Raw genomic sequence first — 112,225 nt, 5'->3', positions numbered from 1 at the left:
TTCTTCCAATCTACTTCGGCTTAAAAACCATCAGCGAAAACGACGACCAAGCCATCAGAATCTACGCCTTAGAAGCCAAGTGGCTTTTACGCAGAATTTTATCGGGCGCACGTTTAGGCACTTTCACTCTACACGCAGGCAAATACGGACGACACAGAGAAGACTATGAAAATTACCAGCGACTATTGGAGCAAAACACTCAATCAAACGGCAAGCTCCGCCGACTTCATGCCAAAAATCTGCCAACACGTTACCAATGAAGTAGTGTTCTACGAAACAGGGCATTATGGCTTTGTGATTCGCATGGATGGCATCCCCTTTGACGGTGTGGACGATACCCATTTATTTAGCCATTTTGCCAACCTGCGCGCCGTTTTAACCAGCCTAGGCAAAAGCCTTGGCAATCGTGGCGCGGTGTGGACAACGCTCAAACGCGAGCGCATCAATTTTGACCGTGAATACCACTTTAACACCGCTTTTTGCCAGCGGTTTAGCCAAGATTATCTACGCCGTTTTCGTGAAGAAGACTATTACGAAAACCACTTTTACTTATCGCTCCTGATTAAAAATAACGATATGGACGCAGGCGTTAAAGAATGCGAAGAGTACATCCAAATGCTACTGCGTGCCCTCGCTCCGTATGAACCCGAAGTGTTGAGTGCGTGGCAAAACCAACACGAAATGGCGTTTTCCGATGTGTATCGTTTTTTGAGCGGGCTAATCAGTGGCAAATCTGAAAACATTCCGCTCACGCCACAATCAGCTTACAAAACCATTCCTGCCGCCAATTTGCACTTTGGCACGGATATTTGCGAGATTCGCCCCGAAAGTGGCGGCAAAAAATACGCCCTGTTGTATGACTTGCGCGATTTTGGTCTATCCAAACCCAAAATTCTCACCAGCATTCTCACCCTGCCTTGCGAGTTTACCTTCACGCAAAGCATGATTTTCATCAACCCCTACGAGATGCAAAAGAAAATAGAACGCCAGTTGCATAACTTCCAATCGGTGGATGACCACGCCACCGGCCAGCAAGAAGAGTTGGTGGACGGCATGGGGCGTTTGACTTCGGGCGACATCATGTTTGGCGACTATTCCTCCACGCTGGTTGTGTTTGGCAACACGCCTGCCCAAGCGGCCGATAACGGCGCGCGCGCCTATTCCGCCTTTTTGAACTCAGGCGGCTATCGTTTTATGAAAGCAGGCTATTCCGCGCCGTCCACATGGTTCAGCCAAGTGTTGGGCAGCAAAGACCGTCCGCGCTCCTTTCCCAAGACCACGGAAAACCTAGCGTGCACGTTTGGCATCCATAACTATTCACACGGCAAAAAATCAGGCAATCCTTTGGGTGATGGTTCTGCCATCATTCCTTTACAGACGGTTTCAAAAACCGTGTACGACTTCAACTTCCATTTTTCCAACCCCAAAGAAGACAACATCGGCGACTTAATCGCAGGGCATACCCTGCTTTTAGGTGCAACGGGCGCAGGTAAAACCACGTTGCAATGTGCTTTGGTTGCCTTTGCCGAACGTTTCAATCCGCATATTTTTGCGTTGGATTTGGATAGGGGGATGGAAATCTTTATGCGCGCCATCGGCGGCAGTTACTTTGCCTTGGAAGCAGGGATGCCCACAGGGCTTAATCCGTTCCAATTGCCCGATACACCCAGTAACCGTGAGTTCCTTTATTCACTGGTGGGCATCTGCGGGCAAAACGAAGCAGGCAGGTTGAGCGCGTCGGAAGAGAAACAAATCCAAGACGCGGTGGATGCAACCATGAATTTAGATTGGTCAATGCGCCGGTTCAGCCATCTGCTGCAAATGATACCCAAGCTAGCCGATGATAACTGCCTGTATTACCGCTTGGCTAAATGGTGTGAATCGGAAAACGGACGCTTTGCATGGTGCTTGGACAATCCGGCAAACCTGTTTGACCCGAACGACTTTTGGCGTGTTGGTTTTGATTTGACCGATATTCTCAAAGACGACTACCCGCCTACCGCACCTGTATTGGCGTATATGTTCCATTTGCGCAATATGATGATGGATAAAGTGGCGGAGCAAGACGGGCTTTTGGCCAGCATTGTTGAAGAGTTTTGGTGGCCGCTGCGGTTTAGCCAAACCGAGGAATTGATGCTCAAAATCCTCAAAACCGACCGCAAACGCAAAGGCTGGTTGATTTTGGTTTCGCAATCGCCCGAAGATGCGATTAACAGCCGCATTTTCCCCGCGATTGTGCAGCAAACCCCCACCAAAATTTTTCTGCCGAACCCCGATGCGGAATACGAAAACAGCTATAAACGCTGCGGTATCTCGCGCAAGGAATACGAAGAGTTGGTGAAACTGCCCTTGGAAAGCCGCACCTTCTTGGTGAAACAATCCAAGCAATCCGCCTTTGCCAAGCTGGATTTGCACGGTATGCACGAAGCCATCGCTGTGCTGTCAGGCAATACCGCCAACGTGGAACTCTTGCACCGTACCATGGCAGAGCATGGCGATGATGTGCGCGATTGGTATCAACCCTTCATCATGGCAGCAACCAAGGGGCGCGCAGTGTTCTAGCCGCTTATCCAAGTTGTTTTTCAATCCGCAAATGATTTTCAGGCTGCCTACGTCGTATGAGGCAGCCTGAAAATCTTATTCAACCTTAACCGAAAGCATCCCATGAAATCAAAAAACCTTATCCCATTACTGCTCGCCACGCTGCTTACCGCATCCTGTGCCGAACTCAACACGGCGTTAGAAAGTGCCAACCAAGCACTCGGCACGCTCAATGGCGCAACAAGCAGTACCAGCAGCACCGCCAACAACCATTCGGGTGATAAAACCACCATTGCCCTTGCCAACAAAAGCACCGCGCAATTTGAAACCCGCAATATGCAGCTAGAAGTGTACAAAGATGGTTGCCGACCCAGTGGCGGCGACATGGTGAGCTTAACAGGCGAAGTGCGTAATAAAACCAACAAAAGTTTCACTTTTATTTACAGCATCCCCACCTACACCAAGAGCGGCGCACGCGCGGGCAGTATTGGCAACTTTACGATGATTGGCCCTGATGAGTGGATAGCCCTAACCACCATCCCCTCTTGCGCTGAAAAATACGATGCGTCCAAGCTGGAACTCAAAACCAGCCGTCTCTAAACCACCTTTTCCACCACCGCCGCCTTGTTGATTGAGGCGGTTTTTTTGTTCGCCGCATCTGCGGCATTTTTTGGAGTATTACCATGAAACCAAACTTAATCCGTAAAACCCTTTGCGCCGCTTTGATTTCAGGCTGCCTGATGAGCGGCAGCGCATGGGCAGGCGGCATTCCTACCACCGATATTCCCGTGTTGACGCAAGCCCTTCAACAGGTAGAGCACGGCAGACAGCAAGTTGAAAAACTGGCTGAATCCATCAAGCAACTTAAAAATCAAGTTAAAGCCCTTACCAGCCAAAACAACTATGGCGGCATCAAAGCCCAAGTTAAAGATGCGTTTGATGGCGAATGGAAAGAGTTTTATTCAGATTTTGCCAAGCAAGACCTCAAAAACCTCACTTCTGCCAAGAGTTACGACCCCAATAATTTCAAAAAAACCATGGAGCAGCAGTTTGAGATGATGAGCAAAGCGGCGAAAGACTCTAAAAACCGCCTTGATAATCTTGAAAGAATGATAGGCGAAGTGAATAAAACCAAAGATGCCAAAGCAGCCGCAGATTTGGCGAACCGCATTGCGATTGAAAACGGCATCATCGCGCAAAACCAAGCCAACGTAACCAATATGTTGAAGATGGTAGAAATGCAAAAAGAAGCGCAACGCGAGCAGGCGCGCAATGCGATGCACTGCGGCATTGCCAAACAAGCAGGTGTGGACGCGCACGGCTGCTAAAAATACAGCCCCGTGCAAACGGGGCTTTTCTGCAAGAAAGGCAACCCATGGTTTCTTCTGTTTTTCAAGATTTAACTGATACCTTTGTGGTGAAATTTGGCACCGAGTTGTTTAACAATGTCGGTACGTTCATTTCCAATGTTTCCCCTTTGTTTGCATCAGGTTTTTGCTTGTACATTGTCATTATCGCGCTAGACGCATACAACAGGGGATTAGATGAAAACGTTGTGGATTTGAGTAAGCGCATGATGGGTTGGTTAATCATTATCGCCTTTGCCTTTAATGCGTCTCAATATAACTCGCTCGCCCAAATTATCTACAATATGCCTGAAACCCTGTCCCAAGCCTTTGGTAAAAGTGTGGATATAAAAATGTTTGATAGTGCCGCTCTCGCCATGGATGTGATTGGTGCGCAATTAAACCTGGCACGCATGGATTTAGATATAACGGATGCGGGCAATATCCTAGCCTTATGGGCTATTGAGGGCTGGTTGCGTTTTTGCACCAACGTTTTGCTTTCAGTCGTATTTGCTTATTGGGTGATTGCCAAAATTGTATTGGCACTCAATTTGATGGTCGGTCCGATGTTTATCGGTGCGATGCTGTTTCCCGGCACGCGGCAATATGGCATGAACTGGATTGGCCAATGCCTAAACAGCATTCTAACCATAGGCTTGTTGTCCGTTTTAGCGGGCATTGAAATCCAAACATTCAAAGAACACATAGACAATGCCAAAATGGCCATCACACAGGCAAGCAATATGGAAGCAATCGGTGTGGCTTTGGGCTTAATCATTCTCTTTACGGCGATGACGATTTTGTTTGTCTTGGCCGCATGGAAAGTTCCAGCGATGGCAACCGCATTAACAGGCGACGCAAGCCTAGAAGGTGCAGGGGCGGGCTTACCGGGTTTGGCGGGTCGCCAAGCGGCCGGTGCGGCAAAATCCTCTATGAGAATGGCAGGTAAAGGTGCTGCCGGTGTGTGGAGACGATTGCGGGGGCGTGGCGGTTCAATAAAAGGCTAAATCGGTTAAAATGACACATCATCAATCAAGGAGCGCAACATGGATTTAGGAAGACTGGTTAGAGATTCAGAAGGAAATTTGGCGTTTTGGTGGTGCTGGATTGTATTGATTGCTGCCTTCGCCTTATCGTGGGGAACGACTTATTTTGTTTCGGAATATCTGCGCTATCATGTGCTTAATCGTTGGATTGACCATCCGGCCGATGTTGCTTTCGCGGCTTTTTTGCTTTCGGCTACGATTGTTCAATTTATTACAGGCTTGTTGATTACCGCCTATTTTACCGAAGGCTTGAATATGGAATTTCATCCCTTCCATGACACCTTGGAAAATGTGGGCGGCTTTTTCTTGTGCCATATTATTTTTTGGTGGTTTGCATGGCCGGTTACATTATTGATGATGATGCTTATTGCCACCGTTACCTTTTTGATGGCGTTATTTAGTCGCCGATAGAGTGCTTCCGTTTGTTTTAAACCCAACGCCTTGTTTCACCACAAGGCGTTTTATTTTTGAAAGAAAAATTATGCCCAAACGTTTCAAATATTGTTTTGCTGCCCTTGCGGCGGTTTTTTGGTTATCTGCCTGTTCCCATAACCCGCCCAAACCGTATGGCACGCCTTTTCCCATTAACGTGCCTGCTTCTCAATCCGCATCTCATTCAACCTCAACCGCAGAATAATCATCATGAGCCAAACTTCTCCTTCCAACACTCAAACCAAATTTAAAACGCCGCTCAAATTCATTGAAGCGGCGCGTATTTTTGAATCATCCGAAATCGAGCGCGTGCGCAAAAACGCCAAGATTGCTTGGCGTATCTGCGGTGTGTGTTTGCTGATTACAGGCATCGCCGTAGGCGCGGTGGCGGGTTTGACGCCGCTTAAAACCGTTGTGCCCTTTTTGGTGCGCGTGGACAACAACACAGGCGCAACCGATATTGTAACCATGATTAAAAATCAGCAGCAAAGCTATGGCGAAGTCATTGATAAAGCCAACTTATCGGCGTATGTGAAATACCGTGAAGGCTATGATTGGTATTCGGTACAAGATACGTTTGATGCAACGGCATTGATGTCGGATGGTGCATTGCAAACCGAGTTGGTTCGGCTCTACAAAGACAGCCCCAACGCGCCACATAAAGTTTTAGCCGACAAATTCCGCATCAACATCAAAATTCTATCCATTAGTTTCATTGGCAAAACCGCGCAAGTGCGTTATGAAAAAACCATGATTCCGCTCACGGCCGATAAGCAAGTGATTGAACCACAACGCTACGTTGCCACCATCACCTACGAATACCGCGATGAGGCGCTATCAGACGAAGCCCGCCTAATCAACCCATTGGGTTTTACAGTAACCAGTTGGCGCACCGATAAGGAGACCGTGCAATGATGCCCACCATTCATTTCAGGCTGCCTGAAAACGAACGTAGTGAGTTTCGGGGTAACCAAAACGAGCGCAGCGCGTTTCGGCGTAGCCAAAATGCACCACACACATTTCAACCCATCATCCGCCGCTTAACCCTAGCGGCTTTTTTGTTGCCCACGCTTGCCTTTGCCGACCCGCGCATCCGCACCGAGGATTATTCCAATCAAAAGGTTTATCCGATTTACGCGCAAGTGGGACGCGCGGCGATGGTGCAACTGGCTGATGGCGAGTTTTTAGATACGCAATCCTCGCTAACAGGCATGGGTGACGCACTGGCTTGGAAATTGGCGGTGCGTGGCAACAACATCATTTTCAAGCCCGTGGAGGAAAAACCCGTTACCAACCTGATTGTGGTTTCCAACAAACGTACCTACGCCTTTGATTTGAAGCTGGCCAGCAATAAGCAACCGCCTACCTACATTTTGCGCTTTCGTTACCCCGAAGAGATTCGCCAAGCGCGTGCCGCCAAAGCCGCCAAACGCCATGCTGCCGAGCAAGCCTTGCAACAATCAGGGGGCGTTCAAGCGATGGGTGATAACCGCAATTACTGGGGTTATGGCGACAAAACCCTTGCGCCTACCACCATGTGGGACAACGGACGCTTTACTTATTTCCGCTTTAACAACGGGCGCACCTTGCCTGTGATTTACCGCATCAATGCAGACGGCAGCGAAAGCCTGACCGATAGCCATACCGAAGGCGATACCATCGTGGTGCATGAAACCGCTGCCAAATTTATCTTGCGTTCGGGTAAATCGGTGCTCGGCATTGAAAACCGCAGCTACAACGCCACGGGCACGTTCAACCGCCACGGTACAGACGATGGCGAAAGCGTGCGGCTCGTGAAATAGCCAATACAGAAAGGAATACCCCGATGGGATTATTGAACCGTTTCCGCAAAAAACAAAGTGATGGTGATTTCAGGCAGCCTGAAATCGCCGTTCAACCGGCCGACCAACCCACCATGCACGACAAAGTGGGCGACATCAATATTGAAGGCGGTGTTGCCGATGTAGAAAGCATGGGCGGCAAAAGTTCCAGCCCGCAAAAAATGATATTGGGCGGCGTCGCCTTGTTGGGCACAGGTTTGGCGATTGCCTTTATGATGATGTGGGTAAACCGCACTCCGACCGAACCGCCCGCTGAGGAGAAAAAGCCCGAAGTAAGCAATGACCGACAATACGATTTTGCTGCTGAACAAGCTAAAATCAAACGCGAGTTAGATGCGCAACAAGAAGCCGAAGTTGAAGCATCCGCGCCCGAAGGCATCACGCCAGACGTAGCCAGCACGCCAAGCGTGGCATACGTCCAAGCGGAAACCGTTGCCGCCTCCGAACCGCCACCCAAAGACCGCCGTTTGCTGGGCGAAATATTGGTGGGCAACGATGGTGGCACAGGCAGCATAGGCACAGAAAGCGCAACGAATGATGCCGCCGCCCAAGCCAAACTGCTTGCCGGCAACAACAGTGAAGGCATCCCGCCCATCAGCGAAAGCGAAATGAGCGGTTTGCAAAGCGACGACAGTAACCCGGCATCCAGCGGTAACCGTTTCGCTGCTCAACTTAATCCGACTCAAACCGCCGGTGTTCGCGCCATGCGCCGAGCCAACAGCGATTATCTCCTTGCCAAAGGCACAAACATTCCTTGTACGTTGCAAACGCGGATTGTTACCACCCAAGCAGGTTTTACCCGTTGCATTGTCAATAAGGACGTGTATTCCGCCAACGGCAAAGTGCTGTTGCTGGAACGCGGCAGCAAAATCACCGGCGAGCAAACCGCTGCATTGTTGCAAGGGCAGGCTCGTATTTTTGCCCTATGGAACGAAGTGGAAACGCCTTACGGTGTGCGAGTGAATCTTGCCAGCCCCTCGGCAGGACAACTGGGCGAAGCAGGCATCGGCGCAAACGTGAAATACCACTTTTGGCAACGCTTCGGCGGCGCAATCATGATTAGCCTGATTGGCGACTTGGGCAACTATGCCGGCAATCGCAAGAACAGTAATGGCAACGGTCAAACCTTCAATTTTGACAACACCTCACAATCGGCACAGGACATGGCAACCGAAGCCCTGAAAAACAGCATCAACATCCCGCCCACGGGCTATGTGAACCAAGGCAGCTTCATCAACATCATTGTGGCGCGCGATGTGGACTTTGGCGGCGTGTATGAGCGCGTCAATCCGCATCTGCTTACATTGGATGCAGGAGATGCCAAGATTCGCCAGTAACGCAAAGGCAGACTGAAACAGCGGGTTCCGCTTTCAGGCTGCCTAATTTTTTTTGGAAAAACCCATGCAATCCACCCTAACCAAACCTCTTATCCAATCCGATGCTGCCGCCCGCAATTTTCTGGACAATCTCGGTATCAGCGAACTGCTCGCCCGCGACGGTTTGACCGAAATCATGATTAACCGTCCGCATGAATTATTCATCGAAGGCAGCTTCGGTGTGGAGCGTATAGAAAACCCTAACCTCAGCCTAGACCAGCTTCACCAGTTGGCTAACGCGCTAGCCAACTTCAACAGCAAGCATATTAACGCCGCCAACCCTATCCACTCCGTAACCCTCCCCGACGGCGAGCGCGGACACATCATGTTCCCACCAAGCTGCGAAGACAAAACCGCCGTATTCGCCATTCGCAAACCTTCCACCAGCCGATTCAGCCTAGGCGATTACATTAAAACCAATCGCCTACAAGCCTTCGTGGACTATTCCGAACACGGCAAAGCAGAAGATTTCAGGCAGCATCAAAAGCAGCCTGAAAACCCCGCCGAAGCCGCCTCCGAAACCACCCAAGAAGCCCTACACCAAAACAGCCACCACTTCGCCGACATCGCCGACCAAATGAAGCTGCCACACGACGTGCCCTTGGCCGACTGGCAGTACCAAATGCTCGAAGCCAAAGCCAACCGCGACTTAAACACCTTTTTTCAAATCGCTATCGACCGCAAACTCAACATCTGCATGGTAGGCGGCACCGGTTCGGGCAAAACCACGTTTACCAAATCGCTAGTGGATTTAATCCCCAGCGATACCCGCCTAATTACCATTGAAGACACCCACGAGCTAGACACGCCTAACCACCCCAATCATGCCCATTTGTTCTACAAAGAACATATTACGGCCAAGCAAATCATCGCTGCCTGTATGCGCTTAAAACCCGACCGCATCCTGCTGACCGAGCTGCGCGGCGACGAAGCGTGGGATTATCTCTCCGCGCTCAACACCGGCCACCCCGGCGGTCTTACTTCCGTCCACGCCAACGATGCGCGCAGCGTGCATTACCGCATCGCCCAGCTCGCCATGGAATCCGCCGCAGGTAAATCCATGCCGTATGAGTACATTCTCAACACCGTGCGCGCCACGATTGACGTGGTGTGTTTCTTCAAACATACCTACATGACCGAATTGTATTATGACCCAGTGGCGACGTATTACGCGCTGCGTGGGCGGGTGTAGGGAATACAACAAGGCAGCCTGAAAACCATTTTTTGCGTTTCAGGCTGCCTTTACTAAACCAAAGAATTATCACCATGCTCAACCCACTCAAACATAAACCCACGCTAGCCATCCTAACCACCCTCGCCAGCGCAGCCCTTGCTTATGCCACTAGCCACCGCCCATCATTTGCCAACAGCACCCCAACCACCGCTCAACCCACCACCTGTCGCGTGGTAGGCATTGCCGATGGCGATACGCTCACTTGTCTCACCGCCGCCAAGCAACCAATTAAAGTCCGCCTCCATGCGATTGATGCCCCCGAAAAGCAACAATCCTTTGGGCAGCAGGCGAAAAAGCATCTATCCGATTTGGTGTACAACCAAACCGTTACCCTCAATATCACGGATACCGACCGCTACGGGCGCACCGTTGCCGATATTCAACTGGGCAGCCTGAACGTCAATCAGCAGATGGTGAAAGACGGCTTTGCATGGGCATATCGCCGTTATGGTGGTACACAGTACGCACAAGAAGAAAAGAATGCACGCGCAGCTAAATTAGGATTGTGGCGCGATGCGAATCCGATTGAGCCGAGCCAGTGGCGCAGAATGAATAAATAACGCCATTCCACACCCTTCAAACTACAAGGCAGCCTGAAACCCATTCCACCGTTTCAGGCTGCCTTTTTCGCAGGACACCCCATGACCATTATCACCCTCAAAGACCGAGACGACACCGCCAACACGCTGATTAGCTTGCAAACATGGCGACGCACCGCCAAAGAATGCAATCAGCCCGCACTCTATGACGCATTGAGCGAAGCCATCGCCACCATCAAAGCCCTAGATAAAGCCCTCAAAGACACAGGCAAAGCCCACTTTGAAACCTTTACCCGCAATGCAGCCGATGCCGCATTTAGCGACTACATCCGCGCCCGCGCCAACTATCAATGCGAACATTGCGGCACAAGCTACACCGCACAATCTACGGGTTTGCAGTGTAGCCATCATTTTAGCCGTCGCCATTGGGCAATTCGTTTTCATCCCGACAACGCCGCCGCCCTTTGCCACCATTGCCATAACTTTTGGTACAGCAAAGACGTGCCCGAAGCTGCCCGTTGGTTGGAAAGCAAAATTAGGCGTGAAGCCATTGATGCACTGATTGAACTGAAAAACCAACCGCAAACCAAACCCACTGCCAGCGAGCTGGATGCGATTGCCGTGCATTGGCGTAAAGAGACCGAAAAGCTGCTGGCAAATAATAAGGCAGCCTGAAACTCTACCCACCGTTTCAGGCTGTCTTTCTTCATCTCTATACAACTACCTACACCCCATTTTCATCCACTCCCCGAAAGGACACCCCCATGCCCTACGACAACACCTTCCACCTTATTGGTTACCTTGGGCAAGACCCCAAAATCGGCTTTTTTCAAGACGGCACCGCCCACGCCAAATTATCCGTTTCCTGCCAAGACAAACGTAAAGATAAAAACGGCAACCCCATTGAACACACAGAATGGTTTGCTGTGAAGCTGGTTGGGCAGCCTGCTCAATTTGCTGCTTCATTTCTCAAACAAGGCGATTGTGTGGAAATATGGGGCAGCGTTTGGTCTTATGAATACATCAACACGCAAACAGGCGAAGTGAAACGTGGTTATGAAGTGAAAGGCAAAAGCATCAAAACCATAGAAAGTAAAAATAAAGCCAAAAAGAATGAGAACGCCTCAACGCAGCCTGAAAACCCGCCACCCGCCGATGATGATATTGACGAAACCATGCACCAATACCTCTAACCGCTCCACTTATTTTCAGGCTGCCTACCATGTCCGAACCTTCCAAAAAGCCCCTAGTGATACTGGGCATTATTCTCACGCCGCCCGCTGCCTTGGGCGGTTTGTTTTTGGGCGCCATGCTGTTTACTCGTTGGCAAGCGTTAAAAACACCCGCCAGCCTAGGCGTATTGCCCCGCTATTTTGCCCACACCCATCAAATGTCGCCCACCATGCACACCGCGTTTATCGCATCATGTGCCTTGGCAGGCATTATCACGCTTGCGCCCGCGCTGATGATACTGGTTGCCACGTTCATGAAACCCAAACGCGAGTTACACGGCTCGGCGCGATTTGCCAACCGTGCCGAAATATTCCAGGCAGGTTTGCTGAACAAACCCAAGATTGGAAAGCCTGCCGATAAGAGAAACCAAAAACAAACCGACCAAGCCGAATATCCCGCATTGCTATTGGGCAAATACAAAGGGCAATTATTGCGCTGGATGGACAACGGATTTGTGTTGGTTGCCGCCCGTACCCGCGCAGGTAAAGGCGTATCCATTATTGTGCCCAACTGCCTCAACTACCGCGACAGCATGGTGGTTTACGACCCTAAATTTGAAAACTTCCTGCTCACCGCAGGCTTTCGTGCCCAAGCAGGGCAAAAAGTGTTCCTGTTCAATCCGGGCGGTTTAATGCCCGGCATCAGCAAAGCCGCGTTTGAAGAGCGCGATGAGCACGGCAATATCGTGAGCGATGCCGACCATGTTGCCCAACTGGCGCAACAAGCCGAAAAATTAAGCCAAAACATTTGCAGCCACCGCTGGAATCCGTTTACCTACATTTCACGCAATCCGCTGTTTACCTACCGCGATTTATCCAATATGGCCGCCATTATGTATCCCATGGACGGCGGTGGTAAAAACGGCAATGCCTTTTGGATAGAAAGCGCGCGCAAACTGTTTGTGGGTTTGTCGCTTTACATGATTGAAACCGAAGCCGAACGCCCCACACGCGATGCGGATTACAAACAGCGCAGTTCACTAGGCTATCTCTACCGTTTAGCCACCCAAACCCATAGCGTATCCCACTCGTCCAACCAACAAGAAAGTGATAGCAATGAGGAAACCAGCAACAATCTACAAGCATGGCTCAAATCTGAACTGGATTACCGCGCCCAGTCCGAAGCGCCATTAAGCGATGCCTGCCATACCCTGCTAGCCGATTTTGCCAACGGCAATGCCAAAACCAACGCCGACATCATCTCGACGTTTACGCAGCCTTTGGGCATCTTTTTAGACCCAATTGTGGAAGCCGTAACCTCTGACGATGATTTCCGTTTGGACGACATCCGCCGCTGCCGCATGACCGTCTACCTTGGCATCAAACCCACCGAAACAGGCACGTTTGCCCGCTTAACCAACCTATTTTTCAGCCAGTTAATCAACGTGAACGTAGAACAAGGGCTGCCTGAAAACAACCTCAACCCTGCAACAGGCAAAACCACGCTGCCCCATCAATGCCTTTTGCTGATGGATGAGTTCACCGCGTTGGGCAACGTGCCCGCTATTATGGATGGCGTGTCGTATGTGGCAGGCTATGGGCTGCGGCTGATGATAATCGTGCAATCGCCCGCGCAAATTGAAGCCGTTTACGGGCGCGAAAACGCCCGTACGTTTTTTACCAACTTCGCCTGCCGCGTGATGTTTACCCCGCGCGACCAAACCGAAGCCAAGGAATACAGCGAGATTTTGGGCAACGAAACCGTGAAAGCCAAATCCAAAAGCCGCAGTACAGGCAGAGGCACGAGCCACAGCCAAAGCATCAGCGAGCAAAAACGCGCCTTGATGTACGACACGGAAATCAAGCAAATGCCGATGGATAAGTGCATTTTGGATATGGCCGCCATGCCCCCGATTTATGCCGACAAAATCCGCTATTACGATGACCCGCTATTCAAAGAGCGTGCCAAAATTCCACCGCCCACTATCCCAATCGTGGAGCCCACTTTGAGCAAAGTGCGTTATGTCGTCCCCAAGAAGGAGAAAAAAGCCAAACCACTCAAACAGCATGAAATTCAGATTGAAACAGCAAACAATAAAGACCCGTTTGCCCAACACCTAGTCAATGAACTTGCCTTAGGCATGAGCCAAAACCTTGCCGATTTCCCCAATGTGGACGGCAATGAAAAACTCGGTCAGTTTGCCACTGGTATCCAAAACCTGTGGCGGCTTGACGATATGCCAACGTGCATGAGCGTGCTGGCAAGCGGCATGAAGAATCCATCCCAAAGCCTGGAAGCTATGATTGATGCCATTCCCGCCAGTTCCGCTGATGACGATGACGAGTGGGAAGCGCAGGATTATTCGCAAGATGATGATTGGCAAAGCGGGTAAACATCACACATAAAAGGCAGCCTGAAACGCATCACAACGTTTCAGGCTGCCTTTTTCCCCATTCCCATCCGACAAAGGAGCCTCCCATGCCTACCGACTACGCCCCACCCACTTATGACGAAGTGCGCACCGCCTTATCCTACATCCCCACCCCGTCCAGTTATGCCGACTGGTATCCGATGGCATACGCCATCAAAGACGCACTCGGCGAAAACGGCAAAGACTTATGGCACGACTGGTCAAGACAAGGCGACAACTACAAGGCTAGTGTTGCCGAAGCCACTTGGAAATCCGCCAAGTCTAAAGCAGGCGGCATCACCGTTGCCACGTTGTTTAAGCAAGCTCGCGACAACGGTTACCGCCCCGAAAAGCCCTACGTCGCCCCCAACCCGGAGCAGCGCGCCCTAATCGCCCGGGAACGCGCCACGCAAGACGAAATTTGGGCGGCGTATAACCATGTGCGCCATCAATCCGCCGCCCGACTGGCGCATGCCATTTGGCGCAATGCCAAAGCCCTCACCGCTGCCGATTTGGCGCATCCCTATCTGCAAAGCAAAGGCATCCAAGAAGTAACCGCCGTGGCAGGCATCCGCATCAATCGTTACAAAGGGCAGAACAAACTGGTCATCCCGATTTACTCGCGCAACGGGCAAACAGGCAACACCGAGCTGGTCAATCTGCAACAGATTGAAGAAAGCGGACAAAAACGCTTTTTGGCAGGCGGACAAAAAAGCGGCGGCTACGCCATCCTCAATGGCACGCACGCCGATATGGCACAAGGTTTTTACCTCGCCGAAGGTTACGCCACCGCCGCCAGCGTCCACTTGGCAACGGGCAAGCCCGTGGTGATTGCTTTTGACGCGGGCAATCTGCCCGTCGTTGCCGCCCGCATCATCGAGCGCGGCAATCTGCCCGCCGACACCCCTATTTACCTTGCCGCTGACAACGACCGCGCGAGCCAAAAAGGTTTAACCAAAGCCGCCGAAGCCGCTGCCATATTGGGCGGGCGCGCCCAAATCAGGCTGCCCGAATTTGATGCCCGCGACATCACCGTATGGCAACAACGGCACGGACAATTGGACGCAGACGGCAAAGAAAAGTTCCCCAGCGACTTTAACGACTTGGCGGAAATTCGCGGCATGGATGCCGTCAAAGAGGCACTCGGCACACCCTTGTCGGCAGAGCGCACTGCCCAAGTCGCCGCCATGCAGCCTGAAATTGCCCGTCAAATCGAGCACATACAAAACAAAGCCCCCGAAAGCCCGCAGGAAAGCCCCGAAACCCTGCCGCCGGACGAAGCGGGATTACGCTTTCGCGCGGAATATGTACTGGAAAAATTTGGCGGTGAGCGCAACGAGAAACACCGCAATGCGCTGATTGCCGAGTTGGCGCAACGCGGGGTAGATATTCGCGGCGCGGTGAACGGTATTCTTGAGGAACGCAAGGCAGCCCCGCAACCGCAGTCTGAAACGGCAAAGCCATCACCGGCGAGCGAGAACACTCCCTTCACGCAAGCAGTAGATAACGTGGTGGCGGGCAAAGTCCCCGCAGGCTACATCCAGCTGGGCACAACGCCTGATGTATTGCAAATGCTGGGCGTGCCGCAAGGCAAAGTACGCATTGCAGGCGGCACGATTGAAAAAGCCGTCGCCGATTACCTCAACCGCCAAAACGCCTACGACAAAAACCGCCATGCGGTAAATCCCGATGACTTAAAGCTGTTGCCCGGCGAAATGAACGACCCGATAGCGGTATTCAAATCCGCCACCCAAAGCAATTCATTTGTGGTCTTAACCCGGTTGCATGAACGCGAAAACGGTAAAGAAAAACCCGTCATTGCGGCAGTGCATTTAAGTCAAGGCAAAGGCAAACACGGGGCAGATTTGATTGATGTGGTGAGCGTGTACGGCAGAAGCGATACGCAGCTGGAACGCGCGTTTCAAGATGATTTGCTGTATGCAAACAAAAAGAAAGTTCAGGAATTTTTGACTACCCATCCGCTTCAATTGCATTGGGATATTACGTCTGAGACTGAACTTTCTTACCACCATATTAAAACAGAAAGCGATTTGGCGCAATGGCAAAATGCCCATAGGCAGCCTGAAAATCCATTGCCAAGTCAAAATTTAACCCAACCTAAAAAGGAAGCCCAAATGGCACAATCCCCCACCCCCGAAGACATCCAACGCCACGCCCAAAACGTTGCCCAAATCGCCGATGCCGCCGAGCGCGAAGCCATGATGAGCGAAATGGCAGAACAAGGTATTTATGTGCGCGGCGCAGTAAACAAGATTTTGGCTGAACGTGCGGCAGAAATGCCACAGCAGCCTGAAAATGAACATGGTGAGTTTCCGCAAAGCCAAAGTGGGCAGCCTGAAAATGCTGCCTCTCCCACCTTTGCTGACGAACTATCCGCCCTTAACCTACCTTCCGATTTTTCTTTTGAATACCAAACCCTGCCCAACGGGCGAGAAATAGCTCGCATTCATTTGGCAGGCTATGGCGGAGAAATAATGGTGGACAAAATTGAAGCAGACAAAGGCGGCGGTTATATCGCATCGTTTGACAAAGTATTGGATGGCAAGCCTATCCATTTAGACAATCTATCCACTCTGATGCGCGAAATGACCTTCCAAATGCGCCAAGCAGCGGAACATGAACACAAACTGCATCAAGAGCCAACCGCCGTGCAGCCGCAAAGGCAGCCTGAAACAGCCCAACCACCCGAACCATCCCAACCCACAGCCGCCGATAACGCGGCTGTTGCTGTTTCTGAGCCATCGGAAACGCAAGTTGTTGGGCAGCCTGAAAACACACAAGGCGAACCATTGCCAAGTTCAAACCAACAGGACACCAATATGACCCCATCCGAAGCCCCGGCATTCGAAGCTCAAACAGTAGAAAACAGCATTGAGTTCGGCGGCATCACGCAAGAACAGACTCAAAGTCCAACGCAATCCACCGAAGCCCAACCCCAGCTTGAAACCATTTCCGCCGCCGAAGTGCAAGAGAACCTACGGCGTGCCAAGGAAAAAGAGCGGATTGAGTCGGCACAGCAATTTACCCAAGAAGCCGCCGTTGGTGCAGCAATAGGCATAGCTGCAGATACTGCGTTAGACGCTGCCATTCCAGGTAGTAGCATGGCAAAAACTGCCGCTAGCGTTGCCGCAGGCTTTGCGGGTGATGCCGCTGCCGAACGTGTTTTACAGCAAAATTCAATGCAAAAACCCGAGCGTGATGCTGAAAACACAGAAAAGCAGCCTGAAATCAGCAAGCCCCAGCCTATTCTTGACCACCATTACAGCGTGCCTAGCAACATTCAATCACGCTACATTCAAACCAACAGCGGATTGTTGGGGCATTTGAATTATTCAGACATCAACAGCCATAACACCGTTGTGTTTCAAGACAAAGGCAACAAACTTTCCACGCCCAAAAACGATGCGCAAACCATCAGCGATATGTTGGACGTTGCCCAAGCCAAAAACTGGGGCAGCATCAAAATCTCGGGCGGCGCAGAATTTAAACAGCAAATGTGGTTAGAAGCTAATTTGCGCGGCATTGCCACCTCTGGCTACAAACCCAGCAAAGAAGATTTAGCATTACTGGCCAACCAGCGCGAAAACCGCAGTCGCAACAGCATTGAGCATCAACCCCTAGCCCCCGAGCCAAACAAACCCGCGCGAGAAACCCCAAGTAAAGAATTGGGCGCGCGCCTCGTTGCCCATGGCAAAGACCATTACAACCATAATCCCGACAAAGGCATGAGTTATTTCGTCTTGCTGGAAAAAGATGACAAACAATGGGAACGCTGGGGCATGGATTTAGAACGTGCTATGAAAGAAAGCGGTGCGCAAGTGGGCGACAAGGTGGAATTGATAGACAAAGGCAAAGATGGCAAACGCAATTCGTTTGAAATCCAAATCATCGAGCGAACGGCATCGCCCGACTTCACCCCGCTGCGCTCCGAAGCCGACAAGCAGGTTACGCAAGCGCAAACGACCGAGCAGAAATTGCACGCCACCCAAATCCAAGAACAGGTTACGGCTGGCGCAGCAAAAGCAGAGCAGCCTAGCGCAGAACAGCGCACGGCATCGGAAACCGTATCGCCAGACAAAACCAATGGTTTGATGAATGACTATCACAAAAAGCTCAACCGTTTGTCCAAAGACGATATGGCGATGATGCGTAAGGTTGAAGTTGCGTATTTGCAAATATTGGAAAAAATGCCGCACAAAACCCCTGATGAGCGTGAATTTATGCGCCGTAGTGTTTACCAAACATTGTCTAACATGATTCAAGGCAACAGAATCAACCTGCCCACGCTTGAACCCTCACAACAGCAGCAAACACAGCAACAAACATTAGCTGCCAAAGGCAAGCAAAAAGGCAAAGACAACGGCATGAGCATGAGTGATTAAGCGAGAGGCAGCCTGAAAAATAGCTTTCAGGCTGCCTTTTGATGTTATTTAATTGTTTTCAATATGTTAAAAGGATGTGATGATGAGTAACTACATCAAAGTTTATGGTTTATCCCAAGAAACTTGCGCCCACCTTGCCGCCTTATCCAAACAGCGATACGGCAAAACCAACATCTCTCTACTTGCTCGTGATTTACTGCTCGCAGAACTTGCTAAACAATCCCCTACTGCCGAACCACCCACACACTCCACGACCACCGAAGCCAAAACACGATTAGAACTCAAACTGCCACCCCATATCGCCGAGTACATCCATACCGCCGCGCAACAAGGCAAAATGTCGCCCAACCGTCGCGCACTCTACATTTTGGCAGAATACATAGAACAACACCCCATACTCACGGATAACGAAATTACCGCGCTCTATCAATCCAACGTTCAACTTGGCACAATCGGGCGCAACATTAACCAAATCGCACGCCACTTAAACACAGGCGAGGGCGCATCGCTTACACAACGCCAACTTGCCGAGCTTGAACAAATCATTACCGAACACGTTAAACGTGTTGGCATCATCATTCAAGAACACCGCACGCGCCAAGAAAACTAATTTTCCTCCTGTAAGGCAGCCTGAAAACCATAAACAGCGTTTTCAGGCTGCTTTTTTTGCATCCGAAAGATACCCATGAAAAACCTAGATGACTGGTTTCTCCAATACCGCACCCATGCCGTACACGGCAAACAAAAGAAAATACGCAGCGGCACATCGCACAAACCACTCAAAAACCACACCGCTCTAACCAATCTCCAAGCTGCCGCCCGCAAGCACCCCGAAGTGATGGTTAAAATCCCCAAACGCCACAGCCAAAACTCCAAAGGCATGAAAGGCATCCGTAACCATTTGGACTACATTTCACGCAACGGTGAAGTCGTTTTAGAAAACCAAAATGGTGAGCAAATTCAAAGCAAAAAAGCCGTGCGACAACACTTGGAAAATTGGCAAAACCGTTTTGGCATTGCTGACGACACCGCGCACAGAGAAGCATTAAACATTGTCCTATCCATGCCCGCAGGCACGCCGCCCCAAGCCGTGTTAAATGCCGCCCGAGAATTTGCCGCTGAACAATTTTCCAACCATGAATACGTCTTCGCGCTTCACCATGAATCCGACCGTGAAGGCGAGCCACCCCATCCCCATGTCCATCTAGCGGTGCTGATGCGCGACAATCTAGGGCAACGCATCAATCCACGCAAAAACGACCTATTTGAATGGCGCGTTCGTTTCGCCGAAAAGTTACGCGACGAAGGCGTGCAATGCGCTGCCACCCGCCGCCAGCATCGCGGCAAAAGCATCAAAGGAGAAAACGGCATTGTCCGCGCTATTGATGAGCGATTAGCCCCCGCGCGGCAAACATCACGCATCACCGCTGAGCAACAAGGCAGCCTAAAAACCGCCCTAGAAACCCAACAACGCCCGCACAATCCTTACCAAACACGCAGCCAAGAAACAAGGAGCGCACTACTCAAACGCTATCAATCGCTGGCCAAGCAACTCTACTTGAACGGTATGAAAACCGAAGCGCGAGACATCGCCAAACTTGCCCAGCAAGTCGCCCAAGCAGGATACGATACCCGGGCGCAAAAAATGTATGACCAAATCCGTGCGCAACTGGAACAGCAACGCAAGCAAACCATGGCGCAGCAACAACCTAAACAACAAAATACCACCACCCAACCCAAGCGCAAGAAAACCCAAACACGCGATGACGGAATGGAGCGGTAACTTATTTCAATGCGAAAGCAGCTTGAAACAGATGAGCAATCTTAATCGATTGACCATTTGTTTCAGGCTGCTTTTTTGTCGTTTCAAAAAAATAGTCGCTTGCGGCGTTTTCGCCTTTGGGCGAAATCTCAAAATAGGTACTGTTTTGTCGGCGGTAGCCTATCCTGCGTTCATAGTTTTATAGGGTTTGTTGTGTTTGATATGAGTGTTTTGAAAAAAAGAAACGCGCGATGTTTTAGATATTATCCTGATTTTTTTAGATGTAAATAGATTTTAATAGTTTTAAAGTAGTTGTATTAACGATTTATTGATGATAAATTAACGATTTAATACTTTTAAAACTAGATTTTAATTTAACTATTATTTTATAAATCTATTGCTATCTATGGTTATCTAACGATTAACAAAAGATGGTTGTGGATTGATTGCCGTAACGTTACTTGTTATAATTAGATAAGTATGGATTTATGTAGATTGAATTGGATTTACTATGGATAAAAAAATCACCCTAGAAGCCTTTATGGCACAACAGCCAAGCCATGCCAAAGTATCAAAGTTAGAGCCTTGGCGGGAAGATATTTTGACCTTGAAAAATAACGGTTATACGCAAAAACAAATCTTGGAATACCTTGATTTAAATGGAATAAAAGTGAGCCAAACCACCTTAAACTCTTTCATTAAAGTTCGGCAACGCGAGCAACAAACCGCAGCTACAACAAAACGAGCCGATGCCCAAGAAAATGCAAGAGTAAAGAATAAGAAACAAAATAAAGAAAATCAAATAGATAGACAAGAATCCAACGAGCAATCTATATCCCGACAATCTGCACTCCAACAAGCAGACCGACCAGGTATTCGCCGCTGGCCAACCGCTGATGAGGTTGATTTGAGTAAGCTGTATTGAAACGTTACAAAACCCTGTTACGAAACTCCAATAAATTGTTTTACAACAATTTTATGATTTTCGTAACAGGGTTTCATAACGCGCCAAACAGAGGTTTCGTAACAACTTTTTCAGGTTTCACCACGACATCCCACACAAAAAAAGCCCAAACACGGCAGAGTAGAGCTGCGGTGTTTGGGCTTTTTTACGCCTGTGCGGTTTGAAATTTCAGGCTGCCATTCTCGCGCGGTATGCTGCTTGACGTTCCGCCGCGCTGGCATATTTCTTGGGTCTGCCACCTTTGCGTGCGGCGGGCGGTTTGGGTGTTTCAGGCTGCTGTTGGCTACGGTTTGGCAAAATTGGCAAAACTTCGGTGTATTCCGCCTCAATCACATCATCGTTTTCAGACTGCCTAAATAAGGTTGGGGGAATGCGCCGATTGGAGCGGATAGGCGACTGCCAACGGGCATTGTAAGCAAAGGCAGGGATTGGGCTAGGGAAAGGGCGAGTAGTGCGTCTGTGGCGTTGTGGGCGCGCGTATGGGCGTATGGGTGTTTGTTCACGGTGTGCGGCATCTGCATCATCGCTCGCTTCGTATTTATCCGCTTCATCATCGTAAGCATCTGCCGCAAAATTGTTGGCAGTAATATCTATTCCCCTGCCCGTGCCGCCAAAGAATATCTGCATCGGCGGACGCGGCTCGTTTGGCTCGTTCGGTTCGGCTGCGGGCAACTGCGCCATCATTTCGCGCTCAATCAGGTAATCCTGAAACGGCGCGCCTAATCTGCTGACTAGACGCGGCACGAGCCGATTGCCCAGTTCGCGCAAAAACTCATTCTCGTATTCCAGTTCCATACATTCCTGTTGCCAGTATCGCGCTTCTTGGCGCGATTGGTCTTTTTGCACATTACGGATGCCGAAATACAGCAATCCGCCCATACTGCTTAATGCGATGATGGCGGGTAGTAAGTCCATGGTGTTCATGCTATGCCCTCCACTCTGCTGTGATGAAATATGGGATTTTGTGGGGTTGCGTAACGGTTTCGTAACACGCTGGATAGGGTGGGGCGAAAAAACAGGGGTTTCGTAACGGGTTTTGTAACGAATTTTGTGGTTTCATCACGCGGTTTCGTAACGCGCAAAATGGGTTTTGTAACAGGTTTCGTAACAGATTTTTCAGTTTCGTAACAGGGTTTCGTAACAAGATGCGCGATAGAGCCGCGCGAATGATGTGGGCAAGATGAGCCCAAAGAGATGAGATTCATGGCGAATGCCTTTCACAATGTTTAAAAGAAATGCCCACTATGTTTCCACGCATAGGGGCAGGCTTTGGGGCAAGGTTGGAAAACGGTACATTGTGAAACCGTCAGGCTTTCGCCTCCTTGCTCCTGCCTGCCATAGGCAGGGTAACAATGTTTGCCAGCTTCCAAAACTGGGTTGTAAAAACTGATTGGATTGTAGCAAAGGATGGCGCAGCCTGAAAGCCATATCCACTTTTCAGGCTGCCTTCGTGTTGCCTTACAACCAAAAAAGAAAATCCTCCCACACCCGAAAGGGCAGCCGCGCGCTGCCTAGAATATCTGTAAAGTCTTTTCTGCCTGTGTTCTCTGTTTCATTAGAGTGTTAGGCTTTTTTGTGCAATGTACTTTGTCTTTGATGCGCAATGTTCTTTGTTCAAAATGAGCAAAGTGATGTTTTATCAATATTATTTTGAGCCATTTTAACCTTGTGCGCTCGATATTTCAGGCTGCCTGATGGCAAAACGACGGCATTAAGGCAGCCTGAAAGCCATTTAATCGGGCAAAATAAATGCCGTGCTACCCTTTTTTCATGGCGAAAGCAATTTTTCAGGCTGCTTTACAGGCGAGCGGGTGAAAAAAAGCCCGTTTTCGTGCGTTAAAACAACGAAAACGGGTTAAAGGTGAGGTAAGGGCAAGATTTCAAACACGGCAAAAGCGGCAGGGCGATTATCCTACCGTTTTACCAAGATTTTTTGCCTTTGGCGATTTCCATCAACCGCTGCGCATGGGTCTTGCCTTTGGCTTTTTCCTCCGTGCTGCGGATTTCAGGCTGTTTATCGGGCTTGTCGGGCGGTTTGGCTGCTTGGCGCGCATTATGTTTGGCAAGAGCGGCTTTGGCGGCTGCGCTGCCATCATCGCCCATTTTGTGATGCGGGCTGCTATCGGTGGGGTCAAAGAAACCAAACCAGCCGTGGTCAATGGATTTTTTCATAATCAGCACAATATCCAAACCGCGCTGGTGAAACTCGGTGAGCTTGGCAACAAAGGCTTGTTTCTCCTTGCGGCTGCATGACTTGCCTTTTTTCTTGAACAACACCGCGTGATACTCATCCCACAAATCGGCGGGGATAAAATCGGGCAGGGGATAATTGTCCTTGCGCTCAGACGGCACAACCAGCTTGCGCCCTTTCATTTTGGCAATCAATTCAGCCAGCCTGAAAATATTGAGTTTCCACGCCAGTTTGCCATGCACCTTGCGCTCGCGGTGGCATTCCACAATGCCCATTTCTTTCAAATCAGCGCGCGCTTGTTCGTAATTGCGGCGAGAAAAGCCTAAGTTCGCCGCTAAATCCTTGGCGGTAAGGCGTATCCAACCATCACGCTCAACTTGTTCGCTTTCAGGCTGCCCGCTCGCCCAATCCGTCCACCGGTGCAACAACGAGAGCAAATCGCGGGCGTAGTGTTTTTTGCCGAGCAACGCTTGATAGTCGTCATACACAATGCGGAACGACTGTTCAAGGTTTTGCGTGAGCAGGTTAAAGGGCATATCCATCAGCGCCCCCCCTTTAAGCGTGCTACACTCGTACCCGTTGCGAATACGCAGCGAAACGCGCCCGCAGGGTGGCTGGGGCGGTGAAGGGGGGTGTGGTGGTTGGGGTAGGGGGTGGGCATGATTACTCAAACAAATCAGGGCGCAAGTCTTGACGTGTTACAACAGAATTAGTTAGTTTTTCTATCTTGATAGCAGTTTCGGCTGGAATTTTGTTTCTGCCACGAGCCCAGCTATTAACTGTTGTTGGGTGCACACCTAACTCTTTGGCTAATGAGGCTTGACTACCAATAACATTGGCGGCTAATAAAATCGCATCTTGCATCACTTGAATCTCGGAGAGTTTGCTAAAAATGTTTCAAGTATATTTTGAATATACAAACAAGTCAATGATACGGATGCGACAATAAGCTGTGCTGCTAGATAAAATCAGCCATTTAAGGGTTTACTATGCAATACAACTTGGCGCAATGGGTTGCTAATGCAAGAAAACAGGCTAATTTAACGCAAGAGGAGCTGGCGGAAGCGATTGGATTTTCAGGAAAAGGCAGCGTTTCAGCCATTGAGAATGGTAGAAATAAACCTACATTTGACATCATGGTAAAGATTTCAGAAGTTTGTAATTATCCATTGCCGTATCAAAATCAAGTCATCAATAATAATGCGACACATATTCAGGTTGGCGGAAATAATTTTGGCGAAGTATCGTATTCAAATATTACTGAAAATAATCATGCGTTTATAAATTTAGACAACATTACACAGCAAGATTTTATTAAACCATTTATTGTAAAAGTGCCAAATAACGATTTGCATAGTGAAGGTATTTTTAAAGATGATATGCTAACCATTAACCCAAATATCACAGCAAATCATGGAAACTTTGTTTTGGTTCTATCTACTTATGGGCGTGGTTTAATTGCTAAGTTGTTTATTGATTTGAAAAACCAGTACGCCTTAAAGCACAATGAAAGCAATCCCGAGTTGATGCCAGACGACGCGCGAATCATTGGTGTTGTTACAGACCTTAATCGCAAGTTTGGCTAAAAATATGAATAAGGCAGCCTGAAAACATTTTCAGGCTGCCTTTTCATTTGACAATATCAAGTTGTAATCTTAAACTTATTGTGTGCCATTTTGGCACATTTTAAAAGGAATGAGACCATGATGACTTCAACTGCTCCGCGTATTACTGCGCGGATTGATGTGCAAACACAAGATTTATTAAAAGAAGCTGCCCAGTTGGCAGGAATTTCCAGCATCAATTCGTTTGTTTTGCAGGCAGCTTTAAAAGAAGCGAAAGCGATTATTGCGCAGGAGCAAACCATTCAATTAAGCCAAGAAGCCAGCTTGCGTTTAATGGACGCGCTAAATAATCCCCCAGAGCCTAATCCAAAACTACGCCAACTGTTTCAAACCAATTTTGACGAAGTGAACGTGTATGAACGATAACCCAGCCGTGGTGGTTTTAAATAAGGGCGTTGAGCCATTAAATGAAACGCACAACCGAAAGGGTTTTGATTGTGGCGTGCCAGCATTAAATGATTTTTTGCAAAAGTTTGCTGGGCAGAAATCCAATAGAAATCAGGCGCAGACTTATGTTTTATCGGCTGATGACAATGAAACCATTATTGGCTATTTCACGCTTACCATGACGCGGTTTAATTGGCATGAGATAGTGGGCAAGAAAAGTAAAACGGTAGATACGGCTGCGCTGATTGCCCGTTTGGCAGTAGATAAGCGATTTACCGGACAGGGCGTAGGATTGTTTTTGTTGCGTACTGCTTTGGAAAAATTGATTATTGCCAATGATATTTTGGGCGTTCCGATTATTGTTGTAGATGCCAAAGATGGCGTTTCAGCATTTTATGAGACGGTTGGATTTCAATTTTTAGAACAGGGCAGTAGCAGGCTATTTATTACAATGGAAACCATTTTGAATAGCCAAAAGATTAAATAAACAAGGAATTAAGGCAGCCTGAAAACAGGATTTTGTTTTCAGGCTGCCTTTCTATGAATAATTAGTTCCGCAACTGCTCTAAAAGGCTAGGATTGCTATCCAGCATTTTAAACATCATAACCAACAATTTTGGTGGGGCTGCTTTACCTGTTTCGTAGCGAGAAAAAGCATTTACGCCACCGCCAAACAGTTCGCCCGCTTCGCGTTGGCTTAAATTAAGTTTGGCGCGAACATTGCGGATAAAGCTGGGGCTAGCGATTTCATTGTTTACTTGTTTATGAAATTCGCCCATTAAATTCATCATTCGGCGGCTTTCATCAGGCGCGGTTAGCGATTCGCCACACGCAGGGCAAAAATCCGCTTCTACTTGGGGAATAATGGTTGTTTTCCCTTTGTAGGTATAAGGAATATCGCGCACATCGTGCACTAATTCTGCTGCGCCACACACGGGACATTTCATCATAATTAACGCTCCTTGAATGAAACTATTAAAACATCGTCTATTACGGTTAGCTTGATATACAAATCGCCGTAGGGCTCAACGGTTGGGCGATATACATCTTGCCAAATTGTATGGTCTGCATGAGTGGTCATGCTTTTATAGAAGTCTGAACGGTTTAGGTTGCTCACGATATTTTGCATTTCGTCATAATCAATGCCTAAAAGCTCCGCACCAACCAGTGCTACACGGGTTGCGCGGACTTTTTCTTCTGCCAACAAGGCTTTTACTCTTTCTAGGCTGCAATGCGGCGTTCTTTTTTCCATGATGCTCTCAATTAACCAATTAGGTTAATTTTAACCTAAAAGGTTATTTTGTGCAACCATCATTCCCATAAAAAGGCAGCTTGAAAACAGTACTCTTTGTTTTCAGGCTGCCTTTTTGTTGCTCTTGAAGAGCAAATGGCTTGCAATCTATGCCAAATCGGCAATAAAACGACAGATATGACAAAAATAATATTTATATAAATCAATACGATAAAATAAATATCGGCATGAAAATATATTTTTGATAGACTTTCCGATATATTTAAAATATACTTCGCACATCAAAGCAGTACCCCAGTTCTTTAACAATTCGGCAAACGTATCAACCACCCGATGCTTGGTCTTTATCAAGATTGGCGCGTTCCTTTCGTCTTTTTGCGCGGCTTCTTTTTGTGGCTCGGCAGAAATTTTTTCGCTATGAAACGCGGCTAATCTTGTGTGGCTTATCGGTGAAATGCGTATCAAAGGTTGCAGGCGGCATCCAATCCGCCTTAATCAGAATGCCGTGCATACGGGTAGCGCGAGTGCGTCCGTGGACAGGCGGCAGTTGGACGTATCTTGTAATCGCGGCGTATCCGCGATGCGGGGCTAATCCACGGACGCGCCCCCAACGCAGTTTCCCTGCCTTCGGGCATAGCCTGCGCACCCTTTGCCGTGGCGTGTTTCGCGCTCGGCTGGGGATTTGTTTTTCATAGCAAACGGTTTCAGGCTGCTTTTGGGTTTTTGAGTTTTAGTGGCAGCCTGAAAATCGTTTTTTGAGTGGTTTTTATTTTTTTTGTTTTCAGATTTAAGCCTGTTTGGATGTTGATTGGATTGAGCAGGTTTGGGTGTGGGAATTTTTGAAAGAATGATATGGACTTTATTTCTGCTTGGTTGGCTGATTATCCTCTCGCTCCCGCACTTGTGTTTTTGGTGCCTGCGGTTTTGCTGTTGGTCTTTGATGTTTGGGATTATCACTGGGGGCTCAGGTATGACGGGCGTACGCATCTTTTTATGAAGATGGTCTATATTGCTGCTTTTATTGTTGCGGGGTTGCTGGCGGCTTTGGCAGCTGGTTAGTTGATTAAATGATGTCATTGGTTCTGCTGACCACGGGTAGTTCACAGCCTGCAAAATAAGGAGATAAAACACTTCTGAATCCTAAACGCAAGGCTCGTTTGTAGGGCGATTTGGCAACTGTGAACCAAAAAGTGAGTGAGCTTGGTGTGTTACTGTCGTCTGCGTTAATCCAATAGCCTAATTGGATGGTGTCGCTAGGTTGAATGGTTTGTGGGGCATTTTGTGAGAATGTGCCGATGCCGTAATTCAGAATAACGCATTTTCGTTGGCACACGACGGAAACAGAACGCAGTTGATAACATTGTGGCAAACGGCTTAATTCTATTTGCATGGTATCGCCAAACTCTGTGCTGTGTACCAAGGCGATTTTGATGTTGGGTCGGATTTGGTTGCGGACTTGGATATAAGCCAAGATAAACGCAAATGTTGCGACAATCAAACTAAGTATTGAAATGATGATTTCCATGGGCATCTTTCTGTTTTGTGAAAAGGTTTTAGTCGGAAACTTAATCTTAACACGGGTGGTCAGATGCCCACCTTTTCGGGGCAGTCTGAACGTTTGGTTTTTCAGGTTGCCTTTTTAACTTAATCGCATCACTTGGGACGTTTGCTCTTGCAACAGGGCAAACGACGTAAGCGGCTCAGGCGTGTGTGGTGTGATTTCGTATTCGTGTACACGCCATAGTAATGCCTAGGCATAGGCATGAACGCAATCAATTGCTCTTGAGAGACTGAAATATTGTGGTTGCACACAGTATTTTCGGCGTTTGCAGGATAACGTGAACCTGCACGGTTTGCCGCCTGCCGAAGAGGCGGCTTTTTATTAAAAGGATGCGCCATGAGCCGCAAATGGACACAAGAGAAATTACTGGGCATTCTCGCCTATCGCCCATTTATCACCGTTTCCGATTTTGATGCTGCCGATGAGGGCAAACGAAAGTGTGCCATTGCTGCCATGCGTGAGGGTTGGGTGAAGCTGGAACAGCGCACAGGCTATTTTGTAGTGCGACTGGCACGGCAGCCTGAAAATGCCTATACGCGCAGACGGTATGGGCGAATGACTGCGCTGTGAAGCATCTCTTTATCAAACTGTTGTTTGAACACTATGTCGCATTCATCTTTGGATTGCTGTTATGGATTGACGCAGCCATTACCTTTGCTCTGCTATTTCTGTTATCCCTTTTTCCTGATTACCCACAATGGATTCAGGATGGAATAGGGCAGGTGCTGATTTGCCTGCTGCTTATCGTTTTGGTTGTGCCCCTGCTTTTTTGCGTGCTGCGTTTTATGGTGCGCAATGATTTGCGAGCGCATCCCAAACGAATGCTTGCCTATGCCAACGGTGGTTATGCCTATTCCCGTATCTTGCGAGATTGCATGAATGATTACGCCTCGCCCGATAGCGTGTTGTATGCGTTTGAATGGCGGGTGGAGCGGGGGAAACCATAACCTTTTTATTTAATTTTTTCTCAACGGGTATCAAAGCCACCCCAAACGGCAGTGGAAAGCCAAAAACATTGTGGCGGTCGTGGAAACCGAAAAACATTGTGGCAGCGATACCCCCTTTCAGGCGGTCTGAAAATCAATACATCGATTTCAGGCTGCCTTTCCTTTTTCTCAACTAGGAGATTATTATGAAATCCAAACTCGCCATTCTATTAACTGCCGCGCTGCTCGCACCCGGCATAGCATCCGCTGCGCCCGCCAACCCCGCAACCCAGCCTGATTTGCTTACAGGCGACACTAAACTCGCCTGCGAAGCCATTTTGTGCTTATCCAGTGGCACTCGCCCCAGCGAGTGCAATCCGTCTTTGCAACGCTATTTCAGCATTCATCACAAGAAACCGCACAAAACAATTCAAGCGCGGGAGAACTTTTTGAACCTTTGCCCCACATCTGGCGAGAAGGGCATTAAAGAGTTAAATCGCGCCTTGGCAAATGGTGCAGGGCGATGCGATGCCCAAGAGTTAAATCGTGTGATGCGTCGCACCATTGCCGTGCGCGAGTGCAAACCGGTTGCCAATAAAAGCGTTATGGGCAGCAGGGGCAATCGCAAACCCGTGCAAGAGTGCCAAGATGTGCAAAAAGTGGTGGTGCTCAATGCCAAACCATCCTACTGCTCCGCCTATCACAACCACGAATGGACGCGCGTAAGCGACACCGTGAAATATGTGGGCGACCCGAAACAAGGGGGCAAATGGGTGGATGTAGGGCAGTAAAGTAACACTAAGAAAAGGCGAATACATGAAAACTACTGAAGAGAAAATATCATGCGATATACACCACTATAAGCAAACCTTGCGCGAATTTTATTCAAATGCAGCAGCTATTTTGTTGGCTGCAGTAATAGGTTCTGCACTCGTTATTTGCTTTGATATATCCATAGATACCAAAGTAACTTTGGTAAAGTTGCTGATGGGTTGTGGAGTTGTGGGGATTCTTGCTGTTGTGGTGCAGTTTGTGCGATTCGCTAGTAAGAAAAGATAAAGATTTAACTCCTGCTGCGGTTTGTTTCTTCTTCCGTAGCGCTTTACGCCGCCACGATGGGCATATCGTTGGCGGCTTTTTTTGCTTTCAGGCTGCCTGAATGCTGTTGTTCACAATGCAAAAACCATTTCCGAGCTCAAAGTGGTTTTTTTCTTGTGAATAATCATTTGATTGTTGATTTTGAATTTAAATTTGAACTTAGAGAGGTTTTGAAATGAAAGAAGTGCATTTTGTTACCCAATCCAAAGGTGGCGTAGGCAAATCCTTTGTAGCTATGTTGTTGGCGCAATATTTGCAAGACCGTGCGGAAGACAAGCTTTTTTGCTTTGACACCGACCCTGATAACGCAACTTTTGCGGAATATAAAGCATTAAAGGCTAAATACATCAATATTAAAGCGGATGACCGCCCTGTGATTAACATCAAAAAATTTGACGGTTTGTTAGACACTTTAATTGATGATAAGGGCATTGCTGTGATTGATACAGGCACATCTACTTTTGACCCGTTGATGACCTATATCGCCGAAGCGAATGTGGATGCGATGTTAATCAATGAAAATGTGCGCATGGTGATGCACGTTCCGCTGAATGGTGGGCAAGCGAAAAATGAATGTATCAAAGGTTTGGCGCGGGTGTTAAGTAGCATTGATGCGCAAGTTGTTGTTTGGCTCAATGAGCATTTACATGGTGAGATTCAAGAACAAGGTAAACCGTTTGAAGAGTTTGAAATTTGCAATGCCTACCGCAACAAAATTGCAGGCATTGTTCGCATTCCAGTAATGAATGCAGATACCTATGGCGATGATATTAAACAAATGACAGAACACAATGCTACGTTCCATGAAGTTGCTAAAAGTGCTGATTTTGGACGTTGGACGCGCACCCGTTTAGCAGAGTTTCGCAACATCATTTGGGCGGAGTTAGACCGAGTGCCTTTTCTTGCCAGCCAAGCGTGGCACAAGAAACACACTTTGCCCGAAGCGGATAAGCCAGCATGAATGCAGATGCAAAACCTAACACGAAGCTGAAACTCTTGAATGCCGATGAAATCAGCACGGCGGTTTATCACCGCGCAGGGTTGAAAGTTGAACCGCATGATGTATCCATCCGCGATATGTTAATCATGCAAGCCATGTTTGCGACCGTAATGGAAAACATCCAAAAGCAGCAAATCGCACAGTTCCAACACGATATAGCCCATTTTCAGGCTGCCCTAACCGAAACTGCCACGCCGATTATTGAAGCCAGCGAAGAGCTGCAAGAGCTCAAAGCGGAAATTATTAAAGAGATTCTTGCCAGCAATGCCAAATCGCAGCAAGAAAATGAAACCAATTTGTACAACCAAATTAGCCAACGTTTGCAACAACAAACCCAGCAGCATATCCAGCAACACTGGACACGGTTTTCAGGCAGCCTGAAAACGCTTTTGCTACTGGGTTTTGTTGTACAAAGCGTTTTGCTGACGATTGTAATCGTAGTGAGCCGATAGAAAGGAAGCGTAAGTGAATAGCGAAACCTACAACGTCGCCCAAGCCGCTGCCTATCTCAAATGCCACCCCGAAACGGTGCGCGAAATGATACGCAGCGGCAAACTCGTTGCCGCCAAAATCGGGCGTAGCTATTGCATCCGCAAAATCCATCTTGACGCGCTCATTGCCGAAGCTGAAAATCAATCCGTGCAGGCATTGGCTCGCAGCAGGAGTAAACAACAATGCCCAAATCAACTCAAATCAGTCAATCAAACAAACCCAAACGACAGCCTAAAAAACAAACAGGCTTATACCAACGAAACGGTACTTGGTATCTTGACATCAGGACAGCGAGCGGCGAAAGAATTAGACGCTCTACTGGCACACAAGACTACCAACAAGCCAAAAAACTGTTGGAACAACTGAAACACGAATTGTGGCAACAGCAGCATCTCAAAGTTCGCCCCAAACGCCTTTGGGACGAAGCCGCTGCCAAATGGCTGAAAGAAAAGCAAGACAAAAAAAGCATCCGTAGCGACATCGGACGTTTGCGCGCATTGGGCGCGTTACGCGGTAAAGATTTAGCCAGTTTAGACCGTCGCACCATTATGCAAACCGTGATTGCCTTGCCTTGTGGCAACAGCACTAAAAACCGCTATCTTGCCCTAATCCGAGCCATCTTGAACAAAGCCGCGCGAGAATGGGAATGGCTAGACCACGCACCACGGCTAACGCTGTATCAAGAACCCAAAAAACGCATCCGCTGGCTTAAACCTGCCGAAGCGCAAAAGCTGCTTGATGTGCTCGCCCAGCGCCATACCCTATTGCACGATTTAGCCGCCTTTTCTTTGGCAACAGGTTTACGCCAACGCAACGTGTTGGAATTGAAGTGGGAACAAATAGACATCCAACGGCGCACCGCATGGATAAATGCCGACCAAACCAAAGGCGGACAAGCTATTGGCGTTCCACTCAATCAAACCGCCCTCCACATTCTGCAACAACAAAAACGTTGCGCCGTGTATGTATTTACCCAAAACAACGGTAAAAAGCTCCACAGCATCAGCAGCAGAATATGGAAGGATTGCCTAAAAGAAGCAGGTATCCACGATTTCAGATGGCACGACTTGCGCCATACATGGGCAAGTTGGTTAATCCAACGCGGCGTACCGATTGCCGTTTTGAAAGAAATGGGCGGTTGGGAAAATGCCAAGATGGTAGAGCGATATGCCCATCTATCATCCGAACATTTGCTGGTTCATGCGGATGTGTTGGACACAATTTGGACACAAGAAAACAATAAGAGCCATAGCTCTATAAAAGAAAACCGCCTAAACGATTGTTTAGACGGCATAAATTTGGCTCCCCGAGCTGGGCTCGAACCAGCGACCTGCGGATTAACAGTCCGTCGCTCTACCGACTGAGCTATCGGGGAATGAAGTCGCGCATTATGCTTAGCTTTGCTTGCGTTGTCAAACGGTTTCCGCCAGCGGGATAACAATCAAATGAAATTAAACGGAATTATTTTCAGGCTGCCTATTGTAGTGTTGATAGGCGCGGCGGGCGAGATAAAGGGCGATGCCGCTGCCCGCCATATCGGCAAGAGCATCGAACGGGTCGCCTTGGCGTGTTTGGGTGAACAGGTGTTGGGCGATTTCGCTGCTGATGGCGTAGCACAGGGCGAAGAAAAACAGGGCGGCGATGGGCGGGCGTTTGCGCTCGGCGAGCCATGCTTTGGCGAGCAGCCATGTTTGGGCGAAAAACAGGGCGGCATGGGCGATTTTGTCAAAATGGGGAAACGGCGGGGCGAGGTGGCTGTTGCTTTCGCGGAAGATGAGGCTGTATATGCCTGCGATGAGCCACAATAGGGCGGCGGCGAGCCATTTGTTTTTGGGGAGCGTCATGCGAGTTCGTTGAGAAATTGTTGGCATTGTTGGGCGAGGGCTTGGAATTTGCCGCCGCGCGTGGCGAGAATGTCGCGCCATTGGGCGATTTCTTCGCGGTCGGGTGCTTGGTCTAGGCTGCATTCTTCCAGCAGAAATTGCAGGGTTTCTTGCACTTCGCCGTAGCCGGCGGTTTGGATGAGTTGGGCAAGTTCGGTCATTTGGGTGTCCTTTTTGCTTTTGGCTGCGCGGGATGGATTTTCAGGCTGCCTTTGGGTGGAAACTGAGCTGTTTTGCAAACAAGGTCTGCTTTATGGTTTTCAGGCTGCCTTAGGGCTATCGCGCGGGCGTTGAGGCAGCCTGAAACGGGCTGCGCGGATTATAGCGTGTTGGCAGCTTTTTGGGTTTTGTGGGAAAATTCGGGCATTGATTTTTTGGAGTGGCACGATGCTGGACAGGGAAGGATACCGACCGAATGTCGGTATTATTTTGCTCAATCAGGATAATCGTGTGTTTTGGGGAAAGCGCGTGCGCGAACATGCGTGGCAGTTTCCGCAGGGTGGGATTAAGCCCGGGGAAAGCCCTGAAACGGCGATGTATCGCGAGCTGTTTGAAGAAGTGGGCTTGCTGCCGCAGCACGTTAAACTTTTGGGGCGCACGCGCGATTGGCTGCGCTATGATGTGCCGAATAATTGGGTGCGGCGCGAATGGCGCGGCTCGTACCGCGGGCAAAAGCAGATTTGGTTTTTGCTGCGCTTTGTGGGGCAGGATAGCGATATGCATTTGCGCGCTACGCAGCAGCCTGAATTTGACGGCTGGCGTTGGCACGAATATTGGGCGCCGATTGATGAAGTGATTGAATTTAAACGGTATGTTTACGAGCGCGCGCTCACGGAATTATCGCGGCATTTGCGCGGTTTGGAGAGCATGGGCGAGTTTCACGCGCGGCAGCTGGAATTGCGGCAGGCGGCGCGTGCGCAGGATTTGGCAGCGAAGGAGTCGCCATGAATCGGAATACTTATTTAATCGTTGCGCTGTTGGCGATTGGTTTTGGCACGTTCAGCAATTATGCCATTGTGGGCAGCACGGGCTCCGGCTCGGGCAGCCGCGCTTATCTGCCCGGCGGCTCGGGTTACGGCGGCTATTCGGGCGGGCACAAATGAGCGCTTATCGCCCCGGCTTGCATGGTTTGCTGGATTTATATGGCTGCCCGGCGGTGCTGTTGCGCGATGCAGCGGCGTTGGAAGGCGCGATGCGGGCGGCGGCGCAGCAGGCGGGGGCAACGATTTTGTCGGCGCATTTTCACACGTTTGGCGCGGGCGGCGGCGTAACGGGCGTGCTGCTGCTGGCGGAATCGCACATCACGATTCACACTTGGGCGGAACACAGCTTTGCGGCGGCGGATATTTTTCTTTGCGGCAGCCTGAAACCCGAAACGGCGGCGCAATCGTTGCAAACCGCCTTGCGCGCACAATCGGCAACATGGCGCGAATATCCGCGCGGCGAGCGATTGTTTGACGCAGCCTGAAAACAGATTTCAGGCTGCCGTTTGCTGTTTCAGGCTGCCGAGTGCGCCGCCCATCGGCAACACGCGTTGCACAGTTAAAAAAATTTCCCCATTTTCAGGCTGCCTTCCTATGCACACCATCTGCACCCATTGCCACACTCCGTTTACCCTTTGCGCCGACGCGCAGGATTTTGTAACCCGCATGCAGTCCACGGGCTTGCAGCTGGTGATGATTGAATGCCCGCATTGCCAGCAAACCACAGGCTACACCGACAACCCCAAACTCACCGCCCCGCCCGACGACGGCTTTCGCCAGCCCTGCCTCGAGCCCAATTGCGACGGCATCGTGTGCCACGTGTTCAATGAAACCGAAGATTTTTACGGCTGCGGCGAATGCGGCGAAATTTGGGCAACGCTGGATGATTTTCAGGCTGCCCACAAATGCATTAAGGCAGCCTGAAACGCCCTTTAACCCAATCAACAAAAGGAAACCAACATGAACTTCCCCCCCCGCCAAGCCCCCATCAGCCGCATGCGCCGTATGCGCCGCGACGATTTCAGCCGCCGCCTAATGCGCGAACACACGCTCACGCCCGACGATTTGATTTACCCCGTGTTCGTATTGGAAGGGCAAAACCGCGAAGAAGCCATCGCCTCCATGCCCAAAATCAAACGCCAAAGCATTGATTTACTATTAAAAACTGCCGAACACGCCTGCCAACTGGGCATCCCCATGCTCGCGCTGTTCCCCGTGGTTACGCAAAACAAAACCGCCGACGCACGCGAAGCCTACAACCCCGAAGGCTTGGTGCAAACCACCGTGCGCGCCCTGCGCCGCGAATTCCCCGAGCTGGGCATTATGACCGATGTCGCGCTAGACCCCTACACGCTCAGCGGGCAAGACGGCTTAACCGACAGCACAGGCTATGTGCTCAACGACGAAACCATAGAAGTGCTGGTGAAACAAGCATTAAGCCACGCCGAAGCAGGCGCGCAAGTGGTCGCCCCGTCCGACATGATGGACGGGCGCATCGCCGCCATCCGCGTGGCGCTGGAAAACGCAGGGCACATCCACACGCGCATCATGGCGTATTCCGCCAAATACGCCTCCGCGTTTTACGGGCCGTTCCGCGACGCGGTGGGCAGCGCGGGCAATTTGGGCAAATCGTCCAAAGAGCAATATCAGCAAGACCCCGCCAACAGCAACGAAGCCCTGCACGAAGTGGCGTTGGACATCATGGAAGGCGCGGATATGGTGATGGTGAAACCCGGTTTGCCGTATTTGGATGTGGTGCGCCGCGTAAAAGACGAATTTGGCGTGCCCACCTTTGCCTACCAAGTGTCGGGCGAATACGCGATGCTGCAATCGGCAATTGACAACGGTTTTTTGGACGGCGACAAAGTGATTTTGGAAAGCCTGCTCGCCTTTAAACGCGCGGGCGCGGATGGGATTTTGACGTATTACGCGATAGAGGCGGCGGAGCAGTTGGCGCGGTTGGGGTAATTAGAAATAACCCTGCTCATTGCTAACACTTAGGTTTTGCAAAAAGTTTAGGCAGCCTGAAAACGGGAAATCCCTTTTCAGGCTGCCTTTGGTGTTTGGGTGTTTGTGTTCAGGCGGTCATTTGCTCGCTCATAAAGTCAATAAAGCTGCGTACTTTGGCTTTCATGTATTGGCGGTTGGCATACACGGCGTAGAACGGCGGGCTGCTCATCGGGCAGTCGGGCAGGAGGCGGATGAGCCTGCCGGTGGTGATGTCGTCGTCGGCGAGCCATGCGGGCATATAGCCGATGCCAACATGGGCGCGGATGAGCGCGGCGACCATTTGGGTGTGGTTGCTGCGCATTTTGCTGCCTTGGAATTCGAGCGGCACGGTTTTGCCTTGGTATTCGGTCATCATGCGGGACAAATCCACATAGGTGGGGAGGATGGCGGGGTGCCGGGTAAGGTCTTGCGGGGCGCGGGGCGTGCCGTGCCGGGCGAGGTAGGTGGGGGTGGCGACGAGGTAGAAGGGGATGTTGCCCAGCCGTTTGGCGATGATGTTTTCGGCGAGGCTGTCGGATAGGCGCAGGGCGAGGTCTTCGCCGTCGCTGTTTAAATCGACATGGCGGTTGGAGAGGGTGAGTTCTATTTCTACATCGGGGTAGCGGCTTTGGTAGGCGGCGAGCATGCGGGCGAATTTGTCGCAGGCAAACCATACGGGGGCGGCGATGCGCAGCGTGCCTTGCGGGTGGTTGGCGCCTGCGCTGGCGTGTTCGGCGGCTTGGGCGAGCAGTTCCAGCGCGCTTTGGCAGTCGCGGTAGTAGGCATCGCCCTGCTCGGTGAGTTTCAGGCTGCGGTTGTTGCGGTAGAGCAGTTGCGCGCCGATGGTTTTTTCCAGATGGGAGACGTGTTTGCTTGCCATGGGGATGGAGATGTTGAGCCGTTCGGCGGCGCGGGTGAAGCTGCCGCTTTGCACGACTTGGCAGAAGACTTTCATGCTCAGTAGGGTGTCCATGGTGGGCTTTCCGGTTGTGATGCGGTTGGTTGGATGTTTCAGGCTGCCTTGGGGGCGGGGAATGGGGTTGGCGCGGCGCGGGGCAATCGTGCGTGCTTGGGGCAGCCTGAAAATGGGGTAGGGCGGCGGGATGGCGAACGCTTGCGCGGGCGATGGAAATGTTGGCGATGGACGCGGCTGCGCCGATGATGCGCGCTTGGCGCGGGTGTGTTTTCAGGCTGCCGTTTAGATTTTGCAAAGGCGTGCCAACTCGTTTTCAGGCTGCCTACGCCGCCTCCCAATAATCCACATAAAGCTGCAATTCGGTGTTGCCGCGCCATTCGTTTACTGTGGGGCGGTACACCACGCGGATGTCGCGCGGCAGCGTGTCTTCGCATCGCCAAAACATGGCTTCGAACTCTTGCCCTTCTTTGGTGAGCCATGCTTTGGTGTGTTTTTTGTCTGCGCCCATGCTTTGCTGGCGGAGCACTTGAAACGTGTCGGCGAAGCTGGGCGGCGGGAAGCCTTGCCCCCAAATTTGCGCGTTGATGAGCTGGGCGTTGGCAAGCGTGATGTCGCTGGCTTTCAGGCTGCCGTCGGTGAGAAAGGTTTGCGAGAGCGTATCTTCGTTCACTTGGCTGCGCACGATGTCTTCAAACAAATCGCCAAAGGTTTTCAGGCTGCCTGAACGCAGCGTGAGCCCTGCCGCCATCGCGTGCCCACCAAATTTGATGATGATTTCAGGCGCGTGCTTGGAAATGGCATCCAACACATCGCGCAGATGCACGCCCGCGATGCTGCGCCCCGAGCCGCGATAGTTGCCATCGTCGTCGGGCGCGAACACAAACACGGGGCGGTAAAATTTTTCTTTCAAACGACTGGCAACAATGCCGACTACGCCTTGATGAAAGCTGTCGCGGTACACGCACAGCGTGGTTTGTTCGCTGGGCAAGGCGCTGGGGCAATCGGCAAGGATGTCGGTGAGCATTTCTTGCTCAATTTCTTGGCGCGTTTGGTTGAGTTCGTTCAGCTCGCTTGCCATGCTTTCGGCTTCGTTCAGGCTGCCTGAAAGCAGGCAGGCGATGCCGATAGACATATCATCCAGCCGCCCTGCGGCGTTGATGCGCGGTGCGATTTTGTAGCCAAAGTCAAACGGCTGCGCTTTTTGCGCACTGCATCGGGCGGTTTGGAACAGGGCGCGGATGCCGTGGCTCATTTTGCCCGCGCGAATGCGTTTTAAACCTTGCGACACAAGAATGCGGTTGTTGTGATCCAGCGGCACGACATCAGCGACTGTGCCGAGTGCCACAAGGTCTAATAATTCGTCTAATTTGGGCTCGGCGATGGCACGGCAGCCTGAAAAGTAATCCCGCGCGCGCAATTCGGCACGCAGCGCAATCAACACATAAAAAATCACGCCTACGCCCGCGATACTTTTGCTGGGGAAGGTGCAACCGCGTTGGTTGGGGTTCACAATAATGCAGTCGGGGATGACGCTGCCTGCGATGTGGTGGTCGGTAACGATGACATCCAGCCCCAACGCTTTGGCGCGCGCCACGCCTTCGGCGCTGCTGATGCCGTTGTCCACGGTAACAATTAAATCTGCGCCTTTGGCGTGGGCGATGTCGGCAAGCTCGGGGGTAAGCCCATAGCCGTGTTCAAAGCGGTTGGGCACAAAAAAATCCACCGCCGCGCCCATGCTCGCCAGCCCTTTCATGGCAACGCTGCACGCGGTGGCGCCGTCGGCATCATAATCGGCAATAATCAGGATTTTTTGCTGCGCTTGGATGGCATCGGCAAGGCGGCTGGCGGCGGCGGTGCAGTTGGTGAGCTGGGTGTAGGGGATAAGCTGTTTGAGGCTGTCGTTGAGTTCGCTGCTGTCGGCAACGTTGCGCGCGGCGTAAAGCTGGGCGATGAGCGGGTTTGCGCCTGCGGCTTGCAGGGCGGATTGAAGCTGGGGGTTGATAGGGCGGGTGGCGATGCGTTTGGTGTGAGACATGGTGGGCAATCAATAAAGAAGCAGCCGTTTCCAGATTTCAGGCTGCCTGAAAGGGGGGAGAATAATCGTTGGCGCTATTTTACCTGACAGAACAAAGGCGTGTCGTTATAATTGCCCGCGTTATTTTGTGTAAAGAAAAAGGAGCATCAATGACCACGCCATTTCCTCGTATCCGCAAGGTTGTATTCCCCGTGGCAGGCATGGGCACGCGCTTTTTGCCCGCCACCAAAGCCAATCCCAAAGAAATGCTGCCGATTGTGGATAAGCCGTTGATTCAATACGCGGTGGAAGAGGCGATTGAAGCGGGCTGCGATGAGATTATTTTTGTAACGGGGCGCAGCAAGCGCAGCATTGAAGACCATTTTGACAAAGCCTACGAGCTGGAAACCGAGTTAGCCCTGCGCCACAAAGAGCAGCTCTTAACCCAAGTGCAAAACATTTTGCCCGCCCACGTAAGCTGTTTTTACACGCGCCAAGCCGAAGCTTTGGGCTTGGGGCACGCGGTGTTGTGCGCCTTGCCTGCGGTGGGCAATGAGCCATTTGCCGTGATTTTGGCGGACGATTTGATTGACGCGCCACGCGGTGCGATTGCACAAATGATTGATGTGTACAACCAAACAGGCAGCAGCGTCATCGGCGTGCAAACGATTGACCATTCGCAAACCCAATCCTACGGCATGGTGGAAACCAACGCATGGCAGCAATATCAACGCATCCACAGCATCGTAGAAAAACCCAAGCCCGAAGACACCGAATCCAATCTCGCCGTGGTGGGGCGATACGTTTTAACCCCGCGCATTTTCCAACTACTGCAAACCATTGGGCGCGGCGCAGGCGGCGAAATCCAGCTCACCGATGCCATCGCCAAACTGGTGGAATACGAACCCGTGCTCGCCCATGCCTTCGAAGGGCAACGCTACGACTGCGGCAGCAAAATCGGCTACCTAGAAGCCACGCTGGCTTATGGTTTAAAACATCCCGAAACAGGCGAGGCGTTTAAAGAATTGTTGCAACAATATGCCGCCAAGCTGGCATAGCGCGAGCGTTTAGCAAAGCAATAGGCAGCCTGAAAACAAAAAATACAGTTTTCAGGCTGCCTTTGTTGTATGACCGCACCTGTGTTTACGCCCAACGCCGTCCGCATTAAGGCAGCCTGAAAGCCGCAGGCTTCAACGAAGTTAAAATGAGCGCAGCGCGTTTCGACGTAGCCAAAACCGCAAGACCATCCCCGAAAGATTCCCATGCCCCACATCGCCCTAATCCCCGCCGCAGGTATCGGCAGCCGCTACGGCGCAGCCACCCCCAAGCAATACGCCCCCCTGCTCGGCACCCCCATGCTGCAACACACCCTCAACCTATTCGCCGCCAACCCCCGCATCGCCCACATCGCCGTCATCATCGCCCCCGCCGACCATTGGTTCGCCCAAGCCATCACCCTCCCGCCCAACGCAAGCGTCCACCCCCAAGGCGGCGACACCCGCGCCCAAAGCATCGCCAACGGCATCGCCCACCTGCTCGCCCAGCGCATCATCCAACCCAGCGACACCTTGCTCGTGCACGATGCCGCCCGCTGCTGCCTGCCGCAAAGCGCGCTCAACCGCCTGCTGGATGCGCTAGATAACGACCCACACGCCCAGCAACACGGCGCATTGCTCGCCATCCCCGTTGCCGATACGCTCAAACGCCAAGCCGCCCCACAGCTAGCGCACAGCGTGCAAACCATTCCGCGCGAAGGCATTTGGCAAGCGCAAACCCCGCAAGCCTTTCAGGCTGCCTTATTGCACCGCGCCCTGAGCCAAAGCGATTTAAGCCAAATCACCGACGACGCATCCGCCGTAGAACAACTTGGCTTGCAGCCTGCGCTGGTAACAGGCGACAGCCGCAACATCAAACTCACCCGCCCCGACGATGCCGCCCTTGCCGAATATTTCCTGCAACAGGCAGCCTGAAACGCCCCGCCGCGCGCCTTTTGCTAACTTTACGCAATCATAACAAACCCCCTGCGCAAAAAAATTTACAATAACGCCCTTTAACAAACCACCCCGCGCATCATGCAAAAAACCGTCCTTTTCCTTGCCGCCAGCTTCTTGCTCACCGCCTGCGCCAGCCATTCAGGCAGCCTGAAAACGAACGAAGTGAGTTTCGGCGCAGCCAAAACGTCATCCCGCGCCGCCCCGCGCATAGAAGTTTATCGCAGCGACAACGCCGTTCAATGCCAAGGCGGCGGCATCAGCCCCGAAGCCATGCAACGCGAATTGAGCGGCATCCAAGTCTTCGCCGCGCGCAAAGATGAACTGCGCGGCGTTGCCTTCCCCAGCGTGTGCGGCGGCGCAACGGGCAGCATCAACGTGTACACCATTCAACAAGCCGACCAAGCCGCCGCCGAACAACGCGGCTTCCGTGTATTCCAAGCAAACGAATAACGCAAAGGCAGCCTGAAAACGCCAAAACAGTTTTCAGGCTGCCTTATCCCACATTCAACCAGCATGCTAAATTTCACCCTGCAACCCCTATCCCCCCACGACCGCCCCACCTTCATCCGCCAACTGCAACACGCCTTTCAGGCTGCCTTTGAGCATCAGCCCAACGCCTCCCAAGAATTCGTGATTTCCGAGCACGAAATCACCGAATCGCTGGATGCCGAACACGCGCAAGCGTTTGGCGTGTGGGTGGCGGGCAAATTATCGGGCGGCGTGGTGCTGTCCATCCGCCCCAATCACTTCAACGCGCTGGATTTGTTTTACATTGACCGCGCCGCGCATGGGCAGCAACTTGGCTTTCGCGTGTGGCAGGCGGTGGAACAGATGTTCCCCGAAACCATCGTTTGGGAAACGCACACGCCCTATATGGAAAAGCGCAACATCCATTTTTATGTGAACAAATGCGGCTTCCAAATCGTCGAATTCTTCCACGCCAAACACCCCGACCCGCATCAAACCGATACGGCATTTGACGGCAGCGATGAATTTTTCCGCTTTGAAAAATGGATGAAACCGCAGCATCAATTTATTTTTCAGGCTGCCGCAAACGCATAAGGCAGCCTGAAACCCCGTTTTCAACTTCCCACCGTGTTCGTATTCAGGCAGCCTGAAAAGCCAAAGGCAGCCTGAAAAGCAAATAAAAGGCAAAACCATGTCGCTCATAGAATGCAAAAACATCAACCGCTATTTCGGCACAGGCGAAAACCGCGTGCACGTGCTCAAAGACATCAATCTCACCATAGAAAAAGGCGATTTTGTTGCCATCATCGGGCAATCAGGCTCGGGCAAATCCACGCTGATGAACATTCTCGGGCTGCTGGACACGCCCACCAGCGGCACATACCGCATCGCAGGCACCGAAACCTCCAAAATGAGCGCAGACGAACTTGCCGCCATGCGCCGCAAACGCTTCGGCTTCATCTTCCAACGCTACAACCTGCTCAGCTCGCTTACCGCGCGCGATAACGTTGCCTTGCCCTCCGTGTACGCAGGCATCGGCTACGCCGAGCGCAGCCAACGCGCCGATATGCTGCTGGACAAACTGGGCTTGCAAGGCAAAGAAAAAAACAAGCCCAGCGAACTCTCAGGCGGGCAACAACAGCGCGTATCCATCGCCCGCGCCCTGATGAACGGCGGCGAAATCATCTTTGCCGACGAGCCCACAGGCGCGCTGGATTCGCACAGCGGCGAAAACGTGATGGAAATTATCCACCAGCTCTACAACGACGGGCACACCATCATCATGGTAACCCACGACCCCAAAATCGCCGCCCAAGCCAACCGCGTGATTGAAATCCGCGACGGCGAAATCATCGCCGACAGCAGCAAAAGCGAAGAAATCCACCCCAGCAACGTGCAAGCCATTCAAGAAAAACGCGGCTTGGCGTTTTATAAAGACCAGTTTAACGAAGCCTGCAAAATGTCGGTGCAGGCGATTGTGGCGCACAAAATGCGCTCCCTGCTCACCATGTTGGGCATCATCATCGGCATCGCCGCCGTGGTGTCGGTGGTGGCGTTGGGCAACGGCACGCAGGAAAAAATCCTGAAAGACATCAGCTCTATGGGCACCAATATGATTAGCATCTTTCCAGGTAAAGGCTTTGGTGACCGCCGCTCAGGCAAGGTGAAAACGCTCACCGTTGCCGACAGCCAAGCGATTGCAGGATTGAGCTATGTGGAAAGTACCACCCCAGGCAGTTACAGCAGCGGCACATTAACTTACAAAAACATTGACTTAACCGCCAGCGTGGCAGGCGTGGGCGAGCAATATTTTGATGTGCGCGGGGAAAAAATCGGGCTGGGGCGATTGTTTAACGCGGAAGACGTGAAAGACAACGCGCAAGTGGTGGTGATTGATGAAAACACGCAGAAAAAGCTGTTTCCCAATGGCGAAAACCCGCTAGGCAAAGTGGTGCTGCTGAAAAAACGCCCGCTCACCGTCATCGGCGTGTTGAAAAAAGACGACAACCAATTTGAAGCCCCGTCCGACAGCTTGCAGATTTACACGCCCTACACTACGCTGATGAGCCAAATCAGCGGCAATAAATACATCAGCAATATCACGGTGAAAGTTAAGCCCGATGTGGACACGCAAACGGCAGAAAAAGGCATCACCGAGCTGTTGCGCGCGCGGCATGGCACGGAAGATTTCTTTACGCAAAACAGCGACAGCATCAAGAAAATGGTAGAAAAAACCACGGGCACCATGGCGTTGCTGATTTCGTCTATCGCTGTGATTTCGCTGGTGGTGGGCGGCATTGGCGTGATGAATATTATGCTGGTGTCCGTTACCGAGCGCACCAAAGAAATCGGCGTGCGCATGGCGATTGGCGCGCGGCAGAACAGCATTTTGCAGCAGTTTTTGATTGAAGCGATTTTGCTGTGTTTGATTGGCGGGCTGGCAGGCGTGCTGATTTCGTTTGGCTTGGCTTCGCTGTTTAACAGCGTGGTAACCGATTTTGCTATGTCGTTTTCCACAGCTTCCATTATCGGCGCGGTGCTGTGCTCATCGGCAATTGGCGTGCTGTTTGGCTATATGCCCGCCAAGAATGCGTCTAAGCTCAACCCGATTGATGCGCTGGCGCATGATTGATGAAAAAACATAGGTAGGGTGTGCAGCTTTGCTGCGCACGCAGCTTGAAAGGCAGCCTGAAAATGGAAAAATAAGCGTTTCAGGCTGCCTTTAAGCCGCAAATTATGCTTGGGTGCATTGTGCAGTTCATCGCCTCAAAGGCAGCCTGAAAACGGGGAAATTTCGTTTTCAGGCTGCCTTTAAACGCGTAGGGTGGGCAACTTGCTTGTCCACCATTTTATTGCCCGCCTTACCGCCCGCACCTTTCAGGCAGCCTGAAACCCCGCGCAGCCCATTGCGAATAAACAAATGTAAATCGCCTTGCGACCACCACCCGCCCGCTTTTATGATGCGCCCTTTTTTAACCGCCCCGAAAGGCAAACCATGAACAAAACCCATCTACTCGCCGCTGTGCTTGCCGCAAGTCTCATCAACCTCGCCTCCGCACACGGCAGCGTGCCCCGCGAAATCTACCAACCACGCGGCGCGCAAGTCATCAAAGCCGACCACCAAGGCGATGGCGAATATGAAGTAGAATTTCGTTTGCGCGGCAACGACGTGCGCTCCCTCGCCAAGCAAGCCATCAGCCACGCCAAACGCCAAGGGTTTAGCTTGGTGGAATCCGACATTGAGCGCGACGATGCCGATTTAAAATTCAAACGTCACAATCAAGAAATGGACGTAAGCATTGAACACAAAGGCAACGGACGCATTGAATACAAAGTGGATTTGGAACGCGATCACTAATCGCCCCGCCAAAGGCAGCCTGAAAACATTTTTAGCAGTACGTTTTAGCTTCGCTGAAACTCGCTTCGCTCGTTTTCAGGCTGCCTTTGGCTTGTTTTATGCCTGCGCAGGCGTTTCGCCGCTTACCACGAGCAGGGGCAAGCCCCTGCACCCCACGCAGCATCAACCATTCCTTGCCTGATTTCAGGCTGCCTTATCACGCAACCCGCCGCCCTTTGACCCACCCGCCCCACCTTTGCTATATTCCGCCGCCCATCCCGCGCCGCAAAAGGAAACCCATGCTCAGCTACCGCCACGCCTACCACGCAGGCAACCACGCCGACGTGCTCAAACACTTCACGCTCTACACCGTTCTCAACTACTACAACCAAAAAGACAAACCCTATTGGTACATAGACACCCACGCAGGCGCAGGTTTATACGACCTACACAGCAGCGAAGCCAACAAAGTGGGCGAATACCAACAAGGCATCGCACGGCTATGGGCTGCCCATCGTCTCACACCCAAAGAGCGGCCTGAAAACTATCATTCCGCAGACAAAGGGCAGCCTGAAAATCATCATCCCGCAGCCCAAAAGCAGCCTGAAAACCAACAGCCCGCCTCCCTAGCCGCCTTCGCCCAATTTGCCCAAACTCTCGCCGCACACGAAGCCATGACCCAACTCTACGCAGGCTCGCCGCTGTGGGCAGCTCAACTCTTGCGTCCCGCCGACAAACTGCGCCTATTTGAACTGCACCCCGCCGATTTTGCCCTGCTGCAAGACAACCTCCACGCGCTGCGCCTCGGCAAACGCGCCATCGCCAAACAAGAAGACGGCTTCGCAGGGCTGATTAGCCTGCTGCCCCCCGCCACGCGCCGCGCCGTTGTGTTGATAGACCCGCCGTATGAACGCAAACAAGATTACGCCCAAGTTGTCCATACCCTGCGCGACGCGCTCAAACGCTTTGAACAAGGCTGCTACATGGTTTGGTATCCCTGTTTAAGCCGCGAAGAAAGCCACACCCTGCCCGAAAAACTCGCCAAACTGCTGCCCGACAACCACCTTCGCGCCGAACTGCACGTCCACGCCCCCCGCGCCGACGGCTTTGGCATGCACGGCAGCGGAATGTTTATCCTCAACCCGCCCTATATTTTAGACCGCGTGTTGCGCGAAGCCCTGCCCGAACTGGCGCGGCTATTGGCGCAAGACAACGGCGCAAAATTTATCCTAAACAGCCAAATCCGTTAGGCAGCCTGAAAATGCAACATGGCGCGGCGAGGCTGGTTGCCAAGATACTGGCAAATGGTTGGCAATTCACAGAATGATGATGAAGCAATCAAGGCAGCCTGAAACAGAAAAAATGGTTTTCAGGCTGCCTTTGGATTATTCACGCCACATTTTATTAGCCATCCCGCGCAAACATAGGCAGCCTGAAAACGCCATCCACCGTTTCAGGCTGCCTTTCAGCATGGTTCATCTCTTTGCCCGCGCAAGCGTTTCGCCGCTTACCACGAGCAGGGGCAAGCCCCTGCACCCCACGCGCATAGCCGTTTCAGGCTGCCACCCCTTGCGCCCGCGTTTAGGCAGCCTGAAATCTAAAATGGAACGGCGGCGACTCGCCATTCAACAGTACTTTACGAGTTAGCAAAATGTCGGCGAGCCGCCGACGCTCCATAGGCAGCCTGAAACCCATCATCCGTTTCAGGCTGCCTTTGTTCACATGATAAAATCCCACTCATCGCAACCCCATCACCCCCCCCCGCCATGACCCCCATCCCCCTACGCGCCCACTCCGAATTTTCCATCACCGACAGCATCATCCGCATCAGCGATTATGTCGCCGCCGCCCGCGCCGAAAACTATCCCGCCCTCGCTCTCACCGACCTGATGAACACCTTTGGGCTGCTCAAATTCTACAAAGCCTGCCGCAAAGCAGGCATCAAGCCCATTTGCGGCGCAGATGTGCGTATAGAAAACCCCGAGCAGCCTGAAAAGCCCCATCGCGCCGTGCTGCTGATTCGCAACGAACAAGGCTACATCCGCCTCAACGAACTGCTCACCGCCGCCTTTGAAGCCGACGACCGCAACAAACACACCCCGCAAATCAACCAAGCCTGGCTCGCCCAAGGCGACAACAGCGGCCTGCTGTGCCTATCGGGTGCGCAGATGGGCGAAGTGGGCAGCCATTTAATGCTGGGCAACGAAGACAAAGCCCATGCCGCCGCGCAAAAATACGCCGCATGGTTTCCCAACGCCTTTTATTTGGAACTGCAACGCCTGCCCGAAAAACCCGACTGGGAAATCAGCGTTTCAGGCAGCCTGAAAATCGCCCAAGCCCTGCAACTGCCCGTAGTCGCCACCCATCCCACCCAATTTTTGCAACGTGAAGATTACAAAGCCCACGATGCCCGCGTGTGCATCGCAGGTGGCTGGACGCTCATTGACCCCAAACGCCCGCACGACTTCACTCCCGGCCAGCATTTTCTCACCCCCGATGAGTTTGCCGCCCGCTTCGCCGATATCCCCGAAGCCCTAGCCAACAGCCAAGAAATCGCCAAACGTTGCAATCTCACGCTCACGCTGGGCAAAAACTTCCTGCCGCTGTTCCCCACGCCCGATGGCATGGATTTGAACGACTACCTGCGCCATCTTGCCAACGAAGGCTTGCAAGAGCGACTAGCCGTGCTCTATCCCAACGAAGCCGAGCGCGCCCAAAGGCAGCCTGAATACCAAGCGCGGCTGGATTTTGAGCTAGACATCATCATCAAAATGCAGTTTCCGGGTTACTTTCTTATCGTGCAAGACTTCATCAACTGGGCGAAAAACAACGGCTGCCCCGTTGGACCGGGGCGCGGCTCGGGCGCAGGCTCGCTGGTGGCGTATTCGCTCAAAATCACCGACCTAGACCCGCTCAAATACGCGCTGCTGTTTGAACGGTTTTTGAACCCCGAGCGCGTGTCCATGCCCGACTTTGATATTGACTTCTGCCAAGCCAACCGCGGGCGCGTGATTGAATATGTGCGCGAAAAATACGGCAAACAAGCCGTCAGCCAAATCGTAACCTTTGGCGCGATGTCGTCCAAAGCCGTGATCCGCGATGTGGGGCGCGTGCTGCAACTGCCGTTTGCCCTGTGCGACCGCTTGTCCAAACTGATTCCGCTGGAAGCCAATAAGCCGCTGCATCTGAAAGACGCACTCGCCGCCGAGCCCGAAATCGAGCAAATCATCCGCGAAGAAGAAGCCGATGAGCTGCTTAATCTTGCCATGAAGCTGGAAGATTTAACCCGCAATCTGGGGATGCACGCGGGCGGCGTGTTGATTGCGCCAAGCAAAATTTCCGATTTTTGCGGCGTGTACCAAGCCGATGAAAACGCCTCGCCTGTGTCTATGTTTGACAAGGGCGATGTGGAAGAAATTGGGCTGGTGAAATTTGACTTTTTGGGGCTGCGCAACCTCACCATCATTGAAATGGCGCAAAACTTCATCCGCCAAACCACAGGCGAGCACGTGGATGTGAGCCATATCCCGCTGGACGACCAAGTTGCCTACAAAATTTTCCGCGATGCCAACACCACCGCCGTGTTCCAGTTTGAATCCAGCGGCATGAAAAAAATGCTGGCGCAAGCCAACACCACCAATTTGGAAGAAATCATCGCCTTTGTGTCGCTGTATCGCCCCGGCCCCATGGATTTGATTCCCGACTTTATTGAGCGGATGAAAGGCGCGAAGTTTGAATATATGCACCCGCTGCTGGAACCTGTGTTAGAGCCAACCTACGGCATTATGGTGTATCAAGAGCAGGTGATGCAGGCGGCGCAAGTCATCGGTGGCTATTCGCTGGGCGGTGCGGATTTGCTGCGCCGCGCGATGGGCAAGAAAAAGCCCGAAGAGATGGTGAAACACCGCGAAATTTTTGCCGAAGGCGCAGCAAAACAAGGCATCAGCCGCGAAAAAGCCGATGAAATTTTTGACTACATGGAAAAATTTGCGGGCTACGGCTTCAACAAATCGCACGCGGCGGCGTATGCCTATGTGTCGTATCAAACCGCGTGGCTCAAAGCGCATTATCCCGCCGAATTTATGGCAGCAACCATGTCATCCGAGCTAGACAACACCGACCAGCTCAAAGTGTTTTTTGATGACGCGCAAAGCAAGCTCAACGGCATCCGCTTTTTGCCGCCCGATGTAAACGAATCGTTTTACCGCTTTATCCCCAACGCGCAAAAACAAATCCGCTACGCGCTGGGTGCAATCAAAGGCACAGGCGAAGCGGCGGTCAACGCCATTGTTGCCGCGCGAGAAAGCGGCGGCAAGTTCACCGATTTGTTTGATTTTTGCGAACGCGTGGGCAAACAGCACGCCAACCGCCGCGTGCTGGAAGCGCTGATTCGCGGCGGCGCGTTTGACAGCATAGAGCCCAACCGCGCCATGCTGCTGGGCAATATTGACCTTGCCATCGCCCAAGCCGAGCAAAAAGCCGACAACGCCAACCAAGGCGGCTTGTTTGACATGGTGGAAGACGCGCTGGCGGATGTGCCGCTGCAATACATTGAGCCGTGGAATGAAGCCACCAAGCTCGCCGAAGAAAAGCAAGCCATTGGTTTTTATTTGAGCGGGCATCCGTTTGCACCCTATGCCAGCGAAGTGCGCGCCTTTGCGCCCACGCCATTAGGCAGCCTGAAAGCCAAAGACGGCACGCAACGGCTGGCAGGCTTTGCCACCTCCATCCGCAGCATCATGACCAAAAACGGCAAAATGATTGCCGTGCTGCTGGAAGACGACACCGCCAAGCAAGAAGTCATCATCCGCGGCGATTTGCTGGACGGCATCCCCAAAGAAACGCTCAAAGCCGACCAAATCCTGATTTGCGATTGCAGCGTGCGCGAAGACCGCTTCAACCCCGATGGCGGCTTGCGCGTGAACGTGGCCAACATCGGCAGCGACGAGCAAAAGCAAGCCGGCATCCACCGGCTCAACGAAGCCCGCTCCCGCTTTGCCATCAGCCTCACGCTCAACCTGCGCCCCGAACACGATATTGACGCCCTTGCCAAACTGCTGCGCCCGCACACCCAAGCCAACGGCAACAAAATCCCGCTGATTTTGACCTACACCAACGAACGCGCCCACGGCACCTTGCTGCCCAACGCCAAATGGCGGCTGGTGTTGAGCAACGAATTGCTGGATAGCTTGGTGGCGATGCTGGGCGAGCGAGCTGTAGCAACGCGGTTTATGTAATCCGTGCTTTGCCCATTTTCAGGCTGCCGTTTTAGCTTCGCTGAAACTCGCTTTGCTCGTTTTAACTTCGTTGAGCCTACGGCTTTCAGGCTGCATTAGGCGCACATCGCGCTTTACCCGCAGCCATGTTAAACCGCCCAACGCCATTCTTGCGTACAATCCGAGCATTATTTCCAACAAGGACTGCCATGAACATCAAACAAAACATACTCGCTCAATGCCGCGCGCAAAACGTCCAAGTAACCCCGCTGCGCGAACACGTTTTAGACATCGTATTGCAGCTAGACGGCGTGATTAAAGCCTACACCGTGCTGGCGCAAATGCAGCGCGAAAGCCAAAACGTGCTCGCCCCGCCTACCGCCTACCGCGCCCTAGACTTTTGGGCAGAGCAAGGCGTGTTGCACAAAATCCCTGCCGTAAACGGCTACATCCTATGCAGCCATGTGCAACACGAATGCAACAGCCATTGCCACAGCGATGCCCACAGCCACAACAGCAGCTTCATCCTTGTGTGCACCCAATGCGGCACGGTGGACGAACAAAGCCTAAACCGCGAATGGCAAGCCCTGCACCAAGCCGTAGAACAAACAGGCTTCGCGCTCAACGAAGAACACGTTGTGCTCACAGGCGTATGCGGCAAATGCCGCGCGTAAGGGCTTGCGCCGTGCCTAACCCGTTTTCAGGCTGCCTCAATGGAGCGGCGACGGCTCGTCGTCAAATGGCGTAATTAAATTGGCTGCGCTGGTTGATTAAAATGTCGGCAAGCACTGGTGTTGGTTTTGCAAAGGTTTCAGGCTGCCTTAAATCATCATCAAAGGCAGCCTGAAAATAGAAAAACCGTTTGGTGTAGAGACAAACGGTTTTTTTACGGGATAGATTGGTTTTAGCTTCGCAACCCCGCTGCGCTCCGCAGGCTGCCTAATCCATCACATCCGTTTACTACTGCCACCCTTTCCCCTACGTTCAGCCGAACGGAGCATGCTTTTTTCGGGAACAAGCGTGCGCTTGTCCGACGGCGCACGAAGTGCGGCTAGTTCGCACGCGCCGAAAAAAGGATGCGAAGTGAGGGAAGTCTGCGAAGCAGACCTGCACGTCGGGGTCGCCTTTCTTTTGCTTTGAACCTGTATTCATTAGCCGCGTGAATAGATTTTGTGGCATAAAAGCATGGATACAAGGCGCAAAGCACAGCAAGGTTGGATACCTTGCGAGCATTTGCAACGCCGTAGCCATGCTTTTAGGGCGCAAAAGCTGTCGCGCGGATGATGAATGCAGGTTCACACTTTGGCGAAGCAAAGAAAAGTAAGTGCCCCGTCGGCACGAGACGCATGGTTAAAGCGACACTCAAAGCCAGCCACAAAGCACAAATCCCATTTTCAGGCTGCCTAGACATTAAAATCATTCATATTTCCGCTGGAAATTTTTCATTTGTATTCATGCAAGATTAAGCGCAATATCCCCCGTTCTGTAATCTTTCAACCCAAAACGTCCACTAGGAGACCCCTATGACCACCTTCCACCTATCAGGCTATCCCCGCATCGGCGGCAAACGCGAGCTGAAATTCGCCACCGAATCCTTCTGGAAAGGCGCAACCAGCGAAGCCGATCTGCAAAACGTAGCCGCCGAAATTCGCCGTGCCAACTGGGCAACCCAACACGCCGCAGGCGCAGATTTGCTGCCCGTTGGCGACTTTTCGTTTTACGACCATGTGTTGGATTTGCTGTGCGCCGTGGGCGCGATTCCCGCGCGTTTCGGTTTTCAGGCTGCCAATCTGACCCTACCGCAATACTTTGAACTGGCACGCGGCAACGCCACCCAATTTGCGATGGAAATGACCAAATGGTTTGACACCAACTATCACTACATCGTGCCCGAATGGCACGCTGACACCCAATTCTCCGCCCACCCCGAGCGCCTTATCGCCCAAATCCGCGAAGCCCAAGCGCAAGGCTACGCGGTGAAACCTACGCTGGTGGGCCCGCTCACGCTGCTGTGGCTGGGCAAGAAGAAAGAAGAATTTGGCTGCCGCATCAAAACACTGATGCCCAAGCTGTTGCCCGTTTACCAACAATTATTGCAAGCCATCGCCGATGCAGGCGTGGAATATGTGCAAATCGACGAGCCGATTTTGGCGGCTGATGCGGGCAAACCTTGGCTAGAAGCCTTCCCCAGCACCTATCAAGCCCTCGCGCAAGCCCCCGTTCGCATCATTTTGGGCACTTATTTTGCCAGCGTTGCCGAACACGCCGCCTTGCTAAATAGCTTACCCATCAGCGGCGTGCACATTGATTGCGTGCGCGCGTCCGAGCAGTTGGCAACGTTTGTAGCGCAACTAGACAGCAGCAAAATCCTATCCGCAGGCGTGGTGGATGGGCGCAACGTGTGGCGTGCCAACTTGCGCCAAATCGTTGCCAACTTGCAAGATGCCAAAGCCAAATTTGGCGACAACCTGTGGGTTGCCCCAAGCTGCTCCTTGTTGCACAGCCCGCAAGATCTTGCGCTGGAAGAAAAACTGGATGCCGAAATCAAATCTTGGATGGCGTTTGCCGCGCAAAAATTGGTGGAACTGGGCAACATCAAACAAGCCTTGCAAAACGGTTTAGACAGCATTCAGGCTGTCTTAGCCGCATCCGATGCCGCCCAAGCCGACCGCGCCAGCAACAGCAAAATCCACAACGCCGCCGTGCAGGCGCGCATTGCCAATCTGCCCAAAGGCGCAGACCAACGCGGTGCACCGTTTGCCGAGCGCATCAAAGCGCAGCAAGCCCAGCTTCACCTGCCCCTGCTGCCCACCACCACCATCGGCTCGTTCCCGCAAACCACCGAAATCCGCCAAGCCCGCGCCGCGTTCAAAAAAGGCGAGCTTTCCGCTGCCGATTACGATGCCGCGATGAAAAAAGAAATCGCCTACTGCGTTGCCGAGCAAGAAAAATTGGGCATTGACGTGTTGGTGCATGGCGAAGCCGAGCGCAACGATATGGTGGAATATTTTGGCGAACAGCTGGCGGGCTATTGTTTCAGCCAATTTGGCTGGGTGCAAAGCTACGGCAGCCGCTGCGTGAAACCGCCCATCATCTACGGCGACGTATCGCGCCCCAATCCGATGACGGTTTATTGGTCCAGCTACGCGCAAAGCCTGACCAAACGCCCGATGAAAGGTATGCTCACAGGGCCGGTTACCATGTTCAAATGGTCGTTTGTGCGCGACGATGTGCCGCTCTCGCAAGTGTGCAAACAAGTCGCGTTGGCGTTGAACGATGAAGTGCTGGATTTGGAACGCGCAGGCATCACCGTTATCCAAATTGACGAACCTGCCATCCGCGAAGCGATGCCGTTGAAGAAAAACCAATGGGATGAATATCTTGCATGGGCTTGCGAGAGCTTCCGTTTAACCAGCACAGGCACGGCAAACAGCACGCAAATCCATACCCACATGTGTTACAGCGAGTTCAACGACATCCTGCCCGCCATCGCCAGCATGGATGCGGATGTGATTACCATTGAAACTTCGCGCTCCGACATGGATTTGCTGACCGCGTTTGGTGAATTCAAATACCCGAACGACATCGGCCCGGGCGTGTATGACATCCACAGCCCGCGCGTGCCCACCGAAGCCGAAGTGGAGCATTTGCTGCGCAAAGCCATCAGCGTGGTGCCGCTGGAACGCCTGTGGGTGAACCCTGACTGCGGCTTGAAAACACGCGGTTGGACAGAAACCATTGAGCAGCTGCGCGTAATGATGAATGTAACCCACAAGCTGCGCCGCGAGTTTGGCGCGAAATAATCTGCGGAAATAGGGCGGCATCTGTTGCTCCCCTTTCTGCTCGCGCAAAAGGCAGCCTGAAAATGGTTTTACCCCGTTTCAGGCTGCCTCATTTCTATCGCAATAGGGCGTGTGGCTTTGCCACGCACCGTTAGCAATAATTGAATGATGCAGGCAAGCCGCACAGCTTACTTGTGCTGTTGTTGGTTTACTGCATTTTCAGGCTGCCTTTAATCTAAGCGCAAAACTATTATGGATGTATGGATGCGCCCCATGCCAAGGCAGCCTGAAAACCCAATAAGGAATCCCACTATGACCACCTCCCGCAGTCTCAGCTTTGAATTTTTCCCCACCCGCACCCCCGAAGGGCGCGCCAAGCAAATTCTTGTGCGCCAAGAGCTCAAACAGTTCAACCCGCAATTTTTCTCCTGCACCTCGGGCGCAGGCGGCTCCACGCGCGAGGGCACGCTGCAAACCGTGCGCGATATTCTAAACGAGCAAACCCCCGCCGCCCCGCATCTGCCGTGCATCGGCATGCTGGAAAACGAAATTGTTGAATTGCTGCAACAATACAAAGACATCGGCGTAAACCGCCTGATTGCCCTGCGCGGCGACATCCCATCGGGCACAGGCTTTGGCATGGAAGGCTTGCGCTACGCCAACGAACTCGTTGCCCTAGTCAAACAAAAATTTGGCGACCACTTTCACACCATTGTCGCCGCCTACCCCGAATACCATCCCCAATCGCAAAACGCCGCCGATGATTTGCGCTACTTCGTGCAAAAAGTGAACGCAGGCGCAGACAGTGCCATCACGCAATATTTTTTCAACGCCGATGCCTACTTCAACTTTGTGGACGATGCCCAACGCGCAGGTGTGGACATCCCCATCATCCCTGGTATCATCCCCGTGGACAGCTTCACCAAGCTGGTGCGCTTTTCCGATATGTGCGGCGCAGAAATTCCGCGCTGGCTGCGGCTCAAACTGTATTCCTACGCCGACGATGCCGAATCCATCCGCGCCTTTGCGCTGGACGTGGTAACGCACATGTGCGAACGCCTGCTGCAAGGCGGCGCGCCGGGGCTGCATTTTTACACGCTCAACCGCGCTGATTTGTCGGCAGAGATTTGCAAACGGATTTACGGCGCACCCGCGAAGTGAGGCAGCCTGAAAACGAGCAAAGCGAGTTTCAGCGAAGCTAAAACGGCGGCAGCCAAGCCATCAAGCAATGTCATCATTTCATCGTTCCCAGCCAATTCAAAGGCAGCCTGAAAACGAGTTTTCCGTTTTTCAGGCTGCCTTATGCTTTGTTTGATGGATTGAGTTGGGTTGAATGAGCGAATGGTTTGTGGTTTACAGCTTGGAGTGTCGCGCCGATTTGTGCGCGAGCGTTGGTAATCAGATTATCAGCAAAACAAGCAGCATAGAAAACCAACAAAGGCAGCCTGAAAACTCGTTTTCCGTTTTTAGCTTCGCTGAAACTCGCTTTGCTCGTTTTCAGGCTGCCTTTTTGCCGTCGCTGCCGTCGCCGAACAAACGTCTGTCCCAATCTTCGCACCCGCCCGTTTCCAGCCGCCGCGCAAACAGCCACGCCCACGATTCGGGCAGCGGCAGGCGCAATACGGCGCGCATTTCGTCTGCATCGCAACAGCGGCTGTCAATCAGCGCCAGCACCCGCGCCACCGACCATTCGGGAAACGGTCGCGAGAGCAAAAACACTTCATCGCCTGCCGCCACTTCGCCCGCCGCCAACACGCGCAGATACCAGCCGCAGCGCAAACCCTGCTGCACGCGCAGCGACATATCCGCGATGCCGAAACGCTCGTTCAGCTTCCAACACGGCTGCCGCCCTTGGCTCACGGCAAAACGCGCCGTGCCGATCTGCCATTTGTCGCCGATGCACACCGAGTGCTCATCCGCGCCATCCAGGCAAAAATTCTCGCCAAAGCCGCCTAAGCGCATATTTTGTGCCGCAGGCAATTCACGCCGCCAAGTATCGTAATGGTGCAGCGCATAAACGTGCACCGCCTTGTCCGCGCCGCCGTGAAAACGCGGATCGCCCACCCCGTCGCCCGCCAAACCTGTGGGCGTAACGGCGATTTTGCCGCTGACAGGCTGCTTGTTAATCGCGCTTTGTTGGTTGCGGGCAAAGTTTTCAGGCTGCCCGATGCGGATTTGTCGGATTTGGGCGATGGGGTGCATGGTGTTTCCTTTTATTTGTTTGGAGGCAGTCTTGTAGGTTGGGTTGCAAAACCCAACGTTTCCGATGATTTCAAGGCTTTGTTGGGTCTTGACCCAATCTACAGTACTTAAATCACCGTCATTCCCGCGCAGGCGGGAATCTTGTTTGAGATTCGGCAATATCTGTAAAAACAAAGTGATGCTGTAGTTTCACCAAGATTCCCGCCTGCGCGGGAATGACGTAGTTGGAACGAAGTTTGGATTGGGCAAAGGCAGCCTGAAAACCATTTTCCCGTTTTCAGGCTGCCTCCCCGTCAATCGTTCAGCTTCACCGAATGCTCTCGCGTTTCGTGGAACACGATGTCCGGCCAGCGCTCTTGGGTTAAATTCAGGTTCACGCGGTTGGGGGCGAGGTAGGCGAGGTTGCCGCCGGCGTCAATCGCCAGATTGCCCGCGTTGGCTTTTTCAAACTCGGCAAGTTTTTTCTTGTCGTCGCACGACACCCAGCGCGCTGACCAGATGGATGCGTTGTCAAACACCGCTTCCACGCCGTATTCGTTGGCGAGCCGCGAGGTTACCACTTCAAACTGCAACACGCCCACCGCGCCCAAAATCAAATCCGCGCCGCTCATCGGCTTGAACACCTGCACCGCGCCTTCTTCGCCCAGCTGCTGCAAGCCTTTTTGCAGTTGTTTGATTTTCAGCGGATTTTTAATGCGCACGCTGCGGAACAGTTCGGGCGCGAAAAACGGGATGCCGGTAAATGCCAGCGCTTCGCCTTCGGAAAAGCTGTCGCCGATTTGGATGTTGCCGTGGTTGGGGATGCCGATGATGTCGCCAGCAAACGCTTCTTCCACCAGCTCGCGGTCGTGCGACATAAAGGTAACCACGCTGCTGGCGGCAATGTCGCGGTTAATCCGCAGGTGTTTCATCTTCATGCCGCGCTCAAATTTGCCCGAGCACACGCGCAAAAAGGCGATGCGGTCGCGGTGTTTCGGATCCATATTGGCTTGGATTTTAAACACAAATCCGGAAAATTTTTCTTCGTCGGGCGACACGGTGCGCACGGTTGCGTCGCGGCTTTGCGGCGCGGGTGCCCAGTCGATCAGCGAATTTAAGATTTCCTGAATGCCGAAGTTGTTAATCGCCGAGCCGAAAAATACGGGGGTGAGTTCGCCCGCCAAAAATTCATCCAAATCAAACTCGTTGGACGCTGCCTGCACCAGCTCAATCTCGTCGCGCAGTTGTTGGATTTCCAGCGGGAAACGCTTTTCCAACTCGGGATTATCTATGCCTTTGATGATGTCAAACTCGTGCGGCAGCCGCTCGCCTCCCGCTTCAAACAGATAAATTTCGTCGTTGAGAATGTGGTACACGCCCTTGAAGTTTTTGCCCATGCCGATGGGCCAAGTTACCGGCGCGCAACGGATTTTCAGGATGTTTTCCACTTCGTCGAGCAGTTCCAGCGAATCGCGCACTTCGCGGTCGTATTTGTTCATAAAGGTTACGATGGGCGTGTTGCGCAGGCGGCAGACGTTGAGCAATTTGATGGTTTGCGCTTCCACGCCTTTGGCGGCGTCGATGACCATCAACGCGCTGTCCACGGCGGTGAGCACGCGGTAGGTGTCTTCCGAGAAGTCTTGGTGGCCGGGGGTGTCCAGCAGATTAACGGTGTGGTCTTTGTAGTCAAACTGCATCACGGACGAGGCAACGGAAATGCCGCGCTGCTTCTCGATTTCCATCCAGTCGGAAGTGGCGAATTTTCCGGTTTTCTTGCCCTTTACCGTACCCGCGCTTTGGATCGCGCCCGAAAACAGCAAGAGCTTTTCGGTAAGCGTGGTTTTACCCGCATCGGGGTGGGAGATGATGGCGAAGGTGCGGCGGCGGCGCACTTGGTCTAGGATTTCTTGGGACATGGGGGAACTCGTTGGGGTTAATGGGTTGGTTAAATGGGTTAAAAATGGTTTTCAGGCTGCCTTTGGCGGTTGAGGCAGCCTGAAAAGGGTAGGGGGCGTATTGTAAACGTTTTTTGGTTTTAACTGTTTCAGGCTGCCTCTTGCAAACAGCAATCAGGCAGCCTTGCCTCTTCGTCCAAATCTTTGATTTGGGTATTAAGTGAGCATCTAAATCTTTGATTTAGCCATGCGAACTTATGCAAAGCTCAGAGGTATGCCGCAGCGTAGTGAAGGTTGAAAATCACTTCGCCGCAGCATGAATCGCGCGATGCCGCTTGCGCAGCAGTTTGACTACGATGCCGCTTTGCGCGCCAAACAGCACGGAAAGCAAATACCACACGCCGCAAAATAGAATAATCGTCGGACCGGAGGGCAGGTTGGCGGGATGGTGGTACGACAGCAGCAGCCCCGCATAGCCGCACAGCAACGCGCTGGCGGCGGAAACCAGCATCAACGCGCCGATGCTTTTTACCCACAGCCGCGCGGCGATGGCGGGCAGCATCATCAAGCCCACCGACATCAGCGTGCCCAACGCCTGAAAGCCCGCCACCAAATTCATCACCACCAAAATCAAAAAGGCAACGTGCCACAAGCCGCCGCGCCCGTTTACCGAGCGCAAAAACAGCGGGTCTATGCTTTCCAGCAGCAGCGGGCGGAACATCACCGCCAGCGCGATGATGGTGCAGCTTGCCACGCCGCCCATCAGCCGCAGCGAATCCAAATCCACCGCCAGCACCGAGCCGAACAGCAAATGCAAAAGCTCCACACTGTTGTTGCCCAAGCTCACCAGCAGCACGCCGACGGCAAGGCTGGTGAGATAGAACGCGGCGAAGTTGGCGTCTTCTTTCAGCTCGGTGAAGCGGCTCACGATGCCCGCGAAAAACGCCATCAGCATCCCCGCGATAAAACCGCCCAAGCCCATGGCGGGCAGGCTCAGCCCCGCAATCATGTAGCCGATGGCGGCGCCGGGCAAAACCGCGTGGCTCAATGCGTCGCCAATCAGGCTCATGCGCCGCATCACCAAAAACACGCCCACGGGCGCGGCGGAGAGGGCAAGAAAAACAACCGACGCTAGGGCGTAGCGCATAAAGGAAAATTCGGCAAAGGGGGCGATGAATAAGTCGTACATGGTTTGGGGATGTGGGAGTGGGTGTAGTGGGGGGAGGTGGAGGCAGCCTGAAAAGGGGCGACGGTGTTGTGGATAGGGGAATGCGGTTTTCAGGCTGCCTATTGATTACGCCCAACATAAGGCAGCCTGAAAACTCTGCCAATCAAGCAACGTAATGGAGCGGCTACGGCTCGTCGCCAAAATGGTGTGTTTAATAGGGATTGACTGGTTGGCGGCAATATGTCGGCGAGCCGCCGACGCTCCATCGGTTGCAGTTTAAGCAAAAGTTGCAGCCTGAAAATGGAGTGGGCGCGGTTTTCAGGCTGCCTTTGGGCGTGTAAACAAAGTGGCGCAGTATAGTTTCAGGCTGCCTAAACCTTGCACCATTGCGCTTCGTCTTCCGCCTTTTGCGCCAGCGCATTGGCTTGCAGCAACAGCTCATCGGTGAGCACGGCTTCGGTTTTGCCGTTGGCGACTTTTTCGCGCGCCAGCAAAAACGTGTGCGGAAAATAAGCGCGCACCTGTTCGTAATCATGCAGCACGGCGATGACGGCCCGCCCCGCTTGGTTTTCTTGGCGCAGCAAATCCAGCAAGGCATAAGTGGTTTTGGCATCCACCGCGTTAAACGGCTCATCCAGCAGCAAAAAGCGCGCATTTTGCGCCAGCATACGGGCAAACAGCACGCGCTGAAACTGCCCGTTGGAAAGGTCGCTGATGTGGTGGTGAGCAAAATCCGCCATCTCCACGCGCGCCAGCGCATGATGCACCCGCTCGCGCTGCGCCGCCGTCAGCCGCCCGAAAAAGCCCGTTTCGTACCACAAGCCCATCGCCGTCAGCTCAAACACGGTGAGCGGCTGGCTGCGGTCGATGTCGGATTGCTGCGGCAAATAAGCAATATCGCAGCGCGACAAGTTTTGCCATTGCACGCTGCCCGTGTGTTTAAGCAGCCCCATAATCGCTTTAAGCAGCGTGGACTTGCCCGCGCCGTTGGGCCCAAAAATGGCATACATACAGCCATCGGCAAACGTCATGTTCACATGGTGCACAGCAGGGCGTGATTGATAGCTCACGGTTAAATTGTGGATAACAATACTCATGCCGACACCGCCCAGTAATACACGCACCACACAATCAGCAGCACGGCGGCGGCGATGGCAAGGCGTTGGGACAGGCTGGCGAGCAACAGGGAAAAGGGAGGTTTCATAAGCACACTTTCAGGCTGTCTGAGCAAAAAAGGGTGATATTGTATAACAGGAGCGGCGCGCGCGTTAAGCGATATGGATGCGCGAGCTTGCCGACGGCGTAAAAATCAGGCGGTTTTGCCCCGCTTGTTTGGCAAACGCGGTTTGGATTGGAGCCTTTGCATCTTCTGCGGCAGCCTGAAAACCAAATGGCGCGTCGGCGGCTCATCAGCAAAGCGCTGTTGGGTTGGATCGGTTTGATGATGAGCCGTTGCCGTTCCATTTTAGATTTCGGGTTTAGATTTCAGGCTGCCTAATCATGGCGAACAAAGGCAGCCTGAAAACCCATCTATTCGGCAAAAAATCGTTTGGCGCAACACCAAACGATTGTTATGTTTTCAGGCTGCTTTTGATGATTTAAGGCAGCCTGAAACGTGATACGTGATGGCGCGTCGTCTAACACGCCATTTGGCGGCAAACCGTTGCCGCTCCATTCGGATTTCAGGCTGCCTTAACGCCGCGATACAGCCCCCATTGCCCAATCAACCGCGCCACCGCCTCGGGTACGTCGTCCGCAATGCTTTGCCCTGCCGCCGCCCGCCGCCGAATCGCGCTGGAACTCACATCCCGCAGCGGCGCAGACAAGATTTTCAGGCTGCCCTGTTGCAACGCTTCGCCCAGCCAATCGCACAGCTCTGGCGGCGCAAGGTTCAACGACTGCCCCGCCCGTGCCGCCACCGCAATATGCGTGAGCCGCGCGAAGGTGCGCCAGTTTTTCCAAGTGTGCAGTTGCAGCAAGCTGTCCATCCCCATCAGCCACCAAAGCTCGGCATCGGCAAAATGCTGGCGAAAAATCTGCACCGTATCCACGCTATACGTCGCCCCATCGCGCACCATGTCCACATCGCTCGCCGCAAAACGCGCATCGCCCGCAATCGCTGCCTCCACCATCGCCAAACGCTGCGCCGCAGGCGTGCGCGTGCTGTGTTTGTGATACGGCTCGCCCGCCGGCAGAAAAATCACATTGTCCAAGCCCAGCTCGTCGGCAAACGCGCGGGCGATATGCAGATGCCCATTGTGAATCGGGTCAAAGCTGCCGCCGAACAAGCCCAGCTTATTCATCGCGCATACCCTTTTCAATCAACGTCAATTTGCCCGTGCTCGGATGAATCACCAGCCCATGCACCACCACATTGCTCGGCATCAACGGATGATGGCGAATCATGTTCACCGTATGGCGCACGCTTTGTTCCACATTATCAAACCCCGTAAACCAGCCATCCAAATCAATCCCCGCATGGCGCAGCGTTTCAATGCGGTCGGCAGGAATGCCTCGCGCCTGCGCCGCGTCCAGCATCGCCTGCGCCGTTAGCCCGCGCATCCCGCAGTCAAAATGCGCAATCACCATAATTTCTTCCACCCGCAATTCCAACACCGCCACCAGCAGCGAGCGCATCACCGAACCCCAAGGATGCGACACCACTGCCCCCGCGTTGCGAATCATCTTCACATCGCCGTTTTTCACGCCCAGCGCCGCATAAATCAGCTCCACAATCCGCGTGTCCATGCACGACAAAATCGCCAGCTTGCGCTCGGGGTATTTGTTGGTTTGATACGCCGCATACTGCTCAGCATCCACAAACGAGGCGTTGTACGCCAAAATTTTATCCAATTCAGACATTGCTTCTTCCCTCAAACTAAAAAACACAAAACGCGCATTATGCAGCCATTTAGGCAGCCTGAAAATCATACGCGCGAGAGCAAAACCATTTTCGCCAAATCCCTCTTGCCCTATTTTTTACCTTTCAGGCTGCCTCCATCCCCCCGTTTCAGGCTGCCTTGCGCAAAACATCCTTTTCATTTCAAGCAAAAAGCCGTATAATCGCGCCAATTTTTCATCCCCCCACCGAAAAATGACCCGCGCGGTCATTTTTTTGTATTTATACCCCTTGCAAACAAAGAAAACATGGACATTCAAAGCATTTTAGACACCACCCTCCCCGGCCTCGGCTACGAGCTGGTGGACCACGAACTCACCGCGCAAGGCACCTTGCGCGTGTTTATTGACAAAGCAGGCGGCATCACCGTGGACGACTGCGCCGCCGTCAGCAACCACCTAAGCCGCGTGTTTATGGTGGAAAACATAGACTACAAAAACCTAGAAATTTCCAGCCCTGGTTTAGATAGACCGCTGAAAAAAGCCGCCGATTTCATCCGCTTTGCAGGCAGCCAAATCAAGCTCAAAACCCGCCTGCCGGTGGACGGGCAAAAAAACTTCATCGGGCGCTTAGAAGCCTTTAACGACAGCACGCAAACGCTCACCCTGTCGTTTGACGGCAAAACTGCCGAAATCGAGCTGGGCAACATCGACAAAGCCCGCCTGAAACCCGAATTCAAATTTTAACCATTAGGAGACACAACGTGAGCAAAGAGATATTGCTGCTAGCCGAAGCCTTGGCAAGCGAAAAAAACGTCAGCAACGAAATCGTATTTGAAGCGCTGGAAGTCGCGCTGGGCATCGCCGCCAAGAAAAAAGCCGACCGCGAGCAAATGGATTTGGAAATCCGCATTGACCGCGAAACAGGCGACTACAAAACCATCCGCAAATGGCTCATCGTGGAAGACTTGGATTACACCTATCCCGAGCTGGAAAAAACCATTGAGCAAATCCAAGAAGAGCAGCCTGAAATCCAAATCAGCGTGGGCGATTACTACGAAGAAGAGTTGCCCAACGAAGCCTTTGGGCGACAAGCCGCGCAAACCGCCAAGCAAATCATCCTGCAACGCATCCGCGATGCCGAGCGCGAGCAAATTCTGAATCATTTTTTGGAAACGCATGAAAACATCGTAACAGGCACGGTTAAACGCATGGAACGCCACGGCATTGTGGTGGAGCTTGCGCCCAAGCTGGATGCGCTGATTCCGCGCGAGCAAATGCTGCCCCGCGAAAACTATCGCGGTGGCGATCGCATCCGCGCGCTGTTTTGGAAGCTGGAAGAATTCAACGGCGGGCGCAAGCAAGTGTTGCTCAGCCGCACCGCGCCTGATTTTGTGCGCGAATTGTTTGCCCAAGAAGTGCCTGAAATTGCCGATGGCTTGTTGGAAATTAAAGAAGTGGCGCGCGACCCTGGGCAACGCGCCAAAATCGCCGTGTTGGCGCGCGACCAACGCATAGACCCGCAAGGCACGTGTATTGGCGTGCGCGGTTCGCGTGTGAACGCCGTGTCTAACGAGATTGGCGGCGAGCGCATCGATGTGGTGCTGTGGTCGGACGACACGGCGCAATTTGTGATTAACGCGCTTTCGCCCGCGCAAGTGAGCCGCATTGTGATTGACGACGAGTTGAACTCGGTGGATGTGATTGTTGCTGAAGACCAACTGGCGTTGGCGATTGGGCGCGGCGGGCAAAACGTGCGCTTGGCGGCCGAATTAACCGGCTTGCAACTGAACATCATGACGCTGCAAGAAGCCGAAGAGCGCAACGCAGCCGAAAGCGCGGCGGCGCGTAATCTGTTTGTGGAACAGCTTGAAGTGTCGGAAGAAATCGCCGATGCGCTGGTCAATGAAGGCTTTGAAAGCGTGGAAGAAGTGGCGTATGTGCCCGCCAGCGAATTGCTGGAAGTGGAAGGCTTTGATGCCGAGCTGGCGGAAAGCCTGCGCGCCAAAGCGCGCGAAGTGGTGCTCAAAGCCGCCGAAGAAGCCGAAGCCAAGCTCAACGAAATTGACGAAGATTTGCGCACTTTGGACGGCGTGGACGAAGACATGCTGCGCGATTTGGCGGAAGCCAACATCACCAGCCGCGACGATTTGGCGGAGCTTTCCATCGCCGAGCTGATTGAAATCACAGGCGTGAGCCACGAGGAAGCCGAAAAAGCCATTTTGGCGGCGCGCGCGCATTGGTTCGCCGAAGAAGACAACGCATAAGGAATAACAGATGACTAACCGAAAAACCGTGTCCACAACCGACACCGAAGTGGTTGTAAAAAAACGCCGCAACAAAGTTTCCAAAGAAGAATTGCTGGCGCAGCTCAAAGCGGAACAAGAAGGGCAGCCTGAAAGTCCCGTCGCCGAACCCGCTGCCGAGCGTTTGGGCAGCCTGAAAGCCGATAGCGGCGCGGCAGAACAGCTTGCCGTGCAGGCGCAGCCTGAAAACGATGCCGCCGCCGAACAAGCCGCGCAGGAAGCCGCCGAGCGCGAAGCCAAACGCCGCGCCGCGCAAGCCGAAGCCGAGCATATCCGCGCGGGCAAAGCCGCCAAAGCCGATAAGCAGCCTGAAAAAACCGAAGCAGCGGAAACAGAAGTTGCGGCGCAATCTGCCGAGCCTGCTGTTGAACAATCTGCCGCGCAAGCGCAGCCTGAAAAAGCATCTGACAAACCATCAGCCGACAAACAAGGGCAGCCTGAAAAAGCCGCCGGCGAAGGCGACAAGAAAAAACGCAGCCGCAACAAGAAAAAAGACGCCGCGCCCGAGCCGTTGCCCACGCCTGTTGAAGTGGTGAACGCCGCCGAAGCGGAACGCCGCAGCGAAGAGGCCGACCGCGCCGCCAAATTGCGCGAAGCGCAAGAGCAGCTTGCCCGCGAAAAAGCCGAGCGCGAAGAACGCCGCAAACGCCGCGAAGAAGCCAAGTTGCAAGCCGCCGAAGAAGCGCGCTTGGCCGCCGCCGCCAAAAAAGACGGCAAAGACGGCAAAGGGCAGCGCATCGCCAAGCCCAGCGAAGAAAAATTAGAGAAAAAAGCCGAAGAAGCCAAACGCCAAAAAGCGGAACAAAAAGCAGGCGGCAAGCTGGGCAACGCCTCGGGCAGCCTGAAAACCGCTTCGCCCGCACAGCAACCAGGACAGCCTGAAAACCCCAGCAGCGGCAGCCGCAAAAAAGACGACCGCCGCAACAGCCGCGATGATGAAGAAATGCGTGGCGGCAAAGGCAAAGGCAAAGGCGGCAAAGACGCTCGCGGCGGACGCGGCGGCGACGACGAGCGCGTGCGCGGCGGCAAAAAAGGCAAAAAACTGAAACTGGAACCCAACCAACACGGCTTCCAAGCCCCCACCGAGCCCGTGGTGCATGAAGTGCTGGTGCCCGAAACCATCACCGTTGCCGATTTGGCGCACAAAATGGCGGTGAAAGGCGTGGAAGTGGTCAAAACGCTGATGAAAATGGGCATGATGGTTACCATCAACCAATCGCTGGACCAAGAAACCGCGCTGATTGTGGTGGAAGAAATGGGACACATCGGAAAACCCGCCGCCATCGACGACCCCGATGCCTTCTTGGGCGAAGAATCCGCCAGCACGGCAGAATTGCTGCCGCGCCCACCCGTTGTTACGGTGATGGGGCACGTTGACCACGGTAAAACTTCGCTGTTGGACTACATCCGCCGCAGCAAAGTGGTGGCAGGCGAAGCGGGCGGCATCACGCAACACATCGGCGCGTATCACGTCGAAACACCGCGCGGCGTGGTGACGTTCTTGGATACTCCGGGGCACGAAGCGTTTACCGCTATGCGTGCACGCGGCGCGCAGGCCACCGACATCGTGATTCTGGTGGTGGCCGCCGATGACGGCGTGATGCCGCAAACGGTGGAAGCGATTGCCCACGCCAAAGCCGCCGGTGTGCCGCTGGTGGTGGCCGTGAACAAAATTGACAAGGAAGCGGCGAACCCCGAGCGCATCCGCCAAGAATTGACGCAATATGAAGTCGTGAGCGACGAATGGGGCGGCGATGTGCAGTTTATTGATGTTTCGGCAAAACAAGGCACGAATATTGACAAATTGCTGGAAGCCGTGTTGCTGGAAGCCGAAGTGTTGGAGCTGAAAGCCCCTGTGGACGCGCCTGCCAAAGGGCTTATCGTGGAAGCGCGGTTAGACAAAGGCCGCGGCGCGGTGGCAACGCTGTTGGTGCAAAGCGGCACGCTGCGCAAAGGCGATATGCTGCTGGCGGGCACGGCGTATGGCAAAGTCCGCGCCATGTTAGACGAAAACGGCAAGCCGATTGAAGCCGCTACGCCGTCTATCCCCGTGGAAATCTTAGGTTTGTCGGACGTGCCCAACGCAGGCGAAGACGCGCTGGTGTTGGCAGACGAGAAAAAAGCGCGTGAAGTGGCGCTGTTCCGCCAAGGCAAATACCGCGATGTGCGCCTTGCCAAGCAACAAGCCGCCAAGCTGGAAAATATGTTCAACAACATGGGCGAAGGCGCGGCGCAAAATCTGTCGGTCATCATCAAGGCAGACGTGCAGGGTTCTTACGAAGCCTTGGCGGGCAGCCTGCAAAAACTGTCCACCGACGAGGTGAAAGTGAGCGTGTTGCACAGCGGCGTGGGTGGTATTTCCGAGAGCGATGTGAACTTGGCGATTGCTTCGGGCGCATTGATTATCGGCTTTAACGTGCGCGCCGATGGCTCTGCCCGCAAGCTCGCCGAAGCCGAAGACGTGGAAATCCGCTACTACAACATTATTTACGACGCGATTGACGATGTGAAAGCCGCGATGAGCGGGATGCTCGCGCCCGAAGAAAAGGAACAGCAAACGGGCACGGTGGAAATCCGCCAAGTCATCACCGTGTCCAAAGTGGGCAACATTGCAGGCTGCATGGTTACCGATGGCGTGGTCAAACGCGACAGCCATGTGCGCATCATCCGCAATAATGTAGTCATCCATACGGGCGAGTTGTCTTCGCTCAAACGCTTCAAAGACGATGTGAAAGAAGTGCGCATGGGCTTTGAATGCGGTTTGATGATTAAAGGCTACGACGACATCGCCGAGGGCGACGTGTTGGAATGCTTTGATGTGATTGAAGTGGCGCGCACGCTGTAAACGCCAAAGGCAGCCTGAAAATGGATTTCAGGCTGCCTTTTCTATAACGAATATTTTTGAAAGAAGGCTATGAAGAAAATTTTACTCATCGGCGCCGCGCTGTCGGCATTGTCGGCACACGCCGACATTCCGCAGCTGAAAGACACGCAATGCCGCTTGGTGCGCGCCAACGGGCAGCCTGAAAAAGCGTAACGCTGCCGCGTGCAAGTGGTGTCTTCCGCGCCGCGCCCCAATCTGCCCGATGTGCAATCGGCGAGCTATCAAATCGGGCAAAAGCAGTATGACTTTACCGCCGAATACCAAGCCGATACGCAAACGTGGCGTTACCGGCACGGCGATGCGCCGCTGGCGGTGTACCATCGCAACGGCGCGTTTAAGCAAACCGGCAACGCCAAGCGGGCGCGTTATACCTGTTTCCAATCGGCGGCGGCGCATTTTTGCGCGCGCAAACTGCCTGCGCCGTTTTGGTGATTGCCGCCCAGCTTGATATGAAGACAAAAAGGCAGCCTGAAAATGGAAAAACCCGTTTTCAGGCTGCCTTTGTTGTGTCTTACCGCTCCCCCAAATCCAGCCCCCGCCCAATCGCGTAAAACTGCCCGCCCGACACATAATGCAGCGTGCGCCAATCGTCGCCCGCCTCGTCAAACCGCCAATGCCCGTCGCGGAACACCGCATCGTCTGCCCACGCCGCTTCCACTTCGCCGATAAACAAATCATACGCCTGCTGATTGTGCGGCTCGGGTAACACGCGGCACGCCAGCCACGCCGCACAGCCCGCCACCAGCGGCACATCAAACCCCGCTTGGCGAAACAGCGGCACATTATCCATTTTGCGCGGATTGGCGTTGCGGCTGCTGCGCCCCATGGCCAGCACCAGTTCTGCCTGCGCCTGCACGGGAATCTGCACGGCAAAACGCCCGCTTTGCTCAATCAGATTGCGCGTAAACGCCAATTTGTCCAGCACCACCGTTAAGCGGCAGGGGTTGTAATCCAGCGGACAGCCCCAAGCCGCCGCCATCGCGTTGTCCGTGCCGTTGTGGCAGCCTGAAACCAGCAAAACGGGCCCGTGGTTGAGCAGGCGAAAGGCTTTGGGTAAAGGAATAGATTGGATGGTCATCGTGTGTTTGCCTTAAAACGTTCGGTTGTGCAGATGCGCGTGCAGGTGTTGCGCCGCCTCGCTGATGATTTCGCGCCAGCTTGCCAGCGGGTGGGGCGCGTGCCAATTTTCCACGGTGGGATACCACATATTGCGTTTGCTGCCCACTATCCCCCAGTTCCAGGCGTAAGCAGGCGCAGACAGCATCACCGCGCCCTCAATGCCCATCGCCCCCGCCAAATGGATAACGGGCGTATCGGTGCTGACCACGAAATCCAAATGCGCCATCAAGCCCGCCAAATCCGCCAAGCCGCCGATTTCATCGGAAAACTGCGCGATGCGGTGTTTTTCCAGCCATTGTTTTTCTGCGGCGGTGAGGTTTTGTTGCAGGCACACCCAATGCGCGTCGGGCGCGGCGGCAACCAGCGCGTCCAAGTCTTGCACATCGTATACGGAGCGGATGTCGTCCTCGGGGATGTCGGCGTTGCGCCACGCCAAGCCGATGCGCGCGCGGCTGCGGTTCAGCGGGAACACGCCGATGAAACGGCGTTTTTGCGCTTTCTCGGCAAACAGATAGGGATGGCGTTTGGGCAGCGTTTCAAACGGGCGGTCAAACCGCGTGAGCAGCGCGTAGGGAAATTTCCAAAAATCAAATTCGGTTAAATGCTCGTGCCATGTTGCCACGTCAAACGCTTCGTCGATATCGGGATGGGTTTGGAGCAGGGCGGCGGCATCGGCGTGCGCCAGCACAATCAGTTTCGCCACGCCCAGCTGGCGTTTGAACAGATGCGCCAGTTGGGCAAACATGATTTCGTCGCTCAGCCCCAGCTCGCTCCAAATCACAAAAGTCTTGCCTTTGGGCGATTGGCGTTGCCAGCGTTTTGCCAAAATGTCGTCGCCTTCGGGCGGGAAAGGGCTGCGATGATACAGCGCCACGTTTGCTACCGCTTTTTCGCGCTGGCGGAAACCGCGCGGGTAGTCTTGCATTTGCAAAACAAGCTGGGCTTGCTGGAATTTGAGCGCGGGCGTTTGCCGGCACAGGTAAAACTGTTGCGCGGCTTTTTCTGCCGGCGCGTGCCAGCCTAGCCGTTGGTAGAGCATGAATTGGCGGTAGTAGGTTTGCTCGTTGGCGGCGTGCCACAGCGCGGCTTGGCGGTATAGCTCAATCGCTTCGTCCGGCTTGCCGGGCTTCTTTTTCCGCGCCCAAGGTGAGCAAAAAGCTGGGGTCGCCCGCGTCATAGGGTTTTTTCACCAGCACAAACGAATGGTTATCGAGCGTGCGGATGTCGGCGATGACGGTGTTCAGTTGCACCAGCGCGGATTTGATTGCGTCAAAACTGTTGCATCGCAGGCACAGGCTGCCTTCGGGTTTGAGCACGCGCAGCCAGTGGGCATAGGCTTCCACGGGGGCGTTTTGCAGCACGGCATGCGCAACCAGCACGGTGTCGTAATGGGCGTCGGCGAGGTTGGGCAGATAGTGAACCGTGTCAGGGCTGCCCTACGCCACGCCCACATCGGCGGGGTGTTCTTGCAGGGTTGGGGCAAAATGGTCGAGATAGCTGTGGTCGTCGTTTTGGGTAATCAGTAGCCAGTTGGGTTTCATGTTAAAACTCTAATGGGTTAGGTTAGGATTGTGTAAACGCAATCATACCAACAATGGCAGGTTTTGGGCGGATAAGGGGGCGTTTCAGGCTGCCTTTGGATTGGACAAAGGGTTCAGTCCGCGATGCGGTGTTGCGAAACTGAAACCCGCCTGCCCGGCAAAAAACCGTTTGGCGCGATGAACGGCACACCAAACGGTTTGGTTTTTCAGGCTGCCTTTGGGAGGTAAAGGTTTCAGGCTGCCTTTGCGTTGCATGTTGATAACCGCCCGCTGTTGCCCGCGAAAAAGGGCAGCCTGAAAACGGTTTGCCGGTTCGGTTTCTCCGTTCCGCCGCGCGTTTCAGGCTGCCTCAGTGGTTGGGTGCGGCGTGTTACAGCTTCGCCGCCGCATCGCGCAACGCCGTGCGCAAACCCTCTTCAATCACGGGATGATAGAACGGCATTTCCAGCATTTGCGGGATGGTCATGTGCATTTGATGCGCCCAAGCCAGCAGGTGCGCCAAGTGTTCCACCGCAGGTCCAATCGCTTCCGCGCCCAGCAGCCGCCCCGTCGCCTTGTCGGCATACACGCGCAACACCCCTTTGTTCACCAGCATCACGCGGCTGCGCCCTTGGTTGCGGAACGACACTTGCCCGATAACCACATCGCGCTCAAAACGCTCGCCATACTGCGCTTGCAACGTGGCAAAACGCGCGCCCACCGTTGCGATTTGCGGATGGGTGAACACCACGCCCAGCAGGCTGCGGCGCAAGCCTGCTTGCACGTTGGGGAAACGTCCCGCGTTGTCGCCCGCGATTTTGCCTTGGTCGGCGGCTTCGTGCAGCAGCGGCAGTTGGTTGGACGCATCGCCCGCGATGAAAATATGCGGGATGCTGGTTTGCATGGTGTGCGGGTCGGCAACGGGCACGCCGCGCGCGTCCAGCTCAATGGGCAGGTTTTCCAAGCCCAAATTGTCCACATTCGGGCGGCGGCCTGTTGCCGCCAGCAGATAATCCGCCGTGAACGTGCCGCGCTCGCCCTCTTGCGTCCAGCGCACCTGCACTTTGCCCTCGGCGGTTAATTGCGTTTCGGTTTGGGCATCCAGATGCAGCGTCATCTCCGCGCCAAAAATTTCAACGGCTTCTTGCAGCACCACGGGGTCGGAAATGCCGCCGAGCAAGCCGCCCAAGCCGAAGATTTCCACGCGCACGCCCAAGCGGTTCAGCGCCTGCCCCAGCTCCAAGCCAATCACGCCCGGCCCGAACACGGCAACGCTTTCAGGCAGCGTGTCCCACGAGAACACGTCGTCGTTCACAATCAGTTTGTCGCCCAAGGACTGCCATTGCGGGAACACCACGGGGCGCGAACCGGTGGCGATAACGATGCGGTCGGCGCGGATTTGTGTGTGGTCGTCCACTTGGACGGTGTGTTCGTCGATAAATTTGGCGTGTCCCATGATGCGTTTGCTTTCGTCCCACGCCATCACGTCCTCCACCACAAAGCCGACGAAACGGTCGCGCTCGGATTTCACGCGGTTCATCACTTCCGCGCCGTCCACGCGCACGGACGATTTGTCCAAATGCACGCCGAACGGGTCGGTGTGCAGCGCGTGGTGCCGCGCTTCGGCGGCGGCAATCATCAGCTTGGAGGGCATGCAGCCCACGCGCGCGCAGGTGGTGCCGAATACGTTGCCTTCAATCAGATAAACATTGGGCGTGTGCAACAGGGCATTGCGGTATGCGCCCATGCCTGCCGTGCCGCCGCCAATCACTACAACGTCTGCTTGGATTTGTTTCATGATGCGTTCCTTTCGGGATTCGGATAATAAAGTTTCGCTATTGTATTTCAGATTGCGGTTGATTTTGATTAAAAGATTTAATTCGGGTGTTTGGGCAGCCTGAAAACTTTGTCCAACCTGCGAGCGGTGGAGCGTCGGCGGCTCGCCGACTTGGTTTCAGCCTTATCTTATCAGCATTTGGCGACGAGCCGTCGCCGCTCCATTCCGGTTTCAGGCTGCCTCAGGGCGTTACGCATAGGCAGCCTGAAACTATGTTCTTGCTGCCGCTATGCTGCTTCAATCACGCCCAAATCCACCAAGCCGCGATAAATGCCGTCTTCGTCGATGGCGGGGCAAACGTAATCGGCAACGGCTTTCAACTCGGGCACGGCGTTGCCCATCGCCACGCCGAAGCCCACGCCGGCAATCATTTCCAAATCGTTCGGCCCGTCGCCAAACGCCATGCTGTCGGCGATGCTGATGCCCAATTTGTCCAACGCGGCGGCGATGCCGCGCGCTTTTGAGCCGGCTTTGTCCAGCATGTCCACGCCGCTGGGATGCCAGCGGATGATTTGCAGCGAGGGCGGCAGCAGCGGGGCGATTTCGGCATCTTGTTCGGCGGGGTAAAAGCCGAGCAGTTGGTAGGTGTCGTATTTGCCGCAGGCGGCGGGGTCGGATTGGTAGCTGATGCCCAGCGAGCCGAGCGCCTCTTGCAGATAGCGGTTTTCCGCAATGGCAAACAAGCCTTCGCGCGTGGCAAGCATGTGGGCGATGCCGCGCACTTTGAGGCAGCCTGAAAACCGGGTGAGCAGGGCGTTATCCAGCGGGAACTTGGCAAGGGCTTTGCCTTGGTATTCCACATATTGCCCGTTGAGCGAGACAATCATGTCGATGCCGCATTCTGCAATCAGTTCCACGATTTTGGGCGGCATGGAGGGAATGGTGCGCCCTGTGGCGATGGCGGTGATGATGCCTTTTTGCTTCAACAGTTTGAGCGCAGTTTTGGCGCTTTCGGGGACGGTTTTTTTGCCGCGGTTGATGTACAGCGTTTCGTCGATGTCAAAAAAGATGATTTTGGGCTGGGGTTTCATAAATATTCTTTGGGGATGGTGCAAACGGGGATGGGTTGGATTTTGTGTTGGGTGGCGCGGTTGAGTTTCACAAAGATGTCAAACACTTCTTGCTCGCGTCCTGATAGCGCGTCGCGCGTGATGCCGCGTTCAAATTGCGCCATCGCGCGTTCCAGCTCGGGATAGCTTGCGCCCATTTGTTGCTCGTCGGTGCGCTCGCCATCCCACAGCCCGTCGGTGGGCGCGGCGGTTTGGATGGATTGGGCGATGCCCAGTTCTTTGGCGATTGCATACACTTGCGTTTTGAGCAGATCGGCAATCGGGCTGATGTCCACGCCGCCGTCGCCGTATTTGGTGAAAAAGCCCACGCCGAAGTCTTCCACTTTGTTGCCCGTGCCCGCCACCAGCAGACCGTTGATTTGCCCGTAGTAATACAGCGCGGTCATGCGCAGGCGCGAGCGGGTGTTTGCCATGGCTAAATCTTGGTTGGGGCTTTTCAGGCTGCCTGTAAGCACGGTGCGTTCAAATTGCTCAAAGGTGGGCGTTAAATCCACGGTTTCGCCGCGTGCGTTGGCATATTGGGCAACCAGTGCGGCGATGTGTTCGGCGGCGCGGTCAAATTGGTCAATCTTTTGGCGGATGGGCATATTGAGCAGCAGCGTGGGCAGCGCGGTTTGCGCGCAGAGCGTGGAGACCACGGCAGAATCAATGCCGCCCGACACGCCCACCACAAAGCCTTGGGCGCGGGCTTGCACGGCATAATCGCGCAGCCAGTTGATGATGTGTTGGATGATTTTTTGCGTTTGCATGGGGTTTCCTTTGTGAACGGGTTTTCGCTTCGCAACGCCGCTACGCTTTGCAGGCTGCCTCTATTGGTTTTCAGGCTGCCTGATTGGATGAGCGGTGGTTTGAGGCAGCCTGAAAACCGCATTATAGCAAGCCGCGCCCACGCGCTTTGCTTCGGCGGGCAAAGTGGGCGGCAACAAGCGGGCATTATGGCGGGGCAAGGGTTTTAAATGATGCTGCGCAGGCTGCCGCAATGGGCAAAGGCAGCCTGAAAATGCCCCCCATGTGTCCGTATGGCGAAAACATCGGCGCAACAAGCCGCAAAATATCTATAATGATTGCGAATACAGGGTTTTAGCCGATTGTTCACTATGAAAGGAATCATCATGAAACACGCCGTCCGCTTGAGCATCCTCGCCGCCGCTTTTGCCGCCGCCGCAACGCCGCACGCCGCACCCATCCAAGGCGTGGGGCAAATTGAAAAAGACTGGGAAATGCAATGCGACAACACAGGCACTTGCCGCATCGCAGGCTACTCGGAATCAGGCAGCGACAAGCCGGCGAGCGTGCTGTTTACCCGCGCCGCAGGCGAAAACACGCCGATTGAGGGCGAAGTTTATCTGATGAGCGAAAAAGAATTACCCAATGCGGAATTGTTGATTGACGGCAAAGCGCACGGGCAAGTTGTCTTGGATAAAAATTCGGGTTACGGCAAATTAAGCGGCAGCCAAACCCAAGCCCTGCTCACCGCCGTAAAACGCGGGCAAAGCGTTACCTTCCGACACCAAAACGAAACGTGGATGCTGTCCAACGAAGGCGCAAACGTAACCCTACTGCACGCGGACACTTTCCAACAGCGCGAAGGCACGCCCGGCGCGTTTATCCATATCGGCAACGAGCAAAAAACCGTGCTTGCCGCCCAGCCCAAGCCCGTTATCACCGTGCCGAGCGTGTTGCCCGCCAAGCCCGTTATCATCAAATACGGCAGCAAAGGCTACAAAAACCTGCTGGCGCAACTGCTTGCCGCGCGCAACGCCGCCTCGCCCAAAGAGTTACAAAGCGATAGCTACGGCTGTGCGGATGACGAAAAAGAAGACATGGCGCTGTATCCGATTGATAAAGACAACGCGCTGTTATCCGTTTTCTGCGGACGCGGCGCGTATCAAGGCATGGATGACTATTTCCTTACCGACGGCAAAGGCAAAACGGTGAAAAAACATATCGGCTTGCTTGGCAATATGGGTGAGGGCTACCAAAACGGCTTGCTCAACGCGGGCTTGAAAGGGCGCGGCTTAGGCGATTGCGTATCCACCGAAACCTACGCATGGAACGGCACGGAATTTGTGCTTGCCGAAGAAAAAGATACCGGGCTGTGCCGAGGCTTCCCCGGCGGCGCATGGGATTTTTATCGCACCACATCGGAAATCCACCGCGAAAAATAAGCGGGCTGCTTAACAGAAATCCGTGTAAATTTATATCAACAAACAATGAAAATAAGTTAAAACAAATTGACCTAAATTAAGACAGATTGGGCGAATAGGTCTAGAATTCGGAAAAACTAAGCAATAAAAATCGTGTAATTTGCCAATTTCAAGCTGTTTTCTACTTGTATCTTTTTGTAACGTTTGAACAAGATGCAGCAGCGTTTTGGTTGTTTGAAAGCGTGCGCTGCGATTTAAGGAGCTTATGATGGAGAAGAAAGTAAAAAAACCGTTCCATTTCCCCTCCGCGTTCACCATTTTGCTCATCATCATGGTGATTGCCGTGGGCGCAACATGGATCGTCCCTTCTGGTACTTATTCAAAACTGACTTACAACTCAACCGAGAAAGTGTTTGTCATCAAAAAACACGGCGAGGCAGACACCACCATGCCCGCCACCAAAGAAACTTTGGACAAACTCAACATCAAAATTGAGCTGAAAAACTTTACCGACGGCGTGATTCGCAAGCCCATCGCCATTCCCAACAGCTATCAGCGTGTGCCGCAACACCCCAAAGGCTTGGGCGATATTGCTGAAAGCATGGTGCGTGGCACGATTGAAGGCGCAGATGTGATGGCGTTTATCTTTGTGCTCGGCGGCTTAATCGGCGTGATTAACAAAACCGGCGCATTCAACGCGGGCTTAACCGCGCTTTCCAAACGCAGCAAAGGCAATGAATTTATGATTGTGTTCATGGTTTGCGTATTGATGGCGTTGGGCGGCACAACCTGCGGCATGGAAGAAGAAGCGGTGGCGTTCTATCCGATTTTGGTGCCCGTGTTCTTGTCGCTGGGCTATGATTCCATTGTGTGCGTGGGCGCGATTTTCTTGGCTTCGTCGATGGGGACGGCGTTTTCCACCATCAACCCGTTCTCGGTGGTGATTGCGTCTAACGCGGCGGGGATTGTGTTCACGCAAGGCATAGTGCCGCGCGCGATTGGCTTGGTGCTGGGCGTGGGCTGCGTGATTGCCTACCTGCGCTGGTACACCAACAAAATCAAAGCCGACCCCAGCTTCTCGTACACTTATGAAGACCGCGAGGAATTTTACAAATTGTATATGCAAGATGTGAAAGCCGAAGGCGAAGTGGCGTTTGACTGGCGCAAAAAAGTGATTTTGGTGCTGTTTGTGGCGGCGTTCCCTATTTTGGTGTGGGGCGTGATGTCGCGCGGCTGGTGGTTCCCGCAAATGGCGGCTTCGTTCTTAACCATTGCGTTTTTTGTGATGATTTTGTCGGGGCTGAGCGAGCAGGATATTGTGAACTCGTTTACCAAAGGTGCATCTGAATTAGTGGGCGTGTCGCTGATTATCGGCTTGGCGCGCGGCGTGAACATGGTGCTGGAAGAGGGCTTGATTTCCGATACCATTTTGGATTTCTCCACCCACTTGGTAACAGGTATGCCGCCCGCTCTGTTTATTATGGCGCAACTGGTGGTGTTCTTCTTCCTAGGCTTGATTGTGCCGTCTTCTTCTGGCTTGGCGGTGCTGTCTATGCCGATTATGGCTCCGCTGGCGGATACGGTGGGCGTGCCGCGCCATATTGTGGTGAGCGCGTATATGTGGGGGCAATATGCGATGCTGTTCCTTGCACCGACCGGTTTGGTGCTGGTTACCCTGCAAATGCTGAATATTCCGTTTAACAAATGGGTAAAATTTGTGCTGCCGATGATTGGGGCGTTGCTGGCGATTGCGACGGTGATGCTGCTGACGGAAGTGGCGTTGAGTTAGCTGTTTGTCAGCGGATAGATAGAAATCAGCCCATTGGAACTTGGGGTTCCGGTGGGCTGGTTTATTTGTTGGGATAGGGAAGTGAGGCAGCCTGAAATCCAATCTCAAGCTATCCGGTAAAAACCGTTGGGCATTGTGCCAAGCGGCTTTGCTGTTTTCAGGCTGCCTTATGGTTTGCAAACAGTTGAGGGTTGAGGCAGCCTGAAATCTAAAATGGAGCGGCGACGGCTCGTCGCCAAATAGTTGCTTCAACATGGCTTTGCTGATTGGCAAAATGTCGGCGAGCCGCCGACGCGCCATAGATTAGGCTTGGCAAAGGTTTCAGGCTGCCTCAGATGGCTGGGTAAACAGTTAAGGCAGCCTGAAAACAATCATCCGCACTTTGCTTGGGTGGAAGCAAAATGCGGATTTTTGTCAGCAGTCGTTTTCAGGCTGCCGTTCGGCTTTGCGAGAACGATGGTTCAGAACTTCCAACCCAAGCCCACGTTTGCCGCGCGTTTGTTGCGGTATCGGCCGTTTTCATACGCGCCGTTGAGGTACACGTTCAGGCTGTCGGTGATGTGGTAGTTCGTGCCCACAGTGAGGGCGATGTTGGGGCGGTGTCCTGAATACGATTCGCGCACGTTGGTTTTGATGCCGCCGTAGTTGGCGGTGTAGCGGGTTTTGCCGTTGAGGATTTCGCGCAGTTTCAAGCCTGCGTTGAGCGTCCATTTGCCTTTTTCGTCGATTTTCCACAAGCCGTCCACGCCGATGGCAGCGCTGGTTTCGCGGGTTTTCACGTTGTCGGCGGAAACCAAATCCGCGCCGTAGCGGTTGAGGTTGTAGTCCAAGCCGTTGATGCGGGCGTGTTGCAGGCTGATGCTGGGCATGATGCCGAAACGGTCAAAGTTGAACGCTTTGCCTGCGGCGATGCCGAATAGATATTGGTTGCCACGGTCTGAGCCGAAGTCGGTTTTGGCTTTCAGGAAGTCCGCGCCCAGCATGGCGGAAAGCCAGTAGCCGCCTTGGTTAAACGTGTACGCGCCTTCCAAGCCCGCGCCGCGCGTGGTGATTTTTTTGTTCAAGCCGCCGTAGCTTTCCGTCCATTTGTGCGACAGGTTACTCAGTTGCACGGCAAGCCCGTGTTTGCCGTCTGCGCCGAAGTGGCGCGCCAAGCCGAGCGATTGGCTGTAATCCTTGCTTTCGCCGTGGATGCTTGCCATGTTGCGGGCGTGGGACGTGCCGTAGCCCGCGTCCACCCACATCGTGCCGTCTGCGTTGGACATCAGGGCTTGCCGCATGGTTTTGTCGCTGCGGACGATTTTTTCGTTCACGGCGTGTTCTTGCGCGTGGCGGGCGGTTTCAGTGCTGAGTCCGAACACGGTTTTGTTGAGCGCGCGGGTGGTGAGCAGGGCTTGGGCGATGCCTGCGCCCGCCACGGGTTCGTCGTTGGTGGGCATTATGTAGCCGTAGGTGATGCTGTTGCCCAGCTTGCTCGCATCCAGTTTGTCTAACAAGCCGTCAAGGATGGAGATGGTTTTGTCGCGCCCCGTGTAGTCGGCTTGGTTGCGCAGCACGTCGCCGATTTGTTGGCGCGAGGTGGTTACGCTCACTTGCTTGCCGGTTACGTTGTAGCTGTTGTTAATTAGTTCGCCCAGCTGGGTGCCGTAGCGCACGGCAAAGCCTGCTGCGCTGCTGATGCCTTGCTCGGCGTTGAGCAGCACTTCGGTGTTGCCTTGGCGGGTTACATAGCCGTTTTTCACGCCGGTGAGCGTGAGGCTGCTGTTGGTTAAGTCGGCGTTGCCGCTGATGTTGATGCGGGTGCCGATGGCTTGATTGATGTTGCCGTTTCGGTTATTCAGGCTGCCGTTGATTTGCAGATTGGCTTGGTTCACTTCCAGCGTGCCTTGGTTGCTGACCGAGCCTAAGCGGATGGTGTCGGCGCTGTCGCCGATGGTGAGCTTGCCGCCGCTGCCCACAATATGGTTAGACACAGAATGGCCGTTGGCAACCAGTTCGCCCGCGCGGATTTCGGTGTTGCCGGTGTAGGTGTTGTTGCCGTTCATCACCAAGATGTCGCTGCCTGTTTTAATCATGCCGCCCGCGCCTGAAATGTCGTTGTCGAAGAAATAGGCACGTTTGTTGCCTTCCACGTTGAAGGTGTGGGTTTTGTCGAAGCGTCCGTAGCCGTTGAGGCTGGCGGATTCGTTTACCAAGCCGTGCCCCCAAACGGCATCCACGCCCGGCGCGCCTTTGTCGATGGCGGTGGTAATCAGGGCGTTTTTGATGTCTTCGTTGCTGAACCAGTCGTAGCGGCTTTTGATGCGGGCAGACAGAGCGGAAACATAGGCGGTGGCGTTGGACGTGCCGACATAGGCGGTTTTTTGCGTGTCGATGCCGTAGGTGGAGAAGAGCTCGGGGGCGGTGATGCACCAGTTTTTGGTCAGCTCGCCGCAGGCGTTTTGGGTTTTCTCGCCGCTTGCTTGGTCGTAGGCGCTGATGGCGAGAAAGCCTTTTTCCAGCTCGGGGGCGACAAGGGGCAGGGCGGCGCCGGCGTTGGTGATGGTGCGGTCTTCGTTGCCGGCGGCTTTGAGCACGAGCACGTTGCGGTTGACGAATTCGCGGTACAGCGGCAGCAAATAGCTGTTGCTGAGTTTTTCGTAGTTTTTGCCGTATTCGATGCTGACGTTGTTGGAGGTGGTGTCGTCGCCGTATGAGTTGTTGAGGATGTTGATTTTGGTGCCTTGCTCCATCGCCAGCAGCAGGTTGGTGAGGCCTGTGGACGAATACACGCTGCTCGGGCTGTTCACGCCCGAATTGATGGCGGCTTGGGGGGCGTGGTCTAAGATGATTTCGGTCATTTTGGTGCCGTGGCCGATGGTGTCGTTGGAATCGACCAGTTCGTTGTCGTAGACGGCGATGACTTTTTTGCTGATGCGGGCGTTGCGGTTGCGCAAGCCGATGCCGTCGGTTTTGATGCCGGTGTCCACGATGCCGATGTAGGCGCCGTCGCCGCTCAGGGCTTCGGCTTTGTCGTTGGCGGCTGCGGCTTGCCATGTGCCTGAAATGGGGCGGCTGCCGTTGCCCGTGTGGTTATTGCCGTTGCCGCCGCCGTTGTAGTCGGGGCGGATGTCGGAACCGCTGCCGCCGCCTCCGCCGCCGCAGGCTGACAGCAGGGCGGCGAGCACGGCTAGGGTGATGGTTTTGAAGGGTGCGCTTTTCATGGGGACTCCGTGGGTTGGGTTATCGGGGGCGGGCGGGGCTGATGCCTGCTTTGATGTGGAGCCTGTTTTCCAGCATTTTTTGTTCCCGTTTGGGGGCGTGCTTTGGCTGGCGGTGGCGGTCGGGGCTAATGGGGTGATTCGCCGAAATTTTTTATTTTGCATGGGATGGGCTTGGCGGCGGTGGGCGGGGCTGATGGGTTTTCAGGCTGCCTTTTTGGGGAAGGCAGCCTGAAATCTTTGTAAAAAAACGTCGCCATTCTGTTTCGCTACGCAGACCGCATCCAAGGCTTTGGCAAAGGGTAAATGGCGGTTTGGCTGTTGCGGAAGCGGGCGAAGCGGTTTTCAGGCTGCCTTTTTGTTGCTTGGGGCAGCCTGAAAACGGCTTGGGCTTGGGGTTAGTCCAGCCAGAACGGGTTGTGCCCGCCGCGGGTGTATTCGTTTTGCTCGGCAAGCAGGATGTCTAGGGCGAGGCTGGCGAGGTCGTCGGCGACGGGGTCGGCGTGGTGTTGTTGGCTGTGCAGGAAAACTTTGCGGTAGTGATGGCATTTGCCGCAGCATTCGGCGCGCGCGCCTTGGTAAACGGGCGGGGCTTCGAGGGTGTCGATTTGCTGGTGGGAGATGGCGGATTGGTCGCCGCAGTAGGTGCATTTGGCGCGCAGGGCGTTCCATTGGCTGTTGCACAGGGGGCAGTGTTGGTAGCGCAAGCCGTCCCAGTCGCCGCCGCTGAGGATGACGGAGGCGATGGCTTCGTTGCCGCAGTTGGGGCAGTGGGCGCGGTCGTCTTGCGGGGGGACGGTGTCGTCGCTTTGTTGTCGGGCTTGGGCGGTGTAGGCGACTTGCAGGGCGGCGTGCAGCCAGATTTGGTAGGGTTTTTCGTGTTCGGGGATGTCGCCTTGCAGGATGCGTTCGGCAAGGGCGGTGAGCTCGGCTTCGGGGGTGTTGAGCAGGGTTTGCAGGGTGGCTTGGGTGGCTTCGGATAGGGTGGGGGCGATGTGGCGGATGATGGTTTTCAGGCTGCCGATGGTGTGCGGCGGCACGGTTGGGACGCGCGGCAAGGCGGTTTCAGGCTGCCTTGGGTGTTGGTCTAGGGCGTGTTGTTGCGCTTGGGCGAGGTTTGCCATGATGGTGAGGTAGTCGTGCCATGAGGAGGGGTCTTGCCGGGCGAGTTCTTGGAAGCGGAGGGCGCGTTGGGCGAAGAGGTCGGCTTTGGGGGGGATGTAGAAGGGTTTGTAGAAGAAGGGTTTGTTTTGGATTTGTTCGGGGGTCATGGGGGTTCCTTTGGGGTGTGTGAGGCAGCCTGAAAACGGATGAGCTAGGCTGTGATGTATTGCGGATGGGTGTAGATGGTGAATTTTTCGGGTTTGGCAAAGCCGATTAGGGTGATGTGGGCTTGTTCGGCGATTTGGGCGGCGAGCGCGGTGGCGGCGGAGACGGCAACAATGGTGTGAATGCCGATGCTGGCGGCTTTGGCTATCATTTCGTAGCTGGCGCGGCTGGACAGCAGCAGCCAGCCTTGCTGGGTGTCGGCGCGGTGTTGCACGAGATGCCCGATGAGTTTGTCTAGCGCGTTGTGCCGCCCGATGTCTTCGTAGCTGGCTTGGATTTGCCCGCCAATCACCCACGCGGCGGCGTGCAGACTGCCGGTTTGCTGGCGCAGGGGCTGGTGTTGGTTGAACTGGGCGAGGGCTTGGTTGATATGGGCGGCTTGGGTTTTCAGGCTGCGTGTTACGGGGGCGATGCTTGGCTGGGCGGCGGCGAGGCTGTCTATGCCGCACAGCCCGCAGCCTGTGCGCCCGTTGAGCGTGCGGCGGCGTTGTTTGAGCTGGGCGAAGCATTCGCTGGCGATTTCCAAGCGGGCTTCTATGCCGTGGGGCGTGTGGATGATTTCGCTGCCGTAGAGCTGGCTGGGGCGTTGCAGGATGTGTTCGCTGATGCTGAACCCGAGCGCGAGCTGGGAAATGTCTTGCGGGGTTGCCATGATGACGGCGTGGGAGATGCCGTTGTACACCAGGGCGATGGGGGCTTCTTGCGCGAGGGTGTCTTGGATGGGGGTGAAGTTGCCTTGCTGATAGCGTGTGATGGGGCGGGTTTGGATGGGGGGGGGAGTGGTGGGCATGGGGGCAGCCTGAAAAAGGGGGATTGATAGGGTGGGTGGTTGTTGTTTGGGCTTTGTGGGAATTTGTTTTGCGTGTTTTGGTTTTCAGGCTGCCTATATTTGTTTACAGAATAGCTGTGGATAGGCAGCCTGAAAAAGGTTGCTGCTTTATGGTTGGCTTTGAGCGTAGCTTTAACCATGCGTCTCGTGCCGACGGGGCACTTCCTTTTCTTTGCTTCGCCAAAGAAAAGGAAGCAAAAGAAAGGCGACCCCGACGTGCAGGTCTGCTTCGCAGACTTCCTTCACCCCGCATCCTTTTTTCGGCGCGTGCGAACTAGCCGTGCTATGCGCGTCGTCGAACAAGCGCACGCTTTTTCCCGAAAAAAGGATGCTGCGTTCGGCTGGACGTAGGGGAGAGGGCGGCAGCATTAAACAGTTGTGATGATTAGGCAGCCTGAAAAGAGCTGTTGTATGGGAGACGGCGTGCGTGGCAAAGCCATCCACACCCTGCTTGTGTTGTTTATATTTTCAGGCTGCCTTGGATGATGTGTGCAAAAGGCAGCCTGAAAAGGCAAGTGATGGCTTATCCAAGGCTCGCCGAGATTGTGCCAACCCGTAATGTTTTGAACCTTGCCAGACCGTGTATGGCAAAGCCGCACACTACGCCGATTGATTAGGCAGCCTGAAACGCCATCTCCCAGCCAAACAGCCCTTTCCATTCTACCAAATAAAGGCAGCCTGAAACCCGCATAAACCAGTTTTCAGGCTGCCTTTTGTGCCGCACGATGGGCGCAAACAGGCTTGCATCACGCTTGCGGCTGTTCCCCTGCCGCAGGCGCGGCAGGCAGCTCGTTTGCGTTTTCAGGCTGCATCTTATCGGTCGCGTTGCCGCCTGAGCCTGTGTTGTCGCCATTGCCGTCGCCGCTCGGCGTTTCATGCGCGCTGGCCATCACTTCACGATACCATTTGGGGTGGTGTTTTTTCGCCCAAGTTTGCGTAACCACGCCTTCGGTCATGGCGCGAACCGTGCCGCGTATCCAAATGGCGGCGTAAACGTGCACAATAATGCCCGCAATCAGAATGGTCGCCGCCCATGCGTGCAGCAGCAGGGCAAGGCGCACGGTGTTGATGGCAAAATAGCCCGAAAAATACTGCCGCCAAGCGATGATGCCGGTAACGCCGAGCACCAGCATGCAGCCGGTCATCAGCCAAAACATCCCCTTTTGCCCGCCGTTGTATTTGCCCACATCGCCCACTTCATGCCCGTTGAGCACTTGCGGCACCGCCATCATCCATTTGATGTCTTCCTTGTTGATGAAGTTGTGCCGCCAGTAGCGCAAAAATTGGCGGAAAAAGCCGAGAAACATCACCACGCCGATAATCGGATGCACCATGCGCGCCAACTGCGGCGTGCCAAAAATGCCCGTGAGCCAGAAAAACGCGGGGTAAAAAAACGCCAAGCCCGAGATGGCAAGCAACACAAAGCAACCCGCCACCACCCAGTGGTTAAAGCGTTCCGCGCGTTTATAGCGTTGGATTAAGCGTTCTTTTTTCATTATGCGTCCTCCTCACGTTTCAAGATGTCGCCCTCTTTGCCGATGACTTCGGGGGCTTCTTCTTCGGCTCGGTTCGGGCCTACGGTGATGTAGTGCAGCCAGCCCGTTGCCACGGCGGCGGCGATGCCAAAGGTCGCCAACGGTTTCAACAAGCCTTTCCACAGCTTAACGGTTGCGCTGATGTGTGGATTTTCAGGCAGCCCTTTATACAAGCTGGGGCGGTCGGCATGGTGCAACACATACATCACATGAGTGCCGCCCACACCTTGCGGGTCGTACAACCCCGCGTTTTTGTAGCCGCGATGGTTCAAATCTTTGATGCGCGCGGCGGCAAGCTGTTTCATGTCTTCCTTGCTGCCAAATTGGATTGCACCCGTGGGGCAGGTTTTCACGCAAGCGGGCTCTTGCCCCACCGCCACGCGGTCGGAACACAAGGTGCATTTGTAAACCTTGTTTTCCTTTTTATCCATGCGCGGGATGTTGAACGGGCAGCCTGCGATGCAGTAGCCGCAGCCAATGCAGTTTTCTTGATGAAAATCCACAATGCCGTTTTCGTATTGAATAATCGCCCCCGGTGATGGGCAGGCTTTCAGGCAGCCTGGGTCGGCGCAGTGCATACAGCCGTCTTTGCGGATCAGCCATTCTAGCTTGCCGTTTTCTTCGTGCTCGGCAAAGCGCATCACCGTCCAAGATTTTGACGTTAAATCAATCGGGTTGTCGTACACACCGTGGTTGATGCCGATTTCGTCGCGAATGTCGTTCCACTCGGAACACGCCATTTGGCAGGCTTTGCAGCCGATGCAGGTGGTTACGTCAATCAGCTTGGCGATTTCAATCGGTTTGCGCACCCCTGGGGGCGGCGTGATTTCTGCCGTTGCGGAACGGCGTTTGATGTCTAATGATTGCAGTGCCATGGTGCCGCTCCTTATGCTTTTTCAATGTTTACCAAGAATGCTTTGTATTCAGGCGTTTGCGTGTTGCAGTCGCCCACAAATGGCGAGAGCGTGTTCACGATAAACTGTTTTTGCCCAGATACGTTTTCCCAACCGCCATGCAACGGAATGCCGATTTGATGTACGGTTTTGCCGTTGATGGTTAAGGGTTTCACACGTTTGGTAACCACAGCACGCACTTTAATCCACGCGCGTTTGCTGATGATTTTCACCCAATCGCCTTTTTCAATGCCTTTTTCTTTTGCCAATTCTTCGCTGATTTCGCAGAATTGTTCAGGCTGCCCAATCATCAACAATTTCACGGATTTCGTCCAAAATTGGAAATGCTCGGTTAGGCGATAGGTGGTGGCAACATAAGGGAACTCTTCGGCTTTGCCGATGCGGTCTTTGATGCTGTCAAACACACGCATGGCAGGCGTTTGCACGATTTTGGGGTGCAAGGGGTTGGTGCCGATGGGCGATTCCAATGGCTCGTAATGCTCGGGGAACGGCCCGTCCACCAGTTTACGCGCGGCAAACAAACGCCCCACGCCTTCTTCGTTCATGATAAACGGATTCATGCCGCTATCGGGGGCAGCATCGGCTTTGAAGTCGGAAACATCTGCGCCTGTCCATTTTGCGCCATCCCATCGGATAAGCTGGCGATGTTCGTCCCACGGCTTGCCGCTGGGGTCGCATGAAGCGCGGTTATACAAAATGCGGCGGTTGGCTGGCCAAGCCCATGCCCATTTGGGCGTGTTGCCCAAGCCGCTGTCGGTATTGTCGCGTCTATCCATTTGATTGCCCGCTTGCGTCCACGAGCCAGAGAAAATCCATGTGGCGCATTCGGTAGTGCCATCATCGCGCAGTTGGGCAAAGCCATCTAGCAATTCGCCTTTTTTGCGGATGATGTTGCCATCGGCGTCTTTCAAATCTGCCAAGGCATAGCCATTGGATTCTTTTGCCATTTCGGCAGGGCTAGGCGCGTGCGATTTGGCGTATTTCCACGACAATTTAGTAATTGGATCGGGGAATTTGCCGCCTTCTTTTTCATACAAGGCTTTGATGCGTTGATACAGCTCGCCCATGATGTCCAAATCGGGCAGCGATTCGCCGTAGGGATCTGCGCCAGGGTGGTGCCATTGCAGCCAGCGCGAAGAGTTCACAATAGAGCCTTCTTCTTCGGCAAAGCATGGCGTAGGCAGCCTGAAAACTTCAGTGCCGATTTTGCTGGGGTCGGTGGCGTGTGCATCGCCGTGGTTTTCCCAGAACGATGCGGTTTCGGTTTTCAGCGGATCCATCACCACCATGAATTTGAGCTTGGAGAACGCTTCGGTTACGCGATGCGCATCGGGGAACGAGCCTTGCGCGTTAAAGCCTTGCACTAACAAGCCTTTCATCTTGCCTTGATACATATCTTCGGTAATCTGCAAGATGTCGTACATTTTTTCGTATTTGGGCAACCAGTCATACGCCCAGTTGTTTTCGACGGTGGCGTTATCGCCATACATCCATTTCAGGAAGCTCACGAAAAAGGCGGGCGTGTTTTTCCAATAGTTCAATTGGTTAGGCTGCAAGGCTTTGGGCGTGTTGGCGTTGAGATAATCTTGCAGCGTGGCTTGTTTTTCGCTGGGCAGGTTCAGATAACCTGGTAAAGAAGTGGACAGCAAGCCCAAGTCCGACAAGCCTTGGATATTGGAGTGTCCGCGCAGGGCGTTCACGCCGCCGCCCGACATCCCAATATTGCCCAGCAGAAGCTGAATCATCGCCATGGTGCGGATGTTTTGCGAGCCGTAGGAGTGTTGCGTCCAGCCGAGGGCATACAAAATTGTGCCTGCTTTGTTGGGCGCGGACATTTCGCCCCATGCTTGGGCTACTTTGAGGAAATCTTCTTTGCTGGTGCCGCAAATGGTGGTCATCATATCCAGCGTGTAGCGGGAATAATGTTTTTTCATCATTTGGAACACGCAGCGCGGATGTTGCAACGTGGGGTCGGTTTGGGCGTAGCCGTTTTCGTCTAGCGCGTAGAACCATGTTTCTTTGTTGTAGAACGAGCCGTGGGTGTTTTCAGGCTGCCCATTGGGGTCTTTTGCGCCTGTGAACAAGCCATCGTTAAAATCAAAACCATCTGCCACGATAAACGAAGCATTGGTGTAGTTTTTAACGTATTCCCATTGAATTTTATCGTTTTCAATCAGCCAGTTAATCAGCGCACCCAAAAAGGCGATGTCTGAACCTGCTCTGATGGGCGCGTAAAAATCGGCAACCGACGCGGTGCGGTTAAAACGCGGGTCCACCACAAACAGCTTGGTGCCTTTGCGTTTTTTCGCTTCAATCACCCATTTGAAGCCCACGGGATGCGCTTCGGCGGCGTTGCCCCCCATCACCATAATGAAATCGGCGTTTTGGATGTCCACAAAGGTGTTGGTCATCGCGCCGCGCCCAAAGGTGGATGCCAAGGCGGATACGGTGGGACCGTGGCACACGCGCGCTTGTGTATCCAGCGCAATCAAGCCCAATGCGCGGGAGAATTTAACGGTGAGAATGCCTGTTTCGTTGGATGATGCCGATGCCGCCAGCATGCCGATGGTTTCAAGGCGGTTTACGGTTACGCCTTGTGCATTTTTTTCTTGGAATGATGCGTCGCGCTCGTCTTTGATGAGGCGGGCGATGCGGTCGAGCGCTTCTTCCCACGAGATGCGTTTCCATTCGTTGCTGAACGGTTCGCGCACTTCGGGATAGGGAATGCGGTTGGGGCTGTTGACAAAATCAATCAGCGATGCGCCTTTGGGGCACAGCGAGCCGCGCGACACGGGATGGTCGGGGTCGCCTTCAATGTGAAAGATTTTTTTCTTGGCGTTTTTTGCGCCGTCGCCCATGCTGTATAGGATAGTGCCGCAGCCCACGGAGCAGTAGGTGCAGTTGTTGCGCGCTTGAGATGCGCCTGAGAGCTTGTATTGACGAACTTCTGCAAACGCATTGGTGGGCATTAAGCCCACGGCGGCAAGAGTAGTTGCGCCCGCGCCCGCAGCAGTTACTTTGAAAAACTGCCGTCTGGTTACGTTCATGGTTGTTTCCTTGTGTAGGCGGCTTTTTCAGGCTGCCTTTTTGGCGGGTTTATCACTGGGGTTGTTCTTTTGGCTTAGTTGAGCAAACCCCGCTGGTGAAACTCGGCTTATTGGTGTAATTGGATGTTATTTTACTTGAATTGTTGATTTTTGTTAAAAGAATATGTGCGGTTTTTACGCTTATTAACTCTTTGTATTGTGGTGAACTAGTTATTTGGGTGGATAAGCAAGGCAGCCTGAAAACGCACTCAACACGTTTTCAGGCTGCCTCACATGGTTTATCAAACTATTTCCGATGCCCCGTGCTAAACCGTTTTTCCAGCCAAGAGAAGAATGCGGATAAGCAAATCGTCATCGCCAAATACACCAATGCCACGGTGTACAGCGGTTCTTCGTAAATGGAATACCGCCCCGAAATGGTTTTTTGCACATACGCCAACTCGGGCACGGCAATCATCGCCAGCAGCGAGCTGTCTTTCAGCAGCGTGATAAATTCGTTTGCCAAAGGTGGCAGCATACGGCGCAACGCTTGCGGCAGAATAATAAAGCGCATGGCTTGCGGATAAGTGAGCCCCAATGAGCGGGCGGCTTCCATTTGCCCTTTGTCAATGGATTGAATGCCTGCACGGAAGATTTCGGTGATGTATGCACCTGTGTTAGCCGTTAAAGCCAAGCAGCCTGCAATCCACGCGCCATATTCGCGGCGCAACGCCACTGCTTCTGACCCGCTCACAATCAAGCCGTGCTGCGGATGCACCAACGCCACAAACCACACGAAATACCAAATAAAAATCTGCACATACATCGGTGTGCCGCGGAAAAACGTTATATAAAGCCAAGAAATCGTGCGACAAAGCCACGCAAACGCGCGCATAAACACATTGCCATTTTCAAAGCGCATAATCCGCATTAGCGCGCCAATCGTGCCCAAAATTGTGCCAAACAACGTAGCAATCACCGTAATGACCACGGTGGCAACCGCCCCCGTTAAGAACATATGGCGATATTCGTAAATCACATCGCAGCGAAAATTCAGGTTAGCGCAAATATCTGCAATCATAAAAAACCAGCCAATACAAACAACGTAAAAACGGATGATTTTACCTGAAAACTTGTAAGCAAGCATCCACAAAACCCACCAACTCCCTTACAATTCTTTCTTTTTTTAACCTAAATTAACTATGAACATCTGGTTTGGACAACAACTTCCTGCGCCGCTGCCGCCCAGCGCCGTAACCATCGGCAATTTTGACGGCGTGCACACGGGACACCGCCACATTCTGCAACGCCTTGCCCGCGAAGCCCAAGTACGCCAGTTGCATAGCGTCGCCATTATTTTTGAACCCCAGCCCAACGAATTTTTTAGCCGCCAAGCCAACCGCCCGCTGCCGCAACGCATCACACCGCTGCGCGACAAAATCCAGCTTTTGCAGCAAACGGGCAGCGTAAACAGCGTGTGGGTGCAACGCTTTAACCCGCAATTTGCCGCGCAAACCGCCGAGCAATTTATCCAAACCATTTTGCGCGCGCAGCTCAACACGCGCTATTTGCTGATTGGCGACGATTTTCGCTTTGGCAAAGGGCGCGGCGGCGATTTCAACCTGCTTGCCGCGCAACGCGATTTTGAAACCGAGCGCACGCCCAGCATTTTGATTGCGGGCGAACGCGCCAGCAGCACCGCCATCCGCCAAGCCTTGCAATTGGGCGATGTTGCCGCCGCCAACCAAATGCTCGGGCATCCTTACACATTAAGCGGGCATGTGAAACACGGCAAAAAGCTGGGGCGCACCATCGGCTGCCCCACCGCCAACGTGCATTTGCCGCTGCACTGCTATTCATTGAGCGGCGTGTTTGTGGTGCGCGCCAAGGGCAGCTTTGGCGAATGCGCGGGCGTGGCATCGTTTGGCACCAACCCCACCGTGTCGCACACACCCGAAGCCAAGCTGGAAGTGCATCTGTTTGACTTTTCAGGCTGCCTATACGGCGAGCGCATCCAAGTAACCTTTTTGCACAAACTGCGCGATGAAGCCAAGTTTGACAGTATTGCCGATTTGCAAGCACAAATTGCGCAGGATATTGAAACGGCGAGGGCGTGGTATCAGGCGCATCGAGATGCAGAGGCAGCCTGAAAATGGGGTTACACGGCTACACATGGTTTCAGGCTGCCTAATCAGCATCAAAGGCAGCCTGAAAACAGGTTTGCGTAGCGTTGCATCGTTTCAGGCTGCCTAACCCTGTTTACAATACAGAGGCAGCCTGAAAACAGATTACGCGATGGAACGGCGACGGTTCATCTCCAAATGGTTGGTTTGCAAGTAAAGGCAGCCTGAAAATAGGTTTGTGTAGCGTTGCACCGTTTCAGGCTGCCTAACCCTGCTTACAATACAGAGGCAGCCTGAAAACAGATTACGCGATGGAACGGCGACGGTTCATCGCCAAATGGTTGGTTTGCAAGTAAAGACAGCCTGAAAACAAAGTTCGCCACGGTGCTGCAACAATGGCGTATCGCCCCATCCACCTCACCATCCACCATGCCAGCGCACGGCGTGCCAGCAAGCCGTAAGAAACGCGGATAAGCGTTTCAGGCTGCCCAACATCTGCGCCCGCGTTCACGCACCCATCCATTTTCAGGCTGCCCTAGATATACCCATCCGCAGAGGCAGCCTGAAACCATATTTCCCCCCTTCCGCAAGCCACCCAAAACAAAGCAGCAACGGTGCACCGTTCACATTCCATCCCCGCTTTGCTCAAATTCGTTTGGTCTTCATTGCCATTGTCATTGCAGCCCGCAGTTTTCAGGCTGCCTCATCGTGCCCACCGCGCCCCAATCCAGCGTATAATTTTCCCGTCTCAACCCCGTAAACAAAGGAAATCCCATGTTTTTTGACTCAATCTCCGCCGCCCCCGCCGACCCCATTCTAGGCTTAGGCGAAGCCTTCAAAGCCGAAACCCGTGCCGAAAAAGTCAATCTCGGCATCGGCGTGTACAAAGATGCCAACGGGCAAACCCCCATTCTCCGCGCCGTCAAAGCCGCCGAAACCCGCCTGCTCGCCAGCGAAAACAGCAAAAACTACCTCGGCATCGACGGCGTAGCCGCCTACAACGCCGCCACGCAAGAGCTGCTATTTGGCGCAGACCACGAAATCATCGCCAGCCGCCGCGCCAAAACCGCGCAAAGCCTAGGCGGCACAGGCGCATTGCGCATCGCCGCCGAATTTATCAAACGCCACACCGCCGCGCAAAACGTGTGGATTTCCGCGCCCACATGGCCCAACCACAACGCCATTTTCAAAGCCGTCGGCATCAACATCCGCGACTATCGTTACTACGACGCCGCCGCGCACGGGCTGGATTGGGACGGCATGATGGCCGATTTGGCGCAAGCGCAATCGGGCGACGTGGTGCTGTTGCACGGCTGCTGCCACAACCCTACCGGCATAGACCCCACTCCCGAGCAATGGGCAACGCTGGCAAAAATGGCTGCCAAGCAAGGCTGGCTGCCGCTGTTTGACTTTGCCTATCAAGGCTTTGCCAACGGCTTGGAACAAGATGCCTACGGCTTGCGCGTCTTTTTGCAACACAACCGCGAAGTGCTGATTGCCAGCTCGTATTCCAAAAATTTTGGTATGTACAACGAGCGCGTGGGCGCGTTCACGCTGGTTGCCGACAACGAAGAAACCGCCGCGCGGGCGTTCAGCCAAGTGAAAGTCATCATTCGCACGCTGTATTCCAACCCCGCGTCGCACGGCGCATCCGCGGTGGCAATGGTGTTGCAAGACGCGGAACTCAAAGCGCAATGGATTGCCGAGCTGGACGAAATGCGCGCGCGCATCAAAACCATGCGGCAAAAATTTGCGGATTTGCTGCAAGAATATGGCGCGAAACAAGATTTCGGCTTTATCGTGCGCCAAAACGGCATGTTCTCGTTCAGCGGTTTGACTGCCGAGCAGGTGGACAGGCTGCGCGACGAATTCGCCATCTACGCCGTGCGCAGCGGGCGGATTAACGTGGCGGGGATTACCGAGGCGAATATTCGCTATTTGTGCGAGTGTATTGTGAAGGTGTTGTAAAACACGGTTGAGGCAGCCTGAAAGTCGGTTTTAGCTTCGCAGAAGCTCGTAAACTCGCTTTCAGGCTGCCTTATCGTTATCATCAGGCAGCCTGAAATTCCGAAACCAAACCGAAACCGAAAGGAAACCCCATGGGTATCATCGCCAACTACACCGCCTATCCCGCTGACTATATTGATGCCGTTATCCGCGATGGCGACGGCGAAAACGACACCGAACTTGCCGAATACGGCTTGGAAAAAGACAGCCTGCTGCTGCACCTTGCCTTAACCGGCGCAGATGATTTCATCGACGGCGACCCGCTCAGCGAAGCCGTTATCGGCAGCGTGCTCTTGGGCGCGGACGATGAAGACGATGCGTTTGACGCGTCCGTTTTCGCCACACCCGCCGCGCGGGTTGCCGAAATCGCCGCCGCGTTAGACCGCGCCGATATAAACGCACTCATCACGCAACACGCCGCCGCGTTGCAAGGCTACGACCGCCAAGACGATACCGCCGGTCTGCGCGCGCGTTGCCAAGCATGTTTTGCCGAACTGCGCGCGTTTTACCGCCAAGCCGCCGCGTTGGGCGCGGGCGTGATGGTGTCGCGGATGTGATGCAGATACGGTTTCAGGCTGCCTTTGTGATGTGAGGCAGCCTGAAAACAAAACCGTTTGGCACTACACCAAACGGTTTTTTTGCTGAATGGATGGGTTTTCAGGCTGCCTTGAATGCCAAAACCGCTCAGGCAGCCTGAAAACGCCCGCAGCCTGTTTTCAGGCTGCCGCAAGCAAAAAGACCATTTGAATGTTGAGCGTTCAAACGGTCTTTTGCATGGCGCGTGCGGGTTGATGCTTACTGGCGCGTAAACGTGCCGTTGAAGGTAACGGGAATCTGCTCGTTAATCGATGCCAGCCCCATCACTTCCACCAGCTTCGCCACGCCCCCGCTCATGCCCAATTTTTTCGCGTCCACCACAACAGGCTGCGCGGTTGCCACGCTGATGCTGTTGTCGGCACCGCGTTTGAGCGTCAGCTCGGCTTCAATGTCTTGTTTGCTGCCGTGCAAATCCAGCGTGAGCGGCTGTTTCAGTTGCAGGCTGTCGCCCGTTTTCAGGCTGCCGATGGCGTTCATGTCGATTTTGCCGCTGATTTCGGCTTTGGGAAACTGGGCGACTTCAAACACCCAATCGCGCAGGCGTTCGTCGCGCAGGTCAATATTGGTTTTCACGCTGGCAAGGTCCACGCTCATGCTAAACGCGCCATCGGCAGACAATTGGGCGGCAGATGTGGCAAAAGACGATTCTTCGTCAATGGTTTTGTTTTGCTTGTTGGTTTTGCTGCTGGTGAAGCGCACTTGGTTGTCGTTAGAAACCCAGTTGCCCGCGCCTTGCGTGGCGTTGCCGCTCATGGACGCGCTGCTTGCCGCCATCGGCTGGCTAGTCATGGCAGACGAAGCCGCTGTTTCAGACGCGTTGGCTGCGGGCTGCGGCGGGTTGCAGGCGGCTAGCGCCAGCGTGCACAATAAAGAAAGCGGGAGAAGTTTATGTTTCATAACGAGGTCCTTTGCAGAAATTAAAAACTAAAAAGATGCCGCATTGATGCATTTTATAGCGGCAAAACATCTAATTGCGACATGAAAATTTTTACACACTATCGGCATCGTTATAGTTTTTATTTTTAAATATCGCAATAGTGATAAACAAAAACTGTTGTCCCGCGCTAAAAACGGCTTATGGTGCAACGCAGAAGATTGCACTATAAGCCGTTTTAGCCATGTGAAAAACCCTATTTTCAGGCTGCCTTTGCCATCCCAAGGCAGCCTGAAAACATATTACCAGCCCTGTTGCAGCCATTCCTCCAATTTCAACTGCACCCGCGCGCCCAAGCCCCGTTGCAACAGCGATGCCAAATCGTTGTTTTCAGGCGTGTAGTCCACCAAATCGGGCGCTTTCACCACATCGCGCGCCACGCTGTAAATATTGCCCAAATCGTCCACCAAGCCTGCTTTTTTCGCCTCGATGCCGGTGAACACGCGCCCGCTAAACAAATCGGGATACGCTTTTTCGTTCAGCTTGCCGTTGCGCCCTTCGCGCACCGATTTGATGAATTCGGCGTGCACTTGGTCAAGCATTTGCTGGAAAATCGCTTGCTGTTCGGGCGATTCGGGCGTGAACGGGTCGCCCATGCCTTTGTTGTCGCCCGCAATGCGCACGCGGCGCTTCACGCCGATTTTCTGCATCAGCTCGGTTACGTCAAAACTGCTGCCAATCACGCCAATGCTGCCCATCAGGCTGGACGGGTCGGCGTAAATCTTATCCGCCGCCGCCGCGATGTAGTAGCAGCCCGAAGCGCACACATCTTCCGCCACCACATAAACGGGAATATCCGCGTGTTCGCGCTTCATACGGCGAATCTCCTCAAACGCGATATTGGACACCACGGGCGAGCCGCCGGGGCTATTGGCGCGCAGCAAAATCGCTTTCACATTATTGTTTTTATACGCCGCTTCCATGCCCTCGCGCAGAATCTTCACTTGGTCGTGCTCGTCGTTGCCGCCAATCACGCCTTTCAGGTTCACCACCGCCGTGTGCGGTTTCTGCATATTGGTGAACTTGCCCGCCGACACATTCGGGTGGTTGCCGTTGCCCGTGCGCGAACCCGCCACAATCGCCAAGAAAACTAACACGGCGATGCCGCGCCAAATATTGCGCCACAAACGCGCCCGCCGCTGCTCTTGATACGCGGCAAACAGCACGTCTTTCAACGTGGTTTGCGCCCATTTTTCATCATCAACGGGCAAAGATTGTTCGGGGTTGCGGCGGCGAAAGGGCATGATGCGATTCCTTAAAAAATGAAAAAAACGCTATTGTAATGATGTTTCAGGCTGCCTGCATCAGCCAATCGGCGGGGCAGGGCGGGCGAACCCTGTTTCCGCATCCGCAACAATGCTAGAATGCCCCTCCTTTTGGCAGCCTGAAAACAGGAAACACACATGATAAAACGCTTGGCCGCATGGATTGTGATGCTTGATTTGGCGTGGAATGTCGCGCTCAACGTGAAAAACGCGCTGCTGCCCGCCGCCACGCCCGCGCCCAACGACGGCTTGCCCGTTTCGCCCGAATTCGCGTTTGGCTGGATACAGGTGCTGGTGAACGGCGGCATGGCGCTGCTCGTTATCCTGTCCATTTTGTCGCTGTTCAAAATGCACAGGCTCGGCAGCCACGGCTACCTGCTCGCCCCCACCATCCCGCGCGTGAGCGCCATGCTCGTGGTGCTTGCTTTTTCGCTGCCGTCGGTGTGGCTGTGGGGCTGGGCAATCGCCAACGCGCTGCAAGGCAGGCTCCACATCGCCGCCGACCCGCTGCGCTATCTGATTGTTGCCGCCTGCCAGCCTTTTCTTGTGTTGCTGGCATGGAACGTTTGGCGGCAACAGCGGCGGCTGCGCAAACGGGTTGCCTTTGCCGTGCCGCCGCACAACCGGCAGCCTGAAAACCCCGCCCAAACCATCCTGCACACGGATGGTTAAACGCAAACGAAAAGGCAGTCTGAAAACGGTATTTCTCGTTTTCAGACTGCCTTTTTTGTTTTAAAGCGTTAGATTACGCGCCTTTTTTGCCGCTCACATTGGCAATTGCCAAATTGCTGCCGCGTTTCAAAGCCACGCTTTGCACGCCTTCGGGGAAGCTCAAATCAGACAAGTGCAAAATGTCGCCCGCCTCCACGTTCTCGCAGTCCAGCTCAATCGCCGCAGGGATGTTTTTCGGATCAACAATCACATCCACCACGGTTGTCAGCAAAGCCACGCGGCCGCTTTGCAATTTAACCGCTTTGGATTTTTCTGCGTTCACAACGTGAACAGGAATGCGCATGCGCAAAGGCTCGTTTACGTTTACCGCTTGGAAGTCAATGTGTTGCACTTGGCGTTTAACAGGGTGCATTTGGTAATCGCGCACGATGACATCTTGCTCTTTGCCGTTGATGTTCAGTTTCAACAGTTGGGTGAAGAACGATTCTTTTTCCAACGCGTAGAACATTTGTTTGTGGTCCACCGCAATCGCTTGCGCTTCGCCCACGCCGTAAACCACGGCGGGCACCAGACCTTCTTTACGCAGACGGCGGCTCGCACCCGTACCTTGCGTTTCACGAACAGTTGCTTGAATTTGAATAGACATGGTCAATCCTTAAAAAATAAAAGTTAAAAAAGAAAACCGCTACCGAGCTGCGACCAACTCTGCGGTGCGTTAAACCTAAGAACCTGTATTCACTATTTTCATGGGTATCTTTTATGCCCTAAAAACGCGGCTACTGCGTTAAAAATGCGCGCAAGGTGTACAACCTTGCTGTGCTTTTTGCCTTGTATCCGCGCTTTTATGTCATAAAATCTATCTATGCAAATAAGTGAATACAGGTTCTAGCTTAACAAGATTAAGGCAGCCTGAAAAGCTGTATTAAGGCATTTTCAGGCTGCCTTAAAAAGCGAATCAACTTGGCAAAAACAGCGAGCCAGGTTGAACCAATTCTTCATTAAAAAGATACGAAACCGATTCTTCGTTGCTGATGCGGCGGATGGTTTCCGCCAGCAAGCCCGCGATGCTGACTTGGCGGATTTTGCTGCTCACGCGCGCCGCATCGGAAAGCGGAATGGAGTCGGTTACGACCACTTGGTCGATATCCGATGAGTTTAAGCGCTCAATCGCCGCGCCTGAAAAGACGGGGTGGGTGGCATAGGCCAGTACACGCTCTGCGCCGCGCTCTTTTAAGGCAGATGCGGCTTTGCATAAGGTGTTTGCCGTATCAATCATGTCGTCCACCATCAAGCAGGTTTTGCCTGAAACATCGCCGATGATGTTCATTACTTCGGCAACATTGGCTTTGGGACGGCGTTTGTCAATAATCGCCAAATCGCAGTTGAGCATTTTGGCAACGGCACGCGCGCGCACCACGCCGCCAATATCAGGACTCACCACAATCAGGTTTTCAAAATGCTGCTTGGACGCATCGTGCGTCAAAATGGGAGTGGCGTAGATGTTGTCCACAGGAATATCAAAGAAGCCTTGGATTTGGTCTGCGTGCAAATCAACGGTTAAAACGCGGTCTATGCCTGCGGTGGCGAGCATATTGGCAACCAGTTTGGCGGAAATGGGCACGCGCGCGCTGCGTGGGCGGCGGTCTTGACGGGCGTAGCCAAAATAGGGGATGGCTGCGGTAATCCGTGCGGCGGATGCGCGTTTGAGGGCATCGGCCATGGTGAGAATTTCCATCAGGTTGTCGTTGGTGGGGGCGCAAGTGGGCTGCAAGATAAATACGTCTCGCCCGCGCACGTTTTCCAGCAGCTCAATGGCGATTTCGCCGTCGGAAAATTTGGTTACGGATGCGTTGCCTAGGGGTGTATCCAAGTGTTTGGCGACGCGGTGTGCTAACTCGGGATTCGCGTTGCCTGTGAATACCATTAAACTGTCAAAAGCCATTTCTTCACCTGCGGTTTGGGTTTGGATTGAAGTAGGAAACATGGTGCTTCCTTTTACAGTTGGGTTACTTGCTCCATTGAGCGCGGGTATTATACGTGAATTGGGTTAGGCTTTGTTAGGTTTGTTAATTTTCCGTAAACGCTTTGTGATGGCGGGCATCGTATTCAGGCAGCCTGAAAAAGGGTTAAGCGCATATAGTTGCCTATACGCGCTTAATTTTGGCTGGGGAGGAAGGATTCGAACCTTCGCATGCTGGAATCAAAATCCAGTGTCTTAACCGCTTGACGACTCCCCAATGGTTTTGTTTTAAATCTAAGGAGATGTTTGGCTGGGGAGGAAGGATTCGAACCTTCGCATGCTGGAATCAAAATCCAGTGTCTTAACCGCTTGACGACTCCCCAACGGTTTTCATTTATGTTGAAAAAATGAAAGCGCGCATTATGGTTATTTTGTGTGGTTTTGTCAAGATGGGGGTGCGATGTTGCGGGTAGGGGCTTGTTTATTTTTGGAAATATGTTTTAAGCGGGTGGATGGGCAGGGGGCTGACTGCCCAGCTTTCTAGGTTGGGGGAGAGTTGGTTTCGGATGTATTCGGCGGCTTCCAGGCTGTCGGTGGGCAGGAACAGGCATGCGCCCGAGCCGGTGAGTCGTGGGGTGCCGTAGGCTTGCAGTTGGCGGTAGGCGGCGGCAACGGGGGGGTAGTTTTGCAGGACGATATTTTGCATGTCGTTGCGCAGGGGTTGCAGGGCGGCGTAGCTGGGGTTGGGCGTGCTGGGGCTGTTGCGGGGGAGGTGGGGGTGTTGGAAGATTTGGGCGGTGGGGATGTGGGCGTTGGGGTGGACGAGGACGTAGTGTTGTTCAGGGATGGCGATGGGTTGCAGTTGTTCGCCAATGCCGCGGGCGAAGGCGGTTTGTCCGTAGATAAAGAAGGGGACATCTGCGCCGAGTGGGATGGCGATTTGGATGAGTTGTTCTTGGGATAGGTGGAGTTGCCAGAGGTGGTTGAGGACGATAAGGACGGTGGCGGCGTTGGAGCTGCCGCCGCCGAGTCCGCCGCCCATGGGGATGGTTTTGTGTAGCCAAATGTCTGCGCCGAAGCTCGTTTTCAGGCTGCCTTGGGCGGCTTGGCGTAGGGCGTGGGCGGCGCGGATGGTGAGGTCTTGGGCGGGGGGGACGTTGGGGGTGGGGGTGTGGAGGATGATTTGGTTGTCGCGGCGAGGGGCGATGGCGAGGGTGTCGCTGAGGTTGATGAGGGTGAGGAGGCTTTCTATGTCGTGGTAGCCGTCCGGGCGTTGGCGGATGATGCGGAGGTCTAGGTTGAGTTTGGCGGGGGCGGGGTAGTGGGGGAGATGGGGGGGGAGCATGGTGGGGCTTTCTGGTTGGAATGCGAGTGGAGTATGGGGTTTGGCTGTGCGTGGATTGGCAATGGTTAATGGTGCGTGGCAGAGCCACACATCCTACGTGGATAAAACCTAAGAGGCAGCCTGAAAATAGGTGGGCAATGGTTTTTTAGGCTGCCTTTGGGTTTGATGATGGGCTAGATATGGCGGGCGGTGCAGTAGGCGGGGGTGTCGCTGATGGGACTGATTTCGCTGATGACCATGCGGATGGTGAGTTGGTCGTTTTTGAGTTGCAGGGTGCGGGGTGTGCCGTTGGGGTTTGTGGTGCGGCTGATGTTCCAGCCGAGCTGGTTCAGGCTGCCGTCTGCTTCGGTGCTGTGGGGGTGGTTGGGGAGGTAGCCGCCGGTTGCCCATGTGTGCAGGTATTGGATGGGGATTTGGTAGCCGAGCAGTTGTTGGCTGAGTTGCTCGGGGGTAGGGGCTTGGTAGGTTTTGCCGTTGGCGTCGGTGGCGATGACGCCTTGGAGGTCTTGGCAGAGCTGCCCGATGGTGTTGCCCAGCGGGGTGTTGATGTTGATGGTTTCTACGGCGGGGGTGCGCGTCCAGTCGAAGTTGCCGTAGCTGCCTTTGTCGTTTTGTTTGACGCTGAGCCGCCCTGTGGCGGTGAAGTTTTGGGCTTGTTTGGCGGGCTGCCATTGGGAGGGGGGAGTGTGGCTGGGGCAGGCGGTGAGCAGGAGGGTTAGGGCGAGGGGGGCGAGGGTTTTGATGGTGTTTTTCATGGTGGGGCTTTTTGGGATGAGGCAGTCTGAAATTTTTGCAAAACTCCAACGGCAGCCTGAAATCTAGAATGGAACGGCGGCGGCTCGCCGCCAAATGGCTGATTAAGCAGAGCATGACTGACTGGTTTGCCAAGAGATGTCGGCGAGCCGCCGACGCTCCATTGGTTGTAGGTTTTGCAAAGGTTTCAGCCTGAAACGGGGTTTGGCTACGCTGGATTTCGTTTTTCAGGCTGCCTTTGGGGGTTGAATGTGGTTGAACGGCTTTTCAGGCTGCCTTTGGAATGATGTACCGCATTCCGGTAGGGCAGCCTGAAAACTATTGCTCAAAGCTGATATTGAATTCTTTGAGGATTTTTTGCAGCGCGGGGTTGCCGGCTTCTTTTTGCCAGCTGGCTTGCCAGATTTTTTTGGCTTGGCGGTGTTTGCCCAGTTGCCAGAGCGCCGCGCCGAGGTGTGCGCCGATTTCAGCGTTTTTGTCTTGCTCGTAGGCTTGGGTGAGGAGGGTTTGGGCTTTTTGGTATTCGCCGTTTTGGTAGTGTGCCCAGCCCATGCTGTCCATGATTTGGGGGTTGTTGGGTTCTTTTTGGTAGGCGGCGCTGATGAGCGCTATGGCTTCGGGCAGGTGGGCTTTGCCCATGTCTAGCAGGTTGTAGCCGAGGGCGTTTTGTCCTTGCGCGCTGTCGGGGTTGTGGATGAGATAGGTGCGGAAGTCGGCAACGGCTTTTTCAGGCTGCCCCAGTTTGTCGGAATACAGCAGCCCGCGTTGGTAGATGAGCGATGAGCGTTCTATGGCGTAGGTGGGGCTGGATTTTTGCGTGTCCAGTTGCGCGAGCTGTCGGTTGATTTCGGCAAGGGCTTGTTCGGGCGGCTGCGATTGGGTGAGGATGTAGGCGTATAGGCTGCTGATTTCTTGGTGGGTGAAAACGGGGTTTTTGCTGGTGATTTGGCTGTCGAGCGCGGTTTTGGCGTGTTGCAGGGCAACCGTCCAGTTTTTTTGTTCGCTGGCTAGGCTGGCGAGCAGGGTTTCGCGGTCGGTGATGTTGTCGGCGGAATCAATTTTTTGCGCCCATTGGGTGGCTTGGTCGTAGTCTCGGTTGCCGGCGTAGAGCAGGGCAAGCGATAGGGCGGCTTGGTATTTTTGTTCGGATGTGCCGATTTGGTAGGCTCGGGTGTAGTTCAGGGCGGTGTCGCTGATGTTTTTGGGATTGCGTTTGTTCGCCAGTTTGGCAGCCTGAAAATAGAGTTCGGCTTTGGGGTCTTTGGCAATCAGTTTGTCTAGCTTGCGTTGGGCTTTGCGGTAGTCGCCGTTGTGGATAAGGCTTTCTATTTCAAGCTGCTGCCACACGGGCGACAGCGTGCTGAGGTCGGTTTTTTCAAAGAATTTGGTCAGGACTTTGGGGTGGTTTTGCACGATGACTTGCAGCGTGAGCTGGGTGGGCGGGGAGATTTCGGCATCGTGTTTGGCAAGGCGTTGCAGCGCGGCAATCACAATGGCTTCGTCGCCGCTGTTGAAGAAAATATCGGCAACGGCAGCTTCGGGCAAGTCGGGGTATTGCAAGGCAGCTTCGTGCACAACGGTTTTGCCTTGCACCAGCAGGTCGTTTTTGGACAGGGCGGCTTGGGCAAGCAGCAGGAAGGCGCGGCTGCGTTGGGCTTCGTCGGCGCTGGCAAGGGTTTCTTTAAGCGTGCCAACGATGGTGGCGGTGTCGCCCAGCGCAAGGGCGCGCACCCATGCAAGGCGTTTTTGCGCGGCGCTGGGGTTGGGCTCAATTTTGCGCCATTCTTGGTAGATGGCTTCGGCGATGGGGTAATTATGCGTTTCGATGGCGATGTCCATGGCGCGCTCGGCGACATCGGAGCTTTTGGTTTGGTTGAGCGTGTAGATGTATAAGCCGATGGCAGATTTCACGTCGCCTTTGGTGAGCGCCATTTCGGCGGAGGATAGGGCAAACAGGCTTTGGCTGCGTTTGCTGATTTGGCTGAGGCGTTGGTCTTCTTGGGCGCGCTCCGCTTGGGTGAGCTTGTATTTGGGCGCGGGGCGGTAGATGCGGCTGCCGGAGGTGGGCGCGGCGTTCAGGCTGCCTGCGAAGGCAAGGGAGAGTGCGAGGGCGATAAGGGTTTGGGTGGTGCGTTGCATAGCGGGTCTCTTGTTGGGATGTGGGTGAATGGCTTGCGGCGGCATGCGGGTTGGTTGAAAGGGTGTAACTTTATCATTGTTTGCCAAGCGGGGGAAAGGGCAGGCGTGTGGGCGGGCTGAAACGCACCGCGCCGGTTTCAGGCTGCCTTTGCGGCGGCAATCGGCAGCCTGAAAAGCAAAACTCGGCCGCCGGGCTAAAATCCCCACCATCGCCGTCATATCCATTACAATCCGTGTTTTCCCCAAATAAGAGGCGTTATCATGCCTATTATCCAATCCCTGCTGGATACCGATTTATACAAATTCACCATGTTGCAAGTGGTGTTGCACCGTTTCCCCCAAGCGCACGGCGTGTATGAATTCCGCTGCCGCAACAAAGAAACCGTTTATCCGCTTGCCGACATCATCCCCGAGCTGGAACAGGAACTCAACGCCCTGTGCGAACTGCGCCTGAGCCAAGACGAGCTGGGCTACCTGCGCGGTTTGCGTTTCATCAAATCCGATTTTCTGGATTATTTGGAGCTGTTTCAGCTCAAACGCCGCTTCGTGCAAATTTGGGGCGACGAGCAAGGGCGGCTCAACATCCGCATCGAAGGCCCTGTTATCCAAGCGATGTTTTTTGAGATTTACATTTTGGCGATTGTGAACGAGCTGTATTTCCGCCGCTTGGAAACCCCCGCCGTGCTGGCGGAAGGCGAACGCCGCCTGCAAGAAAAGGTTGCCTTGCTCAAACAATACGACGCATTGCAGCAGCCTAACACGCCGCCGTTTCTGGTTTTTGACTTCGGCACGCGCCGCCGCTACAACCTTGCATGGCAACGCCATGTGATACAAGCCTTTATTCAGGCTGCCCCCGATGTGGTGCGCGGCACCAGCAATGTTTATCTTGCCAGAGAACTCGGCATTACCCCCATCGGCACAATGGCGCACGAATTCTTGCAAGCCTTTCAAGCGCTGGATGTGCGTTTGCGCGATTTCCAAAAAGCCGCGCTGGACGCATGGGTGCACGAATACCGCGGCGACCTCGGCATCGCGCTCACCGATGTGGTGGGCATGGATGCCTTTTTGCGCGATTTTGACCTCTATTTCGCCAAGCTGTTTGACGGCTTGCGCCACGACAGCGGCGACCCCTATGTGTGGGGCGACAAAGCCTACGCGCACTACCAAAAGCTCAAAATCGACAGCCGCACCAAAATGCTCACGTTTAGCGATGGGCTGGATTTGGAACGCGCGTGGGACTTGCACCAATACTTCAAAGGGCGCTTTAAAACCAGCTTCGGCATCGGCACCAACCTGACCAACGACATGGGGCACGAGCCGCTGAACATCGTGTTGAAGCTGGTGGAATGCAACGGGCAATCGGTTGCCAAGCTGTCCGACAGCCCTGGCAAAACGCTTACGCAAAACAACACTTTCCTTGCTTACTTGCGCCAAGTGTTTGATGTGCAGGATGAGTGAGGCAGCCTGAAAACGGAGGAATTTATTTTCAGGCTGCCGATATGGGTTATGCCAACAGCCATCCTAAATAGGTTTTCAGGCTGCCTATCGCAAGTAGTAGGCAGCCTGAAAATCCAATATGGAACGACAACGTTTCATCGCCAAAAACAATGCTTCAATGCTTCAAGGCAGCCTGAAAACGGGTTTGGCATCGTTGAAACACACTTCACTCATTTCAGGCTGCCTTACGCCGCCCAAACCAATCCAACACAATCATCCACAAAACATTTTCAGACTGCCTCACCGCATAGAGGCAGCCTGAAAAGCAAAATGGAGCAGTAACAGTTCATCCAAAATAAATTTTCAGGCTGCCTATCACGCAACAGGCAGCCTGAAAACCATCCAGTCAATCCATCATAACAGCATCTTCGCCAACGCCAGCTCAAACACCAAGCTAAACGCCAAGCTCAGCAAGCCTGGAATCATAAAGCTGTGATTGAAAATAAACTTGCCGATTTTGGTGGTGCCCGTGGTGTCAAAGTCAATCGCCGCGATAATCGGGCCATAGTTCGGCACGAAGAAATAACCGTTTACCGCCACAAACGTGCCGATGATAATCGGCGCAGGCACGCCTAATTTAATCGCCAGCGGAAACAGCGTCGCCACCGTTGCCCCTTGGCTGTTCACCAGCACCGACAACACAAACAACGCCAAAGCAAACGTCCACGGCGCAGCGTTCACCAAGCCGGACACCGCCTCTTTGAGCATCGCCATGTGCGCGTGCATCAGCGTGTCGCCCAGCCAAGCAATGCCCAAAATCGCAATCACCGCGCGCATCCCCGCATGGAACACCGAGCCTTTGGTAACCGCATGGTTATCAGGTTTGCAAAACCACAAAATCAACGCACCCGCCGAGAGCATCACAATCTCAATCGTATGCGCCATGCCCAGCGGCTTCATCGCGCCGGAATCATCCGCAAAAGCGGGGCGCAACGACGGCATCATGCCCATCACCACCACCAAGAACGAAGCCGCCAAGAAAATGCCCAGCGACAGCTTGGCATTTTTGCCCACCACAATCTTGTCGTCCGTATCCGTTTCCGCTGCTGCAAATTCCGCCGCGTATTCAGGGTCTTGCAAACGGCGTTGGTATTCGGGGTCGTCTTTCAACTCCTTGCCCAGCTTGTTCACAATCACGCACGCCAAGCCAATCCCCAAAATGGTAGAAGGCACAGTAACCATCAACACATCGCCCAAATGAATCCCCTGCGGCTCCAAATACGCCACCGTTGCTACCACCGCCGCCGCAATCGGGCTGGCGATAATCGCAAATTGCGACGCAATCACCGCCATCGACAGCGGACGCTCGGGGCGGATGCCGTTGCGGCGGCTCACTTCCGCAATCACAGGCAGCACCGAATACGCCACGTGACCCGTGCCCGCCATCACCGTAAACAAATAAGTAACCATCGGCGCGATAAAGGTAATGTGCTTCGGATTACGGCGCAAAATGCGCGTTGCCACCTTAATCATATAATCCAAACCGCCCGATGCCTGCATCGCCGCCGCCGCAGACACCACCGCCATAATCATCAGCATCACATCAATCGGCGGGCTGGTGGGCTGCAAACCGAAACCGAAGGTCAGCACCGCCAAGCCCAAGCCGCCGAACACGCCCAAGCCGATGCCGCCCACTTGCGCCCCCACCAAAATACACAACAAAACAATCGCAAATTGAATCGCGAACAACATAATCAGCTCCATTTGTAAACAAACAATAACGTATTTTAACACTTATCCACACTTTGAAAAACCCAACCCCGCCAAGGCAGCCTGAAAACCACAAAACACTATTTCGCAAATAATCAAAAACAATTCCCCTTGCAATCCCGCCCGCAAAGCCTTATCTTAGCCGTCCAAACCCACTAACCCTATTTAAGGAAAACAAAATGAGCGACAAAATCATCCATGTAACCGATGCCACATTTGAAGCCGAAGTGCTGCAATCTTCCGTTCCCGTGCTGCTGGATTTTTGGGCACCATGGTGCGGGCCTTGCAAAATGATTGCCCCCATTCTGGACCAGCTTGCCGAAGAATACGACGGCAAAGTGAAAATCGCCAAAATGAATGTGGACGAAAACCAAGGCGTGCCCGCCCAGTTCGGCATCCGCGGCATCCCCACCATGATTGTCTTCAAAGACGGCAAAAACGTTGCCAACAAAGTGGGCGCATTGGCCAAACCGCAGCTTGAAGCCTTCTTGAACGCATCTATTGCATAACAAAAACCGAAACACACACATAAACAACAAAAGGCAGCCTGAAAACAGAAAACGTTTTCAGGCTGCCTTTTTGGCAACATGGGCAATAGGCAAGACCGCCGGCCGCAAAAAAACCGCATCCATTATGTATCGGATGCGGTTCAAATTTTGGCGCGGTGGACGGGGCTCGAACCCGCGACCACCGGCGTGACAGGCCGGTACTCTAACCAACTGAGCTACCACCGCGCAATCAATTGCTAATAATTACAAAAGCAACCGATAAAAAAATGGTGGGTGATGACGGAGTCGAACCGCCGACATTCTGCTTGTAAGGCAGACGCTCTACCAACTGAGCTAATCACCCATTGTTTCCGCCGTTCAGCGAAAGACGGCATTAAACCAAAAACTGCGTTTTGGCGCAAGCGGTTTTTGCGGCGGGCAAAATAACGCCATGAATATTGGGCGAATATTTTTGCGTTGCGAAAGGGCGGTTTCAGGCTGCCTTGCGCGGCAAATTGCTTAACGCACCTTAACGCCCCCGCCATTCCGCGCTACAATCCCTCATCTTTATTGCACTCAACGAAAGCCCGCCATGCAACTTTCTCTGTTAAACAATCCCAAAGATGCCGAATTGCTTGCCGATGCGGAGTTTATGACCGCGTCGCTGTATGCCGTGTTAGACAATCATGCCGATGAAATTGTGGTCAATGCGCTGAAAATTTTGGCGAACGCGCAAGACAGCAGCAAGATTATTACCGAGCTGCTGCCCAGTTTGTCGGATGAGCAAACGGAAAATTTAATCACGGCGGTGGGCATTTTTGCGCAGATTTTAAACATTGCCGAGGATGTGCATCATGAACGCCGCCGCTTGGTGCACGAGCAACAGGGCAGCGCGGCGCAGGATGGCAGCATTGCGGAAACGGTGCGCAAGCTGCAAGCGGAGCAAATCGCGCAGGAGGTGGTGCAGGATGTGTTGAACCACACGCTGGTGAGCCCTGTTTTGACCGCGCATCCCACCGAGGTGCAACGGCAGGCGGTGCTGGTGTCGCATCGCAAGATTCGTGAATTGTTGCCGCGGCGCGAGTTGTGTCGCAGCGCGGACGAGATGAGCGAGTTGCAGCGCGAGATGAATATTGTGTTGCTGACTTTGTGGCAAACCAGCGAGACGCGGCATTTCAAATTGAGCGTGCAAAGTGAAATCCAAAACGGGGTAAACATTTTTCCGCGCAGCTTTTTTAGCGCGCTGCCGCGCGTGTACCGCGACATGGAAAAGCATTTTCAGGCTGCCTATCCGCAGATTCGCATTCCCGATGTGTTGAAAATCGGCGGCTGGATTGGCGGCGACAGAGACGGTAATCCGTTTGTGTCGGCGCAGACTTTGCGCGATGCGTTTCGCCATCACGCGAACACGGCGTTTCATTATTACCGCCGTGAGTTGGACGCGCTGTATCAGGAGTTGCCGCTATCCATTCGGCGGGTGAATGTGAGCGATGGGGTGTTGGTGTTGTCTGCCAAAACGCCTGATACCGAAGTGGCGCGGCAGGAAGAGCCGTATCGCCGCGCGGTGGCTTATGTGATGGCGCGCATGGTGGGCAAGGCGCATGAATTGGGCGCGCCGTTGGGCTGCCGTTTTGGCGTGGGCGAGCCGTATGCTGACGCGGCGGAATTTTTGCGCGATTTGCGCACCTTGCAGAATTCTTTGCGCGACAACCGCAGTGAAGCGTTGGCAAACGGGCGCATTGCCGACATCATCCGCACCGCTTCGGTGTGCGGTTTTCATTTGATGCCGTTGGATTTGCGTCAGCACGCGGAAAAACACGCCAACGTGGTCGCCGAGCTGTTTCAGGCTGCCGATTTGGAAGATTATCTGCGGCTGCCTGAAAACGAAAAACAAGCAGTTTTGCTGCGCGAATTGCAGCACCAACGCCCGCTGTACACGCCGTTTATCGCATACAGCGAAGAAACGCAGCGCGAGCTGGCGATTTTCCACGAAGCGCGCAAAATCAAGGATGCCTTTGGCGAAGACGCCATCACGCAAAGCATTATTTCCAACTGCGAGCAGCCCAGCGATTTGCTCGCGCTGGCGTTAATCTTAAAAGAAACGGGCTTGCTCGCGCTGCGCGATGGGCAGCCTGAAAGCCGCATCAATATCGTTCCCCTGTTTGAAACGATTGAAGCGCTGGCGAACGCCGTGCCCGTGATGCAAACGCTGTTTAGCAACGATTGGTATCGCGCCTTGGTTGCCAGCCGCGACAATATCCAAGAAATCATGCTTGGCTATTCGGATAGCAATAAAGACGGCGGCTACATCAGCAGCACTTGGGGCTTATACCAAGCCGAGATTGGCTTGGTGCGCCTGTTTCGGCAACACAACATCCGCATCCGCTTGTTCCACGGGCGCGGCGGCAGTGTGGGGCGTGGCGGCGGGCCATCTTACCAAGCCATTTTGGCGCAACCTGCGGGCAGCGTGGGTGGGCAAATCCGCATCACCGAGCAAGGCGAAGTGCTCACCGCCAAATATGGCGACGACAGCAACGCCCAGCACAACCTTGCCGCGCTCGTTGCCGCCACGCTGGAAGCCACGCTGCTGCCCGCCGCGCCCGATCCCGATGTTAAGCTGATGAATGCGTTGTCCGAAAGCTCGTTTGCCCACTATCGCGCCTTGATTACGCGGCAAGGCTTTATTGATTATTTCTTGCAAACCAGCCCGATTGAGCAAATCGCCAGCCTAAATCTTGGCAGTCGCCCCGCCAGCCGCAAAACTTTGGCGCGGATACAAGATTTGCGCGCGATTCCGTGGGTATTTTCTTGGACGCAAAACCGCTTGATGCTGCCCGCGTGGTATGGTTTTGGCAGCGCGGTGCAAGAGTTGTGCGAACAAGATTCAGGCAGCCTGAAAATGCTACAACAGCACGCGCAGGAAAACCGCTTTTTCCGCGCCATGCTCTCCAATATGGAGCAGGTGATGGCGAAAACCGATCTCACGCTCGCCGAACACTATGCCGCGCTCAGCCAAGACAACGAACACGGCGCAGACATTTTCGCCACCATCAAAGCCGAATACCAACGCAGCCTGAAAGCCCTGCTGGATATTTTGCAAACCGAAACCCTGCTCGCCGACAACCGACCACTCGCCCGTAGCCTTGCGCTGCGCATCCCGTATTTGAACGCGCTGGGTGGCTTGCAAGTTGCCCTGTTGCGCAAGCTGCGGCAAGAACCGAACAACGAGCGCGTGTTGCAAATGGTGCATCAAACGATTAACGGCGTGGCGCAGGGGTTGCGGAATACGGGTTAGGCGGTTGGCGATGAACCGTTCCATTTTTGTTTTCAGGCTGCCTATGGCAAGTAATCAAGGGCAGCCTGAAAACAAGATGCACAATAAAGACGGTGGATTGTTGTCCAATCGTTTGAATGATTTTAGTCTTGTAGAAGTCCATAAATTTGTTTTCAGGCTGCCTATGGCAAACAATCTAAAAGTAGGGTATGTGGCTTTGCCACGCACCGTTTAACCCTGCAAACCACCTTAAAGGCAGCCTGAAAACAAGCGCAACGCATCCCAGCGCAGTCCCAAACGCCCACCCGCCGCATTATCCTTGTTCACATGGAAGACAAGACTACATCGCCGCAGCCCCATCGCCCATCCCGTAAACACCCCCAAGGCAGCCTGAAAATGCCCTCCGAAACCCCCCTACGCCGACAGCTTGCCCGCTTCCTTTCCTCTGCCGAATTCCCCGCCGACCCCGCCCCCTTTCTGCTAGACCAGCGCAAACGCTACACCAGCGCCAACTGCCTTGTGGTACAACCGATGAGCGTGGAGAGCGTGCAAAAAATCGTGCGCTTTTGCGCGGCAAACCGCATCCCCATCACGCCGCAAGGCGGCAACACAGGCACAGTCGGCGGCAGCATTGCCCAAAGCGGCGTGCTGCTCAATTTAAGCAAGCTCAACCGCATCCGCCGCGTCAATCTCGCCGACAACACGATAACGGTGGATTCAGGCTGCATCTTGCAAGACGTGCAAACCGCCGCCGCCGCACACCAACGCTTCTTTCCGCTCTCACTCGCCAGCGAAGGCAGTTGCCAAATCGGCGGCAACATCGCCACCAACGCAGGTGGCTTAAACGTGCTGCGCTACGGCACGATGCGCGATTTGGTGCTGGGGCTGGAAGTGGTGCTGCCCAACGGCGAGCTGCTCAACCACCTGATGCCGTTGCACAAAAACACCACGGGCTACGAAACGCGCCATCTGTTTATCGGCAGCGAGGGCACGCTTGGCATCATCACAGGCGCAACGCTCAAACTCTTCGCCCCGCCGCAAGCCGTGGCAACCGCATGGGTGGGCGTGGACAATATTCAGGCTGCCGTAACCCTGTTGTCGCACATCAAAAACCATTTTGCCGAACGGCTGTGCAGCTTTGAACTCATCAGCGAATTTGCGCTGGGTTTATCCGCCCAATTCAGCCGCATCACCGCGCCGCTTGCCGCGCCGTGGCACATCCTTGTGGAGCTTACCGACAGCCTGTCGCGCGACGATTTGGGCGATTTGCTGGCGGAATATTTATTCAACTTGGGCTACGAAAACGCCGTACTGGCGCAATCGCAGCGAGAACGCGCCGATTTATGGACGCTGCGCGAAAACATTTCTGCCGCGCAACGCAGCCTAGGCGCCAATATCAAACACGACATCGCCATGCCGATTGAGCGCGTGGCCGCGTTCACCGCCGCTTGCGATGCCGAGCTACTCGCCGCCTATCCCGAGATGCAAATCGTTATGTTTGGGCACTTGGGCGACGGCAGTTTGCACTACAACACCTTTTTGCCCATCCGCAGCAACGAGGTTTACCAATTTGAAGATGCCGTAAACGCCGTGGTGTATCGCAACGTGTTGGCGCAGGGCGGCACGATTGCGGCGGAGCATGGCATAGGCAGCCTGAAAAAGCATTGGCTGCCCCATGTGCGCAGCGCCGATGAGCTGGCTCTGATGCGCGCGATTAAAGCGCAGCTAGACCCGCTGGGGCTGATGAACGCGGGCAAAGTGCTGGCGTGATTTTCAGGCTGCCTCGGGCGCTTGCCCGTTTCCGACAAAGGCAGCCTGAAAACCGCGCGCCCAATGTGTAAAGACCGCGCCCGCCGGCAAAACAACATCCGACTACATCGCGCCCCCGTTATCAAGCCGTCCGCCCCCGCAAGGCAGCCTGAAAAATTGTAAAGACGCTTGTCTCGTTTGAAAAAAATCGCAAAAACCCTAAACAAACATCTATGAATGTAAAAACAGAACTGTTAAGATACCGTTGCATTTTCCCAACAATAAGCAAAGGATAGAAATCATGAGCAGCAAAGTATTATTAGTCGATGACGACGACCTCCTCACCGAACTGCTGACCGAATACCTCACCGCAGAAGGCTTGGATGTAACCCGCATGCCCGACGGCGAAAGCGGCGTGCAGGAAATCTTGGGCGGCAACCATTACGACGTGGTGGTGCTGGATTCGATGATGCCGAAAATGAACGGTTTGGACGTGCTCAAAACCGTGCGCGCGCAAAGCAAAATCCCCGTGATTATGCTCACCGCCAAAGGCGACGACATTGACCGCATCATCGGCTTGGAAATGGGCGCGGACGATTATGTGCCCAAGCCTTGCCAGCCGCGCGAATTGCTCGCCCGCATCAACGCCATTTTGCGCCGTTCGCAGCAAAACCCTGATGCCAACGCCGTCTCCGCTAGCATTGTTGCCAGCGGCGTAACCCTGTTCCCCTCTAAACGGCAGGCGATGGTGGGCGACAGCATGCTGGAACTGACCAGCACCGAGTTCAACCTGCTGGAAGTGCTGATGCGCCACGCGGGGCAGGTGGTGAGCAAGGAAAACCTGTCGCAAGAGGCGTTGGACCGCAAGCTCGCCAAGTTTGACCGCAGCATTGATGTGCATATTTCCAGCATCCGCCATAAACTGGGCGACGCATCGCTGATTCAAACCGTGCGCGGTTTGGGTTATCTGTTTGTGAAAAACTGACGCGCCGCGCATAATCGGGCAGCCTGAAAACGAGTTTTCCGCTTTCAGGCTGCCTTTCTTGTTTACATGATTACCCTGTTGCCAAAATCCTATGCACCCTTTTCTCGCCCAGCTTGCCCCCTATCTTACCGAACAGCGCCAACGCAACCGCTCGCCGCACACGCTGATTGCCTATGAACGCGAATTGCGCGAGCTGGCAAACCTGCTGCCCGCAACCGCGCAGCCTGCGCGCCGCGATTTTCAGGCTGCCTTCCGCCAACTTTCGCAGCGCGGCTTGCATCCCGCCAGCCTTGCCCGCGCGTTATCCGCATGGCGGCAATATTGCGATTATTTGGTGCGCCAAGGCAGCCTGAAAACCAACCCCGTGCAAGACATCAAAGCGCTGAAAAAGCCGCAGCGGCTGCCCCGCGCCATTGAGCGCGACACCCTCAACGCCTTGCTGGACCAGCCCGCCGAGTCGGACGACACGCTCGCCCTGCGCGACCAAGCCATCGCCGAGCTGCTTTACGGCAGCGGCTTGCGGCTGGCGGAGCTGGCGGGTTTGAACTTGGCGGATGTGTATTTGGACGCGGGCTGGCTGAATGTGCACGGCAAGGGCAGCAAGCAACGGCAAGTGCCGCTTACGCAAAGCAGCGTGGCACTGCTGCAACAATGGTTGGCGCAACGCCCCGCCCAGCCGCACGAAACCGCGCTGTTTACCACGCAACACGGCACGCGCTTGGGCAGCCGCCAAATCGCCAAACGGCTGGATAATTGGGCGCAGCAACACGGCAGCCCGCAGCACATTTCGCCGCACATGCTGCGCCACAGTTTCGCGGGGCATCTGCTGCAAGCCTCGCGCGATATTCGCGCGGTGCAGGATTTGCTGGGGCACGCGAGTTTGTCTAGCACGCAGATTTATACCAAGCTGGATTTTGACCACTTGGCGGCGGTGTATGACGAAACGCATCCGCGGGCGC

At 53.8% G+C, this 112,225-nt stretch carries 110 protein-coding genes, 5 tRNA genes and 1 pseudogene (2 of these 116 only partly in view); 70 read left to right on the top strand and 46 right to left on the bottom strand.

From position 1 onward, the window contains the following. From H3L93_RS09810 to H3L93_RS09785, 6 genes are all read left to right on the top strand, one after another. On the top strand, positions 1 to 260 hold the 3' portion of the coding sequence (locus tag H3L93_RS09810; protein WP_040558259.1) for a VirB3 family type IV secretion system protein. 181 nt of this gene lie to the left of the window's left edge; only the last 260 of its 441 coding nucleotides appear in the window; its start codon lies off the left edge, out of view; the stop codon is at positions 258 to 260. Beyond that, complete coding sequence (locus tag H3L93_RS09805; RefSeq protein WP_040558061.1) at positions 166 to 2,562, top strand: VirB4 family type IV secretion/conjugal transfer ATPase; 2,397 nt, start codon at positions 166 to 168, stop codon at positions 2,560 to 2,562. Before H3L93_RS09810 ends, H3L93_RS09805 begins: the two co-directional genes overlap by 95 nt. 102 nt (positions 2,563 to 2,664) lie before the next feature. Further along, complete coding sequence (locus H3L93_RS09800) at positions 2,665 to 3,141, top strand: hypothetical protein (RefSeq protein ID WP_003793585.1); 477 nt, start codon at positions 2,665 to 2,667, stop codon at positions 3,139 to 3,141. Positions 3,142 to 3,224: 83 nt separating this feature from the next. After that, on the top strand, positions 3,225 to 3,869 hold the full coding sequence (locus H3L93_RS09795; RefSeq protein ID WP_081446071.1) for a type IV secretion system protein: 645 nt from the start codon (positions 3,225 to 3,227) through the stop codon (positions 3,867 to 3,869). Positions 3,870 to 3,916: 47 nt separating this feature from the next. Then, a complete protein-coding gene (locus tag H3L93_RS09790; protein ID WP_003793588.1) occupies positions 3,917 to 4,894 on the top strand; it encodes a TrbL/VirB6 family protein in 978 nt (325 codons plus the stop codon). Positions 4,895 to 4,933: 39 nt separating this feature from the next. Beyond that, positions 4,934 to 5,344 carry a hypothetical protein gene (locus tag H3L93_RS09785; protein ID WP_003793590.1) on the top strand — a complete coding sequence of 137 codons (411 nt, stop codon included), beginning with the start codon at positions 4,934 to 4,936 and terminating at the stop codon, positions 5,342 to 5,344. On the opposite strand, the gene H3L93_RS09780 is transcribed toward H3L93_RS09785, so the two are convergent. After that, entirely contained in the window at positions 5,327 to 5,518 is a 192-nt protein-coding gene (locus H3L93_RS09780; RefSeq protein WP_003793592.1) for a hypothetical protein, read from the bottom strand. The genes H3L93_RS09785 and H3L93_RS09780 overlap by 18 nt on opposite strands. A 57-nt stretch (positions 5,519 to 5,575) precedes the next feature. Here H3L93_RS09780 and H3L93_RS09775 point away from each other — a divergent pair, with 57 nt between their 5' ends. The 12 genes from H3L93_RS09775 to H3L93_RS09720 all read left to right on the top strand — a co-directional run bounded on the left by H3L93_RS09775 (position 5,576) and on the right by H3L93_RS09720 (position 21,028). Beyond that, a complete protein-coding gene (locus tag H3L93_RS09775; protein ID WP_003793594.1) occupies positions 5,576 to 6,280 on the top strand; it encodes a VirB8 family type IV secretion system protein in 705 nt (234 codons plus the stop codon). Then, entirely contained in the window at positions 6,277 to 7,167 is an 891-nt protein-coding gene (locus H3L93_RS09770; protein ID WP_003793596.1) for a TrbG/VirB9 family P-type conjugative transfer protein, read from the top strand. Before H3L93_RS09775 ends, H3L93_RS09770 begins: the two co-directional genes overlap by 4 nt. 23 nt (positions 7,168 to 7,190) lie before the next feature. Next, positions 7,191 to 8,543, top strand: a complete 1,353-nt coding sequence (virB10, locus tag H3L93_RS09765) for a type IV secretion system protein VirB10 (protein WP_003793598.1) — start codon at positions 7,191 to 7,193, stop codon at positions 8,541 to 8,543. 64 nt (positions 8,544 to 8,607) lie between these two features. Next, a complete protein-coding gene (locus H3L93_RS09760; protein WP_003793599.1) occupies positions 8,608 to 9,774 on the top strand; it encodes an ATPase, T2SS/T4P/T4SS family in 1,167 nt (388 codons plus the stop codon). A 74-nt stretch (positions 9,775 to 9,848) separates the two neighbouring features. Then, positions 9,849 to 10,376, top strand: a complete 528-nt coding sequence (locus H3L93_RS09755) for a thermonuclease family protein (protein ID WP_003793602.1) — start codon at positions 9,849 to 9,851, stop codon at positions 10,374 to 10,376. Between the two features lie 81 nt (positions 10,377 to 10,457). Continuing rightward, complete coding sequence (locus H3L93_RS09750) at positions 10,458 to 11,030, top strand: HNH endonuclease (RefSeq protein ID WP_003793604.1); 573 nt, start codon at positions 10,458 to 10,460, stop codon at positions 11,028 to 11,030. Positions 11,031 to 11,119: 89 nt separating this feature from the next. Next, positions 11,120 to 11,548, top strand: coding sequence for a single-stranded DNA-binding protein (locus H3L93_RS09745; protein WP_003793606.1), 429 nt, complete (start codon positions 11,120 to 11,122; stop codon positions 11,546 to 11,548). A gap of 29 nt (positions 11,549 to 11,577) precedes the next feature. Beyond that, the gene (locus H3L93_RS09740) at positions 11,578 to 13,920 is read left to right on the top strand and encodes a type IV secretory system conjugative DNA transfer family protein (RefSeq protein ID WP_003793609.1); all 2,343 of its coding nucleotides are present in this window, start codon (positions 11,578 to 11,580) and stop codon (positions 13,918 to 13,920) included. Between the two features lie 86 nt (positions 13,921 to 14,006). Further along, positions 14,007 to 18,341 (top strand): MuF-C-terminal domain-containing protein, encoded by a 4,335-nt coding sequence (locus H3L93_RS09735; RefSeq protein WP_003793610.1) that lies wholly within the window; start codon positions 14,007 to 14,009, stop codon positions 18,339 to 18,341. A gap of 82 nt (positions 18,342 to 18,423) precedes the next feature. Then, entirely contained in the window at positions 18,424 to 18,951 is a 528-nt protein-coding gene (gene mobC, locus H3L93_RS09730; RefSeq protein WP_040558065.1) for a plasmid mobilization relaxosome protein MobC, read from the top strand. A gap of 75 nt (positions 18,952 to 19,026) precedes the next feature. Next, entirely contained in the window at positions 19,027 to 20,124 is a 1,098-nt protein-coding gene (locus H3L93_RS09725; RefSeq protein WP_003793615.1) for a relaxase/mobilization nuclease domain-containing protein, read from the top strand. A gap of 490 nt (positions 20,125 to 20,614) precedes the next feature. Further along, complete coding sequence (locus H3L93_RS09720; protein WP_003793618.1) at positions 20,615 to 21,028, top strand: hypothetical protein; 414 nt, start codon at positions 20,615 to 20,617, stop codon at positions 21,026 to 21,028. 207 nt (positions 21,029 to 21,235) lie between these two features. Here H3L93_RS09720 and H3L93_RS09715 read toward each other — a convergent pair whose 3' ends face one another. From H3L93_RS09715 to H3L93_RS09705, 3 genes are all read right to left on the bottom strand, one after another. Then, the gene (locus H3L93_RS09715; protein ID WP_003793622.1) at positions 21,236 to 21,991 is read right to left on the bottom strand and encodes a hypothetical protein; all 756 of its coding nucleotides are present in this window, start codon (positions 21,989 to 21,991) and stop codon (positions 21,236 to 21,238) included. A gap of 996 nt (positions 21,992 to 22,987) precedes the next feature. Then, positions 22,988 to 23,800 (bottom strand): hypothetical protein, encoded by an 813-nt coding sequence (locus H3L93_RS09710; RefSeq protein WP_003793630.1) that lies wholly within the window; start codon positions 23,798 to 23,800, stop codon positions 22,988 to 22,990. 121 nt (positions 23,801 to 23,921) lie between these two features. Next, entirely contained in the window at positions 23,922 to 24,122 is a 201-nt protein-coding gene (locus H3L93_RS09705; RefSeq protein ID WP_003793632.1) for a transcriptional regulator, read from the bottom strand. 125 nt (positions 24,123 to 24,247) lie between these two features. On the opposite strand from H3L93_RS09705, the gene H3L93_RS09700 reads away from it, so the two are divergent. The 3 genes from H3L93_RS09700 to H3L93_RS09690 all read left to right on the top strand — a co-directional run bounded on the left by H3L93_RS09700 (position 24,248) and on the right by H3L93_RS09690 (position 25,757). Continuing rightward, positions 24,248 to 24,844 carry a helix-turn-helix domain-containing protein gene (locus H3L93_RS09700; RefSeq protein ID WP_003793634.1) on the top strand — a complete coding sequence of 199 codons (597 nt, stop codon included), beginning with the start codon at positions 24,248 to 24,250 and terminating at the stop codon, positions 24,842 to 24,844. 117 nt (positions 24,845 to 24,961) lie between these two features. Beyond that, complete coding sequence (locus H3L93_RS09695) at positions 24,962 to 25,249, top strand: type II toxin-antitoxin system TacA family antitoxin (RefSeq protein WP_003793636.1); 288 nt, start codon at positions 24,962 to 24,964, stop codon at positions 25,247 to 25,249. Continuing rightward, on the top strand, positions 25,239 to 25,757 hold the full coding sequence (locus tag H3L93_RS09690; RefSeq protein ID WP_003793638.1) for a GNAT family N-acetyltransferase: 519 nt from the start codon (positions 25,239 to 25,241) through the stop codon (positions 25,755 to 25,757). Before H3L93_RS09695 ends, H3L93_RS09690 begins: the two co-directional genes overlap by 11 nt. A 61-nt stretch (positions 25,758 to 25,818) precedes the next feature. Here H3L93_RS09690 and H3L93_RS09685 read toward each other — a convergent pair whose 3' ends face one another. Both H3L93_RS09685 and H3L93_RS09680 read right to left on the bottom strand, forming a co-directional pair. After that, positions 25,819 to 26,184: a type II TA system antitoxin MqsA family protein gene (locus H3L93_RS09685; RefSeq protein WP_246313970.1), complete on the bottom strand. Its 366-nt coding sequence runs from the start codon at positions 26,182 to 26,184 to the stop codon at positions 25,819 to 25,821. A 38-nt stretch (positions 26,185 to 26,222) separates the two neighbouring features. Further along, positions 26,223 to 26,522, bottom strand: coding sequence for a type II toxin-antitoxin system MqsR family toxin (locus H3L93_RS09680; RefSeq protein WP_003793643.1), 300 nt, complete (start codon positions 26,520 to 26,522; stop codon positions 26,223 to 26,225). Positions 26,523 to 27,374: 852 nt separating this feature from the next. On the opposite strand from H3L93_RS09680, the gene H3L93_RS09675 reads away from it, so the two are divergent. After that, a complete protein-coding gene (locus tag H3L93_RS09675) occupies positions 27,375 to 27,581 on the top strand; it encodes a hypothetical protein (protein ID WP_040558068.1) in 207 nt (68 codons plus the stop codon). 4 nt (positions 27,582 to 27,585) lie between these two features. On the opposite strand, the gene H3L93_RS09670 is transcribed toward H3L93_RS09675, so the two are convergent. Next, positions 27,586 to 28,047 (bottom strand): hypothetical protein, encoded by a 462-nt coding sequence (locus H3L93_RS09670; RefSeq protein ID WP_003793647.1) that lies wholly within the window; start codon positions 28,045 to 28,047, stop codon positions 27,586 to 27,588. 372 nt (positions 28,048 to 28,419) lie between these two features. Between H3L93_RS09670 and H3L93_RS09665 the strand changes: the two genes are divergently transcribed. From H3L93_RS09665 to H3L93_RS13505, 8 genes and pseudogenes are all read left to right on the top strand, one after another. After that, positions 28,420 to 28,653 (top strand): hypothetical protein, encoded by a 234-nt coding sequence (locus H3L93_RS09665; protein WP_003793648.1) that lies wholly within the window; start codon positions 28,420 to 28,422, stop codon positions 28,651 to 28,653. After that, positions 28,650 to 29,030: a hypothetical protein gene (locus H3L93_RS09660; protein WP_003793649.1), complete on the top strand. Its 381-nt coding sequence runs from the start codon at positions 28,650 to 28,652 to the stop codon at positions 29,028 to 29,030. The genes H3L93_RS09665 and H3L93_RS09660 overlap by 4 nt, the downstream gene beginning before the upstream one ends. Positions 29,031 to 29,215: 185 nt before the next feature. Next, positions 29,216 to 29,800, top strand: coding sequence for a TrbM/KikA/MpfK family conjugal transfer protein (locus H3L93_RS09655; protein WP_003793651.1), 585 nt, complete (start codon positions 29,216 to 29,218; stop codon positions 29,798 to 29,800). 25 nt (positions 29,801 to 29,825) lie between these two features. Beyond that, complete coding sequence (locus tag H3L93_RS09650; RefSeq protein ID WP_003793652.1) at positions 29,826 to 30,068, top strand: hypothetical protein; 243 nt, start codon at positions 29,826 to 29,828, stop codon at positions 30,066 to 30,068. A gap of 214 nt (positions 30,069 to 30,282) precedes the next feature. Next, the gene (locus H3L93_RS09645) at positions 30,283 to 31,068 is read left to right on the top strand and encodes a nucleotide-binding protein (RefSeq protein WP_003793654.1); all 786 of its coding nucleotides are present in this window, start codon (positions 30,283 to 30,285) and stop codon (positions 31,066 to 31,068) included. Beyond that, on the top strand, positions 31,065 to 31,559 hold the full coding sequence (locus tag H3L93_RS09640; RefSeq protein WP_003793655.1) for a hypothetical protein: 495 nt from the start codon (positions 31,065 to 31,067) through the stop codon (positions 31,557 to 31,559). Before H3L93_RS09645 ends, H3L93_RS09640 begins: the two co-directional genes overlap by 4 nt. A gap of 13 nt (positions 31,560 to 31,572) precedes the next feature. After that, positions 31,573 to 31,965 carry a helix-turn-helix domain-containing protein gene (locus tag H3L93_RS09635; protein ID WP_003793656.1) on the top strand — a complete coding sequence of 131 codons (393 nt, stop codon included), beginning with the start codon at positions 31,573 to 31,575 and terminating at the stop codon, positions 31,963 to 31,965. Positions 31,966 to 32,147: 182 nt separating this feature from the next. Continuing rightward, positions 32,148 to 32,726, top strand: a pseudogene (locus H3L93_RS13505) (tyrosine-type recombinase/integrase); the annotation flags it as partial. A 172-nt stretch (positions 32,727 to 32,898) separates the two neighbouring features. Here H3L93_RS13505 and H3L93_RS09625 read toward each other — a convergent pair. The 3 genes from H3L93_RS09625 to H3L93_RS09615 all read right to left on the bottom strand — a co-directional run bounded on the left by H3L93_RS09625 (position 32,899) and on the right by H3L93_RS09615 (position 33,643). Beyond that, positions 32,899 to 32,974 (bottom strand) — tRNA-Asn (locus H3L93_RS09625). 76 nt (positions 32,975 to 33,050) lie between these two features. Continuing rightward, positions 33,051 to 33,443, bottom strand: coding sequence for a VanZ family protein (locus H3L93_RS09620; protein ID WP_003793658.1), 393 nt, complete (start codon positions 33,441 to 33,443; stop codon positions 33,051 to 33,053). After that, positions 33,440 to 33,643, bottom strand: a complete 204-nt coding sequence (locus tag H3L93_RS09615) for a hypothetical protein (RefSeq protein ID WP_003793659.1) — start codon at positions 33,641 to 33,643, stop codon at positions 33,440 to 33,442. The genes H3L93_RS09620 and H3L93_RS09615 overlap by 4 nt, the downstream gene beginning before the upstream one ends. 226 nt (positions 33,644 to 33,869) lie before the next feature. On the opposite strand from H3L93_RS09615, the gene H3L93_RS09610 reads away from it, so the two are divergent. From H3L93_RS09610 to hemB, 5 genes are all read left to right on the top strand, one after another. Next, positions 33,870 to 34,430 (top strand): RNA pyrophosphohydrolase, encoded by a 561-nt coding sequence (locus tag H3L93_RS09610; protein ID WP_003793661.1) that lies wholly within the window; start codon positions 33,870 to 33,872, stop codon positions 34,428 to 34,430. Then, positions 34,427 to 34,585, top strand: coding sequence for a hypothetical protein (locus H3L93_RS09605; protein WP_003793662.1), 159 nt, complete (start codon positions 34,427 to 34,429; stop codon positions 34,583 to 34,585). The genes H3L93_RS09610 and H3L93_RS09605 overlap by 4 nt, the downstream gene beginning before the upstream one ends. Further along, positions 34,582 to 34,950: an adenosylmethionine decarboxylase gene (gene speD, locus H3L93_RS09600; protein ID WP_003793663.1), complete on the top strand. Its 369-nt coding sequence runs from the start codon at positions 34,582 to 34,584 to the stop codon at positions 34,948 to 34,950. The genes H3L93_RS09605 and speD overlap by 4 nt, the downstream gene beginning before the upstream one ends. Positions 34,951 to 35,059: 109 nt before the next feature. Further along, a complete protein-coding gene (locus H3L93_RS09595) occupies positions 35,060 to 35,389 on the top strand; it encodes a hypothetical protein (protein WP_040558071.1) in 330 nt (109 codons plus the stop codon). 36 nt (positions 35,390 to 35,425) lie between these two features. Beyond that, positions 35,426 to 36,433 carry a porphobilinogen synthase gene (hemB, locus tag H3L93_RS09590; RefSeq protein WP_003793665.1) on the top strand — a complete coding sequence of 336 codons (1,008 nt, stop codon included), beginning with the start codon at positions 35,426 to 35,428 and terminating at the stop codon, positions 36,431 to 36,433. A 109-nt stretch (positions 36,434 to 36,542) separates the two neighbouring features. On the opposite strand, the gene H3L93_RS09585 is transcribed toward hemB, so the two are convergent. After that, positions 36,543 to 37,427: a LysR family transcriptional regulator gene (locus H3L93_RS09585; protein WP_003793666.1), complete on the bottom strand. Its 885-nt coding sequence runs from the start codon at positions 37,425 to 37,427 to the stop codon at positions 36,543 to 36,545. Between the two features lie 265 nt (positions 37,428 to 37,692). Continuing rightward, a complete protein-coding gene (recJ, locus tag H3L93_RS09580; RefSeq protein ID WP_003793668.1) occupies positions 37,693 to 39,405 on the bottom strand; it encodes a single-stranded-DNA-specific exonuclease RecJ in 1,713 nt (570 codons plus the stop codon). 149 nt (positions 39,406 to 39,554) lie between these two features. Here recJ and galU point away from each other — a divergent pair, with 149 nt between their 5' ends. The 9 genes from galU (at position 39,555) to dnaE (ending at position 50,420) form a co-directional block, all read left to right on the top strand. Next, the gene (gene galU, locus H3L93_RS09575) at positions 39,555 to 40,442 is read left to right on the top strand and encodes a UTP--glucose-1-phosphate uridylyltransferase GalU (protein WP_003793669.1); all 888 of its coding nucleotides are present in this window, start codon (positions 39,555 to 39,557) and stop codon (positions 40,440 to 40,442) included. A 204-nt stretch (positions 40,443 to 40,646) separates the two neighbouring features. Next, on the top strand, positions 40,647 to 41,354 hold the full coding sequence (gene ispD / locus H3L93_RS09570; RefSeq protein WP_003793670.1) for a 2-C-methyl-D-erythritol 4-phosphate cytidylyltransferase: 708 nt from the start codon (positions 40,647 to 40,649) through the stop codon (positions 41,352 to 41,354). A gap of 102 nt (positions 41,355 to 41,456) precedes the next feature. Next, complete coding sequence (locus H3L93_RS09565; protein ID WP_003793671.1) at positions 41,457 to 41,828, top strand: putative periplasmic lipoprotein; 372 nt, start codon at positions 41,457 to 41,459, stop codon at positions 41,826 to 41,828. Positions 41,829 to 41,891: 63 nt separating this feature from the next. Next, entirely contained in the window at positions 41,892 to 42,440 is a 549-nt protein-coding gene (locus tag H3L93_RS09560) for a GNAT family N-acetyltransferase (RefSeq protein ID WP_003793672.1), read from the top strand. A gap of 97 nt (positions 42,441 to 42,537) precedes the next feature. Then, complete coding sequence (locus tag H3L93_RS09555) at positions 42,538 to 44,478, top strand: MacB family efflux pump subunit (RefSeq protein WP_003793673.1); 1,941 nt, start codon at positions 42,538 to 42,540, stop codon at positions 44,476 to 44,478. Positions 44,479 to 44,841: 363 nt separating this feature from the next. Next, positions 44,842 to 45,204 carry a hypothetical protein gene (locus H3L93_RS09550; protein WP_003793675.1) on the top strand — a complete coding sequence of 121 codons (363 nt, stop codon included), beginning with the start codon at positions 44,842 to 44,844 and terminating at the stop codon, positions 45,202 to 45,204. A 278-nt stretch (positions 45,205 to 45,482) separates the two neighbouring features. Then, positions 45,483 to 46,433 carry a 23S rRNA (adenine(2030)-N(6))-methyltransferase RlmJ gene (locus tag H3L93_RS09545; RefSeq protein WP_003793676.1) on the top strand — a complete coding sequence of 317 codons (951 nt, stop codon included), beginning with the start codon at positions 45,483 to 45,485 and terminating at the stop codon, positions 46,431 to 46,433. A gap of 73 nt (positions 46,434 to 46,506) precedes the next feature. Then, positions 46,507 to 46,830: a hypothetical protein gene (locus H3L93_RS09540; RefSeq protein WP_040558075.1), complete on the top strand. Its 324-nt coding sequence runs from the start codon at positions 46,507 to 46,509 to the stop codon at positions 46,828 to 46,830. A gap of 119 nt (positions 46,831 to 46,949) precedes the next feature. Continuing rightward, positions 46,950 to 50,420 (top strand): DNA polymerase III subunit alpha, encoded by a 3,471-nt coding sequence (gene dnaE, locus H3L93_RS09535; RefSeq protein WP_003793678.1) that lies wholly within the window; start codon positions 46,950 to 46,952, stop codon positions 50,418 to 50,420. Positions 50,421 to 50,438: 18 nt separating this feature from the next. Here dnaE and H3L93_RS09530 read toward each other — a convergent pair whose 3' ends face one another. Continuing rightward, on the bottom strand, positions 50,439 to 50,588 hold the full coding sequence (locus tag H3L93_RS09530; RefSeq protein ID WP_155802924.1) for a hypothetical protein: 150 nt from the start codon (positions 50,586 to 50,588) through the stop codon (positions 50,439 to 50,441). Between the two features lie 20 nt (positions 50,589 to 50,608). Here H3L93_RS09530 and H3L93_RS09525 point away from each other — a divergent pair, with 20 nt between their 5' ends. From H3L93_RS09525 to metF, 3 genes are all read left to right on the top strand, one after another. Beyond that, on the top strand, positions 50,609 to 51,073 hold the full coding sequence (locus H3L93_RS09525; RefSeq protein ID WP_003793680.1) for a Fur family transcriptional regulator: 465 nt from the start codon (positions 50,609 to 50,611) through the stop codon (positions 51,071 to 51,073). An 849-nt stretch (positions 51,074 to 51,922) separates the two neighbouring features. Continuing rightward, a complete protein-coding gene (metE, locus tag H3L93_RS09520; protein ID WP_003793682.1) occupies positions 51,923 to 54,202 on the top strand; it encodes a 5-methyltetrahydropteroyltriglutamate--homocysteine S-methyltransferase in 2,280 nt (759 codons plus the stop codon). A gap of 291 nt (positions 54,203 to 54,493) precedes the next feature. After that, on the top strand, positions 54,494 to 55,342 hold the full coding sequence (metF, locus tag H3L93_RS09515) for a methylenetetrahydrofolate reductase [NAD(P)H] (RefSeq protein ID WP_040558077.1): 849 nt from the start codon (positions 54,494 to 54,496) through the stop codon (positions 55,340 to 55,342). A gap of 336 nt (positions 55,343 to 55,678) precedes the next feature. Here metF and H3L93_RS09510 read toward each other — a convergent pair whose 3' ends face one another. The 4 genes from H3L93_RS09510 to H3L93_RS09495 form a co-directional block, all read right to left on the bottom strand. After that, positions 55,679 to 56,383 (bottom strand): MOSC domain-containing protein, encoded by a 705-nt coding sequence (locus H3L93_RS09510; RefSeq protein ID WP_040558079.1) that lies wholly within the window; start codon positions 56,381 to 56,383, stop codon positions 55,679 to 55,681. Positions 56,384 to 56,676: 293 nt separating this feature from the next. Continuing rightward, a complete protein-coding gene (locus tag H3L93_RS09505) occupies positions 56,677 to 58,278 on the bottom strand; it encodes a peptide chain release factor 3 (RefSeq protein WP_003793686.1) in 1,602 nt (533 codons plus the stop codon). A gap of 280 nt (positions 58,279 to 58,558) precedes the next feature. Beyond that, positions 58,559 to 59,446, bottom strand: a complete 888-nt coding sequence (locus tag H3L93_RS09500; protein ID WP_003793687.1) for a metal ABC transporter permease — start codon at positions 59,444 to 59,446, stop codon at positions 58,559 to 58,561. Between the two features lie 350 nt (positions 59,447 to 59,796). Then, positions 59,797 to 60,522 carry a metal ABC transporter ATP-binding protein gene (locus H3L93_RS09495; protein ID WP_040558081.1) on the bottom strand — a complete coding sequence of 242 codons (726 nt, stop codon included), beginning with the start codon at positions 60,520 to 60,522 and terminating at the stop codon, positions 59,797 to 59,799. Between the two features lie 254 nt (positions 60,523 to 60,776). Here H3L93_RS09495 and H3L93_RS09490 point away from each other — a divergent pair, with 254 nt between their 5' ends. Continuing rightward, positions 60,777 to 60,923 (top strand): hypothetical protein, encoded by a 147-nt coding sequence (locus H3L93_RS09490; RefSeq protein ID WP_155802926.1) that lies wholly within the window; start codon positions 60,777 to 60,779, stop codon positions 60,921 to 60,923. Between the two features lie 184 nt (positions 60,924 to 61,107). Here the strand turns inward: H3L93_RS09490 and nadD are convergent, their stop codons facing one another. Next, positions 61,108 to 61,728: a nicotinate-nucleotide adenylyltransferase gene (gene nadD / locus H3L93_RS09485; protein ID WP_003793692.1), complete on the bottom strand. Its 621-nt coding sequence runs from the start codon at positions 61,726 to 61,728 to the stop codon at positions 61,108 to 61,110. After that, complete coding sequence (locus H3L93_RS09480; protein ID WP_040558280.1) at positions 61,721 to 62,287, bottom strand: beta-class carbonic anhydrase; 567 nt, start codon at positions 62,285 to 62,287, stop codon at positions 61,721 to 61,723. Before H3L93_RS09480 ends, nadD begins: the two co-directional genes overlap by 8 nt. Before the next feature lie 285 nt (positions 62,288 to 62,572). Here H3L93_RS09480 and rimP point away from each other — a divergent pair, with 285 nt between their 5' ends. The 5 genes from rimP to H3L93_RS09460 all read left to right on the top strand — a co-directional run bounded on the left by rimP (position 62,573) and on the right by H3L93_RS09460 (position 67,885). Further along, positions 62,573 to 63,010, top strand: coding sequence for a ribosome maturation factor RimP (gene rimP / locus H3L93_RS09475; RefSeq protein WP_003793695.1), 438 nt, complete (start codon positions 62,573 to 62,575; stop codon positions 63,008 to 63,010). A 17-nt stretch (positions 63,011 to 63,027) separates the two neighbouring features. Then, positions 63,028 to 64,530 carry a transcription termination factor NusA gene (gene nusA / locus H3L93_RS09470; RefSeq protein WP_003793696.1) on the top strand — a complete coding sequence of 501 codons (1,503 nt, stop codon included), beginning with the start codon at positions 63,028 to 63,030 and terminating at the stop codon, positions 64,528 to 64,530. A gap of 10 nt (positions 64,531 to 64,540) precedes the next feature. After that, complete coding sequence (gene infB / locus H3L93_RS09465) at positions 64,541 to 67,414, top strand: translation initiation factor IF-2 (RefSeq protein ID WP_003793697.1); 2,874 nt, start codon at positions 64,541 to 64,543, stop codon at positions 67,412 to 67,414. Positions 67,415 to 67,483: 69 nt separating this feature from the next. Next, positions 67,484 to 67,606 (top strand): hypothetical protein, encoded by a 123-nt coding sequence (locus H3L93_RS13385; protein WP_003793698.1) that lies wholly within the window; start codon positions 67,484 to 67,486, stop codon positions 67,604 to 67,606. Between the two features lie 9 nt (positions 67,607 to 67,615). Then, positions 67,616 to 67,885, top strand: coding sequence for a hypothetical protein (locus H3L93_RS09460; protein WP_040558084.1), 270 nt, complete (start codon positions 67,616 to 67,618; stop codon positions 67,883 to 67,885). 79 nt (positions 67,886 to 67,964) lie between these two features. Here H3L93_RS09460 and H3L93_RS09455 read toward each other — a convergent pair whose 3' ends face one another. From H3L93_RS09455 to H3L93_RS09425, 7 genes are all read right to left on the bottom strand, one after another. Continuing rightward, positions 67,965 to 68,531: a flavin reductase family protein gene (locus H3L93_RS09455; RefSeq protein ID WP_003793700.1), complete on the bottom strand. Its 567-nt coding sequence runs from the start codon at positions 68,529 to 68,531 to the stop codon at positions 67,965 to 67,967. A gap of 12 nt (positions 68,532 to 68,543) precedes the next feature. After that, positions 68,544 to 69,749 carry a glycosyltransferase family 9 protein gene (locus H3L93_RS09450; protein ID WP_003793701.1) on the bottom strand — a complete coding sequence of 402 codons (1,206 nt, stop codon included), beginning with the start codon at positions 69,747 to 69,749 and terminating at the stop codon, positions 68,544 to 68,546. Further along, entirely contained in the window at positions 69,673 to 69,951 is a 279-nt protein-coding gene (locus H3L93_RS09445; RefSeq protein WP_040558087.1) for a hypothetical protein, read from the bottom strand. Before H3L93_RS09445 ends, H3L93_RS09450 begins: the two co-directional genes overlap by 77 nt. A 532-nt stretch (positions 69,952 to 70,483) precedes the next feature. Continuing rightward, entirely contained in the window at positions 70,484 to 71,890 is a 1,407-nt protein-coding gene (locus H3L93_RS09440; protein ID WP_003793704.1) for a dihydrolipoyl dehydrogenase, read from the bottom strand. 266 nt (positions 71,891 to 72,156) lie between these two features. Next, on the bottom strand, positions 72,157 to 72,960 hold the full coding sequence (locus H3L93_RS09435; protein ID WP_003793705.1) for a Cof-type HAD-IIB family hydrolase: 804 nt from the start codon (positions 72,958 to 72,960) through the stop codon (positions 72,157 to 72,159). Beyond that, positions 72,957 to 73,748, bottom strand: a complete 792-nt coding sequence (gene nadE / locus H3L93_RS09430) for an NAD(+) synthase (protein ID WP_003793706.1) — start codon at positions 73,746 to 73,748, stop codon at positions 72,957 to 72,959. The genes H3L93_RS09435 and nadE overlap by 4 nt, the downstream gene beginning before the upstream one ends. Positions 73,749 to 73,808: 60 nt before the next feature. Then, complete coding sequence (locus H3L93_RS09425; RefSeq protein ID WP_155802928.1) at positions 73,809 to 73,946, bottom strand: hypothetical protein; 138 nt, start codon at positions 73,944 to 73,946, stop codon at positions 73,809 to 73,811. Positions 73,947 to 74,111: 165 nt separating this feature from the next. Between H3L93_RS09425 and H3L93_RS09420 the strand changes: the two genes are divergently transcribed. Then, entirely contained in the window at positions 74,112 to 75,167 is a 1,056-nt protein-coding gene (locus H3L93_RS09420) for a DUF1176 domain-containing protein (protein ID WP_040558088.1), read from the top strand. Between the two features lie 247 nt (positions 75,168 to 75,414). Further along, entirely contained in the window at positions 75,415 to 76,935 is a 1,521-nt protein-coding gene (locus H3L93_RS09415; protein ID WP_235965497.1) for a YfcC family protein, read from the top strand. A gap of 461 nt (positions 76,936 to 77,396) precedes the next feature. On the opposite strand, the gene H3L93_RS09410 is transcribed toward H3L93_RS09415, so the two are convergent. The 7 genes from H3L93_RS09410 to H3L93_RS09380 form a co-directional block, all read right to left on the bottom strand. Beyond that, positions 77,397 to 80,138: a S8 family serine peptidase gene (locus H3L93_RS09410; RefSeq protein ID WP_003793711.1), complete on the bottom strand. Its 2,742-nt coding sequence runs from the start codon at positions 80,136 to 80,138 to the stop codon at positions 77,397 to 77,399. Between the two features lie 395 nt (positions 80,139 to 80,533). Next, on the bottom strand, positions 80,534 to 81,406 hold the full coding sequence (locus H3L93_RS09405) for a formate dehydrogenase accessory protein FdhE (RefSeq protein WP_003793713.1): 873 nt from the start codon (positions 81,404 to 81,406) through the stop codon (positions 80,534 to 80,536). 44 nt (positions 81,407 to 81,450) lie between these two features. Beyond that, the gene (gene fdhD, locus H3L93_RS09400; protein WP_050755534.1) at positions 81,451 to 82,254 is read right to left on the bottom strand and encodes a formate dehydrogenase accessory sulfurtransferase FdhD; all 804 of its coding nucleotides are present in this window, start codon (positions 82,252 to 82,254) and stop codon (positions 81,451 to 81,453) included. A gap of 785 nt (positions 82,255 to 83,039) precedes the next feature. Continuing rightward, positions 83,040 to 83,789, bottom strand: coding sequence for a formate dehydrogenase subunit gamma (locus H3L93_RS09395; RefSeq protein WP_003793718.1), 750 nt, complete (start codon positions 83,787 to 83,789; stop codon positions 83,040 to 83,042). Further along, a complete protein-coding gene (fdxH, locus tag H3L93_RS09390; RefSeq protein WP_003793719.1) occupies positions 83,789 to 84,703 on the bottom strand; it encodes a formate dehydrogenase subunit beta in 915 nt (304 codons plus the stop codon). Before fdxH ends, H3L93_RS09395 begins: the two co-directional genes overlap by 1 nt. An 11-nt stretch (positions 84,704 to 84,714) precedes the next feature. Next, positions 84,715 to 87,789 carry a formate dehydrogenase-N subunit alpha gene (fdnG, locus tag H3L93_RS09385; protein WP_003793720.1) on the bottom strand — a complete coding sequence of 1,025 codons (3,075 nt, stop codon included), beginning with the start codon at positions 87,787 to 87,789 and terminating at the stop codon, positions 84,715 to 84,717. Positions 87,790 to 88,075: 286 nt separating this feature from the next. Next, positions 88,076 to 88,825 (bottom strand): amino acid ABC transporter permease, encoded by a 750-nt coding sequence (locus tag H3L93_RS09380; protein WP_040558287.1) that lies wholly within the window; start codon positions 88,823 to 88,825, stop codon positions 88,076 to 88,078. 145 nt (positions 88,826 to 88,970) lie between these two features. Between H3L93_RS09380 and ribF the strand changes: the two genes are divergently transcribed. Continuing rightward, a complete protein-coding gene (gene ribF, locus H3L93_RS09375; RefSeq protein WP_040558093.1) occupies positions 88,971 to 89,918 on the top strand; it encodes a bifunctional riboflavin kinase/FAD synthetase in 948 nt (315 codons plus the stop codon). 277 nt (positions 89,919 to 90,195) lie between these two features. Here ribF and H3L93_RS09370 read toward each other — a convergent pair whose 3' ends face one another. Further along, a complete protein-coding gene (locus H3L93_RS09370) occupies positions 90,196 to 90,414 on the bottom strand; it encodes a hypothetical protein (protein ID WP_003793728.1) in 219 nt (72 codons plus the stop codon). A 251-nt stretch (positions 90,415 to 90,665) separates the two neighbouring features. Here H3L93_RS09370 and H3L93_RS09365 point away from each other — a divergent pair, with 251 nt between their 5' ends. From H3L93_RS09365 to H3L93_RS09355, 3 genes are all read left to right on the top strand, one after another. Further along, on the top strand, positions 90,666 to 91,859 hold the full coding sequence (locus tag H3L93_RS09365; RefSeq protein ID WP_003793729.1) for an amino acid aminotransferase: 1,194 nt from the start codon (positions 90,666 to 90,668) through the stop codon (positions 91,857 to 91,859). Positions 91,860 to 91,990: 131 nt separating this feature from the next. Continuing rightward, positions 91,991 to 92,455, top strand: a complete 465-nt coding sequence (locus tag H3L93_RS09360) for a DUF1877 family protein (RefSeq protein ID WP_003793732.1) — start codon at positions 91,991 to 91,993, stop codon at positions 92,453 to 92,455. 114 nt (positions 92,456 to 92,569) lie between these two features. Next, a complete protein-coding gene (locus tag H3L93_RS09355) occupies positions 92,570 to 92,707 on the top strand; it encodes a hypothetical protein (RefSeq protein WP_003793733.1) in 138 nt (45 codons plus the stop codon). Here H3L93_RS09355 and H3L93_RS09350 read toward each other — a convergent pair. Beyond that, positions 92,694 to 93,392 (bottom strand): YceI family protein, encoded by a 699-nt coding sequence (locus H3L93_RS09350; RefSeq protein ID WP_040558094.1) that lies wholly within the window; start codon positions 93,390 to 93,392, stop codon positions 92,694 to 92,696. The two genes, H3L93_RS09355 and H3L93_RS09350, sit on opposite strands and share 14 nt — an antisense overlap. Before the next feature lie 279 nt (positions 93,393 to 93,671). Further along, complete coding sequence (gene sppA / locus H3L93_RS09345; RefSeq protein WP_003793739.1) at positions 93,672 to 94,673, bottom strand: signal peptide peptidase SppA; 1,002 nt, start codon at positions 94,671 to 94,673, stop codon at positions 93,672 to 93,674. A gap of 159 nt (positions 94,674 to 94,832) precedes the next feature. Here sppA and H3L93_RS09340 point away from each other — a divergent pair, with 159 nt between their 5' ends. Then, positions 94,833 to 95,366: a hypothetical protein gene (locus tag H3L93_RS09340; RefSeq protein ID WP_003793743.1), complete on the top strand. Its 534-nt coding sequence runs from the start codon at positions 94,833 to 94,835 to the stop codon at positions 95,364 to 95,366. A gap of 73 nt (positions 95,367 to 95,439) precedes the next feature. On the opposite strand, the gene H3L93_RS09335 is transcribed toward H3L93_RS09340, so the two are convergent. The 6 genes from H3L93_RS09335 to H3L93_RS09310 form a co-directional block, all read right to left on the bottom strand. Next, positions 95,440 to 96,012 (bottom strand): 50S ribosomal protein L25/general stress protein Ctc, encoded by a 573-nt coding sequence (locus H3L93_RS09335; RefSeq protein WP_003793746.1) that lies wholly within the window; start codon positions 96,010 to 96,012, stop codon positions 95,440 to 95,442. A gap of 309 nt (positions 96,013 to 96,321) precedes the next feature. Then, positions 96,322 to 97,308, bottom strand: a complete 987-nt coding sequence (locus tag H3L93_RS09330; protein WP_155803100.1) for a ribose-phosphate pyrophosphokinase — start codon at positions 97,306 to 97,308, stop codon at positions 96,322 to 96,324. Between the two features lie 219 nt (positions 97,309 to 97,527). Further along, positions 97,528 to 97,603 (bottom strand) — tRNA-Gln (locus H3L93_RS09325). A 30-nt stretch (positions 97,604 to 97,633) separates the two neighbouring features. Further along, positions 97,634 to 97,709: transfer RNA gene (locus H3L93_RS09320), tRNA-Gln, on the bottom strand. 98 nt (positions 97,710 to 97,807) lie between these two features. Next, entirely contained in the window at positions 97,808 to 98,671 is an 864-nt protein-coding gene (gene ispE / locus H3L93_RS09315) for a 4-(cytidine 5'-diphospho)-2-C-methyl-D-erythritol kinase (RefSeq protein WP_003793750.1), read from the bottom strand. Positions 98,672 to 98,844: 173 nt separating this feature from the next. Further along, on the bottom strand, positions 98,845 to 99,426 hold the full coding sequence (locus H3L93_RS09310; protein ID WP_003793751.1) for an outer membrane lipoprotein LolB: 582 nt from the start codon (positions 99,424 to 99,426) through the stop codon (positions 98,845 to 98,847). A 35-nt stretch (positions 99,427 to 99,461) separates the two neighbouring features. Here H3L93_RS09310 and H3L93_RS09305 point away from each other — a divergent pair, with 35 nt between their 5' ends. Next, positions 99,462 to 99,620: a hypothetical protein gene (locus tag H3L93_RS09305; RefSeq protein WP_003793752.1), complete on the top strand. Its 159-nt coding sequence runs from the start codon at positions 99,462 to 99,464 to the stop codon at positions 99,618 to 99,620. Between the two features lie 122 nt (positions 99,621 to 99,742). Here the strand turns inward: H3L93_RS09305 and H3L93_RS09300 are convergent, their stop codons facing one another. Continuing rightward, entirely contained in the window at positions 99,743 to 101,839 is a 2,097-nt protein-coding gene (locus H3L93_RS09300; protein ID WP_182077685.1) for a tetratricopeptide repeat protein, read from the bottom strand. Here H3L93_RS09300 and pncB point away from each other — a divergent pair. Beyond that, the gene (pncB, locus tag H3L93_RS09295; RefSeq protein ID WP_182077721.1) at positions 101,822 to 103,021 is read left to right on the top strand and encodes a nicotinate phosphoribosyltransferase; all 1,200 of its coding nucleotides are present in this window, start codon (positions 101,822 to 101,824) and stop codon (positions 103,019 to 103,021) included. The two genes, H3L93_RS09300 and pncB, sit on opposite strands and share 18 nt — an antisense overlap. A gap of 48 nt (positions 103,022 to 103,069) precedes the next feature. Beyond that, the gene (locus tag H3L93_RS09290) at positions 103,070 to 103,342 is read left to right on the top strand and encodes a hypothetical protein (protein WP_003793759.1); all 273 of its coding nucleotides are present in this window, start codon (positions 103,070 to 103,072) and stop codon (positions 103,340 to 103,342) included. A gap of 72 nt (positions 103,343 to 103,414) precedes the next feature. On the opposite strand, the gene H3L93_RS09285 is transcribed toward H3L93_RS09290, so the two are convergent. Next, on the bottom strand, positions 103,415 to 104,752 hold the full coding sequence (locus H3L93_RS09285; protein ID WP_040558292.1) for an anaerobic C4-dicarboxylate transporter: 1,338 nt from the start codon (positions 104,750 to 104,752) through the stop codon (positions 103,415 to 103,417). A gap of 197 nt (positions 104,753 to 104,949) precedes the next feature. On the opposite strand from H3L93_RS09285, the gene trxA reads away from it, so the two are divergent. Further along, entirely contained in the window at positions 104,950 to 105,279 is a 330-nt protein-coding gene (trxA, locus tag H3L93_RS09280; protein ID WP_003793764.1) for a thioredoxin TrxA, read from the top strand. A gap of 148 nt (positions 105,280 to 105,427) precedes the next feature. Here the strand turns inward: trxA and H3L93_RS09275 are convergent. Continuing rightward, positions 105,428 to 105,504: transfer RNA gene (locus tag H3L93_RS09275), tRNA-Asp, on the bottom strand. Positions 105,505 to 105,546: 42 nt separating this feature from the next. Next, positions 105,547 to 105,622, bottom strand: a tRNA-Val gene (locus H3L93_RS09270). A gap of 228 nt (positions 105,623 to 105,850) precedes the next feature. On the opposite strand from H3L93_RS09270, the gene ppc reads away from it, so the two are divergent. From ppc to H3L93_RS09240, 6 genes are all read left to right on the top strand, one after another. Then, entirely contained in the window at positions 105,851 to 108,553 is a 2,703-nt protein-coding gene (ppc, locus tag H3L93_RS09265) for a phosphoenolpyruvate carboxylase (protein WP_003793765.1), read from the top strand. 10 nt (positions 108,554 to 108,563) lie between these two features. Beyond that, the gene (locus H3L93_RS09260) at positions 108,564 to 108,767 is read left to right on the top strand and encodes a hypothetical protein (RefSeq protein ID WP_003793767.1); all 204 of its coding nucleotides are present in this window, start codon (positions 108,564 to 108,566) and stop codon (positions 108,765 to 108,767) included. Between the two features lie 161 nt (positions 108,768 to 108,928). Then, positions 108,929 to 110,302: an FAD-binding oxidoreductase gene (locus H3L93_RS09255; protein ID WP_003793772.1), complete on the top strand. Its 1,374-nt coding sequence runs from the start codon at positions 108,929 to 108,931 to the stop codon at positions 110,300 to 110,302. 21 nt (positions 110,303 to 110,323) lie between these two features. Further along, positions 110,324 to 110,464, top strand: coding sequence for a hypothetical protein (locus H3L93_RS09250; protein WP_003793774.1), 141 nt, complete (start codon positions 110,324 to 110,326; stop codon positions 110,462 to 110,464). A 118-nt stretch (positions 110,465 to 110,582) separates the two neighbouring features. Continuing rightward, complete coding sequence (locus tag H3L93_RS09245; protein WP_003793777.1) at positions 110,583 to 111,266, top strand: response regulator transcription factor; 684 nt, start codon at positions 110,583 to 110,585, stop codon at positions 111,264 to 111,266. Positions 111,267 to 111,357: 91 nt separating this feature from the next. Then, positions 111,358 to 112,225, top strand: partial view of a tyrosine-type recombinase/integrase gene (locus H3L93_RS09240; protein WP_003793779.1) — the 5' portion only. The gene runs 17 nt beyond the window's last position; the window shows 868 of its 885 coding nt (coding positions 1–868); the start codon lies at positions 111,358 to 111,360; the stop codon falls past the right edge of the window.

The organism is Kingella oralis, assembly GCF_014054985.1.
Lineage (GTDB): Bacteria > Pseudomonadota > Gammaproteobacteria > Burkholderiales > Neisseriaceae > Kingella_B > Kingella_B oralis.
This window is presented reverse-complemented; position numbering and strand designations above follow the sequence as displayed.

What these genes read in the sequence shown, in the direction of transcription:
- H3L93_RS09805 (WP_040558061.1), top strand. Translation starts at nt 166, where the DNA reads ATGAAAATTACCAGCGACTATTGGAGCAAAACACTCAATCAAACGGCA.
- H3L93_RS09800 (WP_003793585.1), top strand. Translation starts at nt 2,665, where the DNA reads ATGAAATCAAAAAACCTTATCCCATTACTGCTCGCCACGCTGCTTACC.
- H3L93_RS09795 (WP_081446071.1), top strand. Translation starts at nt 3,225, where the DNA reads ATGAAACCAAACTTAATCCGTAAAACCCTTTGCGCCGCTTTGATTTCA.
- H3L93_RS09790 (WP_003793588.1), top strand. Translation starts at nt 3,917, where the DNA reads ATGGTTTCTTCTGTTTTTCAAGATTTAACTGATACCTTTGTGGTGAAA.
- H3L93_RS09785 (WP_003793590.1), top strand. Translation starts at nt 4,934, where the DNA reads ATGGATTTAGGAAGACTGGTTAGAGATTCAGAAGGAAATTTGGCGTTT.
- H3L93_RS09780 (WP_003793592.1), bottom strand. Translation starts at nt 5,518, where the DNA reads ATGGGAAAAGGCGTGCCATACGGTTTGGGCGGGTTATGGGAACAGGCA.
- H3L93_RS09775 (WP_003793594.1), top strand. Translation starts at nt 5,576, where the DNA reads ATGAGCCAAACTTCTCCTTCCAACACTCAAACCAAATTTAAAACGCCG.
- H3L93_RS09770 (WP_003793596.1), top strand. Translation starts at nt 6,277, where the DNA reads ATGATGCCCACCATTCATTTCAGGCTGCCTGAAAACGAACGTAGTGAG.
- virB10 (WP_003793598.1), top strand. Translation starts at nt 7,191, where the DNA reads ATGGGATTATTGAACCGTTTCCGCAAAAAACAAAGTGATGGTGATTTC.
- H3L93_RS09760 (WP_003793599.1), top strand. Translation starts at nt 8,608, where the DNA reads ATGCAATCCACCCTAACCAAACCTCTTATCCAATCCGATGCTGCCGCC.
- H3L93_RS09755 (WP_003793602.1), top strand. Translation starts at nt 9,849, where the DNA reads ATGCTCAACCCACTCAAACATAAACCCACGCTAGCCATCCTAACCACC.
- H3L93_RS09750 (WP_003793604.1), top strand. Translation starts at nt 10,458, where the DNA reads ATGACCATTATCACCCTCAAAGACCGAGACGACACCGCCAACACGCTG.
- H3L93_RS09745 (WP_003793606.1), top strand. Translation starts at nt 11,120, where the DNA reads ATGCCCTACGACAACACCTTCCACCTTATTGGTTACCTTGGGCAAGAC.
- H3L93_RS09740 (WP_003793609.1), top strand. Translation starts at nt 11,578, where the DNA reads ATGTCCGAACCTTCCAAAAAGCCCCTAGTGATACTGGGCATTATTCTC.
- H3L93_RS09735 (WP_003793610.1), top strand. Translation starts at nt 14,007, where the DNA reads ATGCCTACCGACTACGCCCCACCCACTTATGACGAAGTGCGCACCGCC.
- mobC (WP_040558065.1), top strand. Translation starts at nt 18,424, where the DNA reads ATGAGTAACTACATCAAAGTTTATGGTTTATCCCAAGAAACTTGCGCC.
- H3L93_RS09725 (WP_003793615.1), top strand. Translation starts at nt 19,027, where the DNA reads ATGAAAAACCTAGATGACTGGTTTCTCCAATACCGCACCCATGCCGTA.
- H3L93_RS09720 (WP_003793618.1), top strand. Translation starts at nt 20,615, where the DNA reads ATGGATAAAAAAATCACCCTAGAAGCCTTTATGGCACAACAGCCAAGC.
- H3L93_RS09715 (WP_003793622.1), bottom strand. Translation starts at nt 21,991, where the DNA reads ATGAACACCATGGACTTACTACCCGCCATCATCGCATTAAGCAGTATG.
- H3L93_RS09710 (WP_003793630.1), bottom strand. Translation starts at nt 23,800, where the DNA reads ATGGATATGCCCTTTAACCTGCTCACGCAAAACCTTGAACAGTCGTTC.
- H3L93_RS09705 (WP_003793632.1), bottom strand. Translation starts at nt 24,122, where the DNA reads ATGCAAGATGCGATTTTATTAGCCGCCAATGTTATTGGTAGTCAAGCC.
- H3L93_RS09700 (WP_003793634.1), top strand. Translation starts at nt 24,248, where the DNA reads ATGCAATACAACTTGGCGCAATGGGTTGCTAATGCAAGAAAACAGGCT.
- H3L93_RS09695 (WP_003793636.1), top strand. Translation starts at nt 24,962, where the DNA reads ATGATGACTTCAACTGCTCCGCGTATTACTGCGCGGATTGATGTGCAA.
- H3L93_RS09690 (WP_003793638.1), top strand. Translation starts at nt 25,239, where the DNA reads ATGAACGATAACCCAGCCGTGGTGGTTTTAAATAAGGGCGTTGAGCCA.
- H3L93_RS09680 (WP_003793643.1), bottom strand. Translation starts at nt 26,522, where the DNA reads ATGGAAAAAAGAACGCCGCATTGCAGCCTAGAAAGAGTAAAAGCCTTG.
- H3L93_RS09675 (WP_040558068.1), top strand. Translation starts at nt 27,375, where the DNA reads ATGGACTTTATTTCTGCTTGGTTGGCTGATTATCCTCTCGCTCCCGCA.
- H3L93_RS09670 (WP_003793647.1), bottom strand. Translation starts at nt 28,047, where the DNA reads ATGGAAATCATCATTTCAATACTTAGTTTGATTGTCGCAACATTTGCG.
- H3L93_RS09665 (WP_003793648.1), top strand. Translation starts at nt 28,420, where the DNA reads ATGAGCCGCAAATGGACACAAGAGAAATTACTGGGCATTCTCGCCTAT.
- H3L93_RS09655 (WP_003793651.1), top strand. Translation starts at nt 29,216, where the DNA reads ATGAAATCCAAACTCGCCATTCTATTAACTGCCGCGCTGCTCGCACCC.
- H3L93_RS09650 (WP_003793652.1), top strand. Translation starts at nt 29,826, where the DNA reads ATGAAAACTACTGAAGAGAAAATATCATGCGATATACACCACTATAAG.
- H3L93_RS09645 (WP_003793654.1), top strand. Translation starts at nt 30,283, where the DNA reads ATGAAAGAAGTGCATTTTGTTACCCAATCCAAAGGTGGCGTAGGCAAA.
- H3L93_RS09640 (WP_003793655.1), top strand. Translation starts at nt 31,065, where the DNA reads ATGAATGCAGATGCAAAACCTAACACGAAGCTGAAACTCTTGAATGCC.
- H3L93_RS09620 (WP_003793658.1), bottom strand. Translation starts at nt 33,443, where the DNA reads ATGACGCTCCCCAAAAACAAATGGCTCGCCGCCGCCCTATTGTGGCTC.
- H3L93_RS09615 (WP_003793659.1), bottom strand. Translation starts at nt 33,643, where the DNA reads ATGACCGAACTTGCCCAACTCATCCAAACCGCCGGCTACGGCGAAGTG.
- H3L93_RS09610 (WP_003793661.1), top strand. Translation starts at nt 33,870, where the DNA reads ATGCTGGACAGGGAAGGATACCGACCGAATGTCGGTATTATTTTGCTC.
- H3L93_RS09605 (WP_003793662.1), top strand. Translation starts at nt 34,427, where the DNA reads ATGAATCGGAATACTTATTTAATCGTTGCGCTGTTGGCGATTGGTTTT.
- speD (WP_003793663.1), top strand. Translation starts at nt 34,582, where the DNA reads ATGAGCGCTTATCGCCCCGGCTTGCATGGTTTGCTGGATTTATATGGC.
- H3L93_RS09595 (WP_040558071.1), top strand. Translation starts at nt 35,060, where the DNA reads ATGCACACCATCTGCACCCATTGCCACACTCCGTTTACCCTTTGCGCC.
- hemB (WP_003793665.1), top strand. Translation starts at nt 35,426, where the DNA reads ATGAACTTCCCCCCCCGCCAAGCCCCCATCAGCCGCATGCGCCGTATG.
- H3L93_RS09585 (WP_003793666.1), bottom strand. Translation starts at nt 37,427, where the DNA reads ATGGACACCCTACTGAGCATGAAAGTCTTCTGCCAAGTCGTGCAAAGC.
- recJ (WP_003793668.1), bottom strand. Translation starts at nt 39,405, where the DNA reads ATGTCTCACACCAAACGCATCGCCACCCGCCCTATCAACCCCCAGCTT.
- galU (WP_003793669.1), top strand. Translation starts at nt 39,555, where the DNA reads ATGACCACGCCATTTCCTCGTATCCGCAAGGTTGTATTCCCCGTGGCA.
- ispD (WP_003793670.1), top strand. Translation starts at nt 40,647, where the DNA reads ATGCCCCACATCGCCCTAATCCCCGCCGCAGGTATCGGCAGCCGCTAC.
- H3L93_RS09565 (WP_003793671.1), top strand. Translation starts at nt 41,457, where the DNA reads ATGCAAAAAACCGTCCTTTTCCTTGCCGCCAGCTTCTTGCTCACCGCC.
- H3L93_RS09560 (WP_003793672.1), top strand. Translation starts at nt 41,892, where the DNA reads ATGCTAAATTTCACCCTGCAACCCCTATCCCCCCACGACCGCCCCACC.
- H3L93_RS09555 (WP_003793673.1), top strand. Translation starts at nt 42,538, where the DNA reads ATGTCGCTCATAGAATGCAAAAACATCAACCGCTATTTCGGCACAGGC.
- H3L93_RS09550 (WP_003793675.1), top strand. Translation starts at nt 44,842, where the DNA reads ATGAACAAAACCCATCTACTCGCCGCTGTGCTTGCCGCAAGTCTCATC.
- H3L93_RS09545 (WP_003793676.1), top strand. Translation starts at nt 45,483, where the DNA reads ATGCTCAGCTACCGCCACGCCTACCACGCAGGCAACCACGCCGACGTG.
- H3L93_RS09540 (WP_040558075.1), top strand. Translation starts at nt 46,507, where the DNA reads ATGATGATGAAGCAATCAAGGCAGCCTGAAACAGAAAAAATGGTTTTC.
- dnaE (WP_003793678.1), top strand. Translation starts at nt 46,950, where the DNA reads ATGACCCCCATCCCCCTACGCGCCCACTCCGAATTTTCCATCACCGAC.
- H3L93_RS09530 (WP_155802924.1), bottom strand. Translation starts at nt 50,588, where the DNA reads ATGCTCGGATTGTACGCAAGAATGGCGTTGGGCGGTTTAACATGGCTG.
- H3L93_RS09525 (WP_003793680.1), top strand. Translation starts at nt 50,609, where the DNA reads ATGAACATCAAACAAAACATACTCGCTCAATGCCGCGCGCAAAACGTC.
- metE (WP_003793682.1), top strand. Translation starts at nt 51,923, where the DNA reads ATGACCACCTTCCACCTATCAGGCTATCCCCGCATCGGCGGCAAACGC.
- metF (WP_040558077.1), top strand. Translation starts at nt 54,494, where the DNA reads ATGACCACCTCCCGCAGTCTCAGCTTTGAATTTTTCCCCACCCGCACC.
- H3L93_RS09510 (WP_040558079.1), bottom strand. Translation starts at nt 56,383, where the DNA reads ATGCACCCCATCGCCCAAATCCGACAAATCCGCATCGGGCAGCCTGAA.
- H3L93_RS09505 (WP_003793686.1), bottom strand. Translation starts at nt 58,278, where the DNA reads ATGTCCCAAGAAATCCTAGACCAAGTGCGCCGCCGCCGCACCTTCGCC.
- H3L93_RS09500 (WP_003793687.1), bottom strand. Translation starts at nt 59,446, where the DNA reads ATGTACGACTTATTCATCGCCCCCTTTGCCGAATTTTCCTTTATGCGC.
- H3L93_RS09495 (WP_040558081.1), bottom strand. Translation starts at nt 60,522, where the DNA reads ATGAGTATTGTTATCCACAATTTAACCGTGAGCTATCAATCACGCCCT.
- nadD (WP_003793692.1), bottom strand. Translation starts at nt 61,728, where the DNA reads ATGAATAAGCTGGGCTTGTTCGGCGGCAGCTTTGACCCGATTCACAAT.
- H3L93_RS09480 (WP_040558280.1), bottom strand. Translation starts at nt 62,287, where the DNA reads ATGTCTGAATTGGATAAAATTTTGGCGTACAACGCCTCGTTTGTGGAT.
- rimP (WP_003793695.1), top strand. Translation starts at nt 62,573, where the DNA reads ATGGACATTCAAAGCATTTTAGACACCACCCTCCCCGGCCTCGGCTAC.
- infB (WP_003793697.1), top strand. Translation starts at nt 64,541, where the DNA reads ATGACTAACCGAAAAACCGTGTCCACAACCGACACCGAAGTGGTTGTA.
- H3L93_RS13385 (WP_003793698.1), top strand. Translation starts at nt 67,484, where the DNA reads ATGAAGAAAATTTTACTCATCGGCGCCGCGCTGTCGGCATTGTCGGCA.
- H3L93_RS09455 (WP_003793700.1), bottom strand. Translation starts at nt 68,531, where the DNA reads ATGACCATCCAATCTATTCCTTTACCCAAAGCCTTTCGCCTGCTCAAC.
- H3L93_RS09450 (WP_003793701.1), bottom strand. Translation starts at nt 69,749, where the DNA reads ATGACGCGGGCGACCCCAGCTTTTTGCTCACCTTGGGCGCGGAAAAAG.
- H3L93_RS09440 (WP_003793704.1), bottom strand. Translation starts at nt 71,890, where the DNA reads ATGAAACAAATCCAAGCAGACGTTGTAGTGATTGGCGGCGGCACGGCA.
- H3L93_RS09435 (WP_003793705.1), bottom strand. Translation starts at nt 72,960, where the DNA reads ATGAAACCCCAGCCCAAAATCATCTTTTTTGACATCGACGAAACGCTG.
- nadE (WP_003793706.1), bottom strand. Translation starts at nt 73,748, where the DNA reads ATGCAAACGCAAAAAATCATCCAACACATCATCAACTGGCTGCGCGAT.
- H3L93_RS09420 (WP_040558088.1), top strand. Translation starts at nt 74,112, where the DNA reads ATGAAACACGCCGTCCGCTTGAGCATCCTCGCCGCCGCTTTTGCCGCC.
- H3L93_RS09415 (WP_235965497.1), top strand. Translation starts at nt 75,415, where the DNA reads ATGGAGAAGAAAGTAAAAAAACCGTTCCATTTCCCCTCCGCGTTCACC.
- H3L93_RS09410 (WP_003793711.1), bottom strand. Translation starts at nt 80,138, where the DNA reads ATGAAAAGCGCACCCTTCAAAACCATCACCCTAGCCGTGCTCGCCGCC.
- H3L93_RS09405 (WP_003793713.1), bottom strand. Translation starts at nt 81,406, where the DNA reads ATGACCCCCGAACAAATCCAAAACAAACCCTTCTTCTACAAACCCTTC.
- fdhD (WP_050755534.1), bottom strand. Translation starts at nt 82,254, where the DNA reads ATGCCCACCACTCCCCCCCCCATCCAAACCCGCCCCATCACACGCTAT.
- H3L93_RS09395 (WP_003793718.1), bottom strand. Translation starts at nt 83,789, where the DNA reads ATGAAAAAAGAACGCTTAATCCAACGCTATAAACGCGCGGAACGCTTT.
- fdxH (WP_003793719.1), bottom strand. Translation starts at nt 84,703, where the DNA reads ATGGCACTGCAATCATTAGACATCAAACGCCGTTCCGCAACGGCAGAA.
- fdnG (WP_003793720.1), bottom strand. Translation starts at nt 87,789, where the DNA reads ATGAACGTAACCAGACGGCAGTTTTTCAAAGTAACTGCTGCGGGCGCG.
- ribF (WP_040558093.1), top strand. Translation starts at nt 88,971, where the DNA reads ATGAACATCTGGTTTGGACAACAACTTCCTGCGCCGCTGCCGCCCAGC.
- H3L93_RS09370 (WP_003793728.1), bottom strand. Translation starts at nt 90,414, where the DNA reads ATGGATGGGTGCGTGAACGCGGGCGCAGATGTTGGGCAGCCTGAAACG.
- H3L93_RS09365 (WP_003793729.1), top strand. Translation starts at nt 90,666, where the DNA reads ATGTTTTTTGACTCAATCTCCGCCGCCCCCGCCGACCCCATTCTAGGC.
- H3L93_RS09360 (WP_003793732.1), top strand. Translation starts at nt 91,991, where the DNA reads ATGGGTATCATCGCCAACTACACCGCCTATCCCGCTGACTATATTGAT.
- H3L93_RS09355 (WP_003793733.1), top strand. Translation starts at nt 92,570, where the DNA reads ATGCCAAAACCGCTCAGGCAGCCTGAAAACGCCCGCAGCCTGTTTTCA.
- H3L93_RS09350 (WP_040558094.1), bottom strand. Translation starts at nt 93,392, where the DNA reads ATGAAACATAAACTTCTCCCGCTTTCTTTATTGTGCACGCTGGCGCTA.
- sppA (WP_003793739.1), bottom strand. Translation starts at nt 94,673, where the DNA reads ATGCCCTTTCGCCGCCGCAACCCCGAACAATCTTTGCCCGTTGATGAT.
- H3L93_RS09340 (WP_003793743.1), top strand. Translation starts at nt 94,833, where the DNA reads ATGATAAAACGCTTGGCCGCATGGATTGTGATGCTTGATTTGGCGTGG.
- H3L93_RS09335 (WP_003793746.1), bottom strand. Translation starts at nt 96,012, where the DNA reads ATGTCTATTCAAATTCAAGCAACTGTTCGTGAAACGCAAGGTACGGGT.
- H3L93_RS09330 (WP_155803100.1), bottom strand. Translation starts at nt 97,308, where the DNA reads ATGGCTTTTGACAGTTTAATGGTATTCACAGGCAACGCGAATCCCGAG.
- ispE (WP_003793750.1), bottom strand. Translation starts at nt 98,671, where the DNA reads ATGCTCCCCCCCCATCTCCCCCACTACCCCGCCCCCGCCAAACTCAAC.
- H3L93_RS09310 (WP_003793751.1), bottom strand. Translation starts at nt 99,426, where the DNA reads ATGAAAAACACCATCAAAACCCTCGCCCCCCTCGCCCTAACCCTCCTG.
- H3L93_RS09290 (WP_003793759.1), top strand. Translation starts at nt 103,070, where the DNA reads ATGCCAACAGCCATCCTAAATAGGTTTTCAGGCTGCCTATCGCAAGTA.
- H3L93_RS09285 (WP_040558292.1), bottom strand. Translation starts at nt 104,752, where the DNA reads ATGTTGTTCGCGATTCAATTTGCGATTGTTTTGTTGTGTATTTTGGTG.
- trxA (WP_003793764.1), top strand. Translation starts at nt 104,950, where the DNA reads ATGAGCGACAAAATCATCCATGTAACCGATGCCACATTTGAAGCCGAA.
- ppc (WP_003793765.1), top strand. Translation starts at nt 105,851, where the DNA reads ATGCAACTTTCTCTGTTAAACAATCCCAAAGATGCCGAATTGCTTGCC.
- H3L93_RS09260 (WP_003793767.1), top strand. Translation starts at nt 108,564, where the DNA reads ATGAACCGTTCCATTTTTGTTTTCAGGCTGCCTATGGCAAGTAATCAA.
- H3L93_RS09255 (WP_003793772.1), top strand. Translation starts at nt 108,929, where the DNA reads ATGCCCTCCGAAACCCCCCTACGCCGACAGCTTGCCCGCTTCCTTTCC.
- H3L93_RS09245 (WP_003793777.1), top strand. Translation starts at nt 110,583, where the DNA reads ATGAGCAGCAAAGTATTATTAGTCGATGACGACGACCTCCTCACCGAA.